Origin of the sequence: Rufibacter sp. XAAS-G3-1, from assembly GCF_013623775.1 — a bacterium.
Classification (GTDB): domain Bacteria; phylum Bacteroidota; class Bacteroidia; order Cytophagales; family Hymenobacteraceae; genus Nibribacter.
Window position 1 is genome coordinate 288358 of record NZ_JABFAM010000006.1, and the last position, 115343, is coordinate 403700.

The 115343-nt window shown below is 51.2% G+C and carries 77 protein-coding genes, 1 tRNA gene and 2 pseudogenes (2 of these 80 only partly in view); 34 read left to right on the forward strand and 46 right to left on the reverse strand.

The genetic code is table 11. The features are described from left to right. A protein-coding gene (gene gyrB, locus HHO50_RS07940; protein WP_181305471.1) for a DNA topoisomerase (ATP-hydrolyzing) subunit B crosses the window boundary here: on the reverse strand, window positions 1-1261 show its 5' portion. 695 nt of this gene lie to the left of the window's left edge; the window shows 1261 of its 1956 coding nt (coding positions 1-1261); its start codon is at window positions 1259-1261; its stop codon lies off the left edge, out of view. Window positions 1262-2651: 1390 nt separating this feature from the next. Between gyrB and HHO50_RS07945 the strand changes: the two genes are divergently transcribed. The 7 genes from HHO50_RS07945 (at window position 2652) to HHO50_RS07970 (ending at window position 8888) form a co-directional block, all read left to right on the forward strand. Next, a complete protein-coding gene (locus tag HHO50_RS07945) occupies window positions 2652-3629 on the forward strand; it encodes an ROK family protein (protein ID WP_181305472.1) in 978 nt (325 codons plus the stop codon). A gap of 70 nt (window positions 3630-3699) precedes the next feature. Beyond that, the gene (locus HHO50_RS21260) at window positions 3700-4425 is read left to right on the forward strand and encodes a M20/M25/M40 family metallo-hydrolase (RefSeq protein ID WP_255478650.1); all 726 of its coding nucleotides are present in this window, start codon (window positions 3700-3702) and stop codon (window positions 4423-4425) included. Beyond that, the gene (locus HHO50_RS21265; protein ID WP_370457538.1) at window positions 4422-5069 is read left to right on the forward strand and encodes a M20/M25/M40 family metallo-hydrolase; all 648 of its coding nucleotides are present in this window, start codon (window positions 4422-4424) and stop codon (window positions 5067-5069) included. Before HHO50_RS21260 ends, HHO50_RS21265 begins: the two co-directional genes overlap by 4 nt. Window positions 5070-5716: 647 nt before the next feature. Further along, window positions 5717-6466, forward strand: coding sequence for an SDR family NAD(P)-dependent oxidoreductase (locus HHO50_RS07955; protein WP_181305473.1), 750 nt, complete (start codon window positions 5717-5719; stop codon window positions 6464-6466). A 393-nt stretch (window positions 6467-6859) separates the two neighbouring features. Beyond that, the gene (locus HHO50_RS07960) at window positions 6860-7426 is read left to right on the forward strand and encodes an NADPH-dependent FMN reductase (RefSeq protein WP_219921479.1); all 567 of its coding nucleotides are present in this window, start codon (window positions 6860-6862) and stop codon (window positions 7424-7426) included. 204 nt (window positions 7427-7630) lie between these two features. Continuing rightward, on the forward strand, window positions 7631-8392 hold the full coding sequence (locus HHO50_RS07965; protein WP_181305474.1) for an SDR family oxidoreductase: 762 nt from the start codon (window positions 7631-7633) through the stop codon (window positions 8390-8392). 37 nt (window positions 8393-8429) lie between these two features. Then, window positions 8430-8888 carry a lipocalin-like domain-containing protein gene (locus tag HHO50_RS07970; RefSeq protein WP_181305475.1) on the forward strand — a complete coding sequence of 153 codons (459 nt, stop codon included), beginning with the start codon at window positions 8430-8432 and terminating at the stop codon, window positions 8886-8888. 492 nt (window positions 8889-9380) lie between these two features. On the opposite strand, the gene HHO50_RS07975 is transcribed toward HHO50_RS07970, so the two are convergent. The 3 genes from HHO50_RS07975 to HHO50_RS07985 all read right to left on the reverse strand — a co-directional run bounded on the left by HHO50_RS07975 (window position 9381) and on the right by HHO50_RS07985 (window position 14298). After that, complete coding sequence (locus tag HHO50_RS07975; RefSeq protein WP_181305476.1) at window positions 9381-11417, reverse strand: glycoside hydrolase family 3 N-terminal domain-containing protein; 2037 nt, start codon at window positions 11415-11417, stop codon at window positions 9381-9383. 85 nt (window positions 11418-11502) lie between these two features. Beyond that, the gene (locus HHO50_RS07980; RefSeq protein ID WP_370457540.1) at window positions 11503-12645 is read right to left on the reverse strand and encodes a M20 family metallopeptidase; all 1143 of its coding nucleotides are present in this window, start codon (window positions 12643-12645) and stop codon (window positions 11503-11505) included. A 420-nt stretch (window positions 12646-13065) separates the two neighbouring features. After that, window positions 13066-14298: a DcaP family trimeric outer membrane transporter gene (locus tag HHO50_RS07985; RefSeq protein ID WP_181305477.1), complete on the reverse strand. Its 1233-nt coding sequence runs from the start codon at window positions 14296-14298 to the stop codon at window positions 13066-13068. Window positions 14299-15109: 811 nt separating this feature from the next. Between HHO50_RS07985 and HHO50_RS07990 the strand changes: the two genes are divergently transcribed. Further along, a complete protein-coding gene (locus HHO50_RS07990; RefSeq protein WP_181305478.1) occupies window positions 15110-15757 on the forward strand; it encodes a trimeric intracellular cation channel family protein in 648 nt (215 codons plus the stop codon). Window positions 15758-16628: 871 nt separating this feature from the next. Beyond that, window positions 16629-16844 (forward strand): hypothetical protein, encoded by a 216-nt coding sequence (locus HHO50_RS07995; RefSeq protein WP_181305479.1) that lies wholly within the window; start codon window positions 16629-16631, stop codon window positions 16842-16844. 137 nt (window positions 16845-16981) lie between these two features. Here HHO50_RS07995 and HHO50_RS08000 read toward each other — a convergent pair whose 3' ends face one another. Then, the gene (locus tag HHO50_RS08000; RefSeq protein WP_181305480.1) at window positions 16982-18139 is read right to left on the reverse strand and encodes an alpha/beta hydrolase; all 1158 of its coding nucleotides are present in this window, start codon (window positions 18137-18139) and stop codon (window positions 16982-16984) included. A gap of 421 nt (window positions 18140-18560) precedes the next feature. Between HHO50_RS08000 and pgmB the strand changes: the two genes are divergently transcribed. The 4 genes from pgmB to HHO50_RS08020 all read left to right on the forward strand — a co-directional run bounded on the left by pgmB (window position 18561) and on the right by HHO50_RS08020 (window position 25494). Then, entirely contained in the window at window positions 18561-19220 is a 660-nt protein-coding gene (pgmB, locus tag HHO50_RS08005; RefSeq protein ID WP_181305481.1) for a beta-phosphoglucomutase, read from the forward strand. Window positions 19221-19551: 331 nt separating this feature from the next. Beyond that, window positions 19552-21870, forward strand: a complete 2319-nt coding sequence (locus HHO50_RS08010) for a glycoside hydrolase family 65 protein (protein WP_181305482.1) — start codon at window positions 19552-19554, stop codon at window positions 21868-21870. A gap of 407 nt (window positions 21871-22277) precedes the next feature. Continuing rightward, on the forward strand, window positions 22278-24041 hold the full coding sequence (locus HHO50_RS08015) for an alpha-amylase family glycosyl hydrolase (protein WP_181305606.1): 1764 nt from the start codon (window positions 22278-22280) through the stop codon (window positions 24039-24041). A 127-nt stretch (window positions 24042-24168) separates the two neighbouring features. Next, window positions 24169-25494, forward strand: coding sequence for an MFS transporter (locus HHO50_RS08020; RefSeq protein WP_255478651.1), 1326 nt, complete (start codon window positions 24169-24171; stop codon window positions 25492-25494). Window positions 25495-25604: 110 nt separating this feature from the next. Here the strand turns inward: HHO50_RS08020 and HHO50_RS08025 are convergent, their stop codons facing one another. The 5 genes from HHO50_RS08025 to HHO50_RS08045 form a co-directional block, all read right to left on the reverse strand. Continuing rightward, window positions 25605-27173: an alpha-amylase family glycosyl hydrolase gene (locus HHO50_RS08025; protein WP_181305483.1), complete on the reverse strand. Its 1569-nt coding sequence runs from the start codon at window positions 27171-27173 to the stop codon at window positions 25605-25607. Window positions 27174-27397: 224 nt separating this feature from the next. After that, entirely contained in the window at window positions 27398-29602 is a 2205-nt protein-coding gene (locus HHO50_RS08030; protein ID WP_181305484.1) for a glycoside hydrolase family 97 protein, read from the reverse strand. Window positions 29603-29904: 302 nt separating this feature from the next. Next, window positions 29905-30966 carry a SusE domain-containing protein gene (locus HHO50_RS08035; protein ID WP_181305485.1) on the reverse strand — a complete coding sequence of 354 codons (1062 nt, stop codon included), beginning with the start codon at window positions 30964-30966 and terminating at the stop codon, window positions 29905-29907. Between the two features lie 31 nt (window positions 30967-30997). Then, complete coding sequence (locus HHO50_RS08040; protein ID WP_181305486.1) at window positions 30998-32581, reverse strand: RagB/SusD family nutrient uptake outer membrane protein; 1584 nt, start codon at window positions 32579-32581, stop codon at window positions 30998-31000. Window positions 32582-32605: 24 nt separating this feature from the next. Beyond that, window positions 32606-35629: a TonB-dependent receptor gene (locus HHO50_RS08045; RefSeq protein WP_181305487.1), complete on the reverse strand. Its 3024-nt coding sequence runs from the start codon at window positions 35627-35629 to the stop codon at window positions 32606-32608. Between the two features lie 345 nt (window positions 35630-35974). Between HHO50_RS08045 and HHO50_RS08050 the strand changes: the two genes are divergently transcribed. Then, the gene (locus HHO50_RS08050; protein WP_181305488.1) at window positions 35975-37021 is read left to right on the forward strand and encodes a LacI family DNA-binding transcriptional regulator; all 1047 of its coding nucleotides are present in this window, start codon (window positions 35975-35977) and stop codon (window positions 37019-37021) included. 707 nt (window positions 37022-37728) lie between these two features. Here HHO50_RS08050 and HHO50_RS08055 read toward each other — a convergent pair. The 7 genes from HHO50_RS08055 to HHO50_RS08085 all read right to left on the reverse strand — a co-directional run bounded on the left by HHO50_RS08055 (window position 37729) and on the right by HHO50_RS08085 (window position 44208). Beyond that, complete coding sequence (locus HHO50_RS08055) at window positions 37729-38163, reverse strand: GNAT family N-acetyltransferase (protein ID WP_181305489.1); 435 nt, start codon at window positions 38161-38163, stop codon at window positions 37729-37731. Beyond that, a complete protein-coding gene (gldG, locus tag HHO50_RS08060; protein WP_181305490.1) occupies window positions 38153-39862 on the reverse strand; it encodes a gliding motility-associated ABC transporter substrate-binding protein GldG in 1710 nt (569 codons plus the stop codon). Before gldG ends, HHO50_RS08055 begins: the two co-directional genes overlap by 11 nt. Next, window positions 39856-40584 (reverse strand): gliding motility-associated ABC transporter permease subunit GldF, encoded by a 729-nt coding sequence (gene gldF / locus HHO50_RS08065; protein ID WP_181305491.1) that lies wholly within the window; start codon window positions 40582-40584, stop codon window positions 39856-39858. The genes gldG and gldF overlap by 7 nt, the downstream gene beginning before the upstream one ends. A 140-nt stretch (window positions 40585-40724) precedes the next feature. Further along, window positions 40725-41645, reverse strand: coding sequence for a gliding motility-associated ABC transporter ATP-binding subunit GldA (gldA, locus tag HHO50_RS08070; protein ID WP_181305492.1), 921 nt, complete (start codon window positions 41643-41645; stop codon window positions 40725-40727). A gap of 9 nt (window positions 41646-41654) precedes the next feature. Further along, window positions 41655-42368 (reverse strand): SDR family oxidoreductase, encoded by a 714-nt coding sequence (locus HHO50_RS08075; RefSeq protein ID WP_181305493.1) that lies wholly within the window; start codon window positions 42366-42368, stop codon window positions 41655-41657. A 330-nt stretch (window positions 42369-42698) separates the two neighbouring features. Further along, window positions 42699-43478 (reverse strand): DUF695 domain-containing protein, encoded by a 780-nt coding sequence (locus tag HHO50_RS08080; RefSeq protein WP_181305494.1) that lies wholly within the window; start codon window positions 43476-43478, stop codon window positions 42699-42701. A 22-nt stretch (window positions 43479-43500) separates the two neighbouring features. After that, on the reverse strand, window positions 43501-44208 hold the full coding sequence (locus HHO50_RS08085) for an SDR family oxidoreductase (protein ID WP_181305495.1): 708 nt from the start codon (window positions 44206-44208) through the stop codon (window positions 43501-43503). A 108-nt stretch (window positions 44209-44316) separates the two neighbouring features. On the opposite strand from HHO50_RS08085, the gene HHO50_RS08090 reads away from it, so the two are divergent. Both HHO50_RS08090 and HHO50_RS08095 read left to right on the forward strand, forming a co-directional pair. Next, window positions 44317-45045 (forward strand): ABC transporter permease, encoded by a 729-nt coding sequence (locus HHO50_RS08090; RefSeq protein WP_181305496.1) that lies wholly within the window; start codon window positions 44317-44319, stop codon window positions 45043-45045. 40 nt (window positions 45046-45085) lie between these two features. Continuing rightward, on the forward strand, window positions 45086-45889 hold the full coding sequence (locus HHO50_RS08095; RefSeq protein ID WP_181305497.1) for an ABC transporter ATP-binding protein: 804 nt from the start codon (window positions 45086-45088) through the stop codon (window positions 45887-45889). Between the two features lie 1208 nt (window positions 45890-47097). Here the strand turns inward: HHO50_RS08095 and HHO50_RS08100 are convergent. The 4 genes from HHO50_RS08100 to HHO50_RS08115 all read right to left on the reverse strand — a co-directional run bounded on the left by HHO50_RS08100 (window position 47098) and on the right by HHO50_RS08115 (window position 50832). Next, window positions 47098-48399 carry a NupC/NupG family nucleoside CNT transporter gene (locus HHO50_RS08100; RefSeq protein WP_181305498.1) on the reverse strand — a complete coding sequence of 434 codons (1302 nt, stop codon included), beginning with the start codon at window positions 48397-48399 and terminating at the stop codon, window positions 47098-47100. Between the two features lie 96 nt (window positions 48400-48495). Then, the gene (locus HHO50_RS08105) at window positions 48496-49107 is read right to left on the reverse strand and encodes a bifunctional nuclease family protein (protein ID WP_181305499.1); all 612 of its coding nucleotides are present in this window, start codon (window positions 49105-49107) and stop codon (window positions 48496-48498) included. A gap of 10 nt (window positions 49108-49117) precedes the next feature. Continuing rightward, window positions 49118-50092, reverse strand: coding sequence for an electron transfer flavoprotein subunit alpha/FixB family protein (locus HHO50_RS08110; protein WP_181305500.1), 975 nt, complete (start codon window positions 50090-50092; stop codon window positions 49118-49120). A 2-nt stretch (window positions 50093-50094) separates the two neighbouring features. Beyond that, on the reverse strand, window positions 50095-50832 hold the full coding sequence (locus tag HHO50_RS08115) for an electron transfer flavoprotein subunit beta/FixA family protein (protein WP_181305501.1): 738 nt from the start codon (window positions 50830-50832) through the stop codon (window positions 50095-50097). A gap of 62 nt (window positions 50833-50894) precedes the next feature. Between HHO50_RS08115 and HHO50_RS08120 the strand changes: the two genes are divergently transcribed. Both HHO50_RS08120 and HHO50_RS08125 read left to right on the forward strand, forming a co-directional pair. Then, the gene (locus HHO50_RS08120) at window positions 50895-51233 is read left to right on the forward strand and encodes a tetratricopeptide repeat protein (protein ID WP_181305502.1); all 339 of its coding nucleotides are present in this window, start codon (window positions 50895-50897) and stop codon (window positions 51231-51233) included. Window positions 51234-51815: 582 nt separating this feature from the next. Next, a complete protein-coding gene (locus tag HHO50_RS08125) occupies window positions 51816-52604 on the forward strand; it encodes a transporter (protein WP_181305503.1) in 789 nt (262 codons plus the stop codon). Window positions 52605-52809: 205 nt separating this feature from the next. On the opposite strand, the gene HHO50_RS08130 is transcribed toward HHO50_RS08125, so the two are convergent. The 4 genes from HHO50_RS08130 to HHO50_RS08145 all read right to left on the reverse strand — a co-directional run bounded on the left by HHO50_RS08130 (window position 52810) and on the right by HHO50_RS08145 (window position 60647). Beyond that, window positions 52810-53679 (reverse strand): GlxA family transcriptional regulator, encoded by an 870-nt coding sequence (locus HHO50_RS08130; protein WP_255478652.1) that lies wholly within the window; start codon window positions 53677-53679, stop codon window positions 52810-52812. A gap of 726 nt (window positions 53680-54405) precedes the next feature. Continuing rightward, a complete protein-coding gene (locus HHO50_RS08135; protein ID WP_181305504.1) occupies window positions 54406-55005 on the reverse strand; it encodes a porin family protein in 600 nt (199 codons plus the stop codon). Between the two features lie 1125 nt (window positions 55006-56130). Then, window positions 56131-59724, reverse strand: coding sequence for an ABC transporter permease (locus HHO50_RS08140; RefSeq protein ID WP_181305505.1), 3594 nt, complete (start codon window positions 59722-59724; stop codon window positions 56131-56133). Next, the gene (locus HHO50_RS08145; protein WP_181305506.1) at window positions 59721-60647 is read right to left on the reverse strand and encodes an ABC transporter ATP-binding protein; all 927 of its coding nucleotides are present in this window, start codon (window positions 60645-60647) and stop codon (window positions 59721-59723) included. The genes HHO50_RS08140 and HHO50_RS08145 overlap by 4 nt, the downstream gene beginning before the upstream one ends. Before the next feature lie 497 nt (window positions 60648-61144). Here HHO50_RS08145 and HHO50_RS08150 point away from each other — a divergent pair, with 497 nt between their 5' ends. From HHO50_RS08150 to HHO50_RS08185, 8 genes and pseudogenes are all read left to right on the forward strand, one after another. After that, window positions 61145-62185, forward strand: a complete 1041-nt coding sequence (locus HHO50_RS08150) for a sensor histidine kinase (protein WP_181305507.1) — start codon at window positions 61145-61147, stop codon at window positions 62183-62185. Then, window positions 62154-62882 (forward strand): LytTR family DNA-binding domain-containing protein, encoded by a 729-nt coding sequence (locus HHO50_RS08155; protein ID WP_181305508.1) that lies wholly within the window; start codon window positions 62154-62156, stop codon window positions 62880-62882. Before HHO50_RS08150 ends, HHO50_RS08155 begins: the two co-directional genes overlap by 32 nt. Before the next feature lie 229 nt (window positions 62883-63111). Next, a pseudogene (locus HHO50_RS08160) lies at window positions 63112-63312 on the forward strand (TSUP family transporter); the annotation flags it as partial. A 139-nt stretch (window positions 63313-63451) separates the two neighbouring features. Next, window positions 63452-64864, forward strand: coding sequence for a rhodanese-like domain-containing protein (locus HHO50_RS08165; protein WP_181305509.1), 1413 nt, complete (start codon window positions 63452-63454; stop codon window positions 64862-64864). Between the two features lie 599 nt (window positions 64865-65463). After that, window positions 65464-66021, forward strand: coding sequence for a YeeE/YedE family protein (locus HHO50_RS08170; RefSeq protein ID WP_219921480.1), 558 nt, complete (start codon window positions 65464-65466; stop codon window positions 66019-66021). 30 nt (window positions 66022-66051) lie between these two features. Further along, window positions 66052-66465: a DUF6691 family protein gene (locus HHO50_RS08175; protein ID WP_181305510.1), complete on the forward strand. Its 414-nt coding sequence runs from the start codon at window positions 66052-66054 to the stop codon at window positions 66463-66465. A 318-nt stretch (window positions 66466-66783) separates the two neighbouring features. Continuing rightward, window positions 66784-67404, forward strand: a complete 621-nt coding sequence (locus HHO50_RS08180; RefSeq protein ID WP_181305511.1) for a TlpA disulfide reductase family protein — start codon at window positions 66784-66786, stop codon at window positions 67402-67404. 506 nt (window positions 67405-67910) lie between these two features. After that, window positions 67911-68849: a TerC family protein gene (locus HHO50_RS08185; RefSeq protein WP_181305512.1), complete on the forward strand. Its 939-nt coding sequence runs from the start codon at window positions 67911-67913 to the stop codon at window positions 68847-68849. Window positions 68850-68996: 147 nt separating this feature from the next. Here HHO50_RS08185 and HHO50_RS08190 read toward each other — a convergent pair whose 3' ends face one another. The 5 genes and pseudogenes from HHO50_RS08190 to HHO50_RS08205 all read right to left on the reverse strand — a co-directional run bounded on the left by HHO50_RS08190 (window position 68997) and on the right by HHO50_RS08205 (window position 73379). Further along, window positions 68997-69347 carry a putative sulfate exporter family transporter gene (locus HHO50_RS08190; protein ID WP_370457548.1) on the reverse strand — a complete coding sequence of 117 codons (351 nt, stop codon included), beginning with the start codon at window positions 69345-69347 and terminating at the stop codon, window positions 68997-68999. Further along, a pseudogene (locus tag HHO50_RS21535) lies at window positions 69311-69415 on the reverse strand (putative sulfate exporter family transporter); the annotation flags it as partial. The pseudogene HHO50_RS21535 and the gene HHO50_RS08190, both read right to left, overlap by 37 nt. A 467-nt stretch (window positions 69416-69882) precedes the next feature. Then, entirely contained in the window at window positions 69883-70377 is a 495-nt protein-coding gene (locus tag HHO50_RS08195; protein WP_181305514.1) for a VOC family protein, read from the reverse strand. 422 nt (window positions 70378-70799) lie between these two features. After that, a complete protein-coding gene (locus HHO50_RS08200; RefSeq protein WP_181305515.1) occupies window positions 70800-71705 on the reverse strand; it encodes a neutral zinc metallopeptidase in 906 nt (301 codons plus the stop codon). A gap of 339 nt (window positions 71706-72044) precedes the next feature. Next, complete coding sequence (locus HHO50_RS08205; protein WP_255478653.1) at window positions 72045-73379, reverse strand: DUF5690 family protein; 1335 nt, start codon at window positions 73377-73379, stop codon at window positions 72045-72047. A gap of 407 nt (window positions 73380-73786) precedes the next feature. Between HHO50_RS08205 and HHO50_RS08210 the strand changes: the two genes are divergently transcribed. Further along, the gene (locus HHO50_RS08210) at window positions 73787-74038 is read left to right on the forward strand and encodes a DUF417 family protein (RefSeq protein ID WP_255478660.1); all 252 of its coding nucleotides are present in this window, start codon (window positions 73787-73789) and stop codon (window positions 74036-74038) included. Between the two features lie 792 nt (window positions 74039-74830). On the opposite strand, the gene HHO50_RS08215 is transcribed toward HHO50_RS08210, so the two are convergent. From HHO50_RS08215 to HHO50_RS08225, 3 genes are all read right to left on the reverse strand, one after another. Then, the gene (locus HHO50_RS08215; protein ID WP_219921482.1) at window positions 74831-75937 is read right to left on the reverse strand and encodes an acyltransferase; all 1107 of its coding nucleotides are present in this window, start codon (window positions 75935-75937) and stop codon (window positions 74831-74833) included. A 313-nt stretch (window positions 75938-76250) separates the two neighbouring features. Further along, the gene (locus HHO50_RS08220; RefSeq protein WP_181305517.1) at window positions 76251-78434 is read right to left on the reverse strand and encodes an endonuclease; all 2184 of its coding nucleotides are present in this window, start codon (window positions 78432-78434) and stop codon (window positions 76251-76253) included. Window positions 78435-78995: 561 nt separating this feature from the next. Then, window positions 78996-80957 carry a sialate O-acetylesterase gene (locus HHO50_RS08225; protein ID WP_181305518.1) on the reverse strand — a complete coding sequence of 654 codons (1962 nt, stop codon included), beginning with the start codon at window positions 80955-80957 and terminating at the stop codon, window positions 78996-78998. A gap of 908 nt (window positions 80958-81865) precedes the next feature. Here HHO50_RS08225 and HHO50_RS08230 point away from each other — a divergent pair. Further along, window positions 81866-82603 carry a ThuA domain-containing protein gene (locus HHO50_RS08230; protein ID WP_181305519.1) on the forward strand — a complete coding sequence of 246 codons (738 nt, stop codon included), beginning with the start codon at window positions 81866-81868 and terminating at the stop codon, window positions 82601-82603. A gap of 429 nt (window positions 82604-83032) precedes the next feature. Here HHO50_RS08230 and HHO50_RS08235 read toward each other — a convergent pair whose 3' ends face one another. Beyond that, window positions 83033-85855, reverse strand: a complete 2823-nt coding sequence (locus tag HHO50_RS08235; RefSeq protein ID WP_181305520.1) for a DUF4961 domain-containing protein — start codon at window positions 85853-85855, stop codon at window positions 83033-83035. Between the two features lie 192 nt (window positions 85856-86047). Here HHO50_RS08235 and HHO50_RS08240 point away from each other — a divergent pair, with 192 nt between their 5' ends. After that, a complete protein-coding gene (locus HHO50_RS08240; protein ID WP_181305521.1) occupies window positions 86048-88069 on the forward strand; it encodes an alpha amylase C-terminal domain-containing protein in 2022 nt (673 codons plus the stop codon). A 240-nt stretch (window positions 88070-88309) separates the two neighbouring features. Here the strand turns inward: HHO50_RS08240 and HHO50_RS08245 are convergent, their stop codons facing one another. Further along, a complete protein-coding gene (locus HHO50_RS08245) occupies window positions 88310-89653 on the reverse strand; it encodes a glycosyltransferase family 4 protein (protein ID WP_181305522.1) in 1344 nt (447 codons plus the stop codon). A 540-nt stretch (window positions 89654-90193) separates the two neighbouring features. After that, a complete protein-coding gene (locus HHO50_RS08250) occupies window positions 90194-91990 on the reverse strand; it encodes a glycosyltransferase (protein WP_181305523.1) in 1797 nt (598 codons plus the stop codon). An 886-nt stretch (window positions 91991-92876) separates the two neighbouring features. Here HHO50_RS08250 and HHO50_RS08255 point away from each other — a divergent pair. Continuing rightward, the gene (locus tag HHO50_RS08255; RefSeq protein WP_181305524.1) at window positions 92877-93311 is read left to right on the forward strand and encodes a thioesterase family protein; all 435 of its coding nucleotides are present in this window, start codon (window positions 92877-92879) and stop codon (window positions 93309-93311) included. A 198-nt stretch (window positions 93312-93509) separates the two neighbouring features. Further along, complete coding sequence (locus tag HHO50_RS08260) at window positions 93510-95102, forward strand: M20/M25/M40 family metallo-hydrolase (protein WP_181305525.1); 1593 nt, start codon at window positions 93510-93512, stop codon at window positions 95100-95102. A gap of 823 nt (window positions 95103-95925) precedes the next feature. Here HHO50_RS08260 and HHO50_RS08265 read toward each other — a convergent pair. The 5 genes from HHO50_RS08265 to HHO50_RS08285 all read right to left on the reverse strand — a co-directional run bounded on the left by HHO50_RS08265 (window position 95926) and on the right by HHO50_RS08285 (window position 105764). Continuing rightward, a complete protein-coding gene (locus HHO50_RS08265; RefSeq protein WP_181305526.1) occupies window positions 95926-97581 on the reverse strand; it encodes a M1 family metallopeptidase in 1656 nt (551 codons plus the stop codon). A 305-nt stretch (window positions 97582-97886) separates the two neighbouring features. Beyond that, the gene (locus HHO50_RS08270) at window positions 97887-100301 is read right to left on the reverse strand and encodes a glycoside hydrolase family 2 protein (RefSeq protein WP_181305527.1); all 2415 of its coding nucleotides are present in this window, start codon (window positions 100299-100301) and stop codon (window positions 97887-97889) included. Window positions 100302-100626: 325 nt separating this feature from the next. Then, on the reverse strand, window positions 100627-103218 hold the full coding sequence (locus HHO50_RS08275; RefSeq protein ID WP_181305528.1) for a membrane or secreted protein: 2592 nt from the start codon (window positions 103216-103218) through the stop codon (window positions 100627-100629). A 325-nt stretch (window positions 103219-103543) separates the two neighbouring features. Further along, window positions 103544-104866: a hypothetical protein gene (locus tag HHO50_RS08280; RefSeq protein WP_181305529.1), complete on the reverse strand. Its 1323-nt coding sequence runs from the start codon at window positions 104864-104866 to the stop codon at window positions 103544-103546. A 103-nt stretch (window positions 104867-104969) separates the two neighbouring features. Beyond that, complete coding sequence (locus tag HHO50_RS08285; RefSeq protein WP_181305530.1) at window positions 104970-105764, reverse strand: hypothetical protein; 795 nt, start codon at window positions 105762-105764, stop codon at window positions 104970-104972. 348 nt (window positions 105765-106112) lie between these two features. Between HHO50_RS08285 and HHO50_RS08290 the strand changes: the two genes are divergently transcribed. Genes HHO50_RS08290 through HHO50_RS08300 form a run of 3 tightly spaced genes read left to right on the forward strand, consistent with a single transcriptional unit; the run spans window position 106113 to window position 107636 of the window. Then, entirely contained in the window at window positions 106113-106523 is a 411-nt protein-coding gene (locus HHO50_RS08290) for a hypothetical protein (RefSeq protein ID WP_181305531.1), read from the forward strand. Window positions 106524-106538: 15 nt separating this feature from the next. Next, window positions 106539-107138, forward strand: a complete 600-nt coding sequence (locus HHO50_RS08295; protein ID WP_181305532.1) for a type II TA system antitoxin MqsA family protein — start codon at window positions 106539-106541, stop codon at window positions 107136-107138. A gap of 3 nt (window positions 107139-107141) precedes the next feature. Then, on the forward strand, window positions 107142-107636 hold the full coding sequence (locus tag HHO50_RS08300) for a hypothetical protein (protein ID WP_181305533.1): 495 nt from the start codon (window positions 107142-107144) through the stop codon (window positions 107634-107636). 198 nt (window positions 107637-107834) lie between these two features. On the opposite strand, the gene HHO50_RS08305 is transcribed toward HHO50_RS08300, so the two are convergent. The 5 genes from HHO50_RS08305 to HHO50_RS08325 all read right to left on the reverse strand — a co-directional run. Further along, window positions 107835-108188 (reverse strand): hypothetical protein, encoded by a 354-nt coding sequence (locus HHO50_RS08305; protein WP_181305534.1) that lies wholly within the window; start codon window positions 108186-108188, stop codon window positions 107835-107837. Window positions 108189-108360: 172 nt separating this feature from the next. Beyond that, window positions 108361-110100 (reverse strand): restriction endonuclease subunit S, encoded by a 1740-nt coding sequence (locus HHO50_RS08310; RefSeq protein WP_181305535.1) that lies wholly within the window; start codon window positions 110098-110100, stop codon window positions 108361-108363. 6 nt (window positions 110101-110106) lie between these two features. Beyond that, window positions 110107-111546: a class I SAM-dependent DNA methyltransferase gene (locus HHO50_RS08315; protein WP_181305536.1), complete on the reverse strand. Its 1440-nt coding sequence runs from the start codon at window positions 111544-111546 to the stop codon at window positions 110107-110109. Between the two features lie 913 nt (window positions 111547-112459). Beyond that, window positions 112460-114844: an EcoAI/FtnUII family type I restriction enzme subunit R gene (gene hsdR / locus HHO50_RS08320; RefSeq protein ID WP_181305537.1), complete on the reverse strand. Its 2385-nt coding sequence runs from the start codon at window positions 114842-114844 to the stop codon at window positions 112460-112462. Between the two features lie 428 nt (window positions 114845-115272). Beyond that, window positions 115273-115343, reverse strand: a tRNA-Arg gene (locus HHO50_RS08325) (it continues 3 nt past the right edge of the window).

Below are 115343 nucleotides of genomic sequence, written 5' to 3' on the forward strand. Positions count from 1 at the left end.
AGTCGGCCAGTTTACCGGGTAAGCCCGAGCCGCCCATCACGTTCTTGCGCTGCACCATCTCGCGGGCCTTGCGGGCCGCCAAACGGGCCTGCGCCGCCAGAATCACTTTCTGGATGATGATACGGGCTTCTTTGGGGTTCTCTTCCAGGAAACGGTTCAGAATCTCGCCCACCACGGTGTCCACGGCACCCATCACGTCTGAGTTCCCCAGCTTGGTTTTGGTCTGGCCCTCAAACTGCGGCTCCTGCACTTTCACCGAGATCACGGCGGTCAACCCCTCACGGAAGTCATCGCCCTGAATCTCTACCTTCGCCTTCTCCAGCATGCCTGATTTCTCGGCGTAGCTTTTGAGCGTACGGGTCAGCGCCCTCCGGAAACCGGCCACGTGCGTACCGCCTTCGTGGGTGTTGATGTTGTTCACGTAAGAGAAAATATTCTCGGTGTAAGAGGTGTTGTAGTTCAACGCAATCTCCACGGGAATACCGCCTTTCTCACTCTCCACGTAGATCGGCTCGGGAATCAGATTCACCCTGGTTTCCTCAATATAGGCCACAAACTCGCGCAGACCGCCTTGTGAGTAGAAAGAGTCGCTCAGGAATTCACCCGGGCTTACTTCCTCGCGTAAATCTGTCAGGTTGATTCTGATTCCTTTGTTCAGGAAAGACAGCTCGCGCAGACGGCTGGCTACGGTTTCGTACTTGTATTCGGTAACGGTGAAGATGCTGGCGTCTGGCTGAAAATGCACGGTGGTACCGCGTTTGTCAGTTGTGCCAATCTCGCGCACCGGGTACGCCGGAATGCCAATGTTATAGTGCTGCTCATATAATTTTCCGTTGCGGTGAACGGTCACGTGCATATCGGTAGAGAGGGCGTTCACGCAGGAAACCCCCACGCCGTGCAACCCGCCCGACACTTTATAGGAATCTTTGTCAAACTTACCGCCGGCGTGCAGTACCGTCATGACCACCTCCAGGGCCGAGCGGCCTTCTTTCTGGTGGAAGTCTACCGGAATACCCCGGCCATTATCTGAAACGGAAATGGAATTGTCTGTGTGGATGGTAACGCTGATCTCGTCACAGTGTCCGGCAAGGGCTTCGTCTATGGAGTTGTCTACAACTTCCCAGACCAGGTGATGGAGACCTTTTACGCCGATATCGCCGATGTACATGGCGGGCCGTTTACGCACCGCCTCCAAGCCTTCCAACACCTGGATACTGTCTGCGTCATAGTCGGGCATGTTGTTTTGTTCGATGTCACTCATTGCGTTTTCGGTGGATTATTAACATGCAAAAATACGGAAAATTATCCGCTTTTGCCAGTTTCCACCGCTTAAATATAGAGGTAGTTTAATTATTTATCGGCCTGCCGGTGGCAGCGCAATCTTAACCTTAAACCATTACATTCTTCTTTCCCATACACCTGTCCCTCAAAGATTTACAGAACCAATTCCTCGCTAAGGTGTGAATCTGCGAGGCATCTACTCAACAGGGTGGACTGATATCTTCCATCACCGGTTAGATCCCTCTTGGCGCAAGCGTCCGCTTGTGTCCGCACGCATTTCTGATTTGCAGCGCAAGCGGACGTTTGCGCCAGAAAACCAATGGAAGCAGGTAAATATTAGTTGGGCTATCTACTTCAAGAGCAGTGTCAGGTTGAAACGATCAATGCTCGTTCTGCTTTTGAACCCGTTTTCTAGAATCAGGCTCTTTTCCAAAAAACAGCCGGTAATCAGATGGCACCTTTTGTAACATGTGAAAGCGCACAGCGCCAGCGAGGCCTCCAGAACCGAACCGTTCCTAGCGGCCCTCCCCTATCTCGCCACTTGGGTGACTTCTGGCGGCGTGCCTGTTTTTAGCGTACTTTTCAGAAAACAGGCTTAAAACACCGGCTCAGCCGCAGACCCGATTTCTGATTTTGTGTTCTTTTTAAAATGATCATGCTCCTCGCTCGCCTCTCAGACGTACCTGGGCTACCTGCGGCCTCTGGCCGATTCTATTGAGTAGAAAGCAGCTTGACAGCAAACCTATCCTGTCCTCCTGAGAGGATCTGGCGGGCGAACCAGAAGAGTACTTAGTACCTGATGTTCCGCATATCTGCCGGTGGTTCCCGGCGCGTCTGGAGACTCGCTTCATCCCCTGTCACGGGACTGTAGTTCACGCCAGTAGAATCCAAACCTGTGAGGTCTTGGAGACCTCACAGGTTTTCCTGTTTTGCGCCTGCTTCTGCAATTCCGTCTGCTCCAAAGACCTCGTAGTGCGCGCAGCTCCTACGAGGGTCTGCGCCAATGCCGTTTATAGCCTGTTTTTCATAAAATAGCTCCAAAACGTATCTGCGAGTTCGTGCGTGTGTGGGGAGCGAGGCAGCCGGGGGGATCATTCCTTTTCTGGAACTAGCCAGATAACCCAAGCTAACACCATCCAGAAGCATGCAGGCCAGAAGTTAAGCTGCCACCCAGGTTACCAGAAACGTTTGCGGCTTCTACTGGATTTTTGGTGTTTCACGGGTTGCAAAGGTAGGGAAGCAGGGATGGCGTGGCGAATATTTGGCAAAATGCAGGTTTATTCTTAAGTTTCCATCTCATTAAAAAACTAACCGCACGACAACCAGACGGATCTCGTGCCCTTTACCCGCACCAATCTCTACTAACACTCATGAAGGACGTAATTCTAGGCATTGACATCGGTGGCACCAACACCAAGTTTGGGTTCATAGACCGCGATGGCATCATTCTAACCCAAGGCGATCTCCCCACCACCGAAGGAGAAACCGTACATGATTTCCTGCGCATCCTCTACAGCGAGGTGCAAACCAAATTCAAGAAAATTGAAGATGAGGCAAATGTCATTGGCGTAGGCGTGGGTGCCCCTAACGGGAATTTCTACACCGGTACCATTGAGAACGCGCCCAACCTGAAATGGCACGGCTCTGTTCCGTTGGTAGAATTGCTCCAGTCTTACTTCAAGCTTCCGGTGTACCTGACCAATGATGCCAACGCGGCGGCTATTGGGGAGATGATCTACGGTGGGGCCAAGAACATGCAGAACTTTGTGGTGGTAACCCTGGGTACGGGCTTAGGCAGCGGTATTGTGGTCAACGGCGAGCTGGTGTACGGCCATGACGGCAACGCCGGTGAACTGGGCCACACGTTAACCAATGCCAAAGGCAGCGGCCGCGTGTGCGGTTGCGGACGCCGTGGCTGCCTGGAGACGTATGTTTCCGCCACCGGGATCAAACGCACCGTGTACAAGTTCCTGGCAGACTACACCGACTACAGCGAGCTACGCGGCGTAAGCTTCAACGACCTTACCGCCGAGATGATTACCCAGGCGGCTAAACGCGGCGACAAGATTGCCATTGACTGCTTTGAGTATACCGGCAAAGTATTGGGCATGAAACTGGCAGATACCGTAGCGCACCTTAGCCCAGAGGCCATCTTCCTGTTTGGGGGCTTAACCCGTGCCGAGGAGTTCCTGTTTGACCCGGTACGCTACCACATGGAGAAAAACCTGCTCAGCATCTTCAAAGGCAAAGTAAAGATCCTGCCGTCTGGCTTAGGTCTGAACAATACCGCCGTCATGGGTGCCGCTGCTCTTGCCTGGAAAGAACTAGAGAGAAGGCCTGTGGCGTAATTCTACTTAACCCATCCCCCCAAAGCCCGAAGGTGTCCCCTTCGGGCTTTTTCCGTTTAGATGTTTTCCAATGTTTACCGTATTTATGGTTGTTGACGCCATTCATCTGGATAACAGCCCCGAAGAGCAGATCCGGAAAAAGCAGTTAAAGAATCCGTTTTCTACTTCTCACCCAGTTAATTCTATCGCTATGGACATTCCTCAAATAAAAGCCTTCAATGCGAATATGGACGGCATTATGGATGAGTTGCTTCCTGAGCTGGAGGAGATTTATAAAGATATTCACCAGCACCCGGAGTTGTCGATGGAGGAATTCCGGACGGCCAAAATCGCGGCGGATTATTTAACCAAACACCAATTTGAGGTTTCAACGGGTATTGGGGTAACCGGAGTAGTAGGCATTCTGAAGAACGGAGACGGGCCGGTAGTCATGCTCCGGGCCGACATGGATGCGCTTCCGGTCACCGAGGACACCGGACTGCCTTACGCCAGCACGACAGTAGCCAGAGATGCAGAGGGGAATGAGGTGGGCGTGTCGCATGTATGCGGGCATGACCTGCATGTGACGTGGCTCATGGGTGCTGCCCGGTTGTTTTCAGAACACAGAGACCAGTGGCAAGGAACCCTGCTGGCCGTTTTCCAGCCCGGCGAAGAAGTGGGCCGCGGGGCCCAAGCCATGATAGACGATGGCCTGATGGAGCGCTTCCCTAAGCCAGATATTATTCTGGGGCAGCACGTGATGGTGGGAGAAGCCGGAGCGGCGCTATCTTATCTGCCGGCAACAGCCTCAAAGTGAAGCTTTTTGGCCGCGGGTCGCACGGTTCCCAGCCGCAAACGTCCATTGACCCCGTGATTATGGCAGCCGCTACCACCCTGCGTCTGCAAACCATCATTTCCCGTGAGGTAGCGCCCCTAGAGAATGCCGTGCTCACCGTAGGTGCCTTGCAGGCGGGCACCAAAGAAAACATCATCCCCGAGGATGCCATCCTGAAACTGAATATCCGCACGTTCAATGAGGGCGTACGGGATCATATCCTTTCGGCGGTGAAACGGATCTGCTGTGCGGAATGTGCCGCCTCCAATGCCCCCAGAGACCCCGAATTCACGGAACTGGACAGTTACCCGTTAACAGAGAACGATGCCAACGCTACCGCGAAAGTGGCGGAAGCCTTTGCGGCACAGTTCGGCGATAAATCCTATGAAACCCAACCCGCTTCGGCCAGCGAAGATTTCAGCGTTTTTGGCCGGAACTGGAAGGTGCCTTATGTTTTTTGGTTTGTGGGCGGAACCGACCCTGAAACCTATCTGGAAGCCAAAAAAGCGAATCAACTAAATTCCATTCCCAGCAATCATTCCCCAAGATTCGCCCCGGTAGTACACCCAACCTTGAAAACCGGTTTGCAAACCATGCTGACCGCCGCCGCCGCCTGGTTCCATTAAGAGCTTGTTTAAATTTCAGGTTTGCAGGCTCAACTAACCAGAGAAAGGTTCTGCAGAAGCGTTTTTTGAGCCGCGTGGCAGCGCTACGGTACTAGGAAAAGGTGAACGCAGGTTCTTTTTATGGTCATTTGCAGCGCAAAGATGAAATTTAAACATGCTCTAAACTGCTTGGGGGTATCAAAATAGAAACCCACCTTCCATTCATCCGGGCTTTGCAGCCATGGCTGTGACCACAGGCAGGAAGGTTCCTCCTTTTTTTGAGAAAGAAGCGCTTTCAATAATCCCAATGGGAAGAGGCTTGAAAGTACTGTTTCCAGCCAATCAACGCATGTATGGTGGTTGAAACCATTTGTGCCCTCCTCTTACCGTTCCGAAGGATACCTGAACACAAGTAGCGGAACAACCCAGAACCCATTTCCCCGTTCTTAGTATAATATATATTTAAGATTTATTTATATTTATCAAAGTCAATAAGAGAAGCGCGTTTAATTGAAGATACCGTACGCGCTGGAGAAGAACTTACCTGAACGTTTTCCATGCAGGGGAAGCAGATGTTTCACGATCAGCTTTTATACTTAGGGAGGCAGACCACCAAAATTCCCGGTCAGTTACTCAAACCATCATTTAACAATCTAAAACTCACTACTATGAACAGGTTAGAAAACAAAGTCGCTATCATCACCGGCGCAGCTTCAGGAATTGGTAAAGAAACCGCGCTGCTGTTTGCCAGAGAAGGCGCGAAAGTTACGGTAAGCGACATTAACGTAGAAAACGGAAATAAAGTAGTTGAAGAAATCAAGAACAATGGCGGAGAAGCCTTCTTCGTAACAGCCAATGTCGCGAGCGAAGAAGACGTAAGACACTTAGTGGATGAAACAGTTGAAAAGTTCGGAAAGCTGGATGTATTCTTTGCCAATGCAGGTATCAATATTGAAGCAGATGTTGATACACTGGAATTAGATAAATGGCAAAAGGTAATAGACGTTAACTTAACCAGCACTTTCCTGTGCAACAAGTATGCGGTGCAACAATTCAAAAAGCAGGGAACCGGCGGGGCTATCGTTAATAATGGATCCATCCACAGTTTTGTGGCAAGAAGAGGCTTAACGGCGTATGCCGCTTCCAAAGGTGGGGTTAAGATGCTGACCCAAATGGTGGGAACAACTTATGGAGAGGATAAAATACGCTGCAACATGGTTTGCCCGGCTTATATCAAAACCCCCTTAATGGATACAGTAACTGCGGAAATAAAAGACCAATTAGTAGGCCTTCATCCGGCCGGCCGTTTAGGCGAGCCAATTGAAGTTGCCAACGCCGTTCTTTTCCTGGCGAGTGATGAAGCTTCCTTCATTACCGGGACAAGCCTGAAAGTGGATGGCGGCTATACCGCTGTTTAAAACGGCAGCTGTTCAGCGTTTTGTAACCAAGCACTTGCCCTGCCGGAGAAGGGGAACCGCCTTACGCTGTTTTCGGCCCGTTTTTTAGAAATCACGCCAAAAACAGCGTAAGGCGGCAGAAGCTTTTAGGGTAGGTGCGGGCGGGGCTGCAGCATTCCAACCAGCTTCGCTTTTAGAAGACCGCTACTTAGAGCAGGTTTAAACGTTGTCTTTCGTGCGGCAAACCGGCATAGAGAGAACCTGCGTCTGCGCTTTCCCCGCCTTTGTAGCGCTGCTACGCCGCTCTGCAACCGTTTCCGCAGAACCTTCCTTTGGCCGTTTTCGCTTATCAATCCAAAATCTACACAAACTCCCAGAAAGCATTCCATTTCAGTAACATCTTACCTAAAAATTATGGAAAAGTATAGAATCGCCGTTTTCGTAGGCAGTCTCAGAAAAGAGTCTTACAACCTCAAAACCGCCAAAGCGCTCATCGCCCTGGCCCCCCAGTCATTGTCCCTTGAGCTAGTAAATATCTCAGAACTCCCCCTGTTCAATGAAGACCTGGAAGCGACCCCGCCTGCTGAATGGACAACGCTCCGGGAGCAGATCCTGGCCGCCGACGGCCTTCTTTTCCTGACGCCCGAATACAACCGCTCGGTACCGGCCGTATTGAAGAATGCCATAGATGTGGGTTCCCGCCCTTACGGACAAAATTCATGGAACGGAAAACCCGGCGCGGTGGTGAGTGTTTCCATCGGGAACTTAGGCGGATTTGGCGCGAACCACCACCTGCGCCAATCCCTTGTTTTTGTGAACGCACCCACCATGGCGCAGCCGGAAGCTTATATTGGGGGAGCCGCCGCTCTATTCGACGACAGCGGCAACCTCACCAATGAATCTACCAGAGAGTTTTTACGAAGCTTTATGGCCGCCTTTGAGAAATGGGTTCATACCAACGCGAAAAAACAACCTGCCTGAAGCAATAGATAGCACCTCACCCCCAGCCCCTCTCCCGCGGAGAGGGGAGTTTTGCCGCTGCGTTTAGGGGCTGTTTTAGGAAAAACGGGCTGGAAACGCTAAAACCTGTGTGAGGTCTTGGAGACCTCACAGGTTTGGAAAGTACTGGCGCGAGACTCCAGTCTCGTGGCGAAGGATAAAGTACGTATCTTAAAATTCCAATGTATGAACCAGAAAGTAGTAGTGACGGCAGGTGCCGCCGGTATTGGCCTGGAAATAGTAAAGGCATTTGCGGCAACCGGGGCCACCGTGTTTGTGTGCGATATCAATGAAACAGCCTTAGAAGAATTAAAGCAAAATGTTCCCGGAGTCCTTACCAAAGTATGCGATATTTCCAACCGAAGCGATGTTGAAAGCATGGTCACTTTTGGCGCCGAAGCCTTGGGCGGGTTGGATGTATTGGTGAACAATGCCGGTATTGCCGGCCCTACCGCGCCGGTGGAGGAGATAAACCCCCAGGATTGGGAGAAAGTGATGCAGGTAGATATCAACGGTACCTTCTATGTCACCCGGGCCGCCATCCCCTTCCTGAAAAAATCAGCCGCCGGTGTCATCCTCAATATGTCCTCTTTGGCCGGCCGGTTCGGCTATGAAAACCGAAGCCCTTATTCCACCGCCAAATGGGGCATCATCGGCTTTACCAAAACGCTTTCCATTGAATTGGGGAAGTATGGTGTTCGGGCCAACGCCATTCTGCCGGGGGCGGTGGCTGGCCCCCGGATTGACCACGTTCTGCAAAGCAGGGCTGAGGCCAATGGCACCACGTTGGAGGAGGAAAAAGACAAAGCCATGGCCATACAGTCCCTGAAAGGGTTCGTAGACCCCAAAAATATTGCCGCTTTGGTCGTGTTTCTTGCCTCCGATAGCGCCAAGATGATTTCCGGGCAGATCCTACCGATTGACGGTGATGCGCAGGCAGCTTCTTAGCATTCCTTGACTATTTTATCCTTCTAAAATCTTACTTATGCCAAACACCTTGAAAGAGCGGTTGATTGGGGCCTGGAAGCTGGTTTCTTACGTAGAAGAACCCGTGGATGGATCTGCCCCTTTCTACCCGATGGGTGAAAAGCCCATGGGCCTCATCATGTACACGCCAGATGGTTTTATGTCGGCGCAACTGATGCACCCCGATAGAAAAAATTTCGCCTCGGGCGATTGGTTCAACGGAACCGATGAAGAATACAGGCAGGAGGCATCTACTTACATTGCCTACACTGGCCCCTTCCAGGTAGATGAGGAACAGCAGACGCTCACCCATTCCATGTTCGTTTCGTTGTTCCCCAATTGGACAGGACAGACGCAACCGCGGGTAGTTGCATTAGAGGGTAATCTGTTACACCTCAGCACGGCAACGCCGATTGTATCAGGGGGTAAAACGGTTAACTCTTTTCTAACCTGGAAACGGGCCGACGCGCAGGATTGAACTGGCTCCTACCACATAAAGTAAGTACGGCGACCGCATCACTTCATACTATTCGTCCTCCTGGAAGGATCTGGTGGGCGAACTAGAGAAGCTTTGATGGAGCGCAACTGCCGTTCGCCACCAAGATCCTTCCAGGAGGACGACAAAAGAGTAGGACAACCTAATTTTGTCAGCGTACTTAGCTAGAATTGATTAGAACCTGTTTAGGGTTTTCTAGAAGCTTATCTTCTTTTGGTTTCTCTGGGGCAAGCGTCTGCTTGCGGCTGCGTTTCCAGGCTTTTATCAGAAAAACAGCCTGAAAACAGAAATTCCTCCCAGGTTTAGACCCTTGCGCCAGAGACAAAACGGAAAACTCTAAACAGCTTCAGGCTCTAAAGTAAAATCAAGGGTTTCTACCTTTACAATTTTTTCACTTCATTCCCCGCTTGGCCCCTTGGGGGAACTAGCAAAGCTCCGCAGCTTGTAACGGGCAGGTAACCGTTTTTCCTTTGGTTACTGTAGCTGTTTATAGCTTAACCCTTCCCCGAACTTAAACAAAGCATACGCCTCGCCTTCCTTGTACCCAGGTAAATCTTCTTTGTTGTTCTCAACGGCCTGCTGGCTGACGGGCGTAGTAAAGGGCATTTTACCGGTAGGGTTGCTTTTCCCGGTCACGATGTCCAGCAGGGCTTCGGGTTCTACCCCGAAAGTAGCCAGAACGCCCAGAAAACGGTTGTTGGTCTTTTGGTTATAGACCTCGTCTATCACAAAAGGGTTGGCGTAGTTGATGACCATAATGGTAGGTTTCCGGGAGGTGAGCGCGTTTACGTATGTCACATCTACCGCGCAGGACGAAAGGTTCACCCGCAACGGGGAATCATCAGCTGGGAAGAGCGGACGGATGGCGGGTTTCAACCACAGCAGGATCACCTCTGCTTCCTCTGGGGTGGTGACAAAGGTAAGCCCTTCATAGTTCTGCGGGTAGACCTTGCCCGGGCCCGGGGCCATCTTGTTATATGTCTTGGCATATTCCTCAAAGTATACCCTAGTGCCCTTCGCCAGCGGCAGGGTGTTTTTATTGTTGCGCAACAGCACCACAGACTTGCGCTGCGCCTCTTTGCCAGCCGCCACAAACTCCTGCCTGCCCACCACTTCCGCCGCCTTTTGCTCGTCTACGTACGGGTTTTCAAAAAGCCCGAGCTGGAACAGTTCCACCAGCAGCAGCGTGACCGACTCATCTACATACTTCATCACCTCGGGGTGCGCTTTGAGGGTTTTCAGGAGCTGGGCAGGGTCGGCGTTGCCGGCGAACAGGTTGCTGCCTGCCTCCAGCGCCTTCACGTACCGTTGCTCAATATCAAGCTTCTCTACCCCCCACGGCATGGACTCGATTGGGCCAGTATCAGAGTTGATGATTCCTTTGAAGCCCAGTTCCCCGCGCAAGAGATCCCGCAAGATGCCTTTGTTATAGGCATAGGCCACCTCTTCATACTTGGTGTCTTTGGGCAAGGAGTAATAAGGCATGATGGAGGACGTTCCGGCTTTGATGGCGGCTTTGAACGGGAGCAGGTTTTCCTCAAACTGCCCTCCGGGGAAAACGGCAAAACGGCCATAGGCATAGTGCGGGTCAAACCCTTTGTTGGCAGACCCTCCCCCCGGAAAGTGCTTGGTGGTCATGGCAACCGACCCGTGGTTCAACGTAGGCCCCTGAAAACCCAAGGTGATGGCGGCAATGGATTGGGCGGCCAGTTGGGGGTCTTCGCCAAAGGTTCCTTCAATGCGCTGCCAGCGGGGCTCGGTGGCCAGATCGGCCATGTACATGTACCCTTTGCGGATGCCTACCGCCAGCCATTCCTGCCGGGCCATATCGCCAAAGCGATGGATCATCGCGGAATCGGCCATGGCCGCCAGCCCTATCTCAGAGGGCCACTTGGAAAAACCGATAGACGTGGAACCCGTGGCACCCAAGGAGCCGGCCGTGATATGGTTGCGGGGGTTGGACGCGAACAGCACCGGAATCCCCAGGCTGTCGCTTTCGGCCAGGGCCTGTACTTTGTTTGCCCAACGGGCCATAGTATCGGCGGGGGCCGTGGTAGTCCTCCAAATGAAACGGCGCATCTTGTGTTGCAGAATCCCTTTGGTGGTGCCTACCGTGTTCATCACCGGGAAAGGGAGCGGCTCACCGGTGAACTGGTTTTTGTCAAGGACTACGTCCTGCTCATTGAAGGCACTGGTGACGGGGTTGGTCTCCCCTGAGGCTTCCAGCATAAAGGCCTCGTTGTTCATGCGCATGTCGGCAATCAGCAGCAGGCCGGCTTTCTCCTCCAGGGTCATCCTGTTGAGTAGATCCTGGCTTCTCTCTGCCGGGGTTAGGCGCCAGTCTTCGTATTGGTCTAACCGGCCGTTGCGGTTGAGGTCTTTGAACTGTAACCCGTCGGCCTCCACAAGCTTGGCGGAGCGGTACCCCAGACTGGGTTGGGAGGTTCTTTCTGCTCCAGTCGCTGCTCCGGATTCAGTTTCTGTCTTGGATTGTCCACAGGAATTTATCATAGCAAACAGGACAGCTATAAAGAGGGAAAATGGAATGTTTTTCATTTTGTTCAGATGTTATTGCGCTTCATGGCTACAAGGCGTTTTAGTTATTCAGATAGTCCAGAATCATTTGCACCTGGGCTTTCACCCCGTTTTGCAGGGCGCTTTCATCAACATTGAATTTGGGATTGTGGTTAGCGGCCCCATTACCAATGCCCAGGGTCACAAAGCCTACGGGGGCTATTTTTCTGTAATAGGCAAAATCCTCACTGGCGGTCATCATGGGGGCGTCAAAGATTTGGTTTCCCCCCAGAATGGCGGCCGCACTGTTCCTGGCCTGGGAAGTGAGGGCCGCATCGTTTTGGATGGCCGGGTAGGTAGGGATGTACTCCAGTTTGTAGGTAGCGCCATAGGCCTTGGTAATGTTCTCGATTATCCCTTTTATTCTGGTTTCCACCATTTTCCTGGTTTCTTCTGACGTGGTGCGGATGCTGGCTGCCAGTTCCGCCCTGTCGGCAATCACGTTGGGGGCATCGCCGGACTGAAATTTACCTATGGAAACCACCGTCATTTCTCCCGGTGTCACATTCCTGGACACAACGGATTGTAATGCAGTGACAATAGCCGCCCCTACCACAATGGGGTCAATTCCCAAATGGGGCATGGAGCCATGTGAGCCTTTCCCGATTATGGTCAGGTTGAAGATGTCCTGCGCGGTAGAAGCCGCTCCCACAGGCAAGATACCAATGTGGCCTGCCGGAAAATTGGGTAGCACGTGCATCCCGAAAAAGGCATCAACGTCCTTGAGGGCCCCTGAATTGACAATGTCCAACGCCCCGCCGGGTGGTTGCTCCTCGGCGTGCTGAAATATAAAGTAGATTGTTCCCTTTATCTGATCCGGCATTTTAGAAAGGGTGGAGGCGGTTGCCAGCAGCATAGCCGTATGGGCGTCATGGCCGCAGGCGTGACTCACGTTCTTTACTTTTGAACTATAGGGCAACCCGGTTTCCTCCTGCAAAGGCAAGGCATCCATGTCGGCCCGGAAGGCTACGGTTTTTCCGGGCTGGGCCCCTTTGAGAATCCCGATAACGCTTGTCTTTCCGGGTTTTTGGATTTCCATGTTGGGCAGGGATCTGAGGATACCTTCCACGTACTTGCTGGTTTGCTCTTCCCTGAAAGACACTTCGGGGTTTTGGTGGATGTGCCGTCGCCATTTTATAAGGTCATCGGTGGGTATGTTCTTCACCCAGGAAGCGTTTGAGGCAATTGGGGGGGTGTTATTGGTTTGCGCGGTTTGGACTTGGGGAGATAACTCTGCCTCTGGCCCTGCTTCTGTTTTATTTTCCTTGTTTGTTTCTGATCTTGCTTCTGGCTCAGATTGACTGCAACATTGAAGCATACCGCTACATAGTACGGCAATGAGTAGTAGTATCTTTTTCATAGTAGTAACATTTTCCATCAAATAGTTAAATTTCCTTTTTGAGCTTACCAGATAGATTAGAAACAGGTAGATGGTTAGAGCGACGGCTTCTTTCCAATTCGGCGTGATTCAGTTAACAAGGCAGACGCCTCTGTTTTGTACTAATGGAATTCCGTTTGTGGCGTGGTGGCTTCAGGCTTTGATGATTCATTGGTCTTATATCCATACCATGGAGGCGAAAGCTGCCTATTGGGTTGCATTCGCAAAAAACGAATGGGAAAAGTTGTATTTAAATGAAAACTGTACCCGCACGGTAGAGGAGCTAAACCCATCCCTGAAATTGTTCCGCTTTCCCCATTGCAATTCAGCGCCCACCAATGATTGCGGAAAAGGCTGGTGCAGTAAATTGAGGATGGCGTAATTCCCGTTTTTGAAAGCAGTGGCTGCCTGAGCGTCTGAGTTCTTAATATGCACCCTTGAATAGCCCACCGTGCTGCTCCATTTGCTGTTCCAGCTACGTTCCAGAAAGGCGAGCCCACCTAGTACCGGTAACGAGACACCCAATACAGGGGTGGTGGGGTCCTCAAAGTTGTTTTCGATCCCAATGTCAGGGCCTGCGTCCGTCAGATGGCTCTCAACACCCTTGCCATACACCAATTGGCCCTTGAAAGAGGTTTTGCTATCCAGTTGCTGGGTGGAACTGAGGTTGAAACCCCACCCAATTTCCTGCCCGCTGAGGTCAATCACAGAATTGGCGGTATTCTCCCACCTGATCCATTTCAAAACCCCACCTACTTCAACATACCCGTTCACGGTTTGCCGACGGTATTCGGCTGCAACGTCCGGCAGTTTGAAGGCCGCCCGCACGTGTTGGAGTTCTATGCGGTTGGCATAAATACCGTCATCTGAAACAGCGTCGGGCTGTTCCAAGGCTATCCCCCATCTGTCCTGCTCCCTGGCCCGCATATAGCGTACCTGGATGGTGCGCAGGTAAGCCCTGCTGGGCGGTGCCCCGAAGTCCAGCGTGCCGGGCGTGACATCAACATCTGAGAAAAGACTTTCGGTTTGCCCAACGGTGAATCTTCCCAGTTCTACATAAGCCTTCCGGAAGCGGAAGACCGTTTGGCCAACCTCTGGCCCTACCCCAAAAAGATCGAACTCGAAATTGGCTTTGAGTTGGCCCAGCGGAGTCTGCGACCAACTGTTTAACCCCAGCCTTGTTTCGCGCACGCTGAAATATATCTTCCCGTCAGGCGCAAACTGGTTTTTATACTGGGGAAGTTTGGTGACGCGTAACACATCAAACCAATTAGGGTCAGTTTGGTTGAAATTATAGCCTACATCTGCCTTGATGTACCCGTACACTTCAAGGCCTTTCCCCTGTTCCTGGGCTTGGGTAGGTCTCATAGCCAACAGAAAGAGCAGCAGGAACAAGGCCTGCCTAAGTTTCTTGCTTAACGGAAAACTGAAGTACTTCATTTGGGCAGGATAGTTAGCCAGGGCATGGATTTGTATACGGTTGCTCAACTAAAAGAAGCCTATTTTGTGGTACTTTTTTTATAAGTATTTTTCTTTTATGATCCCTCAGTCTACTTTATTCAGGTATGCTTGAAGCGGCACCTTGGTGATGGTTGCTAGTGTTGCCACCAGTACTCTCTTTTATTTGGCAGCAAACCTCTTGTCAAATAGTAAATACCAATATGATAATCAGTTACTTGCGGCATAATCAAGAAACCTTCCCTACTAAGGGCAGAAACAGGTTGCTACTCCTTACCTGACCTCAAATTCTCCTGCCGGCGGTTCCCTGCGCGCCTGGAGACGCGCTTCCTCCCAAGTCACGAGACGAAAGTCCCGCGCCAGTACTTTCCAAAGCCTGCCTCCGCGCTGCCGCCCGCTCCCAAGACCTCGTAGGGCGCGCAGCTCCTACGAGTGTCTCTGCCGATGGCGTTTCTAGCCTGTTTTCCCTAAAACTGACCCGAAACGCTGGGCCGGAGGGAGGATGTCTGCCCCGCAGGAAAAACCAACCATAGAAAGCAGTGCGTGCCGGAGACAAGGCAGTGCCCGGTCGCTACCGGAACGTGATTTACCCGGTTTCCGCGTTTCCGGCCCGTTTTCCGCAAAACAGCCCCTAAACGCAGCAGCGGGGCTGGAACCTAAGGTCAGGTTTCAATCAACGGCTAACATTTACCTTAGCCTGCCCGTTAGGGAAAGGCTGGGCTTGATGACCGGTTGGCAGAACATGCTGGCCGTTGCCGCGGTCGGGCTTATTTCAACTTCCTGGGGTTATAGCATGGAGAAATTACATTCCTTGTATTATGTGCTTGAAATAGCTGGTACGTTCGCCTTTGCCATAAGTGGGGCGACGGCGGCAAGAAAACGCAACCTTGACTTGTTTGGGATCTGCGCCATTGCCTTTGTGGTGGCCTGCGGCGGCGGTATCATCCGGGATCTTTGCATTGGGGCTATTCCACCCGCCGGGTTAACCAACTGGCCCTATTTGGTGGTCGCCATTATTGCCGCAGGGTTAACCGTCCACTTTTTCCCGGTGGTACAGCGGCTCACCCGCCCGGTGCTGTTCTTTGACGCCGTTGGCTTATCGTTGTTCGCCGTGACCGGGGCAGAGAAAGCGCTGCACTATGGCCATAATGGGGAGGTGGCCGTTCTGTTGGGGATTACCACCGCGGTGGGCGGCGGAGTGATCCGTGATGTTTTGCTTACCCGGGTGCCTGTCATTCTGGAGAAAGAGATTTATGCTTCGGCGGCACTTTTAGGGGCCGTGCTGGTCGTGCTGGGGAATTACCTGCAATGGGTATCACGCGATTGGGTGGCGATCATTGCTTTAACGGTGTGTTTTACCCTGCGCATATTAGCCCTCTATTTTCATTGGAACCTGCCTGTTCCCGCGAATGAGAAAACCGACCTGGATAAACAAAAATAGCACCTCCTGCTTTCCCCTCTTTTTCTCTTCACGATGAAGCTGTTTAGTGTTTTATGCCTGTTTTCATAAAATCAGCCTGAAAACGGGGTACCCGCGTACGTTTGCTCCAGAGGAATTGCTTTAAAAGCCGGTTAATGAAAAACCCTAAACAGGTTCATAGTACAAAGCAGGTCTGTCTCAGGATTCATACCACTGTTGAATATTGGTGCCGCTTGGAAGGAGATGGCGGAGCGCCAGAACCCACCCCTCCCAGGAGGGGAATACGCCTTTGCAGGGGATAGGAATGCGTGAACCTACGTGTGTAAACACCCCCCTTCGCCCCCTTCAAAAGGGGAAGTATTTGCTTTAGAGGACAGAAGGACTGAATGGATAGAGATAGCTTCTGCTCCTTTCCCCAGTTCCAGTCTTCCCCGAGCGCGCCTCGCTTTTGGCCCTGAATAGGCAGTAGCTAAGAGCGAATATCTTCACAGGCCGAAAGGGCAGTGCGAGAGGGGAAGACGGGGCCCCGCGGCCGTGAGCGCATACCGCCAAAGCTGGAACAACACAGCACTTGCACCCACGCAAAAAGCAGCCAAGCCAGGGGAACAGCATAAGGCATGCACAAACCTAATCATTCCACAGAAGCCAATTCCAGGCAGAGGCTAAAAATTCCCTTTAGCAAAAAGAACAGTAAGGAAGTGGAACAAGCCGGATTCACCACCACAGAACCAATCACCTCTAATAACCCGCAATCCACACAATCACACGCAGAGAGATCATCCCTAAACCTGTACCCAAAACACTCCCCACTATAAATCAAAAATTGCGTATAGAGATTCAACCCAGTCTTACAATTGAAAAGCGATAAGGCTACACTAACTCTATACACGCTATGAAAAAGACATTTGTAACAAATCTGGTGGCTTTGGCTTTGGCCTCGGGGATTATTTCTTCCTGCGGAGGAGACGCGCAAACACCAGCAGAGAAAACCGGCACGACCAACACCGAAGACATGGTAGAAGGGGTTGACGGTGGGCTTGACTCTTTAGACCTATCCGCCGACACCACTACTTCTTCGGGCTCCACCGGCCAAGGCAATGGTCAATGATTCAGGAACGAGCGTAAACCGTAACCCCCACCATACGGGAGACAAAGTAATTTACTATGATAAATAAATCGGCGTTTAGGGCCTGTTTTAGGTAAAACAGGCCCTAAACGCCGATTTGTTTTCAAAAACCGTGCTGCCTATCGGGAGAACAGCCACTTGAAAACCCGGGGGAACTCCCTTTGCCAATAAGCCTCGGTGTGTTCGCCGTCTTCGTGCACTTCATATTTGAGGTTGGAAGGCTTAAGCCCTTGTTTCACCAAAACATCGCGCATGCGGGCCATGTCGGGTACCATCTGCTTGCTCTCTTTGGCCCCGGCTAGCAAGAACATCTTTAAATCGGGCGCAGGCTTTGTTTTGGCGGCAAAGTCAAATATCTCTGGCGCGAACCAGAAAGCCGGCGAAAAAACACCTGCCTTGCCATACACCTGCGGGTATTTGAGGGCCGCATAAAAGGAAATCAGTCCGCCCATGGAGCTGCCCGCTACCCCCGTATGTTCTTTATCGGTGAGCGTGCGGTAATGAGCGTCTATGTAAGGCTTAAGCGTCTGCACCAGAAAGTCTACGTAGGCATCTCCTTTTCCGCCGCCCAGTTTCTTATTTCGCCAGGGCGAGTATTCATTAATGCGTTCTTCTCCTCCGTTATCAATGCCCACCACAATCACTTCGCGGCCATTAGATTCAAACTGCTCGTTCAAAGACTCATCTACGCCCCATTCTGCTCCGCCGAAGGAATAAAAAGCGTCAAACAGATTCTGCCCGTCGTGCATATACAACACCGGGTACTTCTTGTCTGAGGTAGCATAATTGGGGGGCAGGTAAAGCCAGATCCGGCGGGATTGCTTTAGCTGGGGCATCCAGAACTGATTACTCAGAATCAGGACATTGGCGGTGGCGGTATGGTCTTTCGTAGTAGTAGGGAAATTATCTTGCCAGTTTTCCACCTCAATACGTACGGTGTCCCTGCCTGGTTTGACTTTATACGTCCTGTTTCCCCGGCCCGTACCGTTCAGCAGCGTCTCCACTTTCTCCCAGTTGCCCCTGGTGATTTTATACTCCAACGCCCCCTCACCCCCAGGCAGCGTGAGGTAATACCTGGCATTGGCCGCCCGCTTGAACGCAAAACGCGTAGCCCGTGGGTTCCAGTGGTTCAGATTGGCTGCCAGAAAGAGCGTATCCTCCAGCGGGGTTTTCTCTGGCACCTTCGCAACCTCAACAGTGACCTGCGCCTCAGCCGGAACCACCAGCACCCCAAGAAATAAAGATAAAAGCGCAAAAAGCCCTCTCCACATTTTCATAAATGGCATTTTTAATTCCAGGAAATCGATTTCTTAATGAAAAAAGCGTAGATTTACCTCCATCATTTTACAATATTAACAACAGCCGTAGATATAGCCGTCTAAAGGTATTATAATTCCTGAAAGGCTACTTCGTTCTTAGCAGATTGCCAGCAGGTTAGTGCCGCAGGGACAAATAAGGTTTCGCTGCCAAATAGGTAGCCTATTTATTCTGATGGCCAAAGAAGCAGGCTTGCAAGATGGTTCGCAACAAGTAACGTTTGCGGGGCCGTGAACCAGCAGCCTATTCTAATGGATATGGGGTAGTATTCGTACAGCAGAAAGCCATAACCTGTTTCAGGACTGTTTTTCTGAAACAAGGCCCAAAACAATAGAAGCAAACATCGCCCTTTTACAGGGTGCAGACATAACCACAAGCAACATGCGAATCCTCAAAGCCTGCCTTTTTGATTTAGACGGAGTGCTGGTAGACACCGCGGGGTACCATTTCAAAGCCTGGCGCCGCTTGGCCCAGACCTTGGGCATTGACTTCACCGAGCACGACAACGAGCGTCTCAAAGGGGTTAGCCGCATGCGGTCACTGGAGATCATCCTGGAGATTGGCGAACGGACCCTGCCCCCAGAACAGATGCTGGCCCTCTGCGAGCAGAAAAACACCGAGTACCTGCTGGACGTGGCCCAAATGACCCCAGCCGAAATCCTGCCCGGCGTGGTAGAGTTCCTCAAAGCGCTTAAAGCCGAAGGCTTCAAGATCGCCCTCGGCTCCGCCAGCAAAAACGCCCAACTGATTCTGGAGCGCACCGCGCTGCTCCCCTTTTTTGACGCCATCATTGACGGGCGGCACGTGACCAACGGCAAACCAGACCCCGAGGTCTTCCTGAAAGGAGCCGAGGCGCTGGGCGTATTGCCCGAAGAATGCGTGGTGTTTGAAGACGCCGTGGCCGGGGTGGAAGCCGCCAAAAACGGCAACATGCGCTGCGTGGGCGTAGGCCAACCAGAAGTCCTCACCCTGGCGGATATTGTGGTGCAAGACCTCACCGAGATGTCGGTGGCAAGGCTTCGGGAATTGGAGCAAATGTAAAAGTTTGCGTTTAGCGGCTGTTTTCAGAAAATCAGCCATAAAACGTGTTAAGCCACTTGTCCCCCTTTGAAGGGGGTTGGGGGATGATAAAGGCGGCAAGAAGAACCAAAAGAAATGCTAAGCGCCAGGAAAAATGATTCTCGGGAATGCCTGACCTGCACGCGTCATCATCCCCCTACCCCCTTCAAAGGGGGACGAAAAAGTAAATTCCGTTTCAGGCCTGTTTTCCCAAAATCAGGCTCAGAACAAAATAAAACGCAACTGAAGAAGAAGTCTTGAAACCTGTGTCTTGCTACTTGATACCTGATACTTGATACCTGATACAACTATTATGAAACAATATGTCACCGTTGATGAGTGGTCTATCATAGAGGAAGGCTTCCATCCGCAGTATAACCAAATCTCGGAAAGCATCTTCAGCCTGGGCAACGGGCGCATGGGGCAGCGCGCCAACTTTGAGGAGGCGTTCTCCGGCCAGACCCTGCCCGGCAATTACGTGGCCGGGGTTTACTACCCCGATAAAACCCGCGTGGGCTGGTGGAAGAACGGCTACCCCGAGTATTTCGCCAAGGTGCTCAACGCCGCCAACTGGATCGGCATTGACGTGCAGCTGGACGGCGAGACCCTGGATCTGCACCAGTGCCAGGTGCTGGATTTTCGGCGCGAGCTAAACATGCGCGAGGGCTGGCTGGAACGCACCTTCACCGCCCTGCTGCCCAGCGGCAAGCAGGTGCGCGTGGCCGCCCAGCGCTTCACCAGCATCGTGGACGACGAGGTGGGCGCCATCCGCTACAGCATCACGCCGGTGAACTTCAGCGGTACGCTCACCCTCACCCCGTACGTGGACGCCGACATCATGAACGCCGACTCCAACTACGACGAGAAATTCTGGGACGAAGTCCTGCAGGAAGCCCACCCCACCGAAGGCTACGTAATTGCCGAAACCAAGAAAACCTTCTTCCACGTCTGCACCGGCCAGAAGTTCGCGGTCACCCAGAACGGCCAGGAAGTGAAGGTAAACGCCACGCCGCAGGAAAAAACCAAATACATTGCCTCTACGTTTGAGCTGGCCGTGCAGCAAGATCAGGAAACCGTTCTGTACAAGTACGCCGCCAACCTTTCCTCTGAGAACCACCCCAAAGCAGAACTGCTGGCCAACACTAAAACCGTGCTTTCGGCCGCGGCCGAGAAAGGCTTTGACCAGCTGATGCGGGAGCAGGCCCAGGCTTGGGCGGCCAAGTGGGAGGAAAGCGACATTGTGATTGAGGGCGATGCCGCCGCCCAGCAGGGCATCCGGTTCAACATCTTCCAACTGAACCAAACCTACACTGGTGAAGATGAGCGCCTGAACATCGGCCCCAAAGGCTTCACCGGCGAGAAATACGGCGGCACCACCTACTGGGATACCGAGGCCTACTGCCTCCCCTTCTACCTGGCTACCGCCGATCCGCAGGTGGCCCGCAACCTGCTCGTGTACCGCTACAAACACCTGCCCAAAGCCATTGAGAATGCCGAAAAACTAGGCTTCAGCGGCGGCGCGGCCCTGTACCCCATGGTCACCATCAACGGCGAGGAGTGCCACAACGAGTGGGAAATCACCTTTGAAGAAATCCACCGCAACGGGGCCATCGCCCACGCCATCCATGACTACATCCGCTACACCGGTGATGATGGTTATTTGGCCGAGTACGGGCTGGAGGTACTGGTGGGCATCTCCCGGTTCTGGGCGCAGCGCGTAAACTGGTCGGGCGCCAAGAACCAGTATGTGATGCTGGGCGTGACCGGCCCCAACGAGTACGAGAACAACGTCAACAACAACTGGTACACCAGCACCATTGCCACCTGGACCCTGGACTACACGCTCAAAGCCTTGCAGCACGTGCGGGAAACCTCCCCGGCGCGTTATCGGGAATTGGTTGGCAAACTGAACCTGAACGTAGCCGAGGAAACCGGGAAATGGCAGCACGTCATTGGCCACATGTACTACGCCGAAGACCAGGAACTAGGCATTTTCCTGCAACAGGACGGCTTTCTGGACAAAGAGCAGACCCTGGTACGCGACCTTGACCCGGCAGACCGCCCGCTGAACCAGAAATGGTCATGGGATAGAATCCTGCGCTCGGTGTTCATCAAGCAGGCTGATGTGCTGCAAGGCATTTACCTGTTTGAAGACCGCTTTGACCTGGAGACCATCCGGCGGAACTATGATTTCTACGAGCCGCGCACCGTGCATGAATCCTCGCTGTCGCCCTGCGTGCACGCCATTCTGGCCGCCAAACTGGGCGATGAGGAACGCGCCTACGAGTTCTACCTCCGCACCGCCCGCCTTGACCTGGATGACTACAACAACGACACCGAAGACGGCTGCCACATCACCTCTATGGCCGGCACCTGGATGGCTGTGGTACAGGGCTTCGGGGGCATGCGCGTGCGCGATAACCAGCTGTTCTTCAATCCATTTATCCCAGCTGGCTGGAGTTCTTATTCCTTCAAGATCCGGTTCAGGGGCCACCTGCTCAACATCAAGGTAACCAAGGAGAACGTGCAGATGGAGAACCAGCACGAGGCCGCCCTCACACTCAACGTGTTTGACCAAGCCGTGGAAATCAAGGCCAATGGCAAGGCCGAGATCGCGCACCAGTTGGCGTAAAAAGACCTCACCCTAACTCCCTCTCCCGCGGAGAGGGAGTTTTCAGCAGTTGCGTTTAGGCGCTGTTTTTTAGAAAACGAGCCTAAAACAGAAAGTTCTTCCCTTTGGCGCGAGACTAAAGTCTCGTGACCTGGGATGAAGCGAGTCTCCAGACTCGCCGGGGATTACGAACCGGAATATGTGAAAAGGGTGTCTGGAGACTCCCAACATCCCAGGTCACGAGTCTGGAGACTCGCGCCAAAGGGAAACTTGCTACGCGCTACCAGTTACGATAAAACCACATGAGAAAAACCAAGGCCCAACGTCCGCTTCTGTCTCTGGTGCTGCTGGCAGCGCTGGAGGCGGGCTGTACCTCCACCGCGCCCACGGGCAATAGTAGTTCAGACTCTAACACATCAGAAACCGCCATGACGCAACCTGGGCAAACCACTGACCCCAACACCACCGGGGAAGAAGTGCAGGATCACAAGCTGGTCATTTACCAGATGATGACGCGCCTGTTCGGGAACCAGAAAACGCTGAACAAAACTTACGGCACCCTCCAGGAAAACGGCGTGGGCAAGTTCCATGACATCACCCACCAAGCCCTACGGGAAATCAAGAAGCTGGGGGCCACGCACGTGTGGTACACTGGCGTGCTGGAACACGCCACCATGACCAACTACACTAAATTCGGGATTCCGCTGGACGATGCCGACGTGGTGAAAGGCCGCGCCGGCTCGCCGTACGCCATCAAAGATTACTATGACGTGAACCCAGACCTGGCGGTAGACGTGCGCAAGCGGATGGCGGAGTTTGAGGCGCTGGTGCAACGCACCCATGCTAACGGCCTGAAAGTCATTGTCGATTTCGTGCCCAACCACGTAGCCCGCAAGTACAGTTCAGATGCCAAACCAGCGGGCGTGGAAGACTTCGGGGCGAAGGATGACCACACGGTTGCCTTCAAACCCAACAATAACTTCTATTACCTGCCGGGCCAGGAACTGCAGGTTCCCGCCGCCAACAATCCTTTGGGAGCCGCGTTGAAAGGCCCGCAGGAAAACGGCCGGTTTTCTGAAAACCCCGCCAAAGCATCTGGCAACGACGTGTTCAGCGCCTCGCCCAGCGTAGACGATTGGTTTGAGACCGTGAAACTGAACTACGGGGTAGACATCCAGAACAACCGCACCAAGCACTTCGCCCCCATCCCCGATACCTGGCACAAGATGCGCGACATCCTGCTCTACTGGGCGGGCAAAGGGGCCGATGGATTCCGCTGTGACATGGCCGAGATGGTGCCGGTGGAATTCTGGGCCTGGGTTATTCCGCAGGTGAAAGCCCAGCACCCAGACCTCAAATTCATCGCTGAGATCTACAACCCCAAAGAGTACCGCAACTACCTCCAGAACGGGAAGTTTGATTACCTCTATGACAAGGTGGGCTTGTATGACGGCGTACGCCGATTGATGGAAAACCGCGGCAAAGGCAATACCCAGGAGATCACCAGCGCGTGGCGCGAGGAAAGCCGCGGCATCTCCAGCCACATGCTCCGTTTCCTGGAAAACCATGACGAGCAACGCATTGCCTCTGCTGAATTTGCGGGCACTCCCTTGGCGGGTATTCCGGCCATGACGCTAAGCGCTACCTTGGGCAGTGGCCCGGTAATGGTGTATTTTGGGCAGGAAGTGGGCGAGCCCGGCAAAGGCCATGAAGGTTTCCAGGGCGAAGACGGCCGCACCACCATCTTTGACTATTGGGGCGTACCCGCGCACCAGGCCTGGATGAACGGCGGCAAATTTGACGGCGGCAAACTCACCCATGCTCAACAGCAACTGCGTGAGTTCTACTCCAAATTGCTCAACCTCAGCACCAGCCGCGAAGCCATCCGGAAAGGAAAGTTCTATGCGCTTACCGCAGCACAGAATGCCGCCCCGGCGGGCGTGTACGCGTATCTGCGCCACACGGCCCAGGAGCAGGTTCTGGTTTTGGTGAACTTTAACCGGGAAGCGGCTAACTACGCATTGGCTTTACCGCCATCGGCTTTAGCCGCCATGAATTTGGATAACAAAGGATCCTTCATTTTACAGGATCTGCTCACCAACACCCCACCGCTGTTCTTTCAGCCATCTGTGAAAACCAGCATTACGTTGGCGCCACTGAGTGCGCACGTGTTTTTATTGCAGAAGAAATAAAAGAAGCATTTTAAGACCTCACCGGTCTACTTTTCATCACTAGCCTTTCTGACCTGATTTTCTGAAAATATAGCAGAAACGGGATGAACCTAACAGACAAACAAACCTTTTAAATATCTCTTTGCCCATGGCACAAACAATCTCGGCGCAAGCCAAACCTCGTCTGAGTTTCTGGCAAATCTGGAACATGAGTTTCGGGTTTATGGGCATTCAATTCGGGTTCGCGTTGCAGAACGCGAACGTGAGCCGCATCTTTGAGACCTTGGGCGGTACCGAAATCGCTCTTTACTGGCTGGCGGCCCCCGTGACGGGACTGTTGGTGCAGCCCATCATCGGGTACCTGAGTGATCGTACCTGGAGTCCGGTTTTCGGGCGACGCAAGCCCTTCTTCATGGTGGGGGCTTTGCTGGCTTCGCTGTCGCTGTTTGCAATGCCAAATTCGTCGGTGCTTTGGATGGCGGTGGGGATGCTCTGGATTCTGGATTCCTCTATCAACATCTCCATGGAACCGTTCCGGGCGCTGGTGGGCGATCTGCTTCCCTCTGAGCAGCGGACGAGAGGGTTTGCCACCCAGACGTTCTTTATCGGGATAGGCGCGGTGGTGGCCTCTTCCCTGCCCTGGATTTTCAATAACTGGATAGGGCTGCCCAACACCGCCCCGGCGGGCGAAATTCCGCCCTCGGTGAAGTGGGCGTTTTACAGCGGCGGCGTGGTGTTCTTTTTGGCGGTGCTCTGGACGGTGGTGAAAACAAAGGAATATCCGCCCGAAGACCTGGAGGAATTCCACCGGGAGAACAATGAGACTACCTTTTGGCAAGGTGTTTCTGAAACCTTCTTCGGGATTTTCAGGATGCCCAAGACCATGCTGCAGTTGGCTTTGGTGCAGTTCTTTACGTGGTTTGCGCTGTTCGCGATGTGGATTTTCACCACGCCCGCCGTCACCAGCCACGTGTACGGCGCCTCTGACACCACCTCCAAACTCTACAACGAAGGAGCCGACTGGGTAGGCATCTGTTTCGCGGTGTACAACGGCATCTCGGCCATCTTTGCCTTCGTGTTACCCGTCATCGCCCAGAAAACCAGCCGTAAGATGACGCATCTGCTCTGTTTGGTGATTGGCGGGATAGGATTGATCTCCATTTACTTTATCTCTAACCCTACCCTGCTGTTAGTTTCCATGGTGGGCGTAGGCATTGCCTGGGCGAGTATCCTTACCATGCCGTACGCGATTTTAGCTGGTTCTTTGCCCGCCAAGCGCATGGGGTACTACATGGGCGTCTTCAACTTCTTCATCGTGATTCCACAGATTGTGGCCGGTTCCCTGCTGGATTTCATCAACAAGAACATCTTCCACGGCGAATCTATCTACGTGTTGGTGGTGGGCGGTTGCTCCATGATTTTCGCTGGTTTCCTGACCCTGATGGTGAAAGATGTGGATGAGAAAACTGTTTGATTTCAGTTTCATTTTATGAATGAAGAAGCCCGAGGCAGTGCCTCGGGCTTCTTCTGTTTTGGGCCTGTTTTCAGGAAAAATGCCTTAAAACGTAAACAGACTTGAGGCAATCACTTCTTTAGAACCGCAGTACTGTAGGCAGGAAGCGTGAGTGAGGCTTTATTCAGTTTAGCCTGCTTGGTTTTGAAGAACAGTTTATCGTAACCGTTTAGATTCTCTGGCAGACGCACCGTGATGTCTGTACCAGAGAGATTGTGCAGCACCAGCAAGGATTCATCTTCGTGCACCCGAGTAAAGGCGCTTACCGCTTTGTTCTCAAAGGCAACCGGTTCAAGCTTTCCGTAGGTCAGGGCCTTGCTTTGGTTCCGCAGGCTGATCATCGTCTTGTAATGCGTGTAGATAGAGTTCTTGTCCTTCTGCTGGGCGGCTAGCGGCGCAACGGTGGCCTCGGTGGTGTAAACGGGTTTTAGCCAGGTAGTGCGATTTTTGTCTTTGGCTTTGGAATCCCACAGGAACGGTTCTCTAATTTGCTCATCGGGCTTTTTACCCGTCATGCCTATTTCTTCGCCGTAGTACAGATAAGGAGAACCCGGCAAGGTAAGCAACAACGAGGCGGCCATCTTGGCTTTGTTCACGTCATTGTTGAGCGTACTCATGATGCGGTTCTGGTCGTGGTTGCTCAGGATGGTGGCGTCTATGAAATCTGGGTTCACGGACTGGTAGAAGTTGGTGATCTTGGCATGTTTGATGGCCAGCGAATCTCCCCGGCCTTCGGTCACCGCTTGGGGGATCACCCAGCTCATCTCAAAGTTGAACAAGGCAGGCAGGCCTTTCAGGTACGGGGCCACTATATCGGCGGGGGCCCACACCTCTCCTACCAGGTACACGTCTTTGTTCGCTTTCAGCATTTCGCTCCGGAAATACACCCACCATTGGTGGTTATCGAAAGGCCGTTCGTCGGGAAAAATGTGGCGGGCGGCGTCTAGCCGGAACCCGTCTACGCCTATCTCTGAGAACCAGAAGCGGCCAATCTTAAAGACCTCCTCGCGCAGTTTGGGGCTGTCGAAGTTCAGGTCGGGCATGCCGTCATAGAAGTAGCCGTAGTAGAGGTAATCGCTGCCCTCCACTTTGTGCCAGTGCCGGGTGTTGTCAGAATCTGCTCCGGTGGGCCTGCCCTCCTTCTGGGTCTGCGGGTCGTTTTTATGTGTCCAGACGTAATAGTCGCGGTACGGACTGTTCTCGTTCTTGACGGCATCCTTAAACCAAGGGTGCTGGCTGGAGGAATGGTTCAGTACCATGTCCATCACCACTTTGATGTTGCGTTGGTGGGCCTGGTTGATAAACTCCCTGAAGTCTGCCATGGTGCCGTAGTCCGGGTGAATGCCGTAATAGTCGGTCACGTCGTATTTGTGGTAAGACGGCGAGGGGTTGATGGGCATCAGCCAGACCGCTCCCACGCCCAGGTTCTTCAGGTAGTCCAGCTTGGAGGTCATGCCTTTGATGTCGCCAATGCCGTCGCCGTTAGAATCAGCGAAGGACTGCACGAAGATTTCATAGGTGATGCCCCGGGGCCATTGGCTTACTTTCTTCTCCTGCGCCTGTAGCGCTTCTGGAGCGCCCAAGGTGCCGAGGGAAATCAACAACGAAAGGGCAAGGTGTGCTAAGGTAGGCTTTTTCATGTAAGGAATTTAGGTTGGGTTGGAAGCTACTCCAGGGCAAGGCTGAGAAGGATAGCACCCCCACTTTCCATCCTGCTCCTGCCACGGAGTAGCTTTCATTAAGGAATCAAGATTTGTTTTACTGCTGTTTTCAGCCTGTTTTTAGAAAAACAGCCCGAAAACGGGGTTCGTTTCTGTTTTCCGCCTGATTTCTGAAAAGCAGGCGGAAAACAGAAACGAACCGCTTAGAGCCGCTGCAGCCCTTTGGTTTGGTTTTTAGCCGCCTCTTCAAAGCTGATGGCGTACCCACCGCCGGGTGCCACGTGCTGCGACAGCCTTGATTTGCTGTTCACCGCCACTTTGCGGATGTGGTAGGCCTGCGGGTTGGTCCTGTAGTGGGCGTCCTTCGCATCTGCGTAGATGGTGGCGATGTAGGTTTTGCCCTTGTCCAGGAAATCGAACCTGACGCTGGAGGTGCGGGCATCATTTCCGCCCACGCTGCCCAGGAACCACTGGCCCGTGCCTTTGGCCTTGCGGGCCACCGTCACGTATTCGCCCGGCTCGGCCTCCAGGTAGCGGCTGTCATCCCAGTCAAGGGCCACGTCTTTGATGAACTGGAACGCGTCCGGGAAACGGACGTAGTTCTCGGGCAGGTCGGCGGCCATCTGCAGCGGGCTGTACATGGTCAGGTACAGGGCCAGTTGGTTGGCCAGGGTGCTGTTCACGTGCGATTTGTTGTCCGGGTTCAGCTTGCTCAGATCCATCTCGAAGATGCCCGGCGTATAGTCCATCGGCCCTCCTATCAAACGGGTGAAAGGGAGCACCGCCACGTGGTTCGGCTTGGAGCCCCCGAACGACTGGTACTCCGTCCCGCGGGCGGACTCGTTCCCGATCAGGTTGGGCCAGGTGCGGGCGGTACCGGTTGGGCGCACCGCCTCGTGGGCGTTGACCATGATCTGGTACTCGGCGGCTCTCTCCAGGGCGTGCTGGTAATGGTTCACGATCCATTGGCTGTAGTGGTTCTCGCCCCTTGGCAGGATGTCGCCCACGTAGCCGCTTTTCACGGCATCGTAGCCGTTGTCTTTCATGAACCGGTACGCCTTGTCCAGATGGCGCTCGTAGTTGCGCACCGAGGAGGAGGTCTCATGGTGCATGATCATCTTCACGCCCCTGGCCTTGGCGTACTCCCTTACGCCCTGCACGTCAAAATCTGGGTAAGGCGTCACGAAATCGAACACGTAGTCTTTGGAGTTCCCGAACCAGTCTTCCCAGCCAATGTTCCAGCCCTCCACCAGCACCCCGTCAAAGCCGTGCTCGGCCGCGAAGTCAATGTAGCGCTTCACGTTGGCGGTGTTGGCGCCGTGTTTGCCGTGCGGCCTGGCTTTGGTGTAATCAGTAATACCTAACTGTACCGAGGGATAGTCGTTGGTGTAAGACCAGTTGCTTTTCCCGGTGATCATCTCCCACCAGACCCCCACGTACTTCACGGGTTTGATCCAGGAGGTGTCTTTGATCTTGCTGGGCTCATTGAGGTTGTAGGTCATCTTGGAGGCCAGGATATCGCGGGCATCGTCGCTCACGATCACCGTGCGCCACGGAGTGCCGCGGGGGGCCTGCATGTAGCCTTTGTCGCCCACGGCGTCGGGCGTGAGCCAGGACTCAAACACCATGTTTTTGTCATCCAGGTTGAGGTGCATGGCCGGGTAGTCGACCAGGGCGGCCTCGTGCAGGTTGATGTACAGGCCGTCGGCGGATTTCATCATCAGAGAGGTCTGCACGCCGGTGGGCGAGAAAGGGGTCTGGGAGATGTTGGCCGTCACCGCCTTGGCCATGATGCCCCTGATCTCGGACAGCTTGGAGGCGGTGTAGTCGTACTCCTGCGTGTCATAGTCGCCCGCGATCCAGTAGGCGGTATGGTCACCGGCCATGGCGAACTGCGTCTTCTCGTCCTTGATCACGAAGTAAGCCAGGCTTTTCTGGGTGGGGAACTCGTAGCGGAACCCCAGGCCGTCATCGAACAGGCGGAAGCGCACCAGCATCTGGCGGCCGGTGCCTTGCTGGCTGAGCGTCACCGCCAGCTCGTTGTAGTGGTTGCGGATGGTCTTCACCTCGCCCCACACCGGGCTCCAGGTCTCGTTGAAGGATGCGGTCTTGGTATCTGTTACCGTGAAGTTGCTGTGCAGGGAACCCTGGAGGTTCACGGCCTTCTGCTCCATGTTGGCGTCAGATCCGCCCGAGGCGGCATCGGCGGCTTTGGTCTTCAGCACGAAACCCAGCTTGCTCTGTTTGATGACCGGCTTGCCTTTGTAGGTTAGGCTGTAGGTGGGAGAGCCGTCACCCTGAAGGGAGAACCTCATGGTGAGCTTCCCGTTGGGGGATTTCAGATCCTGGGCATTGGAAATACTTAGAAATGAAAGCAAAACACATGCTATTAAAAGAAATTTACTCATGTTATTTCAGCAATTGATGTTAGTTACAAAAAGGTATCAGCATCGTTTTGACAACAGCCGGATACCTAGAAAAGGGGTTTTCCTATAAACCCATCCATTTACAAGGGTAGCAATGGTGTAGTGAGGTATTCACCTTCTTGGCCTAGAACCAAATGGTTCATAAGTTGTTCTACAGGGATCACTGCGTAATGGCAGAAGCAGTAGAAACAGGTAGGCCATGCCTTGGATTAAAAAATCAAGGAGGCTATCTCACCTGTAACTTGAGATAGCCTCCTTGGCCTTATGTTAGATTACCTACTCACCTATAGCTTTGTGAGCGTGTAGGCATTGTCCGCTAAGCTGAAGGTAATTCTGTAGGTACCCGCAGCAGGCACTTGTATATTATTATTGTCACTCTGGTTTAAGGTACCATTTGCCCCTCCGTAGTTGGTATCCCAAGCATCGTTCAAACGGAACTTGAGGCCTCCCGCTTTCAGGTCTGTGGTGAGCGACCAGGTTTGCGTGCCATTGTTGTAGGTCATATCAGTATCTGCTGCATCCCAGCCCCCGGCAGTAGCATCCCCAATGATGCCCCAGCTATATTTAGCGGCGGTAAACGTGTTCTCGTTCAGATTTATAGTTAAACGATACATACCAACACCAGGCACGGATAAATTGTCAGGGGCCGATGTACTTACTTTACCGTTTCCGGCATCGCCGTAAGCAACAGTCCAGTTCTTGGCCGGTGTAATCTTAAACTCTAATGCATCATCACCCACAGTAGTAGGGAAGTTGATAACCCCAGAATAGATTCCATTGCTGGTAGGCGAAATCAAACTATCAGCAGTCTCAGGCTTCCAATCTTGAGTTGGATCAGTAGACTGATATCCCCCAGGCACATACACAAATGAAATTAACGTGTAAGGGTTAACCGTCATGCTCACTACATTTGAATACACCGGTGCAATGGCATCAGAACCTGCAATTTGTGATTTTACCCGAGCTTCTACTGTGGAATTAATACCAGTAGGCAAGCTCATGGACAGTAACAGAGCATTAAACTCCAATACGGTATAGCTTCTGCTTGAAATACCACCCCCTATGACTACCTCTTTAGGGTTGTCGAAATTACTTCCGGCAGGTGCCAATTGGATTGTATTGGTGGTAGCTGCATCAAAGCCAAAATCTGCTTCTGTCCAGGTGAAAGTGATGGCCTGGTCTGCTTCATTTTCTTTCTGCAAAGTCAATGTAGTGGCTGAAGCCGTAAAGGCAGCACCTGTTCCATCAGTATTGGCTATGATTCTTTCTTCTTCTTTCTCACAAGAGGAAAAAAAGAAAAGCAGCAGACCAAGCAGGCCTATATTGCTTATTAAAGATGTTTTCATTTTTTTCTACTTTAAAAGTTCAGGAAATAGATTAGTACCCTGGGTTTTGTTTCAGATTCATATTGGCGTTGATATCAGAAGCCGGGATAGGGAACAATCTATAGTCTTCGCTAACACCTCTTCCAGCTTTTACCCCACCTTTCCATGGCCACAGGTAGGCGTCAGTAGTAAACCTTCTATAACGGATCAGGTCTGTGCGACGGAATCCCTCCCAGTACAACTCACGGGCTCTTTCATCCAAAATAAAGTCTGTGGTAATGTTAGTGACGTTACCAGATGTATTCCCATAAGCCCGGGTACGCAAGGCATTCACATACCCAATCGCGGTAGTCAAGTTTCCTCCGGTACCGCCACGTAGCACGGCTTCAGCATACACCAGGTACATTTCCGCTAAGCGGAACAAAGGGAAGTCAGTGGAAGTGAAGGTTCCGTTGGCAGACGGAGCAGGTACTCCACTAGAGGTAACATTTCTGAACTTGGTGACTTTTGGCCCCTCTGCAAATGCAGACGGATCATCCATTTCCAGTTTATCAATGAAGAACATGGCCCGCTTGTCTGTATTGCCACTATAGTCTGTGAAAGATAAGGGCAAGTTCTTGGTACCACGAACACCACCCCAGCCGCCATTAGGAACGCCAAATGCGGCAGGATTCATGGCGGCATTTATCGCGGCATTTATCAAAAAAGTAGTCCCGCCAAAATTCTGGGTTTTTATGCCGTCATAGTTAATGGCCAGAATTGTTTCGCTATTATCAACATTGTTATCGGCCAGAAACAAATCTCTGTAATTGCTGTCAAGGGTATAGCCAGAAGTTATAACCTTGTTGGCATAGGTAATGGCGTCAGTATACCGGGCGGTGCCCGTATACACCTCAGCATTCAGGTACAAACGCGCCAGCAAAGCCTGAACCGCCGCCTGATCGGCCCGGCCGTATTCATTCTGACGCGGCGCCGCCATTAAGGGCTCTATAGCCAATAATTCAGTCTCTATGTATTTGAATAATTCAGCCCGGGAAATCTGCGGCGGAAAGTATTTCCCGATAGGGTCGTTTTCGGTTACGAAGGGCGGGTTGCCAAACATATCCATTGCTACCCAATATTGAAAGGCCCTTAAAAAGCGCGCCTCCGCCTGGTATTTCCGGATAAGGTCTGCGTCTGCTCCTGAAATACCTCTTTCACCTAGTTTAGCGTCAGAAGATTCTCTGATGAACTCATTAGCCATGGTAATCTGAAAGAAAATACGGTTGTATAATCCTGTTACTATGACATTACTGGCAGTCCAGTTCATGTTGTGAAAATCCTGGAGACCCGGGTCGTTCCAGGTTACGTGCGCCTCATCGGTGGTTAGTTCCTGCAAATTCCAGAATAGCCGCAGAAAATCTGAAGTACCCACGTCAATACCGGCCAAGTCTGAGGTACTGGCCCCACCGCTGCCAGATAAGGCATAGGCACCGTACACTTTGGCCAATACTTGTTTATATCCTTCAGGGGTGCCATATACAATGGCGGAGGTAGTGGCATTGGTTGGAGTTAAATCCAGATCTTCATGGCAAGATGTAAGACAGCCTAGCACAATGGCTGATATACCTGTTGCTTTTATAAAAAATGTTCTCATTTCTTTGTCAAGTTTGATGATGGATTAGAAACCAAGATTTAAGCCCACTACAAAGGTTCTGGGTCTCAGGTAAAAGTTGTTGTCAATACCACTGCTGATCTCTGGATCTACCCCGGTGTATTTGGTCACGGTGAACACGTTCTGGCAAGTAAGGCTTAGCCTTAGATTAGCGGTATTGAACACTTTACCGGCATTGTACCCCAAGGTCAGGTTGTCCATGCGCAGGAAAGAAGCATTTTCAATGTAATAGTCAGATTGGTACTGATTATTCACGAAGTTGCTGTTGTAGAAGCTGGTGCTGCTGTTACCAAGGAAACCTGAAGGGTTGAGGATGTTACGGGCAACCCCCAGGTTAGCAGAGATGTTGTTGTACATGTAGTTCCCCAGATAAGCCCGCATAATGGTGCTTAGGTTCCATTTTTTATAGTCCACCTGCGTATTGAAGCCCAAGGTAACCTGAGGAGCCGCCGCCTTATACCGGTACATGTCATTTTGATTGATGATTCCATCATCATTCAAATCTGCATATACGCCTTCTAACGGGGTGCCATTTTCATTATATACCTGTTTGTACACGAAGAAGGAATAAGGTCTGTACCCAACGGTGTTAATCTGGATGTTCTGACCGGTTGCACCGGAGATTCCGCCCACCGGGTCACCAAGGTAAGCAAGGTCTTCAGCGGCAGTTAACTTGGTGATTTCACTTCTGTTCGCCGTTAGGTTTAAGCCAATGCTCCAATTCAGGTTTTCCTTTTGCACCGGAACCGCATTGATGCTGAACTCTAAACCTTTGTTTATTAAATTACCTACGTTGGTAAAAATCTTATTACTGAAGTTTGAGCCTACCGGAATATTCACAATGTTCAGCAGATCTTCCGTCTGCTTATAATAAACATCTATAGATCCATTAATCCGGTTGTTGAAGAAACCGTAATCTAAACCAATGTTAGAAGTAGCGGTTTGCTCCCATTTGATGTTGGCATCATACGCCGCAGGGGTGTACATATAATAGTAGTTGTTCCCTAGTTGGTACTGAGCCGACTCTGTACTCAAGCCATATACAGGTAGGTAGGCATAGTTATTCCCAATCTCCTGCTGGCCCGTAACCCCATAACTCACTCTGAGTTTCAAATCATTCAGGGCGGTTACTGTTCTCAAGAACGGCTCTTCGCTAATTCTCCAGGCCAAAGAAGCAGATGGGAACACCCCCCATCTGCCATCGGGCGAGAACCGCGATGATCCGTCCGTCCGTACGGTACCAGTGAAAGTATATTTATCCCTGAAGGTGTAAATCAAACGACCATAGTAGGATATCAAGGTGTTTTCAGGAATGTCGAACGGAAACACAGGCGTACTTCCTTCTATGATATCGCCGGCGGCACTGAAGTTAGGATAGTTGTAGTTTTTAGTCTGGTTGTTGTAATACCCATAACCAGCCGTGGCATTCACATTACTTTTAATCCCGGTCAGGTCTTTGGTGTAGTTCAAATAAAACTCCAGGACTTTATTATTTACCCGCTGGAGGTAATAGTTGTTTGTACCAGCCGTGGAATAGCTTTGCGCAGCCTCAGCCGGCACAAATACGGTTCCCTTCCCTTTGGCTATATCATACCCCAGGTTTAGATTGGCGTGTAGTTCAGGTAAGAAATGGAAACTGTAATCAAGCTGGGCATTACCAAAACTTCTCTGCACTTCGCTTCTGTCATTTCTTTGTTCCAGCAAAGCCACCGGGTTTCTTGAGGCATTCGGGTTTAAGAGGATGTTCCCCTTGTCATCCCTGGAAACCCATTCAAAATAATCCCCAAACTGGCTTTCTGTCCGTACAGGTTGGGTGGGGTCAAAAGCCACCGCTGCGCCAATGGCCCCTTGGTTAGCAAACCGGGTATTGGTAATGGAACCCTTTACATTCAAGTCAATTTTGAGATGGTCATCTAAAAGGCGCGGAGTCAGGCTAACAGCGGCCGATTTACGTTCAAATTCATCTGTCCGCAGAACGCCATCTTGGTTCAAATAGCCCACAGAGACGCGATAAGGCATGTTCTTGTAAGCCCCGGAAAGGCTTAGGTTATTGTCTGTTCCAGTGGCTGTTTGGTAAACCTCATCTTGCCAATCGGTATTGGCTGTTCCCAGAAGGGTCTTTTGGGCGGGGGTGCCATTCTCGTTTACATAGGCCCGGAACTCATCTGCTCCCAGCACATCTACTTTCTTGGTGACAGTAGAAACAATGTATTGGGTATTGAAGTTAACGGTTGGTTTACCGCTCTGTCCTTTCTTGGTGGTAATCAGCACCACCCCATTAGATGCCCGGGAACCATAAATAGCCGTAGCGGAAGCATCTTTCAAGATGGTCATGGATTCAATATCATTCGGGTTGATTAAGCTCAAAGGGTTTGAAGCCCCAGAAATATTATACCCGGTGAGAGGCACTCCATCCACTACGAATAACGGATCATTGCTAGCGTTCAAGGAAGCCCCACCCCGGATGCGGATGGTACTGCCCGAACCTGGCTGCCCACCACTGGAGGTAATCTGCACCCCGGCGACCTTACCCATGATAAGCTGTTCAGGCGTGGTCACGTTCCCCTGCTGAAAATCTTCAGAACCCACCGTGGCTACCGCCCCTGAAAGATCTTCTCTGTTCTGGGTACCATACCCAATCACCACTACCTCATCCAGGGCTCTGGCATCGGTCAAAAGGTTTACGTTGTAAGTTGACTGGGTTCCTACGGGTATCTCCTGCGACACATACCCAATGTAAGAGAACACCAGGGTACCGGCAGTGCCAGAAATCGGAAGAGAGAACTGTCCGTTTACGTCAGTAGCGGTGGCGGTAGTGGTACCTTTCAGCACCACAGATACTCCAATAAGCGGAGCAGTTCCGTCTCCGGTCACAGTACCAGTAATGGTTCTTTGCTGGGCAACCGCTGGCCCAGCGCCTACCAACAGAATGGCTACCAACAGCACCAGCAGGGAAGATACTTTCCCTAGTTGCCGAAAGCTATGCCAGCCTAGGTATATTGGCTGATTCTCAGGTAATAAGTTTGTCATAAATGAAGGATTAAGATGGTTTTTTTGAAGTAAGAGAAACAAATAATCAGCTGAAAACACTGATGCTCATTACAAAAATGAAAGAAATCAACGGTTACGAAATCGATTTCCTTAGCGATTTATGAATTTAAAACCGAATCTCAAAGGATTTGTTACAACAAAATAACAAGTTTTTTTTAATGATTTGCCAAAAATAGATTCTCAGGACTTGATATTTTAAAAAAAATCAAGCGGTTAGTGCCCTATTTTTAAGATTTGTTTAATTAGATTTGTTTCAATAGTACCTACAAGAGATTGTCACAGGGAATATTCTTCTCTGACTCACTAAGAAATCGATGTTCCCCTATGAGTAGAACTACCATACATGATATAGCTAAAGAACTAAATACAAGCCCTTCAACGGTTTCCAAAGCGTTGAACGACCATCCTTCCATCAGTGCCGCCACCAAAGAACTGATCAAAGCGGCGGCCCAGAACCTGAACTACCGGCAGAACCGCCTGGCTTCTTCTTTAAGGTCTGGCAGAACCAACATTATTGGAATTGTCATCCCTAGTGCAGACATCGGGTTCTTTGGCGGGGTGGTGCACGGCATTGAGAAACTGGCCCGCAGCAACGGCTACAACATCCTTTTGTTCCAGTCGCACGAGACCGGCGAGTATGAGGTAGAAGGGATAGAGACCCTGCTGCAAACCAGTGTGGACGGGATCATAGTCTCCATTGCCAAAGACACCCCCAACCTGGATCATTTCTATGACGTGAAAAAGCGGAAAGTGCCGCTTATCTTATTTGACCGGATAAAAGATGAATTGAACTCCCCATCTGTAGTGGTGGATGACTACAAAGGGGCTTTCATGGCCACCGAGCATTTGATCCAGCAGGGCTATACCCGCATTGCCCATATCTCAGGGCCACAGCACATCAAAATCTTCAATGACCGGTTGTGCGGCTATGTAGACGCGCTTAAAACAAACAACCTGCCCGTAGACGATGACCTGATCCAGTACGGCCGAAACTCCATTGAATCTGGCAGGGACAGCGCCGAACGCCTTTTGGCCAGAAACAAAGGCATGGATGCCATCTTTGCGGCGGTAGACATCACCGCGCTGGGCGCCTTGCAGTACCTGAAGCAGGCTGGCGTGAAAATGCCCGAAAAAATAGGCATCATCGGTTTCGGGAATGAACCCTTTAGTCCTTACGTCACGCCCAGCCTGTCTACCATTGACCAGCAACCCGCCCGCATGGGGGAAGAGGCGTTTACTCTGTTCTTAGAAGCCATGGCCAAAAAAACCGCAGGCTCCCACGCAGGGGAAGTAATGGAAGAACCCAAAAAGATAGTGCTGGAACCCGTCCTGATTGTTCGCGAATCTTCGGTCAGGAACCCACAGGCGTAGGCAGAAAGCAAAAAGGAACCCCTGTTTTTGGCTTGTTTTTCATAAAACAGGTTAAAAGCAGGGAATTGAGCAGTTCACTTAGCCGAAGAAGTGCCGTCTCCCCGCGCCGCTTCTCCTGAACATTATTCTTTTGCCCGCATTCCGTCCCCCCTTTGAGGGGGTAGGGCGCTTGAAAAACCGAAACCAGCTACTATAAAAAGATTAAAAATAATTCTCTAAAATGCCTGATTAGCACGAGAAATCATCCCCCTACCCCCTTAAAAGGGGGACGGAATGCGGGCCGGAGGGTGGGGCTCAAGGACGGAACAGGTGCTTAAGCTTAGCTAGTTAGATGCTTCTGTGTGATTCTGTATTGCTCGCGCAATTTCTGAATTCGCGTTGTTTTATGAAAACTATCCAAAAACGGGGACTCCCTTTTTGGATAGTTCTAAAAAGGGAACGATTTCACTCGCTCGCCTCTGGCAAGTGTGACGTTTTGGTTTATCATTACTTTTCCAATACTCCCCCTTTTTAGAGCATGTTTAAATTTCATTTTTGCGCTACAAACGGCCATAAAAAGAACCTGCGTTCGCCTTTTTTTCGCCCCGTAGCGCTGCCACGCGGCTCAAAAAACGCTTCCGCAGAACCTTTCTCTGGCCATTTTCGCCAGCAAACCTGAAATTTAAACAAGCTCTTAGATGGTTTTAACGTTGGGGCTACGAAGCGTTTTAGGGCTGTTTTTTCAAAAACAGGTTCTTTTCCATCTGCACGTACTCAACCCCGTTCTTTTCAAACGTCTCCCCTTGCACCTGCATTCCGGCTCTCAGGTAGAACCCGAGGGCTGAGGTTCGGGCGTGGCACCAAATGGTGGTGTCGTTTTGGGTGCGGGCGTAAGCGAAGACATGCTTTAAAAGTTTTCGGCCCAGGCCTCTCCCTTGAAAGGAAGGCAACGTGGCAAATTTCCTGAACTGTACCCGGTTATCTTCCTGGAACAGAGAAATCACGGAAACCAGTTGTTCGTCTTTAAAGGTGCCGAAGTGAACCCCAACCGCATCATCCGGTAGTTGAACAAACTCTAGTGACTGATCGGGCCACATGACCTGGTGCCGCACCGGCCAGGTTTGCGCCGCCGTAATGCGCTTAATTTCTGTTTTACCGGGCATACTTCCGTTTCCGGAGCCAAAACTTAGCCACCCCGAAGAGCAGCAGCAAGGCCAGCGGGATGCCCAGGTTTATGGCTTGCCACTTGGTTCTTTCTTCGCGCAGTTTTGCTTTGTCCAGTGGTCTTAGTTTGATTTCTTTTCCGCGGAGTTCAATCAAGCCTTTCTCGTCCAGCAGGAAATCGGCCACGTTTTTCAGGAGTTCTTTGTTTGCGTAGCGCGAGCGCGAGAAACGATCAAACCCTAATTCCAGCGGCCGGCCCGAGCGCGGGTCTACGTCATTGGCGGCTAAATCTCCGTCAGAAAAAATAACGAGTTGGGAGGCTTTGCCTTCGGCCTGGAACGGAATTCTTGTCCCTGCCGGAACGGGACGGTTCTTGAACACTGACTGGAATTTCCCCTCCAGCAAATACCCCACCGGAATGGCATTCTGGCTGAAAAGCCTGGGGTCACGGTCAACCCGCGGGTCGTTCAAAGAAATAGAAACCGGCGAATCGCGCTTGCGCGAGTATTGGGAAGTCCAGAGCAGCGGCGATTTTTTAATGCCCACGGCTTTCACGGTGTCTAGTGAACTGACGAACCGGGTTTGCACGGCATCCAGGTTACGGGTGAGCGGCAGGTTACTGAAGTTGCTGATGAGCGGATAATAGCGCCAAGGCACCAGTTGGGTCTGGGGCTGGTTGCCCATGTAGCCCGTCACCATGGGAATGAAGCTGGCGTTCAGATCCTGCACCAAATCTGGGTTCACCCGCACGCCGTACTTGAAAAGCAAATCCTGCAGGTTCAGGTCATACGGAAACGCCAGGAACCCTTCTTCCCGCACGCTGTCCAGTGAGGCGCGTACGCCGTCCAGCATGAACAGCATTTTGCCGCCCCTAATCAGAAACTGATCTAGTTTGTATTTATCCAGTTCAGAAAAGGGCTGGGTGGGTTTCAGGAGCACCACCAGGTTGAAGTTGTTCAAATCAGGCACCTGCGAAAGATTCACGCGGTTTACGGTGTAATATTCCGAAAGCGTGCCCAAAAAGTCGGCGGCCTGCGGAAGCCAGAGTTCGCCGTGGCCCTGCAACACCCCTATTCTGCCGGCACTCACAGAGGCTACTTTCCTGATGGCCGAGGCCAACTCGTATTCCAACCCTTCAATGGACTGGTTCAAACGCTCTTCGGGCGGAGCCGCTTGGCTGCCTTTCAGTAAGATGGCCGCCGTTTCTTTGTTTCCCGCCGAGATCAAGGCCCCCGGAAAAACAATTTTCTCTACTTTCTTGTCGCCTTCCTGCGCAAACAGGTTGGTAGGCTGCAGGCCTTTCTGCGCCAATTGGGTGTAGAACTGGTTACGGGCCTGCTCATTGGTATTGGTGTTGGGGTCTACAAACTGGTACTGGATGTTGCCGTCTGAGTACAGACGGAACTCCTCCAGCATCTCGCGGGTGCTGTTCTGGAGCCTCCGGAAACCGGCCGGAAATTCCCCTTCCAGATACACGGTCACTTGCACCGGTTCTTTGAGGTCGGTGAGCAGGTTTTTGGTTTGGTCAGAGATGGAATAGCGTTGGTCTTCGGTTAAATCTATCCGGAAGAAGTACCGATTGGCTACGAAGTTCAGCACCAGCAGCAGCCCAACGGCCACCAGAAAGAACGTCCAATCTTGCCCGCGGCGGCTTTCCACTTTGGGGTTTGGGGTTTGGGGGGCTGTCTGCTCTACCATTTTCTGCTCTCTAACACCAGTTTAGTCCCCAATAACATTATGGTAATCACACTTAGAAAATACAGCACATCTCTAGAGTCAATCAACCCTTTGCTGATGGAGCTGTAGTGATACGAAATGCCCAACTGCGCAATGTAGTACGACATGGTTCCCCAGGCATCAATGGAAGCCAGCAAGTCAAAACCAGTGTACACCAGGTAACACAAGAACACCGCCAGAATGAACGCCACAATCTGGTTCTCGGTGAGGGACGAAGCAAAAATGCCCATGGCCACGAACACCGCCGCCAGAAACACCAGCCCCAGGTAAGAACCCGCCACAGCTGCCGAGTCAATGTTCCCCACCGGGTCGCCCAGTTGGTACACGCTTACATAATACAGCAACGTGGGCAGCAGCGCGAACAAGGCCAGCAGCAAACAAGCAAAATACTTACCCAACAGTAACTGGGTATCTGAAAGGGGTTTGGTCAGGAGCAGTTCCATGGTACCGCCTTTGCGCTCCTCGGCGAAGGCGCGCATGGTAATGGCCGGAATCAGGAACAGGAACAGCCAGGGCGCCAGCATGAACACGCTCTGTAAATCGGCGTAGCCGTAGTCCAGCACGCTGCTATCTGGGAAAACCCACATGAACAGGCCCGTGGCTACCAGAAACACCCCCATGACAATGTAGCCAATGAGGGAATTGAGGTAGGAATTAAACTCTTTGGAAAGAATGGCGAACATATGATTTGGATACAGGTATCAAGACACAAGTATCAAGATTTTTTAAGTGGTACTTATGGGCTAGTATTGTTTTAACCAACAACGTAGGAGCACTGCTTTTCAGCACGTTTTCTCAAAAACAAGCCGAAAACAGGTGGTGCTTACTTCCCTGCCTTGGTCAGATCCTGAAACAGTTTCTCTAAGGAATTCTCTTCCTGCTGAAGACCCACCAAGGGCCAGCCTCTTTCCCCGGCCAGCCGGAAAATGGCCGAGCGAAGGTCGGTTTTGGCCGTAGCGATGACGCGGTACTTCAAGGGCCCGGCTGGTTCTACGCGTTCTACTCCCGGTAAAGCTAAGAAAGGGGCCGTATCAACTTCGGCTTCAAACTCGGCTAAGATGCGGGTTTCCTGGCGGCCCATGTTTTTGAGCTCGGCCACCGGACTGTCGGCTACCAGTTTGCCTTGGTTGATGATGAGCACGCGGTCACAGAGCGCACTTACCTCCTGCATGATGTGGGTGGAGAACAAAACGGTCTTGGCCTGCCCTACCTGCTTAATCAACTGCCTGATTTCTACAATCTGGTTGGGGTCAAGGCCGGTGGTAGGTTCATCCAGAATCAATACCTGCGGGTCATGAATCAAGGCCTGCGCCAAGCCCACCCGCTGCCGATAGCCTTTGGACAAAGCGCCAATTTTCTTGTGGCGCTCCCGGGTGAGTCCGCAGAGGTTGATCATCTCCTCGGTACGGGCTTTGAGGTGGCTGCTGCCCAAACCGTGCAGTTTTCCCACGAAGTGCAGGTACTCGCGCACGTACATGTCCAGGTACAGCGGGTTATGCTCGGGCAGGTAGCCTACCTGGCGGCGCACTTCTTTGGGTTCTTCCAGCACATCATGGCCGTTCACCAGTACCGTTCCGCTGCTGGGCGGCAGGTAACAGGTGGCAATTTTCATGGTAGTGGATTTGCCTGCGCCGTTGGGGCCCAGAAAGCCCACAATCTCGCCGGTATTTACCGAGAATGAGACATGGTCAACGGCGGCCTGGGTACCGTACAGTTTGGTCAGATCCTTTATTTCAATTCCCATGCGTGCGGGTTAGGCTTTTTTAGAAGGCATGGGCCCTTTGGGCATGAGCGGCCGCACCTCAATGTTCACTTGGTGGTAATTGGGCGGAGACTGCAAGGCATGCACAATGGTGGAGGCTATGTCTTCGGGCTGCATCATGTTCTCTTGGTTGGTGATCCCGTCGAAGTTGTCAAAAAAGTTGGTGTCTGTGGAGCCCGGGTAGATGCAGGTCACCTTCACGCCGTAATTGCGCACTTCTTTGTACAAGGCCTCTGACAACCCCCGCACCGCAAATTTAGAAGCACAATAGCCCGTCAGGTTCTCGCTGCCCATCAAGCCGGCAATAGAGGCAATGTTGATGATATGGCCTTCGCGCAGGCGTTTCATGGCGGGCAGCACCAACCGGGTACAGTAGAAAATGCCGTTCACGTTGGTATCCATCATGGTATGCCAGTCTTTGGGGCTCATGGTGTCTAAGGCACCTTGAATGCCCAACCCGGCGTTGTTAATGAGCACACTTATGTTTTGCCGCAAGCGTTCTTCGGTTTGCTCATAGGCTGCCCACACCGAATGCTCATGGCGCACATCGCATTCAAAGAAATAGAAATCTGGGTGCGAAATCTTCGGGCGTGAACGGCTCCAGCTTACCACGGTAGCTCCTTGCTCTAGCAACATCTTGGCGGCAGCCAGACCAATCCCGCGGCTGGCACCGGTGATCACCACTACTTTTCCTTCTAGTTCCATATCTTAGAATTTGTTCAATTTGTTCAAATTTAATCAAAAGAGAATTACCTAAATTTAATTGTTACTTTTTTCCTGACCGGAGATAAGGTTGTAATCAAAATAGGACTTAGTCACTCTGATTCAGTTCTCACAAGCACTGTTTTCAGCCTCTTTTTGTAAAAAGGTCTTAATTTGATAACAAACAGCAGGTACTATGATTGAAACAACTATATCTTCTTTTCTACTTGTCATCCTGAAAGGATCTCGGTGGCAAACGGCAATGGCGTTTACCTCCGAGATCCTTTTAGGATGACAAAACTGATCTAAGAATTTGTACCTCCTACTTATAAATCAAGAAGCCGCGTCTCCGGTTTCTATGGATGTTTCCCAGCCGTCATACGCCGCGTTGTATTGTTGGGCCAGGTGCCAGAGGGAAAGCACAACTTCGTTGATGGCTTCTTGCTCGGTTGTGGTTTCTCTAGCTACTTGCAGTATATAGGGTGTTTCTTCTGAATCTGGGTCAAAACGCTCCTCTACTTTTTGGTAGCCTTGAGCGGATATCCCGGCCCAAAATTTTTCCCGCGAAGCTTCGTCTTGGAAATAAACAAAGTGGGTTACTTGCCGGGAAATAGCCGGGTTGTCTCCGTTTTCTTCCAGCTGCCGCAGCACTTTCCCATTCCTGATTTTCTGCAAGTCCATGGGTTCAGGGAAAAGGAATTCCAGGTAGGTTTCCCACTCAGGATCTTCCCAGATGTCGGCTTCAAACTGATACCCCGGAAAACTTTCCCTCACCTGACTTAGGTAATGCTCGGCCAGCAAGACTTCTTCGGCATAGAAGTAAAATTTCCGGAGGCCTGCGTTCAGGGTTTTCCCCACGAAGACCGCTTCCAGGTTTGTTTCCAGGGTATCTGCCAGGGCGTCTTCTATCTGCCCCAGGGCTTCCCATTCTGATTCCGCCGGAAATCCGTCTTCGCCGGGAGAAGCCAGCGGCACGGTGACTTCAATGACTTTGTTCTGGGTCTCTACCGGGGCCATCTTCTGCAGGTTTAAGTCTACCCCTATGAAGGCCGGATTGTGCTCTATCTGGCAGAAATACACCTCCCAGTCTGGCTGATATTCGTTTGTTTCCATGGTGTTTTTCTAAGAACGGCGCTTAAATGTCACCTAACTGCGGGCGAAGCAGTAGTTCTTCTATCACGGTTTGTTTGGAGAGGCAGTGGGCACTCCAGATGGCGTTGGCCACATCTTCGGGTTTCATGAAGCGTTCTTTGGGTAAATCCACGCCTTCCCAACTGGCGGTGTAGGTGGCCCCGGGCAGCACGGCGGTTACCCGTATGTGGTGCTCCTTCAGTTCTTCGCGCAGCACCCGGGTCATGCCGTAAAGCGCGTGCTTGGCAATGCAGTAAGAGCCGCCGTTGGTATACGCGGTGATGCTGGCGGTGGAGCAGATGGTAAAGATATGGCCGTCGCGGCGCTTGATCATGTCGCCTACTAGGCCTTTGGTTAAGTCATAGGCGCTGTAGAGGTTGGTGTTGATCATCTCGCGCAGCACGGTTTCGCTTTCGTTGTGAATGGTACCCGGAATAAAGAAACCGGCGTTGTTCACCAGCACATCTACCTTCACTTTCAGGGAGTGGATGTAGGTCAGGAAACGACGCACCTCCCCTTCCTGGCTCACATCGGCGGCCAGAAAGAACACTTTAGAGAACGTGTACTTCTGCTCCATCTCTAGCTTCAGTTTTTCCAGGTCATTCTGGTTTCGGGAACAGGTGATGATGTGAAAGCCTTCGGCCGCGAAACGGTCAATAATAGCCCGGCCTATCCCTTTGGTACCGCCTGTTACCACTATATATTTTTGCATGGCAATGATGTTTTTTCTTTTTTCAACGTAATATAGACATTTGAAACCAAGATTGGCCTAATCACCCCCATTGCGGCACACCCGCATGGTCATCCTTCAACGTATTGCATGAAAACCTTTGGTGCATTTTTGCTCTTTTTATCAAACCTTGTCAAAAGAGGTGAATCTCCCCGCATCCTTTTTAACAGAACCATAGATGAGGCAATTATCATAGGTATTGACTCTATCTTTATTGTAGCGGTTGTTTCCACGTTTATTGGCGCGGTAACCTGCGTGCAGATTTCCTATAACCTCACCAACGCCTTAATTCCAAGATCAACCATTGGTTTCATGGTGCGGGAGATGACTATTCTGGAGCTGGCCCCTACCATTACGTCTATTGTACTGGCCGGCAAAGTAGGCTCCAGCATTGCGGGCGGCCTGGGCACCATGCGTATTACCGAACAAGTAGATGCGTTGGAAGTGATGGGCATTAACTCTACTTCTTACCTGGTTACCCCTAAAATCCTGGCCGCCTTGCTGGTATTTCCCATGCTGGTCATTGTTTCCATGTTTCTCTCCATTTTAGGAGGGTACCTGGCAGGAAGTCTTTCCGGGGCTCTGTCTGGGCAGGAATACATAACCGGTCTGCGCACAGATTTTATTCCCTATAACATTACGTTTGCTTTGATCAAATCTGTGGTTTTCGCGTTTCTGATCTCCAGCATTTCATCTTACCAGGGCTATTTTACCCAGGGAGGTGCATTGGAGGTGGGCAGGGCCAGTACCAAAGCGGTCACCAACAGCGTTATTGCGGTTTTGATTGCTGACTTTTTATGTGCGCAGATTTTGCTGTAACTTTTTAAAAGCAAGACAGCAGATTTAAGCCCGAACAACTATGATTGAGATCCACAATATTCATAAAACATTCAACGGCGTTAAGGTGCTGGATGGCATTGACGGGGTGTTTGAATCTGGCAAGATGAACATGCTGTTGGGCGCCAGTGGTACGGGTAAAAGCGTTTTGCTGAAATGCATTGTGGGGTTGGTAAAACCCGACCTGGGCAGCATTACGTATGACGGCCGTATTTTCGCCAACAACAAACTAGACATCAAACAGGAGATCCGGCGTAAGATTGGGATGCTTTTTCAAGGCAGCGCGCTCTTTGACTCCATGACGGTAAGCGAGAACGTGGAGTTTCCGCTGCGGATGCTCACAGACATGTCCCGTGAAGAACGGCTGGCGCGGGTGGAATTCTGTTTGCAGCGGGTGGGCCTGGAAAAAGCCGGGAATAAAATGCCCTCTGAGCTAAGTGGCGGGATGAAGAAGCGCGTAGGGATTGCCCGGGCCATTGCCCCGCACTGCACCTATCTTTTCTGTGATGAACCCAACTCCGGCCTGGATCCGCTTACGGCTATCACCATTGATGAATTGATCAAGGAGATCACCCTTGAGTATGACATCACCACTATTGTAGTGACCCATGACATGAACTCGGTGCTGGAATACGGGGATAATGTGATGTTTCTCTACAAAGGCAAAAAGCTCTGGGAAGGACACAGCAGTACCATCATGGACACGCGCGTGAAAGAACTCAATGATTTTATCTTCTCTAACCGCCTCATGCGCGATGCCAAAAAGGTAGAGCAGATTGAGGAGGAAGAACGGCAGGAGGAGGAGAACGAGAAGAATAATCTTTGATTGACAAGCTACCCTTCTGTTTTTGCGGTCTTTTCAGGAAACAGGCTTAGAACTATTGGTTCCTTTCTGCGCTTTGAATTGGCTTCTTTGGAGAGATGGGTGGGTGCATGCAGTTGGCTGTTCCCTTGGCTTGGCTGCTTTTTGCGTGGGTGCAAGTGCTGTGTTGTTCCATCTTTGGCGGTATGCGCTCACGGCCGCGGGGCCCCGTCTTCCCCTCTCGCACTGCCCTTTCGGCCTGAGAGGTTCTCTTCTCTTAGCTGAGGTCTGTCCAGGGCCAAAAGCGAGGCGCGCTCGGGGAAGACGGGAACTGGGAAAGGAGGAAGAAAGTGTTGACTGAACTTTCTTCCTCTTAGTACATCTGCCCTCTAAAGCAGATACTTCCCCTTTGAAGGGGGCGAAGGGGGGTGTTTACACACGCAGGCTCACGCATTCCTATCCCCTGCAAAGGCGTATTCCCCTCCTGGGAGGGGTGGGTTCGGGCGCTCCGCCATCTCCTTCCAAGCGGCACCAATATTCAACAGTGGTATGAATCCTGAGACAGACCTGCTTTGTACTATGAACCTGTTTAGGGTTTTTCATTAACCGGCTTTTAAAGCAATTCCTCTGGAGCAAACGTACGCGGGTACCCCGTTTTCAGGCTGCTTTTATGAAAACAGGCATAAAACAAGAGGTTTATCTGTGCAGTATCGCAAGCGTTGTTGGTACTGTCGTTTTTAGGCTGCTTTTATGAAAACAGGCACAAAACCCTAAACAGCTTCTATATTGTCATGCTGAAAGTATCTTGTGGGCGAACTGATATAGCTTTAAAGGAGCCCTATTACCCCGCGCAACCAAGATCCTTTTAGGATGCAATAAAAAAAGGAGGTCAGGCTAATTCTGTTTACATACGTTAGAAGCTGTTTAGAGTTTTTGGCCTGTTTTCATAAAAGAAGCCTATAAACGGGGTGCCAGCGGATGTATGCAATAATGCACAGATAAACCACTTGTTTTTAGGCTGTTTTCATGAAAATAGCCTAAAAACGACGGCACAGCGAGCACTTGCCGCAGAGAAACGGCGTTAAATGCCGGTTAATGAAAAATACTAAACAGGTTCGTTAGAAAGCAGTTCTAACTGTCAATTTTACCAGGTAGAAAAAATACACCTAAATCAGAAAGCCCCACCAAAGTCAATTGGCTGGGGCTTTCTGATTGATGAAACGAATAATCTTCTACAACTCAAATAAAATACCCGCAATGGTAGCGGTCATCATACAGGCAATGGAAGCGCCTAACAAGGCGCGTAAGCCTAATTTAGACAGGTTCCCCTGCTGGCTTGGGGCCATACCGCCAATTCCGCCAATCTGGATGGCGATAGAACTGAAGTTAGAGAAACCGCAGAGCGCATAGGTGGCCAGGATGATTGACTTCTCCGAGAGAGTCCCCTGCGCTTTCATATTGGCGAGGTCCATGTACGCGACAAATTCATTGATGGCTGTTTTTTGGCCAAGAAGGCTACCAACCTGTAAGGTATCTTGCCAAGGGCTGCCCATCAGGAAGGCGAATACCCTGAAAATCTGACCAAGTATGTACTGAAAGTTGAGCCCTACAAACCTACCTCCCGTGCTGTTCACGATGAGCTCGTTTAAGCCGGAGAAAGAACCTATTCCTAGCAGAAGATAGTTCAGCAGAGCAATTACGGCAATAAAGGCTAACAGCATACCTCCCACGTTCAAGGCCAGTTTAAGGCCATCGGCGGCGCCGGTAGACATGGCATCAATGACGTTTACCCCTAGTGACTCTTTGCTGACCTCTAATTGGGTGTTGATTTTGTCGCCCTCGGTTTCGGGCACCAGTATCTTCGACATGACAATACCTGCCGGGGCGTTCATGATAGACGCGGTAAGCAAGTGCGCGGCAAAAATGGCTTGTTGCGCGGGGTCGTCACCACCCAGGAAAGCCACGTAGGCGGCCAATACCCCACCCGCCAGCGTAGCCATACCACCCGTCATCAAACACATCAACTCAGAACGGGTCATGTTCGCTATAAACGGACGCACGAGCAAAGGAGCCTCTGTCTGGCCCAGGAAGATGTTTCCGGCCGCTGAAAGGCTTTCAGCGCCCGACAGGCGCATTCCTTTTGACATAACCCAGGCAATACCATACACTACTTTCTGCAGAACCCCCAGGTAATACAAACCAGCCGTGACAGTAGAGAAGAAGATAATGGTAGGTAACACCTTGAAAGCGAAAATGTACCCGGTTCCGGCGGGAGAGTCAGGTTTCGCCAACTCGCCAAAAAGAAACTCGGCCCCGGCGTCGGCGAAGCTCAGAAGCCGTACAAACCCTTCACTTACCGCTTCAAAACCGGCTTTTACTAATGGAATTTCAGTAACCAGTATCCCGAAGATGATCTGGATGAGAATCCCTACCCCTACCAATTTCCAACTGATGGCTTTGCGGTTGGTAGAGAAGAGCACAGCAATTCCTATTAAGATAAAATAGCCGATGAGGCCCTGGAATACAGATAACATAGAAGAGAAATATCGTCAAAATTAAACCAAATTCTGATTAAAAAGAAAAAGTCCCAGGCTGGGCCCAGGACTTTCTTTTTCAATACAGGAAATAGCTTAATTCCGTTTGTTCAATTCGTCGCGGATTTTGGCGGCGCGTTCGTAATCTTCTTTCTCCAATGCCTCGTTCAGCATGGTGTTCAGTTCCTCCACAGATACTTCCTTTAGGTTGCTTTTCCCGCTGCCGGAAGTGGAAACACTGGTGGATGACGAGGTGGGGATTTCATCGGTTTCCTCCTCGTCTTCGTCTTCCTCCATATCACTTAAAATGATACCGGCCTCTGACAAGACAGACTCTACCGTGTAAATAGGAACCCCAAAACGCAGGCCAATGGCAATGGCGTCTGACGGACGGGCGTCCAGCTCAAACTCCTTCTCGCCGTCGGTACACACAATCTTGGAGAAGAACACGCCTTCTTTTAAATCCGAAATCATAATCTCCTGCACGCTCACCTCCATTTGCTGCGCAAACGACTTAAACAAGTCATGGGTTAGCGGGCGGGTAGGATTAATCTTCTCAATCTGGATGGCAATGGACTGCGCCTCAAACATGCCTATGATGATAGGCAAACGGCGGCTTCCTTCTTTCTCCCCCAATACCAGGGCGAACGATCCAGATTGCGACTGGCTTGAGGACAAACCCAGAATCTCTAGCTCAATTTTCTTCACAGTTTCTCTTCTATTTGTCTAAAGCTTTGGCGGCTTCTATCAATTTCGGGACAATCTCAGTCGCATCCCCCACAATGCCGTAATCTGCGGCTTTGAAGAACGGTGCCTCTGGATCTTTATTGATAACGACAATTACTTTAGAAGAGTTAACCCCCGCCAGGTGCTGGATGGCCCCAGAGATACCCACGGCAATGTACAAGTTAGGGCTCACGGTAATACCGGTCTGGCCCACGTGCTCATGATGCGGTCTCCAACCCACGTCGGCCACGGGCTTGGAACAGGCAGTGGCGGCACCCAGCGTTTTGGCCAGATCCTCAATCAAATGCCAGTTTTCGGGGCCTTTCAAGCCTCTACCGCCCGAAACCACTAGATCAGCCTCGGTCAACAGGATGTCGCCAGACTGGCGGATGGTTTCTTTGGGCGCCGTCGCGAAGTCGGCATCCGCTAAATCAGCGGAGAAATTCTCTACCGTAGCCGTACCGCCAGCGGTGGTTTCAATGTCTACCGCGTTTTTCTTAACGGCGATAATTTTTTTATCAGAAGACAATTCCACGTCTGATAACGCCTTGCCGGAGAAAACCCCGCGACGCACCGTGAACGAAGAACCGTTAATCTGCGGCAAAGCTACCACATTGGTGGCCAAAGAAGCCCCCAATTTCACCGCCAAACGCGAGCCAATAGCGGCGCCAATGTTGGAGTTGGAAAGCACAATTACGCTGGAATTTTCAGACTCAGCGGCTTTGGAGATTACTTTCACGTAGGCAGCGGCCACAAAATCATGCAGGCGGCTGTCATTGTCTAATAAAACTTTGGTAATTCCCTGCTCGCCCAGGCTGGCCAGGGCGTTCGCCTGCACATCGCCAATGGCAACGGCCGTGGCCGAGGTACCCAGCGCGGCGGCTACTTTGCTTCCGTACGAAGCGGCTTCCAGGGAAGACTTCTTCACTTCGCCGTTCGCGCATTCTATCACTACTAATACTGACATGCTTATAGAACTTTAGCTTCGTTACGCAATAATTTAATCAAGTCACCGGCGTTTTCGGCGTCTATCATCTTCACCCCAGACTTAGCAGGCGGCAACTCGTAGTTCTGAACGCTGGTTTTGGCGTCTTGCCCAACCGGCTCCACTACTTTGAGGGGCTTGGTGCGGGCAGTCATGATACCGCGCATGTTAGGGATGCGGGGCTCGGCCATGGGCTGCTGCGCACTCACCACCAACGGCAATGAAGCTTCAATGATTTCTTTTCCGCCTTCAATCTCGCGCTCCAGGGTAGCGGTAGAACCGTTCACGTCCAGTTTAATGGCGGGCGCAATGGTAGGAATGCCTAACAACTCGCCTACCATGCCGTGCACCTGGAAACCGTTGTAGTCAATGGACTCACGGCCCATCAGGATAAGGTCATAGCCGCCTTCTTGGGCGTAGTGGGCAATCTGCTGCGACACCAGAAAGGCATCGGTGGGTTTCAAATTAACTCTGATGGCGTCATCGGCCCCAATGGCCAAAGCTTTCCGGATGTTTGGTTCCGTATCAGCTTCCCCCACGTTCAAAACGGTTACACTGCCGCCCTGGGCTTCTTTGAGCTCAATGGCGCGGGTAAGGGCGTATTCATCGTATGGGTTGATGACAAACTGAACACCAGCCGTGTTAAACGCTTTGCCGTCAAGCGAAAAGGTTATTTTGGTGGTGGTGTCAGGCACGTTGCTAATGCAAACTAAGATCTTCATTTAACTTAGGGTTAGCTTAATTAAGTTAATTTTGTGGGCAATTTAAAAGAATAATTCATCAAATGGAAACGACCAACAGCAGATTGACGCAACTCCTGGCCTTCTACGAAGAAGATCCCAGTGATCCGTTCACCATCTACGCCATTGCTACGGAATACCGTCCCACAGACACCGGTAAAGCCCGCTTCTACTATGAAAAACTGCTGGCCGAACATCCAGAATACGTAGGCACTTACTACCATGCGGCCAGCCTCTACCTGCAGCTAGAGGAGCCCCAACTTGCCCAACAGGCGTACCAGAAAGGCATGCAGGTGGCCCGGCAGTCTGGGCAACAACACGCCTTCTCTGAGTTGCAGCAAGCCTACAACAAGATGATGGGTTTAGATTACGAAGATGACTAAAAATTAGTTGGCATGCATACTACTTTGGCGTTTTTCTGCTGATTTTCCCAAAACAGCTCAAAAATGGCAGGGAGGGCGGCTTGCTGCAGCCAATCAAAAGTTGGAATCTGCAGGTAACTTCACTGTGTAGGAAAGGAAAAGTAAAAGTGATTGGTAGTCTTGGAGAATTACCGCCAAACTGAAACAGAGCACTCGCTCGCCTCTGGCGAGTGTGGGTTACCTTCGGCGCCCCGCCGCTTTGTATATTCCAAGTAGCGGCCAGAGTCCGCAGGTAGTTCCGAGTTTATGTTTGATTGCAATAAGGAGTGATCACGCTTTATAAATAATTGGACAAATTATAAACATACATTCTGTCCTCCTGGAGGGATCTTGGTGGCGAACTTGAATAGCTTTGATGGAGCGCTAGTGCCGTTCGCCACCAAGATCCTTCAGGAGGACAAAGAAGAGAATCTTTCATTAGCGGTGTTTTAGAAATGCGTGGAGTAAACCAGGAGAATTATTTCAGCTAGTTTTTTTAGACAAGCCTAAACTTATTATTAGACTTGCCAGTAGATAAAAATATCTACACAACTGCACTAGCCCATGAAACTCTTTACCTTGCTCACGTTGATGCTGCTCCCCTCCTTCTGTTTTGCCCAGGTAGCGCCCGACAGTGCGAAGGCGCATTCGCCCATTCAGACGGATCGGCCAGACCAGACGGAAGCCTCCAGTGTGATTCCGGTGGGCTCGCTGCAAGTGGAATTAGGGGTGTTTCGTCAAAAACACCGTCAAAACGGACAAACCACCATTGACTACATGCACCCATCAGCCCTGTTCAGATACGGTATTCTGGAGCGGCTTGAACTTAGGTTAATCGCGGGTTATCACAGAACCACGAGGCCAGACGAGAGTGATGCCGGAGACGCCAGCGGATTAGACGCTTTTGCCATAGGCACCAAGATCTATGTGGCCGAGGAAAATGGCCTCTTTCCTGAGATTGCCATTATAGGGCACCTCACCTTCCCCTCGGGTTCATCAGAGTTCAAACCAGGATTTATGGCTCCTGACTTGCGGTTGTCCTTTGCCCATACGCTTTCTGAGAAGCTTAGCTTAGGCTATAATGTGGGGTATGAATGGGATGGTGACTCACCATCAGGCTCTGGGATTTACACCCTGGCATTAGGGACAGGATTGGGAGAACGTTGGGGATTGTATGCCGAGCTTTTCGGGGAGAAACCGGAGCAGGGAAAATGGAGCCATTCCGCCGATGCCGGCTTTACCTTCTCGCCTCGGTATGACATACAGTTTGATGTCTCTGCGGGCGTGGGCTTGAACGAAGAAGCGCCAGACTATTACCTTTGTGCCGGTTTCAGTTTTAGGGTATTCAGGTAGCCTTTTACGGCTTTAGGGAGTGTTTCCCGAAAACATTTCATCCTACTCTATCCTCTTTTGTCCTCCTGAAAGGATCATATGGGCAAACTGGAGAAGCTGTAAACAAACGCCATTGCCGTTCGCCACCAAGCACCTTTCAGGAGGACAAGGAGGGAAGAAGCTACAGCTGCTTAACAACAACTGTTTTGAGGGCGTTTCCTAGAAATTACGCCATTTCCAGCGCCTCTTTGTTGTACTTGTTCCGGTATTCCAGCGGCAAAATTCCGGTGATTTTCTTAAAAGTGGTTCTAAACGCTTTGGTGTCTGAGTAACCTACGGAGTACATGACTTCGTTTACGTTTCCGGGGGAGGTTTCCAGCCCCATTTTGGCGGCCTCCATCTTCACGCGCTGGATGTATTCTACCACGGTGTTGGAAGTGGCTTTCTTGAAGCGGCGCTCAAAGTTGCGGCGGCCCAGAAAACACATCTCGGCCAGTTCCTCCACGGTGATCTTGTTCTGGAAATTATGCTCCATAAACTCCTGCACTTTCTTGACGGCATCGTCTTGGTGCTCTTTCTGGCCATGGAAGATGATAAACGGCGACTGGCTGTGGCGGTCAATGTCAATCTCAAAAATCTTGGAAGACCTGACGACCATGTTTCTACCGGCGAATTTCTCTACGGGGTATAAAATAAGGTTCAGGGAAGAGTACGCGCCACCGCTGGTGTAAATGCCGCCTTCGTCGGTGATGATCTTATAGGGCACCAGGTTTACCTCTGGGTACATCTTCTTGAACTCTTCGGCCATGAGCCAGTGGGTGGTGCAGCTGCGGCCTTTGAGCAAGCCGGTAGATGCCAGCAGAAAAGCCCCGATGCAGAGAGACACTACCTCGGCCCCGTTCTTGTACTGCTTCACAATCCAGGCCACAAACTCCTGGTTCTCTGTCACTACCTTCTGCATATTCCCGTGCACCGCGGGTATGATGATGAGGTCGGTCTTAAAAGCATCCTGCACCACCAATTCTGGGGTAATGCTGAATAAACCGTTGGTGATTCTAGTTTCCTTGGAGCGCCCCACCAGCTGTACCTTAAACATAAGGGCCTTGCCAGACCGCGCCAACCCCTCGTTCACCATGGAGAACATCTTGTACGTGACATTTATATTTCTGAATATCAATGAGTTGAATAAGTCAAACGCGAACTAGCCTTTTACCACCTCTTTTATAAAAATAATTAGGAAACCAAAGTATAGAGGAAGCCTCCATTATTTTCAATGCCCTTTCTGAAGGCGGAAAAGTGGAGCTTACTTCGGGATGCTGACCGACCGGTTCCCTATCAAATGGATGGTGAACCGTGACCTCCCGAAAACGGAACAACCGCAGGACGCAACCATAAACGAAGCGGCAATCACGCTTTAACCTTCAAAGAATGGCCGAAAACATAGAAACCCTGCAGAAAGCCACAGAAGGAACCATGAGTGAATTCTGACGCTCCAACCATTCCCCTCTACGTTCAAAACGGATATAAACTGGGACGTTCCAGAGCACTAACCTGTATTAAAGCAATCCCCCCATTTAGCGGCCGTTTTTTGAAAAACAGCCGCTAAACGGGGGGATTGCTTTTGAAGCAGATCGGCTTCTGCTGGCAATGCGAAACCCATTAGAGCTTGTTTAAATTTCAGGTTTGCTGGCTCAACTAGTCAGAGAAAGGTTCTGCGGAAGGTTTTTTTGAGCCGCGTAGCAGCGCTACGGGGCGAGAAAAAGGCGAACGCAGGTTCTTTTTATGGCAATTTGCAGCGCAAAGATGAAATTTAAACATGCTCTTATTTCCCGAAAAGCTTGTAGCCCAAACTCAGGATTACTTGTTTGTTCCTGACATCAACAGTGCCGTTTGCGTCAGTGTATGGTCTGTTCAAACGCTCATAGCGCACATCGGCGGTGAGGCGGGAGATGTCTACGCCCACCCCAATCTGGTAGCCCCAGTCAGCGGAGTTGAATGCTTCTTTGTAGTCTTCCAGATCAGATTCACTGTCAATCAGCACTGAGGCAACCGGCCCCGCATAGGCGCGGAGAAAGCTTAGTTTGTAACCTATGAGAATAGGCACATCCAGGTTGGTAAAGCCAATCTCCTCCACGGTGGTGCCCGTTCCATCTGCATTGGGCATCTGAAACTTGCCCCCCGAGGAAGTTAAGAGGGCCTCGGGCTGCAGCATGAAGCCCAGCACATTAAACCTGGTGAAGACACCGGCATGGAAACCCGTGATGTTATCCTCTTCCTTGAACTGCGTGAAGTTAGAACTAGGGTTATCAAAGTCCACACTGGAGGAACTTATGCCCGCTTTCACCCCCAAGGTGAAGGTCTGCGCATAGGCCATTCTACCTGAGAAAAGCAGGACGACTAAAAGTAAAAGAAGTTTTTTCATAATGGTTAGATGTTAGATCGACTTGTTTTTAGCTGATGAATCTTTGCGGGCCACCCTTACCATTGAAGGCTGCGGCTGGTTGTTTTACGTCTGTTTTTCTCAAAAGAAAGCGAAAACGCGGCGCCATCTGTAAAAAATATCCTTCCCGGGTGTCACACCCTCCCGCCGGAGGTTTCCGGCAGGGCCGGAGGCTCGCCTCACTCCTATCACCGGGCCGCAGACCCGCTCCGGGTAAATCCTTTCTGCCGGAACATCAAGCGGCTAAGGACAGGCTTCCCCTTTATTTAACTATACTACAGACAAGCCTCACTTAGAAAACACCTAGGCCAAGCAAAAAAAATTAATACAATTGTATCAACTCATAAGCCTATATTTTATTTAGAAATGATTTTATTCCAGTACTAAGAACGTTTATATACAATGCGTATCTCTATACAAAGAAGCTGTCTAGGGTTTTAAACTTCCCCGTCATCCAGCACGCCAAAGCCCGGCTCGACGGCTCCAAAGCACCGCTCATCAGGTCTGAAGCAAAGACCCTGCACTGGGTGGCACTACATTTACTCGCTCTTACCGTCCTCTTTGCTCTGAAAATAACTAAAATTGAATAACTCTAAGAGCTTGTTTACATTTCAGGTTTGCCGGCGAAAACGGCCAGAGAAAGGTTCTGCGGAAGCGTTTTTTGAGCCGCGTAGCAGCGAAGGGGCGAGAAAAAGGCTTCCGCAGAACCTTTCTCTGGCCGTTTGTAGCGCAAAAATGAAATTTAAACATGCTCTAAACAGGTTCTTTGTTTCTGGCCTGTTTCCATAAAAGCAAGCCAAAAACGAGAGGTTTATCTGTATACTGCCGCAAGCATCTGCTTGTATTGCCGTTTTCATGCTGTTTTTATAAAAACAGCATGAAAACTCTAAACAGCTTCCTTGTTAACTTCAGCCCTCCTCTCTCCTACTGTAGGTCATCATTCAGGGCGCTTAGATCACGGTGGATAAAGTTCGATAATTCACTCCTATGGTCTACTAAACCAAAAAAGCTGCTCCATTTAAATGTGGAGCAGCTTTTTTTTATCCCCTTCGATAAAGCAAGCTTTAACACTTTCTATTCTATATCTTCAGCTCCTTGAATTTGGCCTTATTCCCCGTCCAGCTGCACAATATTATCTTCAAGTCTCAGGTCAATCATCAGGTGGTTAGGATCAATACCGCCGCGTTCAGGCTTTCGCGGCACGGTCACTTGTATGGTCTGCTCACCAGACCGGATGCGGTGCATCTGAAGGTAGAGTGGTTGGTTAAACCCTTTGCCTTTCTCATAAATGCCTACTTCCAGCCAATCATTCATCGGCACTTCATTTTCATTGCCCGTACTATCAACTACCACCTTTTGTGCTTGCACCTGTAGGGTTACCTGCCAATTGCCTGCATTGGTTTGCGCTGCCGTAGCCTGTTTTGTTTTGAGGCGCCAATAGGTGTTTTTCTTGAACAGGTCGTGTAACAGGTACTGTAAGGAGTCTGGGGTAACCTGTTGTAGCTCCTGATAGAGATTAAGGGTGGTGGGCAGGGGTAGCTCTCCTGAAGGGTGTTTTTGGAGCAGACGCCGAAGCGCACCATTGAGCTTTTCTTTACCTATGTACTTAGCCAGGGCAAACATGGCGAGCCCACCCTTCCGATAGTATAAAAAGGTTTCATTTGCCTGCAGTAAGGAAGCTGTTGCGAGTGAGCGTGGCATTTCATAGAAGGAATGCAGAAAGCTCACGTATTGCCGCAAATGACCATCACCATAGTTCTTTTCCAGAACCTGCATGCCGGAATATACGGCAAGACCCTCCACCAGCATACCAGCTCCTTCAACGTATGCAGGTGTTAATCTGGCACCTCCCCACCACTGGTGCGCCACTTCATGAGCCAGAATATAATAGGGAAGGTCAAAGCCATTCGGACTGTCATCGGGATTCATAAGGGAATACTGTTCTCCATAATCTACCAGGCTCGCTTCTGCACTCAATCCACCACCGGTACCAGCGCGCTCTATCAGCGTGAAATGCTTATAGGGGTAAGGCCCAAACTGCTCCGTAAAATGCGCCAGCGAAGCTTTCACGCTCCGGAGCATTCGGTCTATGTTTTGGGCATGGTTTGGATGATAGTAAATGTTGATCGCTACATCATTCCACTTGCTTTCCTGCACCGCATAATTCCCTGATAAGAAGGAGTACTCGCCCCGGATAGGGGCATCAGTTTTGTAGTGGAAGTAGCGCCGGTCACCTTCTGTCCAGGTTTGGTGCAAAGTACCCGGTGCAACGGCTACTTCATCCTTTGCAGTACTTACAATGGCTTCAAAGGTGTTCTGATCTGTACTGAACGGCTTTTTACGCGCCTCACCATCATAAAGGGATGGTATGGCAGGGCGGGCAGCAAGGGTATGCTTTTTCCTAAGCACCGCATCATTGATTTCCCGGTAGTGTTGGTAGCCAATGGCAGGGAGCAGGTCGAAATTCGTGAAGTAGGTGCCGTTCTTCACCACCAATGCGTTTGTGCCGCTATGACGGAAACCACGCTGTTGATAGTGCACTACAAAGTTTACTAATAGTGAATCTCCTGGCCGCAGTGGTTTCTCCAGTGCATAAATGCGGTGGCTGAGTTCTTTGTCTATCAGCACGCTGGCAACTGGCCGATTGAAGGTTACTGCACTGGGCTCTATGCCCGAAATACTCCCTACATGTATGGAGTCTATTGGTACTGTATCCTTATTCACAAGTGTATACGCTGCACGGATCTCAACTTGCTGCCGGTTGGGGTAGAGCTCAACGTGCAGCTTTGTAGCCGTCAGTTGGGGTTGCGGGGTGTTTCTGTACTGGCCGTAGCGCCGTTCGTACTCAGCCTTCCGTTCCATGATGCCGGAGCTGGTCAGGTACTCGTTCAGCACATTCGTATTGTAGAAAATGAAGCTCCCCAGGGTAAGTATAAGCCCTGAGGCTATCAATGCAACCCAAGTTGTTGCCCTTGTGAAACGACGCTGGGCTAACTGAAGACGGTATTTCAAACTTTGTTTTCTTCCCCGTGCCCAAAGCAATCTCGCTGCCACTGCAAGCAGCAAAGCCCAGGCTATCCAATATAGCTTAAACCACAGCCACGGCCCAAGGGTAGTTCCAAAACCACGCATATCGGTATACCACCATCCCGGGTCTGCTCCAAAAATGAGCAGACTGTGCTCCACCTGGTATGTGGAAGGAAAGGCAATAAAGCTGAAAACTAAAAGCACCACCAGGTAACCAATATACTTTTGATTCACCACTACGTGTACCACAAGGGCAGGCAGGGCAAAGAGCAGGTAGTCTACGAGCTGAAGCCCAAAGAGAGCCTGCAAGTACAGGCCTAGCTCTAATTTGTCGTAGCCCAGGCCTAACTGCATCAGTATACCTCCGGTCATGAGTAACGCCATCCAAGCCACGATGATGAGAGCTAACCCCAGAAACTTACCTGTCAAGAGTACCCATTCCGGTACCGGTGCTGCATCAGCAATATCACTTAGGCCTGCATCTCGCTCATTCCAGACAAGCTCGCCAATGAAGTACATGATGAGTAGCGGAATAACAACCCATGGGGTATTGACGTTACTTACCGGAGTGGTCAGGTAGTCTAACACCTGCTGGGTAGTGGGGAGCAGCGGAATTCCAAACTGAGTCATGATTTTGGAGCCGAACACCGCTGAAAGCAAGGCAATAGCACCAACCAGCGTAAGCCCGATAGGGTTTCGGGCTATCTTCCCAAAAGATGCCCACGCAATTGTGAGCGTCTGGAGGAAATAGGTTGCAAAGCCGAAACTGCGCTGAACCTGCGGAACAGAAAGGACGGTTGCTCTAACACCTTCAGTTTCAGCAGAATTTTTGGCGGGAACTTTTGGCCGCCATGTAAAGCGACTCCACCAGCTGGTCGTGTCAGGATGAGCAAAACTGAAGCGGAGGTAGGTAAGCCACAACAAGCCTACAGCCACACTACCCCACAAGACCCGATTCCAAAGAAACATTCCTTCCAGCGCCATTAGTCGCGTATTTTTCTCTGTTGCCGTCCATGTTCCCAGTTCGCTGGCCACAACACCGGCAACACCTACCGGATCCAGTAATTTTACCAAGTCCCAGTTCCCGAAGAGCTTTGCCGCCGTCATCGCGATGATCTGAGGGAAAATGGCTAATAGCAGGCTGGCAATATAACTTGTCATCACCTGGCGGCTAAGCGCTGCAAAGGTGAATTGTAGCGCTGTTGCTACAAAAGCATTCGGTAAGGCAATCAAGAAGTAGACACTCAGATAAGCCCATGGCCTGAACGGCAATAATTCCTCCTGCCCCATGCCTGGCAGGTAGAAGGAAAGCAGCACCCCTAACGGCAAAGAAAGAACCAGCAGTGCGTTCACCGCAAAGGCGGCCAGAAATCGTCCACCCAGGTAGTGAAGCTTCGTAACCGGGGTAGAGTAGGCAAGGGGATGCATACGCGTCTGCACGTCCCGTGCTGCTGCTTCGCCGGCTATGGCCGCGCCCATTACCAACCAGAGAAGGCCGCCAATGACCGTAATAGCCGTAATGTGGAAGGTATTGTTAGGGTATACTCCGTCGCCAGGGGTGGTGACCAGGTTCATCACAAGTGTAAATACGAGCAAAACTGCTAAATAGAGCCAGGTAGAAGTGCGGCCTACCAAATAGCCGAACTCAAAGCGAAAGATTGTCCAGAGCTTCATGGCTGCGCCTCCCCCTCCTGTTGCATCACCTGCTTTTGGAAATATCCTGCCATGGTGGTGAAGTAGACATCTTCCAGATCAGGGGCCACCAGTTCAAAGCCGTTGCCGGGATTTTCTTCGCTGTAGATATGGACTACTGTTCGTCCGCTTAGCAGTTTGGTAGAGATGATCTTCTGCTCCCGCTCCAACGCTGGCAACACACTTTTCTCAACAATGCGGCGCCAGATCAATCCCTGCAATCCCTCCACTGCTCTTATAGGCTCAGCTTCCTGCAGTATTTGTCCTTTGTTGATAATAGCCATGTGGGTGCACAGCTCGCTTACATCTTCTACAATATGAGTAGACAGGATCACCACGCTGTTCTCGCCCAACTCGCTCAATAGGTTCAGAAAGCGCACCCGTTCTGCCGGGTCTAGCCCCGCCGTGGGCTCATCCACGATCATCAGCTTCGGGTTTCCCAACAGTGCCACCGCCACACCAAAACGCTGCTTCATACCCCCCGAGAAGCCGCCCAATTTCTGCCTGCGCTTGTCCCAAAGGTTGGTTTGTTTCAGTAAGGCTTCTACCACTTCTCTTCTGGAAGCCCGGTTGGTGATGCCTTTGAGCACCGCGAAGTAGTCTAGCAGATCTTCCGCTTTGGCATTGGGGTACACGCCGAACTCCTGCGGCAGGTAACCGAGCGTCTGGCGCACCTCCTCCTTCTGGCACAGCACATCTATTCCGCCCAGGCGTATGCTGCCTTCATCGGGTTCCTGCAGCGTAGCCAGCGTGCGCATGAGGGTAGACTTTCCGGCACCGTTAGGGCCGAGCAAGCCGTACATACCCCGTGGAATTTCCAGCGATATATTGCTCAATGCCACCACTCCGTTGGCGTAGGTTTTGGAGACGTTTCTGATAGTCAAGCTTTGCTGGTGGATGTCCATAATTTCTATTCTGGTTCGGTGGAATTTCTATTTAGATCTGCTGAAAATTGTACTTTCCCGTTTTTGGGCTGTTTTGGCCAAAACAGCCCAAAAACGGAAGCCCCTGTAAGCTCAAAAGTGGTGAGAAATGAAGAGGAAAATGCACCTGTTTAGCAATTGGAATTCTTACAAGCAGCTGAAGTGATCAATTCATATCACTTGTTGTCAAAGCATCATCTTATAAGGTAGCGTTTGGCGTTTTTGGCCTGTTTTCTGAAAAGTAGGCCAAAAACGCCTTTACTAAGCCCCTTTTTTCCTGCTCTTTCGTTTTCATCATAAAAGAACCGTTACCAGAACAAAAGGCGAAAAACGATATGCTACCGCTGAAAAGGAATCGACGAGTGGTGGGGTTGCTGCCTCCAAAGGGCTGGCAGACGCTAACTGGTCTTTCATAGATTGGGGAAAGGCGCTGGTCGAGAAGGTGGGGAAGGAAGGGCAGGAAAAAATACCTTTGCTCTATGAACCGAGTCAAAACAATCTTCCGGCTGAGTCACCTCTTCGTCTGGCTGCTATTCACCTTGTTGGTGGGTGTGCAATTGCGGACGGAAGGCCATGCCTACTGGTTACCTGTTACCACGGGGTTCGTTTTGACGTGTTTGCATGTTTTTTACGGCCACTTCTATCTCCTGACCCGGTACTTAGGTAAAAAGAGAAAGCGTGCTTATTTCCTCAAACTGGCCGTAATCCTGTTGACCGGCCCTCTCCCCTTTTTGTTTTTCCACCCGAAAGGGTTGGAGAACTGGCCGCTTTCCAATGATTACTATGTCATGACGCTTTTCACGGCTGTACCTCTCTTTCTCTTTCTCAGCTGGCTAGCCCGGGTAACCGAGAATCTGGTGCTCAACACCATTAGGAAAGAGCAGCTGGAGAAACAGGCTGTGGAGGCGGAGTTGTATTACCTGAAGTCACAGATCAATCCACATTTTCTGTTTAATACCCTCAACAACATTCACACGTTGGTCTACAAGCAGGCCCCGGCCGCTCCGGAAGCCGTATTGCGCCTAGCATCTCTCATGCGCTACATGATCTATGAGTCCAATGCCCGCACGGTGCCCCTTTCAAGGGAGATGAATTACCTGCAGGATTATGTGGGTTTGCAACAGCTTCGGTACAAAAATGCCCCGGTGGTAGATCTTGCCATAGAAGGAGACACAGATTCCTGCCACATCGCGCCGCTGCTCTTTATCCACCTGCTGGAGAATGCCTACAAACACAGCCCGGCCCGGCTGGAGCCAGGTGCAATCAAGGTGAGGGTGGAGATCACCGAAAACACCCTTACCTTCAGCATCCGGAATCCGGTTAATACAAGTCCAGGTAATACTCTGGAGGAGCCCGGTGGCATTGGGTTACCCAATGTCCGGAAAAGGCTGGCGTTGTTGTACCCAGGCCAACATCAGCTAGCGATCAACACCACGGTTGACCTATTTACCGTTACGTTAAAAATCAGTGGACTTCACCTACAGGCGCATGAAAGAGAAACTCACCTGCTATATCATTGATGATGAGCCGCTAGCCCAGGAAATACTGGAAGAGTACGTAGCAAAAGTGCCCTTCCTGGAGCTGAAAGGCACGTTTACAAGCCCCCTGGAAGCGGCCGCCCAACTGGAAGAAGACAAGCCCGACCTGCTTTTCCTGGACATCAACATGCCAGATTTGGACGGGCTCAGCTTCATCCCGATGCTGAACCCCAAGCCCCTGATCATTCTGACCACCGCCCATGACCAGTACGCTTTGAAAGCCTTCGAGCTGGAAGTAAAAGACTACCTGATGAAGCCCTTTTCCTTTGAACGGTTCTACAAAGCAGTACTGCGCCTGTACCAGGAACAAAGCCCCAAACCGCAACCGGTAAAAAAGGAAGTTATCACAGAACCTAAACAGGAGCAGGACTATATTTTCCTGAAGGTGGGGCATCGCATCCAGAAAATCGCCACCCGCGACATCCTTTTAGTGGAAGGCATGAAAGACTACCTGCGGATTCATACCACCAAAGAAAAGATCATGACGTTGCTGAGCTTCTCGAAATTGGAAGAGCTTCTGCCCACCCAGGATTTTGCCCGCGTGCACCGTTCCTTCATGGTAGCTCTTGACAAGATAGACCATATAGAAAAGAACAGGATCAGCATCGCAGATCAGATCATCCCCATCAGCGATACGTATAGTGATGGCTTTTACAAAAAATTAAGAGGGTTGATATAAATACAACCTAGATGTGGCGCTCCAGAACCTCTTCATCCAGGGTTAAAAGCTCTGCCAAAGGCCACTAAATCATTGTTGATAACGTTCGATGAAATCAAATGTGTTGGTGCTGGACGGCTTGGTGAAAGTATTCCGTCAGGACGAGGCGGGCGAAGAGTTCCTGATGTATTACTGTACTCCCCTGACCGTTGCCCTACTTTTGTAGTGTTCCTTCAGCACTAGCTACAAAATGGAAATACTAGGATACATAGCGGCTTTGGTGATTGGCCTGTCATTGGGGTTGATTGGCGGGGGCGGCTCTATCTTGACTGTACCGGCGCTGGTGTACCTGTTGGGGCTGAATCCGGTCATCTCTACCGCCTATTCGCTCTTTATTGTAGGCCTTTCCACTCTGGTGGGCAGTTACCGCTTTTACAAGCAGGGTCTGGTGATGGGCGTGTACATCATCGCCAAAGAACTTTTCTTATGATTTTTGGCAGGTTCTGGCCTTTTGTAACCAAAGTCACTGAACAGGCATTTCTTACTTTGTACTTTTGAAAAGCAGATTCATCTATTTAAAAAATAGCACCATGTTAGTAGAACAAATATATACCGGTTGCCTGGCCCAGGGCGCGTACTATGTAGAAAGCAAAGGCGAAGCAGCCATCGTTGACCCGCTCCGCGAAGTCCAGCCCTACCTGACCAAGGCTGAAAACCGCGGCGCGAAAATCAAGTATGTGCTGGAAACCCACTTCCACGCCGACTTCGTGAGCGGGCACGTGGATTTGGCCCAGGCAAGCGGCGCGCAAATTGTGTTCGGCCCTAACGCCGAGACCGCCTATGACGCCTACATTGCCCATGACGGCGAGGAGCTGCAAGTGGGCGGCGTGACCATCAAAGTACTGCACACGCCCGGCCACACTCTGGAGTCTACCACGTATTTGCTGCGCGACGAGAACGGCAAAGACTACGCCCTGTTCTCTGGTGATACCTTGTTTATCGGGGATGTAGGTCGGCCTGACCTGGCGGCAAAATCTGAGCTCACCCAGGAGCAACTGGCGGGTCACCTGTATGATTCACTGCGGACTAAAATCATGCCGCTGGCCGATAACGTGCTGGTGTACCCCGCGCACGGAGCTGGTTCCGCTTGCGGGAAGAACATGAGCAAAGAAACCTTCGACACGCTGGGCCACCAGAAGGAAACGAACTACGCCCTGCGCGCCGACATGACCAAAGAGGAGTTCATCAAAGAAGTGACCCACGGCCTCGCCCCGCCGCCCAGCTACTTTCCGTTGAACGTGCAGATGAACAAGCAAGGTTACGACAACATAGCCGATGTGCTGGAAAAAGGCTTGCAGGCCTTGGACCCAGCGGCCTTTGAAGCGGCCGCGAACGAAACGGGTGCCCTGTTGCTGGACACCAGAAAGCCCGAGGACTTCGCCAGGGGCTTCATCCCCAACGCCATCAACATTGGGATAGACGGGAACTTCGCGCCCTGGGTGGGCACGCTTATCCCCGACATAAAACAGCAGATTTTGTTGGTGACCGATGAAGGCCGCGAAGAGGAAGTGGTGACCCGCCTGGCCCGCGTGGGCTATGATTACACCATCGGGTACCTCAAAGGCGGCTTTGCGGCCTGGCAGAACGCGGGCAAAGAGACGGATTCCATTCCCTCCATCTCCCCTGCTGAGTTTGAGCAGCGCTACCTGAAAGACAGCAACCTGAAGGTGGTAGATGTACGCAAGCCCAGCGAGTACCAGGCTGAGCACGTGGAAACCGCCAGCAACGCCCCCCTGGATTACCTCAACGACTATCTCTCTGAAATCCCGAAAGACCAGGAAGTGTACCTGCACTGCGCCGGTGGCTACCGCTCCATGATAGCCGCCTCTATCCTGAAAGCCAGAGGTTTTGACAGACTGGTGAACGTGCAGGAGGGATTCAAAGGCATCTCGGGCACCAGCATTCCCAGAACCGCCTTCGTGTGCCCTTCTACCTTGAAGTAAAATGAGCCAGCAACCAGACGCATCATCAACCGCCTGCGTGCTGGCTAAATCCTCCTTCTTTTTGCCTCGGTGACAAAAGTCACTGAACAGGACTTCCGTACCCCTTACCTTTGCAGAAAAGAACTGAAAACCAGACGAAGAACGCCTGGAGTGGGGAAATATAGGTTCACCCGTTTTAGAGACGTTTTACAGAAAACAGGCCGAAAACGGAAAGTGCATACTACTTTTAGGCTAATTCGCAGAAAACAGTTCAGAAACGGAAACCATCCGCAGGAAGAAGTTAAGCAACGAAGCTAGCTCGTAGGAACCTGAACAGAAGAAGACTACATGCTATGCTTCTGCTCTTTCGGACTTCCAATCCGAAAGCTTGCGGTTGGGGATTTCTAATCCCCGTGCTCCTGCAGAAAGGACAAAGGGGATTGGAAATCCCCAGCAGAGTGGTTCGGGATTGGAAATCCCGAACAGCAGCTTGAATTGATTGTAAGATTAGCTTGGAAGGTATAATAGCATATAACCTTAAAGGTGGCGTAGGTGCCTAGCCTAGATAGCCAAAATATAAAACACCAGAAGCGGTAAGGATTCTTAGAAAAGATTAAAATATGTTAGAAACACTCAGTCAGCCTTGGCCGTGGTACGTGTCTGGGGCGGTGCTTGCCTTGATTATGGTGCTGATGCTCTTCTTCGGGAAATTGTTTGGGTTCTCCTCCAACTTTAGGGTGATTTGTGCGGCCTGCGGGGCTGGTACCCGCGTGCCGTTCTTCGACTTCAACTGGAAAAGCCAGCTTTGGAATGTCCTGTTTCTGGTGGGTGCCATCTTGGGCGGTTGGATCTCGACTACCTTTCTGTCTAATGGGGAGGCGGTGCAGATCTCCCAGGCTACTATCCGGGATATTCAGGAATTGGGCTTCTCCGCACCGAAGGGTTTGCAGCCCGAGGAGCTGTTCGGGACGGAGGCGCTTTTCAGTTTGAAGACCATTGCGCTCTTGTTGGGCGGCGGTTTTATGATCGGGTTCGGGTCTAGGTACGCGGGCGGCTGTACGTCGGGGCACGCCATCAGCGGCTTGTCTAACCTGCAGTGGCCGTCTCTGGTAGCCGTGGTTGGCTTTTTCATTGGGGGGCTCATCATGACGTTCCTGCTGTACCCGCTTATTTTCTAGACCCCAGTTTTTACGTAAAGACAAAGAATTGTGAAAGGATTGAAATTTATAGTGACGGGGATTCTCTTCGGGATTGTGATGAGCAAGAGTGAGGCTATCTCGTGGTACCGCATCCAGGAGATGTTCAGGTTCCAGTCGTTCCACATGTACGGCATCATCGGCACGGCCGTGGTGTTGGGCGTTATCTCGGTGTACCTCATCAAGAAATTTAAGATGCGCGACTACCAAGGCAATCCCATCATCTTCACGCCCAAGGAAAAGTCTGTTCCCCGGTATTTATTTGGGGGCATCATCTTCGGGTTGGGCTGGGCGCTGGTAGGTTCCTGCCCGGGGCCGCTGTTCGTGAACCTGGGGCACGCGTACTGGCCTATCTTGCTGGCTATCTTCGGGGGCTTGTTGGGAACCTATTTCTATGGTGTTCTAAGAGACCGATTGCCTCACTAAACGCATTCCCGTTTTTGGCCTGTTTCCTTAGAATAAGGTCGAAAACGGGAATGCGGAAAAGTAAACAATGAACTATACGACCGATTAACCGGTCTATTTAACTGCACTATGAAGAGTTACCTGCTTTTAGGAATCAGCGTTTTGCTTCTGCTGTTCACCCTGCTCAACTCTCCCCTGATTTCTTGAAATGATATCATGGCGGAATTTTTCCTAACGGGTATTCACTGCCTGACAGGATGCCGCTTCGCATTTACTTGCTATAATCAAAAGGAAGCGTTTTCAGCCTGTTTGCAGGGAAACGCCTTAAAAACGATATAGATGAACAGAGATACGTTTTCATTCAGGAACATCCCAGGTTGGGCGATTACTTTGGCCATCTTCGGGGTACTGTACGCCACAGGCCTGCACACCGAAGTGATTGGGCAGGTGCAGCGCCTGCTGCTGGCCACCGGCCTTAAAAACGCCGAAGTGCCTACAGATACTGAAACCGCCACGCCCGCCACTTTGACCTCTGGGAACGCGCCCATGGCGGGGGCTGGTTTCCAGATGACGGATTTAGCGGGCAAGGTGGTCTCTTTTGAGTCGCTCAAAGGCAAGGTCATCTTTTTGAACATCTGGGCCACCTGGTGCCCGCCGTGCATTGCCGAGATGCCCAACATCCAGCGCCTCTACGAGAAAGTGGGTTCTGACAAGATTGCCTTCGTGCTGCTGTCAGTGGATCAGAAAGGCAGGGACAAGGTGCAGAAATTCATTTCCAAGAAAGGCTTCACGTTCCCCGTGTACCTGCCCGCCAGCCAGTTGCCCGAGGAGTTCCAAAGCCCCGCCATCCCTACCACCTACATCATCTCGCCCGAAGGCCAGATAGTGGCCCAGCAGCAGGGAATGGCCGAATATGACACGCCAGAGGTGATAGAATTCCTGCAGAAAATGGCGAAATAGAAAGCTCTTTTTGCTTCAGCAGAAGACTACTAACTGTTGGCAAGAACGGGATAGGCGCGCTTGTTCTGTAGCTGCTGCCCTCATCCCTTTTTCAACGCAATTGAAATTGAAAACCGAACGAAGTACCCACGCCCTTGCAGCGGGTGTTCTCCAGTAAAGGCAAAGGCCCATCACGTAATGGAAGGTTTAAGCCCTAGCAAAATACCATCAACTGACATGTTATCCTTACCATGATCATTTACAGATGCCAAACTCTTCCCAGGTAGCTGCGCGAAGGTGAGTACCGTGAGAAGTCTCCCCATCAGATACCTGCTTTACTGAGGATATCTGAATCAGAGATGAGCAAGCAGGTCTGCTGCCCCTCGTGGTAAGAACCCACAATAAAACGCCGCTTAGGTTTGTTAGAAATCAAAGCTTTTGCCTTTTCTTTGGCTTACTAAAGATAATTGAGCGTCTACTCGTTCATTTATCGTAAGAACCTGTAGTGAAACCTAACTGCTCTAAGAATGGAAGTGAATAGTACCTTTTGGATTGGATTTAACTTGTTTGTCCTCTTGATGCTGGCCCTGGACTTGGGGGTTTTTAATCGCAAAGCGCACGTGGTATCCGTGAAAGAGGCGTTGATTTGGTCAGGGGTCTGGATTTCACTTGCTTTGGTCTTTAACTCCCTCGTGTATTATTGGTTTGGGGAGCACAAAGCGGTAGAGTTCTTGACGGGCTATGTCTTAGAGAAAACCCTGAGCATAGACAACATCTTCGTGTTCGTGTTAATCTTCAAGTACTTCCAGATACCGTCCATCTATCAGCACAAGATTCTGTTCTGGGGGATTCTGGGCGCTCTTTTGATGCGCGTGATCTTTATTTTTGCGGGTGTTGCCCTGATTGAGAAATTCCATTGGTCTATCTACCTCTTTGGTGCTTTTCTTATCTACACCGGTTACAAGATGTTCGTGGAGAAAGACAAAGAGATGGAGCCGGAGAAAAACCCGGTCATTAGGTTCTTCCGAAGAATCATGCCCGTCACTAACCAGTTAGAGGGAGATAAATTCTTTGTAAAGCAATCCGGAAAAGTATTTGCAACGCCCCTGTTTCTGGTGTTGATTCTGATTGAAATCTCCGACCTTATTTTCGCGGTGGATAGCATCCCCGCAATTTTGGCCATCACCCAAGACCAGTTTATTGTCTATACCTCCAACGTATTTGCCATTCTAGGCCTTCGTTCGCTTTATTTTGCCTTGGCTCACGTGATACACCGTTTTGTTTTCCTTTCTACGGGGCTGGCCTTCATTCTCATCTTTGTGGGGCTTAAAATGGTGACCATTGACATCTTCAAAGTACCAACGTTTATTTCCTTGATTGTGATTGGGTTTATCATCACAGTGAGTATTGTGTTCTCCTTAATTAAAACCAAGAACATAGATAAGGAAATGGATGAGGTTAAGTAAAAGGGAATAAGACAGCTCGGGAATTCAGCTGCGAAACCAGTTGTCTGGACTTAGCGGGACTCCCGTGTGCCGTCATGGCAGATAAACCCAACCGGTCAGGATGGGGCCGTGGCAAGAACCTGTTCATTTCTGCTTATGAACAAGCGCTTAAGGAACACAGAAAAACACGGCCATAAGGGCTGCCGAGGCTATTAAAAGGATAAACCAGGGAAATACATTCTTTTTATCCCCCGTTCTGTAAATTAGGCCTGTCAGCAGCACCATGGGCACAATCCACAAGGCGCGGGTCAATTTCAGGGTGGTGGCCACTTTTAGGGCCTCTTCCCCGTAAACCGCCGCCCCCACCACCGAACTTGTGTCATGGATGGCAATAGCGGCCCACCCCCCAAATGGTGCTACGTCAGTTGCAGCAGTTTCCCTACCTGAGAGAAAACAAACAGCGCCACGGCACTCAGGATGAAGACGGTAGCCAAGGCAACCGAAATTGCTTTTTCCGATGCCTTGATAGTGGGTGCCAGGGCCGCAATGGCACTGCCCCCGCAAATGGCTGTCCCTGAGGAAATCAATGCCCCAGCTTACCGCAACCCCTAATACCTTCGCCAATAATACCCCCAAGCCTACGGTGACCCCCAGGGAAATGGCCATATAAAAAAGACCTGACACCCCCGTTTGGGCCGCCTGATACAGATTAATGCCAAACCCCGTCCCTGCCACCGACGCTTGGAGCGCATACTTGGTTATCTTCCCCAATTGTTGAGGATAGGGGTTTCCAACACTAATACCCAAGAGTACCCCACTGAACAGAGCCAGTGGGGCGCTCACCAGATCCGTCAACAGGATAAGCAGGATAACCGCCCAAAAGAATAGAACCCGTATCATCTGGTAACCTGCTGCCCTGACCAATTGCTTTGAATTCTCCACCAGCTATTCTGTAAGGATTCCTGCTGATTTCAGTTCATTGAAACCAGCTTTAGAATTATACAGGTTGGGAAGAACCCTTCCAGTCAAGTTCCTTTTGTATTTGAAAAGGTGTTTAGGCTTCTATCTCCTTCAATAAACCCATGAGGTCAAGAGGTCTGGTGTACATATCTAAGGAACCGTCTGGCTTGGCGGGCCATTGCTCTTTCGGTCTGTCCCAGTACAGCTCCACGCCGTTGCCGTCTGGGTCATTGAGGTAGAGCGCCTCAGAAACGCCGTGATCACTGGCACCGGTCATAGGGTATTTTGCACTGCGCAGTCTGTCAAAGATTAGGGCAAGGTCTTTTCTGGTGGGGTAAAGGATGGCCGTGTGGTACAGTCCTACGCCTTCTTGCGGGGCTGGAGGCGCGCCTTTGCTATGCCAGGTGTTCAACCCAATGTGATGGTGGTACCCGCCCGCCGAGATGAATGCCGCCTGGCTCCCGTACATGGTGGTCACTTCAAAACCCAGCAGGTCACAGTAGAAGGCCAGCGCGCGGTCAAGGTCTGCTACCTTTAAATGTACGTGCCCGATGCGCGTCTGGGCAGGAACTGCGTAGTTATCATCCATCTCGTTTTAAGTTATATGAAGCAAATTTTGTAAAGGTGCCGGTCTGAAGCTAATATGGGCTTAGTTGAGATGCAGTAACGTACATGCATAGTACAAGTTAGAGTAATCAACGCATATAATCTCTTTTATGTTTTGCAGACTTTCTAGCTAAAGTTAGACCTCCTCACTCCTACCTAAAAAATCACTTAAGCTATTCAATCCCTGTGGATTAAGTTCCGTAATTCCATAGTTTGGTCTATTGCAACAAAAAAGCCGCTCCATTTACATGAAGCGGCTTTAGGCTTTTCATCCTCCGTTATACTTTTCCAGTCAACTTACTTACCAGAATAGGAAACAGTACGTCATACCTTCCAGAGTACCTCATCTTTCACCTTACCTTCTCTTAAAGAGCCAAATTCCACGTCATGGTTATCGCCGTTGCGTTACAACACGGGGGCGTTGAAGGTATCGCCCTGTGCCACGTCGCCGGTCTCGAAGCCTTTTTTGAACCATCTGACTCTTTGGGCGGAGGTGCCGTGGGTGAAGGAGTCTGGCACCACCCGTCCGGTGGACTGTTGCTGCAGCCGGTCATCGCCGATGGCACTGGCGGCATTCAGGGCTTCTTCCAGGTCGCCGGGTTCCAGGAATCCGGTTGATTGTTGCGTATGGTGCGCCCACACTCCGGCGTAGAAATCCGCCTGCAGTTCTACTCTTACCATAAGTTGGTTGTATTCCACCTCAGACAGCTGACCCCGCATGGCGTTCACCTGCTCCATGGTACCCATAAGTTTCTGCACATGATGGCCTACCTCATGGCCCACCACATAGGCTTGCGCGAAGTCTCCCGCGGCCCCCAACCGGTTTTCCATCTCCCCGAAAAAGCTCAGGTCAATGTACAGTTTCTCGTCGCCGGGGCAGTAAAAGGGGCCGGAGGCCGAAGAAGCCAGTCCACAGGCCGAGTTCACCTGTCCCGAAAACAGCACCAGGGTAGGTTCCCGGTATCCTTGCAGGAGGTTGTTCCAGACATCCTCGGTATCGGCGAGCACCGTGGCCGTCTGCTGGGCCAGTGCCTGCTCTTGTGGGTTCTGCGGTTGGTTGGTGCTTGTCTGGGCATATTGCGGTTCGCCCCCTACAAACTGCTGCAGGAGCGCGATGGGGTTGGTTCCCGTCACAAAGAACACCACCGCCAGGATGGCGACAATCACCAGCCCTGCTTTGGAGAAGAGGAGCCGGATCAAGGGAATCAACAGCATGGGACTGATGCCTCGGCCACCTCCTCCAAATCCGCCCGCGCCTTGTGCTCTACGGTCTTCTATGTTGCTGCTTTGTCTTCTGCCTTGCCATTTCATAGGAATCTGTTTTGATGAAGTGCTTGCCAGGCTATCTGATTGTTCTCAACGGTGCCGCTGAACGTCTCTTCTCTGCCCGAACAGTTTAACGGTGGACAGCTTCAATGGATGCACAATATTTTTGCAGTTTCCTGGAGGAAGGCGCAGATGAAGGCTATAGAGCAGCCGTTATGAGCCTATTGAGCATTTCTGATATTCTCTTGCGCAGGCATTCACTTGTACAGAAGTAGCGGCACTTACCGTTTCGGGCCTGTTTCCTGTGAAACAGGCCCGAAACGGTGCATAAGCTCGTCTATATCTGCGAGCGACACAACAAGCCTTCTAGTTGATAAAAGAACTCTAAACCGTTTCCAGCTCTAAAGCAGGTTTTTCCCTGTTTGCCTTTAGTTTCCGGTACTTCCGGCTAAAGTAAACCATGGAGAACGCGGTCAGTAAGACGCCGATTGCGGAGAGGCCCATCACGCTGTTTGAGAAGAACGTCACCCAGTTCAATTGCACCTTGAAAATCTCTTTGCTCAGCAACACGCCCACGCTGCCCACGTAGCCAAACGAGTCTGCCAGGTAAATCAGGAAACCCACGTTCCCGGTGTACTTGAAGGTGGAAATAAGCCGGTCGAAGAACACGGCATTGAACGGGATATAGACCATGTACAAGCCCAGCCCCACCAGCATCATCCACCAGGCGGGTGCCAGGAATGCAGCCGTAAAAAGCAGGGTGGCGCCTCCGGCGAGGGCAAACCCCAGCAAGATGAACACATGGGCCGTCTGCAGGGCTCTGTGGTTGTTCCTGATGAACACCATGCTCCCGATCAGCACCAGAATGATGAGGGTGATGGGCGTTTCGGTTTGCGTGAAAATGGCGGGCTGGTTGAAGTAGCCCAACTCTTTCCACATCTCGGCCCCGAAGTTGTCCCTGATGTCCCGGAAGATGGTCGCAAACGAATAGATCAAAACGCAGACGGCAATACCAACGGAAAACTCCTTGAGAAATCTTTTCCGGTCTTCCTGGGTCATGGCCGTGCGCTCGGCCCTGAGTTGGATGTCATCGGCGCTGGGGGCCGGAATCTTCTCCATCAAATACACGAAAAGCAGCAGCGGCGGGACAAAGACCAGACCGGTGCAAAAGGGCATCCAGAATTCTGACACGTTGAACTGCACCATGAGCCAGGCCCCCACCGATTTCACGAAACCCGAGGCGAAGATGAAGCTCACCGCCAACGTGGCCCCAATAAAGTCTGTGCTGCGCCTGCCTTCCACGTACGAGAAAACAACGCCCCAGAGCATGCCCAATGGGAAACCGTTGATGAAAAGGAACACGATGTTGTAGGGCAAGGGCACCAGTGCGAAAAACAGCCAGCTTACCCAGGAAACCCCGGTCAACAGCAGGATCACGGTGCCTCTGCCGGTTCGCTTAAGCTCTGAGATATACTTGATGCCATAGAATTTGGCCAGCAGGTAACCCAACATCTGACTGATCACCAACACCGTCTTGTAGCTGTACCCGGCAATCTCCAGCCCATCAAACGTAGCCACCGTAAACGACTTCCTGAAGCCGAAGATCATGATGTAGGTAAGGAAAACCACCGCGGCGGCATATAGGCCCACTTTTATCTGGCTCCTTGTCATTCCGGTTTTCTCAGACATGCGCTCTATCTCAGGTATCAGGTTTGTCATTTCACAATTGCTTAGGGAATGTAGGAAATAGCGGCGGAAGTTTGGTAGTGGCTACCCAGATTTGTGCTGTTTTTCTCTGGGGCAGACATTTTCTGGCTAGTTCGGCATGTAGCTCGGCTACTGGAATCCCTCTTCTGCGAAGTCCTGGTTAAGGCAGTCCTCCTACCCCTTCGGGTATGCTCCCAAAGCCATCATATCACTGTGGATCATCTCTATTTCCATTCCTTTGGTCTACCAGAAAGCCTCTCAGTTAATTAGAACTTGGCTTCTTATTACACTTAGGACACCAGTTATCTCTGAATCCTGAACCAGATTACCTACCCTATTAGGCTTCTGGAAAGGAAAAAGTCAAACATCAAAGTAAGGCCAGCAATCCTAAGAAGCAATGAAAACAGATCGGCGGACTGCTGACTTTCGGTATGTCATTGGTGACCTTATCCTTTTTAATCACCACCCCTGAGGTGTATGTGCCAAACCCAGGTGGCGACTTTCCGTCTCCGCAATTCGGATTTTCCTACTTGTCGGGAGCCGGTCGGTTGGTTTTGAAGGATATTATCATGATGGCAGGTGGACTGGTGGTTGCTTCTGATTGCGCCAAAAGGATTCTGAATAAGCGAAGACATTCACAGAGGCTTGCATACAAGCCCAATCTGGGCTGAAAAGTTGGCCTTTAGCGCTGTTCACTTTTACTTAAGTAGCAGGACAAGTTTAAACCATCTGTTTTGTCATCCTGAAGGGATCTTGGTCACGAACGGCAATTACTTTCGACAAGAGCTTTTCTAGTTCGCCACCAAGATCCTTTCAGGATGACAAAGAGAGAAGAAGAGATGGTGATTTCTGTCCACTTACTTAACTCAAGTTGCGATTGAAGGCATTGAGCGTTTTAGGCCTGTTTTCATAAAACTAGCCTGAAAACGACGGTACAACCATCTGCACGCGGCAGCGTATGGGCAGCCCCTTGTTTTAGGCCTGTTTTCATAAAAGTAGCCTAAAAACAAGGGCATAAGCAGACGCTTGCCCTGGGGAATTGTTTTAGAGCATGTTTAAATTTCATTTTTGCGCTACAAACGGCCATAAAAAGAACCTGCGTTCGCCTTTTTCTCGCCCCGTAGCGCTGCTACGCGGCTCAAAAAACGCTTCCGCAGAACCTTTCTCTGGCCATTTTCGCCGGCAAACCTCAAATTTAAACAAGCTCTTAAATGCCGGTGAATGAAAACCTCTAAACAGGTTCTATGAAAGATATAGTTGAAACTAATCATAACGTGAGATATAAGCGAAACCGTCACCACGCGCCGGGAGCAGGGGTGCCGCTTTGGTACTTTCGCTGGGGCGGAAACTGCCTATGGAAGGCTTTCACTGCTCCGCGTATTCCTTGTATGGGCAATCGGGTTCAGTTTATACAACTCCGCTGATAGTTGCGGTGGCACGGCTAAAGCATAATCTATGGTTCTCTAATCCTTCGGTTTTCGCCTTTTCCTGCTTAGGTACCTCCTAACCGGGATATCATACACCACCATCACAAAATACGCTACGCCCACCAAAAGAATGGTTCCTATGGACACGATAAGGAACAGCTCGGTTGCTCCGGGCTTGTTGCTCGTGTAATAGTTACCAAACATCCACATAACGGCGTAATGTGTCATGTATAGGGGGTAGGAGATTTTTCCAGAGAACACACAGATTTTTTCCAACCTCGGTGATAGGCTAGAGCCAGCTCCCAAGGCAACAAGTAGTGGAAAAAAGAATAGGACAACCAGAGCCTCCGCTACCCAATTCCATTCAAAATGGGGCATGACAAAGGCCAGAGACAGCAAAATAGCCAGGCCAACGAACCCGAGTCCGTTTTTGATAACCCAGTTAGAACGGTAGATTAACAGCCCGGCTGAGAAGGAGTAAGAGACACGGGCACAGCCATCCCAGAAGGTCTCCCCTGACCAGCCCCCCAGCAGGTTGCCTGCCCGATAACTAACCAAACAAAGGGCCGCCGCCGCCAGCAATGTCAGTACAGCCAGATAGCGGCGCGAGAGCCTGTAGAGGAGAAGGGCATAAACAATATTGGCAACGTACTCCCAGAACAATGACCATGAAAGGGCATTAAGACCGAACAGGTTGAAAGCACGGTCTTTCATTACCGGAAAAGGAATAAGAAAGAGGGAGCAAAGAAACACCAAGATAAGTTTACCCGTGCCGTACTCCCCTGTATAAGCGGCGAATGGATCGAATAGAAAAGCCAACAAGCCCAAAACCGAACCTAGGATAACCAAAGGGTGCAACCTTATCAGCCTTGATGTGAAGAATTCCATCACTCCCATACTCCCAAGGCGGTCGTTATAAGCATACCCGATGACAAACCCAGACAAGCAAAAAAAGAAGTCTACGGCTAAGAAGCCATGCCCTATGAAATTCTTGCCGGGGTCTGGGTACACCCACTCCATGAAATGGAAAATCACCACCGCCAAAGCCGCTACCCCCCTTAACCCATCAAGGATTACAAAGTGATGTTTAGTCTTTAGAATACCCAGGCTGGATTGTAGAATCGCCGGGCTTTCTTTGAGCATATTCATTGATTTCTGGTAAGAGTAAATGCGATCAGCAGCGAACGGTTAACAAGGCCCCCTTGCCATAGCAGCTGATGGGTAAAGGCCAATATATTAAATTTATCGCATCTAACCACAGAGACCTAGCCGGAAAATGTGTTGCCGCTACGCCCTAAGATCTAAGCTGTGTTCTTGCTTTACATAAAGCAGCTTAGAGCATGTTTACATTTCAGGTTTACTGGCAAGACTGGGTCAGAAAAACGCTTCCGCAGGTTCTTGCCATGGCCATGTTGCAGCGCAAAGATGAAATGTATGCTCTTATTCTCAAAGCACGCTAACTACCTAACCCAAGGGAAAAAGCTATGTTCCTGGCCCATTCTGGATGATCAATTAAGGGGTTTCGGTTTCCCTGTACTCTGAAGATCTCTGCATTCCGATGCAATTCATATTTGCTTACTGGCTCTCTCTCATGCCAATCCAAAAGCATTTCTATTCTATCGTCAGTATACTCTTTCGCGTTGTTGTTGATCTCACCCGGGTAGCGGAGCAGAAAGTAGAAGGTAGCCCGCGCCACCGCACCATGCCCCTGCGAGGGCTCAAACTTATTGCTCTCCCTTTTGCCACAGCCTTGCCGGATAATTTCCTGAAAGTCCTCGAATTCATAATACGGAATGTTGCCCCTGAAGGAATTACAGGCCATTTCGCACGCAAACAGATGATGTAGATCAGACTTCATCGGGTCTCTCTTGGCAAACCAGGATTGAGGAACCACGTGCTCGGCATTGTAGGGAGCCTCTGCCTCTAAGAATGCTATGTGCTCAGCAAAAGCGGCCTCACTGAATGGAGCCATTCGCGAGAATTGTTCCCGGGCCTGGGCCAACAGCCTTTCCGTGATTTCAAAGTCATTGCGAATAAAGGTTTCCGGCTCATACACTTCTCCTGTGTAAATACTGTGCAGCATCTTATCTGGGTGTAAGTCTACTCTTGGGTATAAATGCTGATGCCTAGCCTGACTGTAGGTTAACCGGGTGGTATGGGTACTTTCCAAGAGGTCATGTAACCTCTCATATAATTCCCTTCCACTTAATTCTCTGTTCGGAATATCGGCATAATAGGTCTCCCTATCTGCCCTGTCTTTGGTCTGGTCATAGTATAGCTCGCTTCTGGCTGCTTCCAACTCACTTAAAGCTTCGCGAAGAGCGGTAGAGTCCTGCAACCTGCTTTTAGTATCATCCAGAATAGTGGCGGTAGCACCATCTGATCCCCGAGTTGTTACCAGGGAAGTACCAGCATCCGGAATCTGATTTGAACTTCCGGTAAGTGGCTGCGCACCCTGCTGAGGTGCACCTACCTGAATAGTGATATGAAGGGGTATGGTAAAGGTATAACTAGTACCCTGAGTTTGAGGGGCACCTGTCTGCTGGGAAGAAACAGGTGTCTGCTGTACCATAGAGGCCATGGCAGCCGCCTCAAAGGGGTGAGGGGGTTCTCCATGGAGTAAGTCGTCCCTTAACGGCTCCATAGCAGAGGGTATCCTTTGTTTTTTAACAAAGTTCACGATACTACTGATCCGGATTCCTTCGTTGGCAACCCAGTCCAAATTATTGGGATCCATTCCGTCCCGCCAGATTGAGCCATCCTTGGCTACATAATCGTCACCTATTTTCTTCGGCACCCCCGAATGATGCAGAGCAATCACTTCCCACTGGTCATTATAGACAGGAGAACCTGATGAGCCCGGCTCTGTGTCAGTCTCATAATGGGCAAAATCATCCAGTAGATCTACCAACCGGTTGGAGCGCAGCACAATCTGCTTTGTTTCTCCCTTAGGATGCTGGATAATATTTAAGGTATCGCCGTGAATGGCTTTTCCTTGGTCAGCGATTAACCGGCTCCAGCCGAAGCGCTTGAGCTCAATCCCATTGAAAGAGCGTTCCCGGACAGCCACGAGCGTAAAGTCTAAATGGCGGTCTGTCATGAAAAAGGTCTGAGGTTCTAACCCATAGGTCACCACAGGCAGTAGCCTTCCGTAACGGTCATACTGATAGTCAAACTCTACCTCACTGTGAACAGCGTCTTTAGCACTACTGATGACATGGTTATTTGTCATTAGTAGGCGGGGAGATACCATAAACCCGGTACCATAGCCTATGGTTCTCCCTGGGCTACTCCGGATTTGAATCCTGCACACGAAGCGGGAAACGGCAAGGGCAAGCTCCAGAAAGTCCATTCCCATAAAGTCAGATTTCCCTATCACTCTCTCAAACCCCACATTCTCTATCAGAAAGGAGGTAGGAGATTGCTGCCCGAAGGATGCAGTTGGGTTAGATGAGGTTTTGAAGGCTTTTTCCTTGGTAGCCGCGGCAGAAAGCCTGTCCAGACGCAATTGGATTCTCTGGGCCGATTCTACCCCAACCACACCCTCCGTTTGCATTTTTTGCTTATTGCCTTCCCTTACTCCTTCCCGGGCCTGCCACCTGGCAGCAGCCTGCTCGGCTATTGTTCTGTAAAAGACCATATCTGTCTAAGTTTGCTTAGTGACACATCCTAATCATTTGTAAATCCTGCTTTTAGCAAAAAGCAAGTATGAGGTGCCAAGGGCGAAATATTACTCAAATAATGGCCAATGACAATACTGAAGAATAAGTATTGTCATTGGAGTAAATTAGGACGAACCCGTATCAAAGATCAAAGTGAAGGCTATGTTTATTCCATAACCTTACTTATGTTCGGCAGGCCTCCTTTACAAGGTCAGACCTCCTCTCTCCTACTGTAGATAATCATCCAGAACACTAAATCATTGCGGGTAAGGTTCTACAACTCACTCCTACGGGCGGCCAGAAAACCTCTTAGGTTGCTCCGAGGAGCTTTCTGGCTGTTCGACAGAAGGCCTTCCTACTTTTTTGCCATGGGCGTGTTTTACAGCATTTAGGTAGAACCAGAAGAGGCTGCCCCATTATGAGACAGCCTCTTTGTTTATAGATGAAAGTAGGTGGATAGCTAAAAGGTGGCAGAAATGCCTTCCGCAGACAACTGCCTAAAGGCTTTTCCCATGCAGGTGATTGGGTAAGCCTGCTAATCAATTGTCCGTGCGGAAAGGGGAAGCCGGTAGCTTTTCTTTGTTGTATAGGTTGGCCCCGTCAGGGTTATCGGCCCAGGCGTAGCGCACGTATTTCGGTTCCGGAACTTCATCGCTCCACACCACTACCTTCTCGCCCTCAATTATGGCCTTGGCCCAGACAAACTTTTTGTCAGAACCGGCTATGGCGAACCAACTCAGTTCTTCCCCATCAATAGAGGTTAACCCGCTGCCCACATTCGTAAAACTCAGGATGATCTTATTTCCCTCTATTCTGGAGGATTGGTACAGCGGGCCGGAGGAAACCAGTTTCTTGTCGCCGTAAATCAGTCTTTGGGCGGCCAAGGCTAACCGTTCGCCCACGTCTTTCTTGTTATCTGGGTGGATGTCATTCCATTCGCCTAACTCAATGGTGACGGCCATGGCGGTGTTGGGCACCGATAGCGTCTGCAGGGCAGCTTCGCGCATGAGGGCCCAGTTGCTTTCAGAAGGCAGGTAATTCACCTCCATGAAATTGGGAAGCTGCACATAAAGGAACGGGAGATTGCCCTGCTGCCACTTGCTGCGCCAATCAGAGATCAAGGCGGGGAACAGCTTTTTATATTCAGCAGGGTTTCCGGCATTGCTTTCCCCCTGGTACCAAAGAACTCCTTTGATGGTGTAGTTTGTGGCTGGTGCCACCATGGCGTTATACAGTGCCGTGGGCTGGTTCTGTAAGTTAATCCCGCCTTCATAGCCGCCGCTGGCCGGACGGTACACATCGCCCACCTTGTAATGCCACGTTCCTTGCAGGTCAAGGGTCTGGCCGTTGGCTTCTATGTAATAGGGTTTGTCTGGTACAAAGCCGCCCTTGCCCCCTTGGTTCAGCACGCGTATCACCAAGAGATTCTTGCCGGGTTTGAGCGTGCCTGCCGGTAGGCTGTATCTTCTCTGTGGGTATTGATAGGTGGTGTTTCCCACCTGTTTTCCATTGATGTAGAGGAAATCAGCGTCCACAATGCGGCCCAGGAATACCTTTGCCGGTACACCCGCCATGGAGGCCGGGATGTCAATTTCGCGGCGGTACCAAACGGCTCCGTTCAGGTCTTTGATGCCTTGGTCTTCCCAATAGCCGGGGATGTTGATGTTGCGCCACCCTTTGGGCACGTAAGCGGGATCGAACCATTTTACCGAGGCCGTAAGTCCTTTATCCTGCTCAGGCTTTTGCCGGTTGGCAGCCGCCACTGCCGCCGCGCGGCGTTGGATGGGGTTCACGTAGCTGGTGTCCCGGTTTCTGTTTACGGTGGCCAACATGGCCGGAAAATCTTTCAGGCCTTCTTCACTAGTCCAGGCTTCAATGGGCGTGCCCCCAACGCTGGCATTGATCAGGCCGATAGGAATTTTGTACCGCTCATAAAGTTTGCGGGCGAAGAAATAAGCCACGGCTGAGAAATTATTGACATCCTGCGGGTTCGCTGATTTCCACGAGGCAGGCGGCAGGTCTTGCGCGGGGCCAGCCAGATGGGTGGTGGTAGGAATCCAGAAATGCCGTATCTGCGGGTAGTTGGCCGTTATGATATCGTTGGCATACGTGATATTATGCAAGGACATTTGATGTACCATGTTGGACTGCCCGGAGCAAAAATAAACATCGCCCACTAAGATGTCTTTGACGGTGATCTGGTTACTGGCTTTGATGTCCATGGAATAAGGGCCGCCTGCCTTCATAGGAGAAAGCGCTATTTTCCAGTTTCCATTCTGGTCACTGGTTGTTCTATAGTTCTTCCCTCTAAAGCTGACGGCCACTTTTTCGCCGGGGGCGGCCCAGCCCCAGATAGTGGTTTTCGCATCGCGCTGCAATACCATGCCATCGCTTACCAATTTGGGCAGCCTTACCTGGCTAGTAGCTCTATAGGCAAAAAGGTGAAAAAACAGTAGAAAGATGAGGCTAAACTTTAGAAGGAAGTTTCGGTGAGTAGACATGCCATGCAAATGAGTGTGAAGAAACAATTAAGGTAACAATATTTGAATGGGGCACAATGGCTCCCAGGAATCTGGTAGTAAAGAGATCGTTTTCGCTATACCACCATGAGATAATGCGCTGAACTGGGCTATTGGGTTAAATGTAAAACTTATCTACTTACATACTCACCAATTGACAAACCAACAATAACGCCAATGCGGTAATTACAACAGAAGTAGGTGGTCAATTTAACATCAATGGCTTATAATATGAAGCTGTTTAGAGTTTTAAACTTCTAAGGAATTAGGCGGGTAAAAGTGTTTGCGAAGACATTTTTCAACCCTAATCCGGTGGAAGTCATAAGCGAAGATAGCACAAACCGTTGGGAGTGCCTCACCTGAGCGTGGGTAAAAGAGGCTAAACGAGGGGTGAAATCCTCAGCGGTGATAGGGGCCATCCCTTACCGGCTCAAAATGGGCTGCCAGTGGCGCCAGCTGCCGGTAAAGGCCTCCTTCGGGGGTACGGGCTTGGGGCTGGCGGGGCGCCCACCGCCACTCCAGGAAGTGGGCCTTTACAGGCAGCCTGCAGAAGGCCCGGGCACAGCCCTTGAAAAGCGAGCGCGGGCTGCTCGACCTCTTTGCTCTGAAAATAACCAAAATCGAAAAAATCTAAACAGGTTCTTTGTTTTTGGGCTATTTCTATGAAAACAAGCCAAAAACGAGAGGTTTATCTGTATACTGCCGCAAGCATCCGCTGGTACCGCCGTTTTTAGGCTACTTATTGTAAATCAGGGGAAAATAGCTTAGAATTATGCGTTCTACCCAAGAGCCTGTTTTAATTTGGGCTGCAAACCCCAAATTAAAACAGGCTCCCACCTGGTTCTTTTCAGAAAGCAAAAAGAACTCAGCGATGATTGACACCACCCACCATGAAAAACCTGTACGCGCTCTTCTTCCTGTTCATTGTTTTATTGACCAGTTGTTCCCCTAAGTCAGAAAAATCAGCGAGTCTGAAGACTCCTTGGGTCTTGGTGTTCTATAAAACGGAGGGGTATTACCATAAGTCTATTCCGGCGGGCAAGGCGGCTATTCAGAAGCTGGGGAGAGAGAATGGGTTCAAGGTAGACACCACCAAAAATGCCGACGTTTTCCTGTCCGATTCGCTGAAGAAATACAAGGCCGTCCTTTTCCTGAGCACCACCCAAGATGTCATGACCTCTGCGCAGCAAAGCGCCTTTGAGCAGTTTATCAAAGCCGGAGGCGGTTTTGTAGGCGTACACGCCGCCACCGATACCGAGTTTAACTGGCCCTGGTACAACCAATTGGTGGGCGCTTACTTTGAGAGCCACCCCAAGGTGCAGAATGCCACCATACAAGTACTGGACAAATCCCACCCCTCCACCTCTTTCCTGCCCGACCGCTGGGAGCGAGAAGATGAGTGGTACAATTTCAAAAACATCAACCCCAACGTGAAAGTGCTGGCCACCCTGGACGAAACCACCTACAAAGGCGGTAAAAACGGGGCCAACCATCCCATTGCCTGGTACCATGCCTTTGACGGCGGAAAAGCCTTCTACACGGCGGGCGGCCACACCATAGAAAGCTTCCAGGAGCCCCTTTTCCTCCGGCATCTGCTGGGGGGCATCCAGTACGTGTTGCAGGATTGATGTTTCCCTTTGAAGTTTCTTCAGGTCTTTTAAAAGGAAAGGGCACTCTGCCTATAAAGCCGAGTGCCCTTCCTTTTTGCCTGATTATTCATCTGAAACCGTTTAGAATTTACCATCTGGTGCTCTTTTGGCCGTTGTTGGTGTTATCGCCAACAACTTCTACTTAGTTCAGTTTGCTGGAAGTTTTGAGAAGGGAGCCGATGAAGGATTTTTGGTGATCACCAACAATAGCGCGGAAATGATCCGGAGAAGTTCATATTCCAGCGGCGTATGCCGAGAGTAACCCCCACGCGTACGAGAGCGGGCGAGAGAATGCACCATTCAGTAAAGCACTAAAAAAGGGTGTTTTAAGGCCGTTTTCTTAAAATCAGCCTTAAAAACACCCGTTGAAATGTGACTAACAACTACGCGTTAACCTTTTTACTTTGCTTACTGCACCACAACCGCAATGGTTTTAGCAGAGCTGCCGGTGACCAGTTTGCAGTGGTAGATACCTGGTGCCAGACGGTTTCCGTTTCCAGTGGTAAGCGTTTGGTTTATGGAATGGCTTCCGGGGGCTTGTTTCCCCAGAGAACGGCTGATTAGTAAGCGGCCAACCTGATCATACAACTGAAGAGACACCTGGGCAGAGGCAATTAATTGGTAACGAACCGTCAATTCTCCGGTACGCGCAGGATTTGGGAAAACCACCACTTCTTTGGCTAAAGCGGCTTCCTCTTCTTTTGAAGCCAACAGAATGCTGCCACTGGAGAGCCGTTTAGTAGTGTACACGCGGTATTCACCGGGTTGCAGCAAAATGGCCTGGTTTACATTGGTTACCGCCAAGGCTTCTCCGGTGACATAGTCATACCAGGTGCCAGCAGACTGGAACTTCGGATCTAGGGTGCCCGCTGTGACACCAAAATTCCCCAACACCGCCACGTTCATGCCTGGGTCTTGGATGTGGATGGTTTTTAGGGCTCCGTCCAGGTTTAAGGTGTAGTTGCCAGATTCAAAAGCGGGTTCGTTGATCTTCAGCTTGATGAGGGCAGCATACACGTTGTACAGTTTTTTACGCTCAGCGTCCTGGTAGTAATTCCAGAGGATGGGCTTGTTGCCGGTGCGTCCGTTCTGGTTGATGGGAATATCATAGCCCAGCTCCCCGAACTGCCAGACCATTTTAGGGCCCGGAATGGTGAAGAAGAAAGCGGCCGCCAGTTGCATGCGCTGTAAAGCGGTAGCGGGTGCCCTTACATTGTACGTAGCTGAACTGTTGCCGTACGCCAGGGCCTCTACCATCTGCCGCTCTTCATCGTGGCTTTCCATGTACCCCACCACGTGCGGGCTAGTCCAGCCGCGCTGTTTATAGGAAATCCAGTTGAAGTTGGAGTTGTCAGGATAGCCCAGAATGGCTTGTTTGTAGTTTCCGTGCAGGTTGCCCCAGAGCATCATGCCGTGGTTGGCCAGTACCGTTTCTTCGCTGTTATCGGCAAAATGCTCCAGAATCACATAGGCGTTGTTGTCTATGCTCCAGAGATGGTTGGCCATGCGTTTGAGCAGGTCAATGCGGGTTTGGTCATACTGCCCCCAGGCGCTTACGCTGCCCAACGTCTGCTTCTGGGTGAAGCCTTTGGATAAGTCAAACCGGTAGCCGTCTATTTTGTATTCCTGCAACCAGAACTCCGTGACGCGGTCTACAAAATATTGGGTGGCGGCACTCTCATGGTTGAAGTCATGCCCCACGTTGAATTCATGTTTGGGATCTGGATTAAACCAAGGACTCTCCGGCGTGGTTTTGCCGGTGGCACCGTTGTAGTACAACTGCACCATAGGCGACTGCCCGAACGAGTGGTTCAACGCGATGTCCAGAATCACCGCCATGCCGCGGGCGTGCGCGGCATCAATGAAGCGCTTGAGCATCTCCTTGGAGCCGTAGTACTTGTCTGGCGCAAAGTAATAGGCAGTATTATACCCCCAACTTAGGTTGCCTTCAAACTCATTGATGGGCATGAGTTCAATGGCATTCACGCCTAGGCGTTTCAGGTAATTCAGGGTATCGGTGAGCGTTTTGTAGTCATGTTTCTCAAGGAAGTCCCGCACCAGCAGTTCGTAAATGACCAAGTCCGTTTTCTTGGGCCGGACAAAATTTGGAACGTTCCAAGTATAGGCGGCTTGATTTGTCTGGAAGACAGATATCATGCCCGTGGCTTTGCCTGTTGGGTAAGCCTTCAGGTTTGGGTACGTTTCTGCCGGGATAAAGCGATCCTCATTGGGATCCAGGGTTTTCTGAGTGTAAGGGTCTCCTGTCCTGAGGGTCTCGTCTACCAGATACTGATAAGCATATTCCTGACCCGCGGTCAGGTTATCAATCTGCACCCAATAACGGGTTCCGTCTGGCGTACGCTTCATGGGCGTGGCACCCACTACCCAGTTGTTGAAGTCCCCTACCGCGTTCACGTTCTGCTTACCGGGGGCGTACAGGTTCAGCAGCACGCTGGTGGCGCTTACATACGTTACCCCGTCTTTGGCATTGGCGGGAAGCACCTCTACCTGGGCCGCCTGCCGTACCACAAAGGTAAAAGAATCAGCAGCAGTGATGGTACCAATTTCAGCGGTTAGTTTCACTTTGTTGGCCCCGGGAGTAGTGGCGGTTACCTGCGCTTCTAACGCCGTAGCCGATGTCTCCTCCTTTACCTTCACCCCGTTCACGTAGAGCGAAAGTTTGGCGCTGGCAGATGAATTTCCCCTTACCTGAATGCTCTGGTTTGCGTCCACAAACAAGCCATTTACCCCAACCGTGGGCTGCGCGAAGGACACATTAATGGAGCCAGACTGGAAAATAGGTACCTTGATGTCTTTGCCCCCGGTGTCTTTTCCTTCTTTGCTCCCGTTCCCGTTTCTAAAGACAAACATCAGCGCCTTTATTGCTTCTTGGGCAGGCACATTGTAGTACGTGCGCGGATTGATGGTAATCTGGTACCGATTGTTTCCCAACGGCGTCATGAGCGCGGCGGGTGTATTGGTGCCCCAGGCCGCTTTTACGTACTTCCAGTCAGAATCTGAGGTACTCAGGTCGGTTAAAACTCCCGTGTGGGCGTATACAGGTTCGGTCACGTTGGCCAGACCGCCGGTGCCTTTGGCCGCGTCAAACGTGATGGTGATGGGTTCATTTTGGACTGGGAAAGCCGGCGACCAGGTCACCACCTGCGCCTGAACCCCTTGTACCAGCAGCAATACCAGCAACAAGCCAAGCAAACGAAACGTAGTTTTCATGCAATAGGCAGATTAGATTAAGTTAAAAGGAAGCCGATGTCCTTACGAAATCGATTTCCTTGTCAATTTATTAAAATTTGAACGCATTCACCTGATTTAATTAACAAGTTTCCACCAAGCTTTTCTTACCCTTGTTCACAGTTGCACCTTACCCTAAGTAAGTGTACCTTAACCATTCCCAAAACTGCATGTATGCCTAAGGTAACTCCAACCCTTCCCTTGATTCAGTCCGATAACTGGCTTTCACCTTATGCCCCGCAGCTCTTGCAGCGGAAGGCTTGTTTAGAGCAAAACAGAAAAACCATTCAACAAGAGTATTCTTCCCTGGTTGACTATGCGGCCTGGCACCACCAGATGGGCCTGCACTTTGAGCCCGAGAACAACGGCTGGCGCTACCGCGAGTGGGCCCCCGCCGCGCAGGCGCTCTCCATTATAGGCGATTTCAATTTCTGGGACAGAAAAGCACATCCGCTAAAGAAAATGGGAGACGGGATCTGGGAGGTTTTTCTGCCCGCCGAGCAGGTACAGGTGCAACACGGCCATAGGTACAAGGTGCACGTGGTGGGTGCCACCGGAGTAGGAATAGACCGTATTTCACCGTTTACCTTTCGGGCTGTTCAAGATCCGGTCACCTATGATTTCTCTGGACAGTACTGGGCCCCGGAAAAACCTTTCCACTGGACTGATGCTGCTTTTGACACAACCCAACTCACCCAGCCGCTTATCTATGAGTGCCACGTGGGCATGGCCCAGGAAAAGCACGGAGTGGGCACTTACCGCGAGTTCGCGGATCAGATTCTGCCCCGGGTGGCCGAAACGGGCTATAATTGCCTGCAGTTAATGGCCTTGATGGAGCACCCGTACTACGGTTCCTTCGGGTACCACGTCTCCAACTTCTTCGCCCCTACTTCCCGGTTCGGGACGCCCGAAGACCTGAAATACCTCATCAATGAAGCCCACCGCCGGGGCATTGCCGTGGTCATGGACTTGATCCACGCGCACGCCGTGAAAAACATTGCCGAAGGCCTCGCTGATTTTGATGGCTCGGGCGGGCAGTATTTTCATCCGGGCTTGCGCGGTCATCACCCGGGTTGGGACTCCAAATTATTCAACTACGGCATTCCCCAAGTTCGGCGGTTTCTGCTGTCAAACGTGCGCTACTGGCTGGAGGAATTCCACATAGACGGTTTCCGGTATGACGGGGTCACCTCCATGTTGTACCACCACCACGGCGAGGGTGTCGCCTTCGGGCATTATGAAAACTACTTTGATAAAAGCGTAGACGAAGACGCCATTCTGTACCTGCAGCTAGCCTCTGACCTGACCCATACCTTTTCACCGGGTGCCTTGCTCATTGCCGAGGACATGAGCGGCATGCCCGGCCTGTGCCGTCCTTTGGAAGACGGCGGCATCGGTTTTGACTACCGTTTGGGCATGGGAATCCCCGATTACTGGATCAAAACCCTCAAACACAAGAAAGACGAGGAATGGAACCTGGATGAAATCTGGCACGAGCTCACCAACCGGCGCATTGGCGAGAAAACGGTGGCCTACGCTGAGTCGCATGACCAATCTCTGGTTGGCGACAAAACGCTGGCCTTCTGGCTCATGGACAAGGACATGTATTTTAAGATGCGCACCGTTGACCAAAGCCCTGTCATAGACAGAGGCATCGCCCTGCACAAGATGATCCGCTTACTAACCATGTCTTTGGGGGGCGAGGCGTTTTTGACGTTTATGGGAAATGAGTTCGGGCACCCTGAGTGGGTGGATTTCCCCCGAGAGGGAAACAATTGGAGTTACCAGTACGCCCGTAGGCAATGGTCGCTGGTAGACAACCCAGACCTGCGGTACCGGCACATGTGGCAGTTTGAAAAAGACATGCTGGCCATCGCTGATCAGTACAAGATCATGGAGCAAGGCGAAGCCAAGAAACTTCACCAGGACAACCACAACAATGTGCTCATCTTCCAACGGGCTGGTTTGGTGTTCCTTTTCAATTTCCACGCCAAAAACTCGGTGCCAGATTACCGGTTTCCGGTGTTGGAGGCAGGCAGCTACAGTCTGATCTTATCTTCCGACACGCCAGAAACGGGCGGCCATGACCGGGTAGACACCACCATTAGGTATTTCACCAAACCCACCGCGCACGGCCCAAGGCTGAGCATCTATCTGCCAAACAGAACGGCGTTAGTACTAAAAAGAGTGGATTGATTTTGGGGCCGAAGGATTTCAAGTCGTTCCAGAACCCAGCATGCATGAACTGGCAGGTGTAAACACCTCCTCTCCACTCAAGGGGGAATCTGCGTAGGGTTGACGTTTTACTCTTTCTCTTGAAAAAAGAAAAGCCGCTGCGTGGTTGCGCAACGGCTTTTCTGTAAGGGGTACTTTTACTTGAACCGGCTTCGTTTCAGGGCTCTTTTTCAGAAAACAGCCCTGAAACAATAGCGATAACTACTCTTGCGTTTGCAGCACCGTGTGCAGGCTTTCCATGATCTGATCGGCGGATGTTCCCCAGGTTAGTTGTTTTACGGCTTGCTGGTTGGCTTCCACCTGGTTTTGACGCAGGTCTTTGTCTTGCAACAACTGCACCACCAGATTTGCCAGGCCTGCGGTGTCATTGCTGTCTGCCACGCTGGCCTGGGGCAACACTTCAGCGGCACCGGTTTGGTAAGTGATCACCACCGGAAGTCCGGCTTGGGTGGCTTCAATGGCGGCTAACCCGAAGGGCTCAGAAATGGCTGGCAACAGGAATACCGTAGAATTCTTCAACAATGCTTCGGCCTTTTCTGGCGGAAGGAACCCGGTAAACGTGACGGCTTCATCAATACCCAGGCGACGGGCCAACAGTTTGGCTTCATCTAGCTGAGGGCCATGGCCGGCCAAAATAAAGTGCACCTCGGGGTCTTGCTTTAACACTTGCTTGGCTACTCTCAGGAATTGCAACGGGCCTTTCTGGGCCACCATTCTGCCCAGGAACGTCACCTGCTTGCGTTTTGCAGGGGTTACCGGTGAGGCCGTGATCTTATCTGAGCCATTGTACACTACCTGCACCTTCTTAGCCGAAACCCCGTAGCGCTTGACAATCATGCGGGCGGTTCTGTCGCTCACGGCCAGGATCAAATCTGCTTCTCGCATGGCCCTGGCCTCCAACTCATAGATCCAGCCCAGAGGCTCACCCACCTGGCGGTCAAAGGAGAGGCTGTGCACGTGTATCACCAGAGGCACTTTGCGCTGGATTTTGATTTCCATGCCGGCCAGAAAAGTCATCCAGTCATGGGCATACACCACGTCAAACTCTTTGTGGGAGGCCAGCCGGGCTACGTAGCGCGAAAACTGGATCACTTCATAGTTCAGGGTTCCTCTGGTGGTGGGGGCCACGTTGATCTGCGGTTGCCCCACCGGGTGGTCAGCGGCAGCGGTCTGGGCTGCTTCCGGGGCAGAACCCGCAGGGAAAGCAGTGTCAGAAGTTTCTAATGATTCTTCCTCCTGGAAAGACTCAAAAGCTTGAATGGCGTCTTCATAGGGGAACAGCGCAGCAGGTACGCGGTGGGTAGTGGCAAAACGCTCATAGGTTTGGGGAATGGGAGCTTGTTTTACTTCAGCCAGGTTAAGCGCATCAAGACCCACAACTTCTGCGTGCTGGTCTAATGCCCAATGATCTGCCTGGGGCACCATCATGGTCAGTTCAACTTGTTTGGCTAACGCCTCGGCCAAATGAAAACAGGCTTTTCCTACTCCTCCGTTTAAAATAGGCTGGTCTTCCCAGCCTAACATTAGTACACGCAATTTTTTCATTAGTATAATTCAATTCAACTCTTCTACGAGGGGAGGTCACTTGTAAAGATAGGGAACCAAGCTTCTAGTTCAAGGCACCTGTCCATTTATTTTAATGATATAGTATAATTTAGAAAGTTTTTTTAAAAGTATTCCGTACTTGTCTCATCAATTTAAGAATAAATACGGCATTTTCCTGATATTTTATCAGAAAGCATGTTGTTTGTTTTCATTCTGGATAAAGTCCTGCTTTCTGAAAGCGATCCCAGGTTTTCAAACTGAAGCTGTCTGCTACATTTACTCACGACCACAGTTTTTGGTGTAGCCAACCTAACAAACCTGGCAAGTGGAAGCAGCTTCTCTCCTACTTGCAAATGACTATAGCGTTTAAATGGTGTTGCACTAAAAAAGATAGTTTTATTCACTCGCTCGCGTCCCGTGAGTGTGGGCTACCACAACACGCGTGCCTGTTTAGGCGGTATTTCCAGAAAATACCGCCTAAACAGGCACGCGTAGAGAATTCCCTAAAACACCGCCTCAGACAAAAGCTCAAATACGTTTCTATTCCTGGTCGGTACTCAAGGCAAGTTGGTAGGCGCGCTCATAATGCACCAGCAGCTTTTTCCAATCAAACATCTCAGACAGACTTTCCACTTTGTTCCGTTGCGAAATGCGCTCCCGCCGGCTCATCTCCACGTAGTCATAAAGATGTTTGGTAAGTTGCTCCGCAGAGTCATCAAAGCTGCGCTCATGGCGGTCAATCACATAAATGCCTTTGTCTGTGTGTTTTTTGACGTTTTTCTTCACGTAATCGCCAAAGCCAGACAAATCACTGGTCACTGCCGGAATACCGCTGGCCACGCACTCCAAAGGGGTGTAGCCCCAAGGTTCGTAATAACTAGGGAAAATACCCATATGGCACCCGCGCACAAACTGGCCGTACTCCATCCCGAACAGCGGGTTGGTGGGCGAGATGAAATCTGGGTGATACACGATCTTCACCCGGTCATCGGCGTTGTTCACCAGGTTGGAAACCCGCAGGAAATTCAGGATCTCATCTGATTGGTCATTGATCAGGTTATGCGTCACCACGGGGGGCAGCAGGTGGGTTTTCCAGGACTGGATAGTTCGCCGGTAGCGCAGTTTCCAGTAATCGTCTACGTACTCGTTCAGCTCGGGCAGTTTGTGCTCTGTGCTGGCGGCAGCATCATAAAACAGGCGCTCGCCAATCTGGTCTTTGATGGCCTCGCAGGTTTCCTGTATCTCCTCCATCAAGGCCTTGGAGTGCAAGACGTGCGGATTGATGGTAGTGAACGGCTGCTTGGTGATAAAGAACATCACCACCGTCATGTCGCTTTTAGACACTTTCATGCGGTGGTTCAGGCGGGCCAGCGCCTCCAGGGTTAAGTCAAAGCCTTTGTTCCGGTACTCAAACCTACCCGAGGTGAACAGGTAAATGGTTTTATCCAGGTCAAAGGGGAAACTCTGGAAGAAGTGCCCCATCACAAACCGGTGAATCCGTTTCTTGAAGGTCAGGTGCAGGTTCTGGAACTCGTGCATGGCGGTAAACCGCCGAATGTTCAACCCGTTGGGGAGTACCGTGTCCGGAATCCGGTCTAAAAGGTAAATACACTCGCGCACGGTCACCTCACTCACCGTGGTGAACACGTGTGAGCCGTGGGCGGCGGCCCTTTCTATGGAGACGGCCGGTTCTATGTTGAAATGCCGGGCCTCTTTCTGCCAATCTACCGACGTGAGCTGGTCATAGAAGTTAGGGTCGTTCATGGCCAGGTACCGGCCCAGCAGGGTAGCATGGGTGGTAAACACTATTTTCACGGGCACATGCTCACGCCGCAGGTCTGGAATTGCCGAACCCACCATCCATTCATGGAAGTGCGCCACCACCTGCGCCTTGGATGACAACAAGGAGATAAACCGCCTCACCAGATCGCCAAACGCCAGAACCTGGTGCAGCAGATCTTCATTGGAAGTAGGAATCCTGTGGTTTTCCCAGAGCAGGTATTTGATGGTGTCCATCTGCCCCATGGCACTTTGCGGATTGATCAAAACAATGCGCGGTCTGCCGGTCACCAACCAGGTGCCATAGTAGCATTCCACGCCCTGCGCCCTCAGTTCCAGCACCGCTTGCCCATACACATCTGAGTAGTCCTCCGTTGGTTCAAACTCATGGGCGGCTTGTTTGGGGAAAAAGGGGCCAATGAGGCAGTACTGGTCGCCCCAGTATTCTATCATGGCGGGCACTTTGGAGCGTATTACCGTGTAGATTCCACCTACTTGGTTACACGCTTCCCAGGCTATTTCCAGAAGATGCGGAGAAGCAGAAGACGTTTTTTGCATGGGAGGTCATTTTAGAGGTGTTTTACTTAAATTAGTGTAAAAGGGATATAGAAAAAGTAAATTATTTGCACGTGGTGCGCGCTCCGCCGCCTGCCTGTTTCGCCAACCGCATGTAATTCCTTCTCCCTCAGACCAGATGCCAAACGCATTTATCCAAAGCTAAAAATTATTTACCCATTTCTTACCCCAGCCATAACACCGCCCAAACGTTTTTGCCCTAGATTCTGAAAAAAGGAAGGAAAACGGCTTCCGGCAGCTTGTTCATGTGTGGGGCATCACCCCTCCCCTGGTTGTAGCGTGAAAATACAGTTAACCGCGTATGAAGAGACCTCACCCCCAGCCCCTCTCCCGCGGAGAGGGGAGTTTGGCTGATGCGTTTTGGGGCTGTTTTAGGGAAAACGGGCCAGAAACGGCATTGGCGCAGACGCTCGCAGGAGCTGCGCGCACTACGAGGTCTTTGGAGCCAGCGGCACCGGGTAAGCAGGCCCCAAACGCGAAACCCTGTGAGGTCTCCAAGACCTCACAGGGTTGGAAAGTACTGGCGCGAGACTGAAGTCTCGTGACCGGGGATGAAGCGAGCCTCCAGACTCGCCGGGAACCACCGGCAGGATGGCGGAACGTCTGGTAGAATTCACCAACAATCGGCCAGAGGCCGCAGATAGCTCACACGCGTCCCAGAGGCGAGCGAGGGAAATCACTACGTTAGTAGAACTACCAAGAAATCATCTTGACCGTACTGGGAAGCCGCTGCTGACACGGGAAGTTCTGCTGGTTTCTCCGGCAATCTGGCGCTCCTTCTGCACAACCAAAAACTAAGTTTTACCCTATACCCCAGTTCATGTACCTTCGGGTATTACTCCAAACCTCCAATTAAAAACCAGAAACTATGAGCATTGTCTATGAAGGGAACGTGATCTGGGCGCAGGTAGACGCCAACATGCACCTTCGCCACTCGGCGTACGCCGATTTTGCCGCCCAGGCGCGGATCGCCATGTTGAACAACCTGGGCCTCGACTTTAAAACGTTCCAGCACCTTAAACTGGGGCCCATTCTGTTCAGGGAAGAACTCCGGTACCTGCGCGAGGTGGGCATCAACGATTCCATCAAAATAGAATCTGTGCTGACCAAAGCCCGGCCCGATGGTTCGCGCTGGTCTATCCGCCACGAGCTGTACCGCGGCGATGGCGTGAAAGCGGCCATCATCAACGTAGAGGGTGCCTGGATGGATCTCATGAAACGCAAATTAGCCGCCCTGCCCGAAGACTTCGCGCAGAGATTCATGACGCTGCCCCAGGCCGAAGATTTCGTGTTGGAAGCTTAGAGCCTGTTTCGTGCTTGAATTCTGGCACTAAAAGCGAAAATGGCAAGAGGAAGGTTCTGCGGAGCCCGTTTGCAGCACGAGTGATAAATTTCAAACCTGTTTAAGGGCTACTTTCCAGAAAGTAGCCCTTAAACAGAAAACATGGCCTCAATTACGCACTCTGCTTTCAAATAGGGGCAGCTTTCTTAAATTAGCGGCATGATACATCTCCTCACCCCTCCCCGCCTGGGCCACAAGAAACGTACGCCCAAGCTCCTGCTTCTTTCCCTGCTCTTTTCTGCCCAGGTTGGCATGGCCCAGACCCAAGACCCCGTGGTAGAAAACATCATCAAAGAAGCCACCCAAAACTCCCAACTGGAACCGCTGGCCCACGAGCTCATGGATGTGATAGGCCCGCGTTTAGTGGGAACCCCGCAGATGCAGCAAGCCAATGACTGGGCCGTAGCCAAATACAAAGGCTGGGGCATCACCGCCCGAAACGAGAAATGGGGCGAGTGGCGCGGCTGGCAAAGAGGCATCTCGCATATTGACATGGTGCACCCCAGAGTTAGAACGCTGGAAGGCATGCAACTGGCCTGGAGCCCCAGCACCAAAGGCAAAGGCGTAACCGCCGAAACCATTCTGCTGCCCGAGACAGTCACCGATTCTCTGGCTTTCCAGAAGTGGCTGCCCAACGTGAAAGGGAAACTGGTGCTCATCTCCATGCCCCAGCCCACCGGTCGCCCAGACTACAACTGGCAGGAATTCGCCACCAAAGAATCCTTTGACAAGATGAAGGCCGAGCGTACCGCACTGACCGAGGCCTGGCGCACCAAAATGGCCAGGATGGGCTACACGGCCCGCACCTTGCCGGTAGCCCTGGAGAAAGCCGGAGCGGCCGGAATTGTGATGTCTAACTGGTCGGCGGGTTTTGGCGTGAACAAGATTTTCAGTGCCTACACCAAGAAAATCCCTACGGTAGACCTCGCCCTGGAAGATTACGGCATGGTGTACCGCCTCACGGCCTCGGGCCAGAAACCCAGACTGAACATACAGGCCGAATCTAAAGAGCGCGGCGTAGTCCCTACCTTCAACACCATCGCGGAGATAAAAGGTACCCAGAAACCAGATGAGTATGTGATCCTCTCGGCGCATTTTGACTCCTGGGATGGCGGCACCGGTGCCACCGATAACGGAACCGGCACCCTAGTAATGATGGAAGCCATGCGCATCCTCAAGAAAATCTACCCTAACCCTAAAAGAACCATTCTGGTAGGCCACTGGGGCAGCGAAGAACAAGGCCTGAACGGTTCCCGCGCCTTTGTAGAAGACCACCCCGAGATTGTCAGCAAGGTACAAGCAGTCTTCAACCAAGACAACGGCACGGGCCGGGTAGCCAACTTATCTGGCTCAGGGTTTCTGCACGCCTATGAGTTCCTGAACCGTTGGCTGGCCCCGGTGCCCACCGAGATCAGGTCACAGATCCAGACCAACTTTCCCGGTGCGCCGGGCGGCGGCGGGTCTGACCACGCCTCCTTCGTGGCGGCCGGAGCCCCCGCGTTCATGCTGAGTTCTTTAAGCTGGTCGTACGGCACCTATACCTGGCACACCAACCGCGACACCTATGACAAGATTGTGTTTGACGATGTCCGCAGCAACGCCATCCTGACCGCCATCTTAACGTACATGGCCAGCGAAGATCCCACCACCGCCCCGCGCGACAGAAGTGTACTGCCCGTGAACCAAAGAACCGGCCAACCCGGCACCTGGCCCGCCCAAACCAAGCCCACCCGCCGCGGCGGATTGGATTAGGCATTGGTTTTAAGGCTATTTCCTGAAATTCAGCTTGAAAACGGAAGGGGTTGGCAGTGCCAACCCCTTCCGTTTTTTTGATGGTGGAGCGCAAAACCCACCCCTCCGAGGAGGGGAATATGCCTTTGAATTAGAAAGGAATGCGTGAACCTGCGTGCGTAAACATCCTCCTTCGCCCCCTTCAAAGCTAATCTTGCAGGAAAAAATGAGCGGCTATTTAGTTTCCAAAACTTCCATAAAACCAAGCCGTTCTTACCCGCTCTTCCAGAGTTCCACTCCCCTTCTTTTGCCCGTGGTTTCCGGCGGAGAAGAACTCCGCAGCAGGCAGGTTCGGGAGTTCTACTCCCGAACAGCAAGGAAATAATTTTTCCCTACCAGATTAGCCTTCAAAGGGGAGTATCTGCTTTAGAGGGCAAAAGTACCGAACTGATAGATATAGCTTCCGCTCTTTCCCAGTTCCAGTCTTCCCCAAGCGCGCCTCGCTTTTGGCCCTGACAGGCAGAAGCTAAGAGAGACAGACTTCTCAGGCCGAAAGGGCAGTGCGCGAGGGGAAGACGGGGCCCCGCGGCCGTGAGCGCATACCGCCAGAAATGAAACAATACAGCACTTACACCCACGCAACAAGCAGACAAGCCAGGGGAACAGCATATTCCGTGTACCAACCCGCTCTAAAGAAGCCAATTCTAAGCAGAGGCTAAAGCGCAAAAAGAAACCAACAGCGTTTTAAGTCCCTTTTCAGAAAAGTAGCATTAAAACGCAAAGAAGCCAATTCCAAGCACAGAGGCTAAAAACAAGTAGCGGAGAAAGCAAGAAAAGCCGCACTTTACTGCACCTGCTTCTGCGTCACGTAAAAGTTAGGATCAACCCGAATATCCTGGGTGCCGGCAGGGAGATTCGCTTTCTTCCAGGTATCGGCTACGGGTTGCAGCCACATGTCTTTGCCGGCCGCGGTCACTTTTGCAGGCAAGTTGAAGCCCTTGACCGTGTTGCTCCAGCGGTATTCCAGCGAAGTTCCAGCTAATCTGTATTCCAGCACCGGAATGCGCACATCCCGCAGGTACTGGTTGAAAAACGGGGTTAGGTCACGGCCCGTTTGTTGACTGATGTAGTTCTCCATCTGAGCACTGGTCACGGTCTGGTGGTAAAATTCCTGGTTGAGGCCACGCAGCAGTTTCCGCCATTTCTCGTCATCATTCACTACTTGCCGCAGCGTGTGCAGCATGTTGGAACCCTTTGGGTACATATCGCCGGAGCCGCTGAAATTCACGTGGTACTTGCCTATGATGGGTCGGTCATTTCTTATGCCCTTCCGGGTACCAATCACGTACTCGCTGCCGGCTTTCTTCCCGTGGAAGTACTCCACAAAGAGGTTCTCTGAATAAGAGGTGAAACTTTCATGGATCCACATGTCGGCGATGTCTTTGTAGGTGATGTTGTTGGCGAACCACTCATGCCCGCTCTCGTGCACGATGATAAAATCGAACTTCAATCCCCAACCCGTCCCGCTCAGGTCACGGCCCAGATAGCCGTTCTGGTACTTGTTTCCGTAGGTCACCGAGCTTTGGTGCTCCATGCCCAGGTACGGCACCTCCACCAGTTTGTAGCCATCTTCATAAAACGGATACGGCCCGAACCAGTGCTCCAAGGCCTTCAGCATTTGGGGCACTTGCTTGAATTGCACTTTCGCCTTTTCCAGGTTCTCGCGCAGCACATAGTAATCGCAGTCCAGTTTGCCCTTTTCACCGGCATACACCTCAGAGAAATGCACGTAGTCGCCAATGTTCACATTCACGCCGTAGTTGTTGATGGGATTGGTGACCGCCCAGTGGAAAGTCTTGGTGCCGTCTGCGTGTTGCTCTACCTGCCGCAAACGGCCGTTGGAGACATCCGTCAAGTGCTGCGGCACCGTCACCCTGATCATCATGCTGTCGGGTTCATCGTACATGTGGTCTTTACAGGGCCAAAACAAGCTGGCACCGTCTCCCTGCACAGACGTGGCGATGAAAGGGTTGCCCTGCGCGTCTTTCTTCCAGGTCACGCCCCCGCTCCAGGGCGGGTTGGTACTCACCTGCGGTTTGCCGCCGTACGTTACCTCTACCGTTTGCAAGGTTCCCGGCACCTGCTTCGCCGCCAATTGGATAAACCAAGCGTTTTTGTCCTGTTTCACCGCTAGTTTCTGGCCGTTCTGCACTACCTTTTCAATGCGCATGGGCGGCTGCAGATCTAGCTGCATGACCTGGTTTGGCTTCAGTACTTTGTAGCGCACCAGGTTCACGCCTTGCATGGTACTGTCCTGCGGATTCACCTTCATGCGCAGGTCATAGTGCACCAGATCCCACCACGCCCGCTCTGGGGTAATGGAGCCGCGCAAAGTGTCTTGCCGGGTGAATGTTGGAGTGGTTTGGGCCTGAGAATCTGAGAAACTTAAAAGCCCCAGAAAGAAAGTTATTCCAATTAGCGTTGAAAGTCTGTTCTGCATTTTGAGGGTGTTTTTCTAAAATGAAGCTGAAAACGGCTTTGCAGTTGAAAGCTGGCTGCTAAACTAAGTAGCAAGGCAAACTAAAATCTACTTTGTTCTCCTGAAAGGATCTTGTGGGCGAACTAGAAAAGCTGTCAATTAACGCAATTGCCGTCCGCCACCGAGATCCTTTCAGGAGGACAAGGAGAGAAAAAGATAGAGTTATTTCTGTTCAATTACTTCTTTGATTTAGTAGTGCTTTATAATGATTTCACTCGCTCGCGTCCCGCGAGCGAGTGAAATCATTTCTTTTCCCATTTTACCCTTTATTTCTGGTTGGCCACGGTTTGGATGGAAACGGTTCCGTTGGCCAGGGTTCCGGCTGTTGCCTCTACTTTCACGGTTCCGGGGTTTGCCCCGGCTTTCAGTAAAATGGCCGCAATTCCCGCCTCGGCCTTCACCGTGGCCGGCCCTACAATCCCGGCATCGCCGGAGGTAACTTTGAACGTGACTTCATTTGTGGCGGTGGGCACCACGGTTCCGTTTTTGTCCAGCACGCTGGCGTAGACAAACACCAGGTCATTGCGGTTGGTGGTCAACGGTTTGCCGCTGTAGTCTACGTGCAGGTTCAGCTTAACCGGAGCCTCGGGGGTTTGTTGGCTGGTTTCTGCCACTTTGGTTCCTTTGAGGTACCCCACCGCCGTAAGCGTTCCGGGCGCGTACGCGGGCAGGTTGAACGTGAACGGCGGGTGGTTCAGGTTGGTGGAGTATTTATCTGTGTCTGGTTTCTGCCGGGCGATGGTTTTGCCGTTCAGTTGCAGTTCCACCTCGTCGGCGTTGCTGTACACTTTCACCTGTTTCTGGGCGGGGTCGTTCCAGTAGTTCGCAATAAAGATCATCGGCTGGCCGAAAAGAGCCTTCTTCTGCAGGTTCGGCCCGGCCTGGCTCTGGTAGAAATAGAAGGCGAACTTGGGCAGGCGCACCATGTCCATGATTCCGGAAGACTCAATATCCGGCGCGTAGCCGCGCTTGTAGTCATACATGAGCCAGTTGGCATCGCCCACGGCCGGGCCGTACAGGTTGTCGTTGTGGGCCTCCTGGTAGTTGAGGGCCTGTTGCAAAAGGCGTTTCTGCCCTGAGCCGCGCAGCTGCCGCGAGGTTCTTTCCTCTTCCTTCAGGTTGGCATACGCGGTCTGGTTGAAGCCCGCGTTCTGGGCGTAATATTCCCAGTCGCCGTACTCGGCAATGAACAGGGGCTTCGGCTTTTGGTACTTTTTCCAGTAGTCTGGGGCTTTGGCGTGCTGGCGGGCCGGAATGAACACATCATACACGTCGTCCACCCAGCCGCAGGTGTACACCTCCGCGAAAGGCAGTTCCTCCTGCACCGCGCCGTGCGACTTCTGCCTATACTCTTTGGGCATGTTAGACTCGTTCAAGGAGGCTTCCCAGAGAATGATGGACGGGTGGTTCCGGTCGCGGCGCACCATGTCCCGTATGTCCTGGATGCTGTTTTTCTGGAACTCCTGGCCCCCCACAAACTGCCAGCCCGGTATGGCGTCCATCACGAAGATGCCTAGCTCATTGCAGGCGGCCAGAAAAGCCGGGGACTGCGGATAGTGCGAGCTGCGCACGAAGTTGAACCCGGCTTCTTTGATCTTGTACGCATCGCGGTACTGGGCCTGGTCAGACAAGGCATTGCCCACCAGCGGATACTCCTGGTGGCGGTTGGTGCCCCTTAAAAACAGTTTCTGGCCGTTGAGGTAAAAACCATCGGCGGCAAAGCGGATGGAGCGGATTCCGGTTTTGATGTCCTGCGCCTCGGTCACCTTGCCCTCCTGCACCACTTCCACCCGAAGCGTGTACAGATACGGCTCGTCCGGCGACCAGAGTTGGGGGCTGGAAACGGTCAGAATTTGCGAAAACGTGCCAAAATCGCCCGCTTCCACAGCCGTTCTGGGGGAAGTCACCGTGGCGACTGATCTGCCCTCCCTGTCTTGCAGCGTGAGCCTGATTTGGGCTTCTTTCTGCTGATTATGGTCGTTTTTGATCTCGGCTTTCACCACCAGCGTAGCCGTTGCCGGGCTTACGTTCTGGTAGTGCAGCAGCACGCCCCCACCCGCCACGCGGTTCGCCCAGACGGCATCTGTAAGGTAGAGTCTGTCTTTGGAGATAAGGTACACGTTGCGGTAAATGCCGCTGTAGTAGTTGAAATCCAGGTCTTTGATGGGTTTGCCCGGCGGCACCGCGGGGTTGTCTTCGTTGTTCAGTTTCACCAGCAGGGTGTTCTCTTCGCCAAACTTCACGTCTTCAGAGATGTTCACGTAAAAGGGCAGATAACCGCCCAGATGCCGGAACACGTGCTTCCCGTTCAGGTACACATCGGCTACCTGCATGGCGGCCTCAAACTGCACCGCCACGTGGCGGCCTTTCTCAGAGGCGGGCACGGTAAAGGTTTTGCGGTAGAAAGCCGTGCCCTGCCACTGCTGCTCTTTTTTCTCAATTGGCTCTAACCGGGCGGTGTGCGGCAAAGAGATCTTCTCCCACCTGATTCCGCCGGAATTTCCAGACAGTAGGCCAGCGGCATTGGTGGTGTCAATGTCCCTTACGAATTCCCAGTTTTGGTTGAAGTGCTCCACCCTGGCCGAGGTGCTTTCCGGCGAGCTGGTACCGGGCGATTGGCAGGCCACCGCCCCCGCGAACAGCAGCAGGTACAGAAAGTGCTTTAACATAATAGATTTCATGAAGACGCTGGTTTGGACGTAGAAGGACAAATATAACCAGCCATTCTTCTACTTTCGCGTTTACGCGCGCCAGGTACCGCTAAGAGCAAGTTTAAATTTCATCTTTGCGCTGCAAATGGCCATAAAAAGAACCTGCGTTCGCGGTTGCGTCGCCCCGTCATGCTGCTACGCGGCTCAAAAAACGCTTCCGCAGAACCTTTCTCTGACTAGTTGAGCCAGCAAACCTGAAATCAAAAAAAGCGCTAAAGCAATAATTCCGTTTACGGGCCAATTTTCAAAAACAGCCCGTAAACGGAATTCCCAATCACGGGTGAAGATGGCTCCGCTATTCCTTTTCAAGCCACACACCTTCTACCTCAAAGCCATTGGGCTGCCCGGCCGGGGCGGATTTCGGGTCTTGGCTGAGGGAAATCTCCAGCTTTTCTACCTGCTGCAATTGGAAAGGAGCCGATGTAGCCCCCGCGAATTTGAACGGATGGAAACCCGGATAAGGCCGGGGCAGCAGCACAAAGGAATCTGGTTTCAGGCTGCTCAGCGGAATCTCAATATCTTTGAAAACAGTACCTACGGTAACGGTGGCGGCATACGCCGAGGCGTTGCGGGTCACCAGCCCTACTTTCACCGGCACGGCGGTAGTGTTGGAAGTTCTGATTCTGATGACCAGTTTACCAAAGCCGGACAGCTCAGTTTCGCGGCCTTTCAGTTTGTCGCCAATATAGTGGTGGAAGCCCATGGTCTGTTCGGCCGGAAGTTCTTTGGCCGTCAGTTTCAGTACCAGTTGGCCGGGTTTCAGGGTGGTGATCAGTTGCCGTTCATCGCTTCGCCAGAGATTAGGGAACACGTAGATAGAACGGTCTGTGGTGGGATTGAACAATGGCAGTGCCCCGTTGGGAGCGGCCACAAAGGTTTGCCAGGTGTCATTCTGATAATAATCCCAAGCCCAGGGATCGCCCTCGTAGCCGCCGGGGAAAGTAACGTGCCGGTTTCCGTCCTGTACCAGGATGCGGTAATTGATCAAACCCGGCGAGGTCAGTTCCGCGGGAACTTCGGCCTTGAACAGACTTGCCCCGGCATTCAGCATCGCAACGGTTTTGTACACCGCCGCCTGGTTGTTCAACTGCACTGATACTTTGGTGTCAGGCGAAACCCCCACGATCTGGGCGGTCAGCACGAAAGGCTTTCCGGCGGAAACTTCTTTCAACGGCTGGTGCGCCACGTAAGGTTTGGTATCTACGGGTGGCGGTGCTACGAATTCCCTGACCTGCATTGCTCCGAACGTGTCTTCTGCTTTTACCCCGCTTTTGCTTTTTTTAGACAGCACATACGTGCCGGGCTGCACCTGAAAACGGCCTCCCTGCGCGGCGGCTAGGTACGTATTGCCTTCATTTACGGCGGTAATGGTAAACGTCTCCCCCAGTTCGGCCAGCCTGATCTGCATGTCTTGGGTTTGCCACTGGATGCGGGTCACTTCCTTGCTGGGCGAGGCTTTCGCAAACGGGTCACGGATGGGAATCGCATCGGGCATTACCTCCAGCCGCCAAACGCCTTTGTCCAGTTTGTCTAGAAAATAAGCGCCTGTACCGCTGTAGGACACCAACGGTGAACTTCCTACGCCTGCCACTCGCTTCAGCTTGGCGGCGTTTACCGGTTGGGTGCGCGTGGAATTGGAATAGAGGAACTCCTGCGCCGTGTTCATCTCGCTCAATGCTTCTTTGTAACTCACCCGGAAGGCCTCAAACACACTGTCAGCCGGGTATACGCCGTAGCTTTTGCGCAGCGGCAGGCGGTGGAAAGCCTTGGCCGCGATCAGCAGGCTGATGGCCTTGGAAGGCGTGTAGGCCAGGTTCAGGTAATGCGTCTGGTACTCGGTGTTGGCGTAGGCGGTGGCCAGGGGATCATAGGCAAACTGGGTGGCCCACTGGAAACCCGCTCCGCGGAAACTCTTCGCCATGGCCGGGTATAGGTAAGAACCCAGCACGTCACCGGCATCAAACTCATAGACCATCAACGCTTTGTTCCTGAACTCGGGAATGGTGTCAAAGGGAATATGGTAACGGTCTACGTGGGGCAGGTAATTGCCTTGCAAGGTGTGGTTGGCAACCAGGCCCGTGGGGTACCACTGGAAGCTGAACCCATTCACGTTGGCCCTGGCCACGGCATCGGCGTAGCGCGGCGACTCACTGATGTTGTAGAAAATGGGCTTCGTCCAGCCCGTGCCTCTCATGGCGGCCACCATCCGGTTCACGTACTCGGTGGTGCGGGCTTTCGGGCCCGAGTGGTGCGGCTCATTGTTCACCTCCGCCCCAATGATGTTGGCATCTGCCCCGTAGGTGAGTTTGGTATAGGGGTTGACGTGGTGCAGCAATTGCTTGAGGTAATTCTCCTGGGCCTTGAAAGCAGCCTCGTTCACCAATGCTTTCTGTTTGCCGTACAGCCGCGAAAAACCGGGAGTCTCCTCGTCTTTCTCGGGGTAGCCGTTGCCCCAGAAGGCGATGGGCGTGAGCATGATTCTGATGTTGCGCTGTTTCAGTTTGTAGACCAGGTAATCAAACAAACGCAGGTGCTCGTTTTCCAACAGATTGCCCAGCGTATCGGTGATCTCGGTATCCCAGACGTGTACCCGAAAAGCATCTAAACCCAGCCGGGCCATGTGGTACACATCCTGGTCAATGGCTTTCTCCAGATCCACGTTGCGGGCCTTCACCGAGCGGTAGCCGTACGCGAACGGCACCGTGTAATTCACCCCAAAAAAAGCGGCTTCCTGGTTGTCTTTCTTCCAGCGCAGAATGCCTTTCTGGTCTACGTACACCAGTTCTGCTTCTTTGCTAGTTTTACTCTGGGCCAGGAGCGTTTTAGGGCTAAAAACCCAAAAACACACCAAAAACGGAAGAAGGAGAAAGGTAAAGTTGGGTTTCATAGAGCCTTGGTTGTTTGCGTGCGAATATGCTGCCGTTGGCAAACTTACAGTTAATGGTGGGGCTTTGTTTGAAAACTTTGTGAATAAGATAAAGTACTGATTTTACGTAGAAAACCCGGATTTCTCCCTCAGCCCCTCTCTCACTGAAAGAGGAATCCCGCTGATGCGTTTCTGAGCTGTTTTGCAGAAAAGGGCCGGAAACCTGTGAGGTCTTCAAGACCTCACAGGTTTGGAATCAAAGGTGTGAGACTGCTGGCTTTTTGACTGAGATTAGAGCGAGTCTCCCGCCTCGCCGGGAACCACCAGCAGAAATGCGTAATACGTGTTAATTAATCTGTTTACCGTGCTTTTCAATAGTATAAAGCAGTTTAGCCAACTCAAACTTAACATAGTCATCTATCCCATTTTTCTTGCGAGCCTCTGCGTCAGGCATGCCGTCGCGTAAGGAGTTAAGATAGGTATGGTAATGGTTTCTCACATGGTGGAACAGGCCATGCAACAATCCTTTGGAGTGTTCTACCTGTCCTGCATCAAACCTTGCCCTGTCAATGATTTCTTCTACTATGTAAAACTCCTCTTCCATTGGCGCAGCATGACCATTTCTGTCCAGCGATTCAGTTTTGTATACCCTAAAGTAATGCTGATCTAACAGAAACACTTTGCCTAATTTGTCTTTCAGGTTTACAAGCACGGGCTCACCTCCGGCGGCCTGTTGCCGGTTCTTGTTGAAGTAAAGCAGCAAATCTTGCCCTTCTGCCCGGTAAGCCTGGATGACTTCTAAAAGCTGGTCAAACTCAAAGCCCAGCATCAGGCGGGTGGGTCTACAGTATTGCGCTAAATGCCCGGAGACCGTTACCCCAGAATCACGGCTGAACATGATTTCTTCCACCACCATTAAATCTGTGAGAACGGTGTACGCTGGCGTGAAATTCCTGGGCGGCTCAGTTGGTGCTGGTTCATCAAAGAGGCTTGGTTGTTTGCTTTCAAAGGGCAATGCTATCCCTCCCGTCAACCTCTGGTTTTCAGGGGTATCTAATGCTTCCTCCGGCTGCCAGTCCAGAAGAAATGGTGGTTCCTCAGGAGTATAGCGCACATAGTGGTCTATGAACTTGAGGTAGGGCTTGAGCTGCTTGTAGATTTTGGTGCGCTTGAAAGATTTGGGGTGTTTGCTTTTGAGTTGATATAATTCTCCGTAGCAGTCTAAGCGTTTGAGGGCGTAGAACTCGTCTAATATGGCTTGAGGCTCAACAAACTGGAGCGCTACTTCCATCAGAAAAATAGGATAGGTATGCGTAATTAGGCCCAGTTCTGGCAGCACGTTATAGGGGCTGAGGTCTTCTTCCTTGGCCTTCTGCAGCAGTTCCAGGTCTGTGAGTACCGGGGCCGACAGATGGGCTTCGGCGGTTTTCTGCAGTTGGGCTATGGTTTTCTGGATGGCCGCTACCGTCACAGATTTCCGGCTGACCAGTTTGTGCAGAATCTGGAGGTATTTAAGCGAAGCCGGCAGCCCGAAGGTCTGTAATATATCTTCCTCCCTTTCCAATACATCTTCAAACAGGTCGCCGTCTTGTTCTGGCCCGCCCTTCTCTTCCAGTAATTTGTATAGTCTAACGTATTCTAGCAGGGCTGTTTCTTGTCTCTGTGACATGGTAAATGGTGATTGAAAGGGACTTCTGTTTTAGGGCTCATTTCTGGAAATGGAGCCTAAAACAGGCTTAGGTAACGTTTGCGGAAAAGGAATTTATAGGATGCTATGCTTGTGCGTCTGGGTTTGTAGCGGCTTTTCCTTCATAGATTAATTTCTTGCCCATGGCGCTGAGGGAGCTTTCTGTGCGCTGAAAACAGGAAGAAAGCACTTGCAGGTCATTGGTGTAGAACAGGGCTTTGGCCAGAAATTCAGATTCTTGCTCAGACCAAGGTTCATAGGCTCTGGGGTGCGAAAGGCGCGCCTGCACTTGGTTATCTGCAAGGGTGGCAGTTGGTTTCTGAATACCCAACGCCTCAATTCGGCTTTTTAACTGGTCAAGGGCTTTGGCAGATAGCTTGCAGAATCTTTGTCCTGTGAAATACACCACAGAATCCCATGGCTTTTCCTGCGCTGCTTGCTTTCTGATGGCCGCAGTTGTTCTCAGGTCTGGGTTCTCCTGGAGCACCTGCAACACCAAGGGCTTAAAGGAATTGTATCTGTACCGGCCTTTAAAAGAGCCGAAAAGCGGGCTTTGGGCCACGGGCGAACCCTCAAAATGCCGACTGCCCAAGAAGAATTTGGTAAGCCGCCCAAAGGTGGTATTGAAACCGTTTTCCTGAAGCAACTCTATGGCGGTGCGCACCGTCTCCTTAGACAATTCATGGGGGAGCTTAACGGCCGGGGGAATGGTGTTACCAATTGCGCTCGGTTGGGCAGACAAAGACACCAACGCCGTCTGCAGGGCCCTGATTACGTTTCGGTCATTTAAGATGGGGTGCCCTTCCAGCACCTCACCGGTAAAGGGCGAACAACCTGCTGCCAAGGCATCTATAATGGCAATGGCCTCTTCTCTTTTCATGTAGCGTTGGTCTAGACTAAACTCTTAGAAATAATCTCAATATAAACATTCTGTCCAAAGAAACTTAGTCCCCAATGCTGGTTGTGACCCGTTTTAAGGCTTGTTTCTGGAAATGAGCCCTAAAACGAGATTTCTATTTTTTGGTGCTGCCAGAAAGGGTTAAGGTTTAAAGGTGTTATGCAGAGTTCCTGTAGTGCAGTTCATCTCCTTCCGCTGTGCAGACTCTTCTGAAGCGTGATTCCGCACATCAAGGAAAGCTATCAGATAAAGAGTAATATCTCTCACAATTTTCTAAAACTAGTATAACTGCAACTTATTTGTTGTGTTTTCAGTTAAAAGGTAATAAGTTTGGGTACTGAAAGCGAAAATATGCCAACATTAAAAGAGGTTGAGGCTTTCCTGGAAGCACTCCGCTTAAAGTTGGAATTTCGGGAGGTGCGTTTTATACATAGACCTGAATACATTAGTGCGTATGCCGAATTGAAGACCTGGGGATACCCTCCCCAGGAACTAGCCGAGATAATAAAGGCACTTACCCCTACAGACTACTCCGAAGGGCCAATAAAAGACACCGACAACATCCCCCCCAAAGGCCCGCTTTGGGTGTTTGGCAAAAGGATTGGCCCAAAAGACAGACCCAAGAGCAAAAAGAAGGTTGAATTTTACATTAAGGTACAGTTAGGCTTAGAAAATGAAAATGTGATTTGCATTTCGTTTCATCCGTCAAAACATGACATGGTATATCCTAAACTGGTTTAACTTAAAAAACAGAAGATGAAAAGCCCATATACCGGGGGGAAAGTGACAGAAATCACCACCCTGGAAACCATTCCGTTTAGAGGAGAAGAGTTTGAAATTGAGGTTAAAAGTTATCTGTGCGAAGACACAGGAGAAAAATTTGGTGATGCTGAGATGACTGACTCGGTAGTAGAAGAACTACTCAGTAAATGGCGGGAGCGCCATCAGGTTCCATCTCCTCAACAGTTAACAGAGGTGCGTGAAAGACTTAAATTGAGCCAGAACAGCATGTCAAAATTGTTGGGCTTGGGCATTAACCAATACCGCTATTATGAAAACGGCGAATTGCCTAAGCCTTCGCATAGGTTGCTGCTGCGGCTTTTGGTATCTGATGCTGGTCTGGCCCAAATAATTGCCCACCAAAAACATATAGTAGCACCAAAGCTATTAAAGGCGTTGGAAAACTATATCTACGGCACCAGCAAGGTCATTGAGGTAGAGAACACCCCTAAGGTTGACACTAAGGGAACTACCCAAGTATGGGAGGCTTATGAGAAGCATTATACCTCAACTATTTTTGAAGGAACGGTAGCTACATCTGCCCCTCTCAAAAATTCACACCAAGTAGCTTACTAAGACATGCCTACCACACCACAGAAAGCGTTAGATTTCTCAAAGCTTGTTTTCAAAGAGGCCGCTTTCCTTGATTTCTGTATAAAAAACAATACTACTTCTCACGCTGCCCCCATTTCAATAAACGCTTTCAATTGCACCTTTTCTACCAGCAACTCTTTCAGTTTAGAGGAAAAAGGGATTAAAGTGCAGTTACATATACAATGCTATGCTGTAAATGAAAAGGAAGAGCCCATTGGGATAGAAGGTGAATTTAATTTAGGATTTACCTTTATCATCCAGAACATAGAGGAGTACCTGATTAAATCTAAAACCTCTGATGAAATGATACCTGGGCCGCACCTTGTCATTCCTTTGCTTGGGACAGCCTACTCTACTGCCAGGGGTATGCTCCTCACCAAAACCTTGGGCACCCCGCTGGAGGGGTTTGCGTTGCCAATTGTAAATGCAAATGACTTGATTAAGGACAAACCTAAAAAGAAAAGCCCCACAACAGAATAGAATTAAATGGATTTGGGGAGGTAAACTAGTTCTGCTCTCCCAGTTGTTTTTGGCCTGGTTTCTGGAAATGAAGCTCGAAAACAGGTACAGAAAAAGACCTCACAGGTTTTGAAAACCTGTGAGGTCTCTGCGTTTTTGGCCTGTTTTCTCAAAAACAGGCCAAAAACAGCAACTGTATAAACTATTACTAGACGCTCTTTAGGTTATTTGGCGCCCCGCTGTTTTAAGGCAATGGTTGAGGAGCGTTAGAAAATGGTAAAAGTCTGGCGGGTAGGCATTGGAGCCGTAACATTTTAAGGAGCGGGTGGCTGTTTTCAGTTTCAGTTCCCATTGGGTGCCGTCCAGAATAGGGCTGTCATACCTTTTTTTCCAGCGGCAATTGGTTAGAAACGCCTCCAGTTCTGGCCACTCCTTGGTGCCCGCTAACGGAATAGCCGTTGCCTCATGCAGGCGAAGGCCGCTGTACCCTTCTTCAAAAAACAGCTGGCCGTCTTGCAGGTTCACCCAAAAGTTGCTCTGCCCATAGCCGCCTAAAAAGAATTCAAAAACCATAGTAAACGATTGAAAGTGAAATTACAAAGCTGTTTTCGGGCTATTTTTTGAAAAACAGGCCGAAAAACAGCTACCGGAAAGACCTCCCAGGTTTTGAAAACCTGGGAGGTCTCTGCGTTTTAGGCCTGTTTTTGGAAAAACAGGCCCGAAACAGGAAACCCCAGACGGGGGGCTACTCCTCCAGCACCCCTTCTTCCTGCGGCTGCAAGGCCTCCTGCACCACGGCCTGCATCAGCGCCTCGGCCTGTTGGTTGGCTTGGGCGAGCTGCTGCTCCAGGGCATCGCAGAGCTGCATGAGTTGGTCTACTTTGGCGACGATGGCTTCTTGTTCTGCGAGTGGTGGAAGTGGGCTTAGAGAGTAATTTATTTTTGATAATGTTACTCTGGTTATTGCAACACCTGACATACCGCTCCTCGTAGCTTCATAAAAATAAGGACTACGCATTAAGTATAACAGAAATTTGTTATCCACTTCTTTAGGCAACTTTAATAAAGCCACGCTAGATAGCATGCTAAACGGCTCATCGAGGTTATTGATTGTTACAATTCCTGTTGTTGCACCATCTTTGATATAAAGAATGTCACCTTTCTCTGGATTACATCTGCTATAAATCTCTTGATGAATTTCTTCCGTTACATATGTAATATTTGAAAGAAGAACCCCATCGTTTTTTATATTTTTCGCCGTAACATACTTGTATTTCCCTGCTTCAATATTAGGAGGAGAATGGTGTGTTCCATCTGTTACTTTCAAACAAATCTCTCCCAACCTACACCAAACCCAACTATCCGGCAGTTCATAGGGCACTTCGTCTTCTGAGATGGGTTCCAGGGGTTTTTCCTTCTTGATTTTCTTGTCCTTCACCAGTTGCGCTTTCTCGGCCTGAATCTGTTGCAGGAGGTGGGCGGCGGGTTGGGTGGTGGGGTTTTGTCTGCGCCACGCCGAGGTGAGTTTGCCTTGCACCGCCAGTTGCAGAATGGTTTCGCGGAGCTTTTTCACGTTGGCCTCCTGCCCGAAGAGGATCTGGAAATGCTGCTGCAGGAATGCCCATTGCTGCTCCAGTTCATGGTCTGGGGCGGTGGTGAGCGCCTGTAACGCGGCCGCGCCCAGGCTCTTTTGCAGCTGTATTCTGTCTTGGTTGGCTTTCTCCAGTTCCTCAATTTTCTGCATCAGCTCTTCCACCCGCGCCACAATGGCTTCCTGCTCGGCAAGGGGCGGAAGGGGAAAGATAATCTCTTTTATCTGAGCGGTGCTCAAATTAGGGATTGCGCTTCCTTTAGATATTCTTAGGTTTTCCTCAATTTTCGTATTTAACAAAGAGTTCAGAAACAAAGAATTTACCAGAATAGGTCTGATTTTTCCTACTCGTTGATTTAAAAGAAATGTAGTGGAAGTATTGTTAACTGCAATCTTTCCTGTAGTTGCACCCGACATTGCTATGAGCATTGCTCCGGGTTCTGCAGCAAAATCCTGAAGTAAACTTTCAAATTCGTCTGAATCTACATACTTCATAGATTGAGTCACGACTTCACCATTTTGCAAATCGCCAATCCTAATAATTCCAATTCCTTCATCAGTAAAACTCGAACTTTGAAAAGCATATCCGTTTGTGAATGAAATTGCTTCTCCTAATCTACACCAAGTCCAGGTTTCAGGTAATTCATCAAGAATTTCCTCCTCAGAAATCGGCTCCAGAGGCTTCTCCTTCTTCATCTTCTTCTCCTTCACCAACTGCGCTTTCTCCGCCTCAATCCGTTTCAGCAGTTCCGATGCCGGTTCTACGTGGGGGTTTTGGTTTCGCCAGGTTTGGGTGAGTTTGCCTTGCACCGCCAGTTGCAGCACCAGTTCTTTGAGGCGGGCGGCATTTTTGGGGTGTAGCGTGAGGTGCTCAAATTGCTCTAGTAATACCATGCGGGCTTAGGCTAACAAAGATTCTTCTAACGCGGTCACTATCTCCTGCTGCAGCGTTTTCACGCGTTGGGCGGTGAGCTGTAGTTTTTCCAGTAGGTCGGCGGGGTCGCCCAGGTCAAGCGCCGTCGCGTGCGGGTTCTTGATGTCCAGGTTGTAGTTTCGGGCGGCAATGTCTTCTACCGATACGCGCCAGGCGTGTTCGTTCTCCGCGCGGTTATGCCACCAGGCTTTCTCCAGGTCAAACTCCTTTATGTTGATGGGCCGGCCTTTGTTGTAGCTTTTCTGCCCCGCCGGGTACGGGTGCTCAAAATACCACACCTCTTTGGTGGGCTGCCCCTTGGTGAAGAACAGCAGGTTGGTCTTGATGCTGGTGTACGGGTTGAACACGCCGTTGGGCAGCCGCACAATGGTGTGCAGGTTGCACTTGCTCAGCAGTTCTTCCTTGATGCGGGTTTTCACGCCCTCACCGAACAGCGTGCCGTCTGGCAGCACCACCGCCGCGCGGCCGTTGTCTTTGAGCAGCCGCATGATAAGCGCCATAAACAAATCGGCGGTTTCCTTGGTCTTGAACTTGGGCGGGAAGTTGGCATCGGTGCCCTCTTCCTCGGTGCCGCCAAACGGCGGATTGCTCAGGATAATATCTACTTGGTCTTTGCCCGTCCAGCTGTCATAAGGCCGCACCAGCAAATTATCATGCCGTATCACGGGCACGTCCATGCCGTGCAGCATCAGGTTAGTGGTGGCCAGCATGTGCGGAAGCGGCTTTTTCTCCACCCCCTGAAAACTGTTTTGCAGCGTCTGAATGTCGCTGGGGTTGCTGAGTTGGGTGCGCACGTGCTCAATGGCGCAGGTGAGAAAACCGCCCGTTCCGCAGGCCGGGTCTAGCACCGTCTCGCCCATCTGCGGCGCCGTCATGTCGGTCATAAACTGCGTCACCGCCCGCGGCGTGTAATACTCCCCCGAGGAACCCGCGCTTTGCAGTTCCTTGAGCATGTTCTCGTAAATGTCATTGAACAGGTGCCGGTCTGAGGAGGCGTTGAAGTCAATGAGGTTAATCTTGTTGATGACCTGCCTAATGAGCGTGCCGCTTTTCATGTAGTTGTAGGTGTCTTCAAACACCTGCTTCACAATCCAGCCCTGCGGATCTGCCTTGGGTGATACCTGCAAATTTTTCAAAGACTCAAACAGCTCGTTGTTCACAAACTGCAGCAGTTCGTCGCCGGTCATGCCCTCTTCGTTGGCCGCCCACTGGCTCCATTGCAGATGCGCCGGAATGGGCGATTGGTAGTTCTCAATGGTCAGTTCCCATTCCTCTTCCTTGTCGCTGAAGACCTTCAAAAACAGCATCCAGACCATCTGCGAAATCCGCTGCGCGTCCCCGTCTACCCCCGCATCCTGGCGCATAATGTCGCGGATGGATTTAATAATACCTGAAAGGTTACTCATGGTGTGTGTTTGTGTAAGCGTATTGGTTTTAAATAGATTGATGTTTATAAAGCGCATCCAAGGCTGTCCCCCTTGAAGGGGGTAGGGGGATGTTTACTTTTGCCGAATTACATTCATTGAATCCATTCATTGATAATGTACGGACAGGTCGCGACCTGTCCCAAACGCTGGCCATCGCCAAATCATTTACCATGAAAGAAAGCCACCCGCCATCTTCAATGCCCCGTCCGGGGATGCGGTTGACCGGGAATGCGTGGGGACAGGTCGCGACCTGTCCGTACGGGATCAGCAAGAGCCCAGACACCCGCTCCCCCGGCCTGTCCCCTGACAGGCCGGAAAAAAAGCCGCTCTTCTGGAGTTCCACTCCAGAAGCACCCTGCCAGGGAGTTCTACTCCCCTTCTCTTGCTCGTGGCTCCCGGCGGAGTAGGAACTCCGCAGCAGTTAGGTTCGGGAGTGGAACTTCCGAACAGCAAAAGGACAAGCCAAGGAAGCAACCAGCCGTTTTCGGCCTGTTTTTACAAAAACAGGCCCAAAACAGAAAACAAACCTACCTTATTCTGGAACGGTGTTAACGCCTGCTGTTTTCGGCCTTTTTTGCAAAAACAGGCCGAAAACAGGAATCGCAACCTATGCTCTATTCGCTCTTCTGGAGTTCCACTCCAGAAGCACCCTGCCGGGGAGTTCCACTCCCCTTCTTCTGCAACATCTGCCCGTGGTTCCCGGCGGAGTAGGAACTCCGCAGCAGGCAGGTTCGGGAGTGTAACTCCCGAACAGCGAAAAGAGTAGAACTCCCGAACAGCGAGGGAAATTTACAGCAAAAGTAGAACTCTCTGCTGCTCTGCTGTTCGGGATTTATCAATCCCGAACTACTCTGTCGGGGATTTATAAATCCCCTTCCCTACCCGTAACTCTCTACGCCGTTCTGTACAGCTCCAACTCCAGTTCCTGCACCGCCCTTTCAAAATCCGCCTTCTTCCCGAACCGCTTTACCAGCTCCGTGGGCGTGCCTAACAAGTTGAGCGGCTTTACATTAAGCACCGCCGTGGTTTCTATGGAGCTAATGCCTTCGTCAGCGTATTTGTCCAGTAGCGTTTGCAGCACCTCGCGGGCACCGGCGCCGTATTTCTCAAAGTAGTTGCGCTTCTTTACTTCCTCTGCTCGCTCCTTGCGGGTGAGCGGTGGTTGGTCAAAAGCAATGTGGGCAATCAGGTCGAAGGCGTCCAGGTCTTGGCCTATTTCCTGCTGCAGTTCCTCAAAGAGCACGCCTTTCTCGGCCAGTTCATTGATGATGGCTTCTTTGCGGTCGGTGGCTTGCCACTTTTGCAGGAAATCGTCTAATGAGGCGTATTCCAGCAGCAGCTTGTTGCGCGAGTAATCTTTCAGAGACTCGGTAATGAGTTTGCCGTCTGCGCCGTAATACTGCACCCGCTCATTGACCACCGTTACCGCCACGTCATTGATGAAGTATTTTTTGGGTTTGATGGGTGGATCACCGCCAGGGCCGTTTCCGTCGGGGTCTTCGTCTTCTCCATCGCCTGGTTCACCCGGTATGGGTTTGCCTTCGGACAAGTCCTCGCCTTCTCCTCCCTCTGGGTTGGGCGGTACGATGGGGTCATCTTCGCCAGGTTCATAAATCACCACCGGGTCGCCGTCAAAGTCTGGGTCGGCAAACAGGTTGGTCACCTTCCGGAAGTCCATGATGGTGAAATACACTTTGCCATCGTCTTCCCTGAGCCGGGTGCCCCGGCCAATAATCTGCTTGAACTCGGTCATGGATTGAATGCCCGCCTCCAGGGCAATCACCTTCACCATTTTGGTGTCTACGCCCGTGGTCAACAGTTTAGACGTAGTGGCAATAACCGGCTGCTTCTCCACCACCGACGAAAAGTTGTAGAGTTCCTTCTTACCCACCTCGTCATCGCCGGTAATGCGCACCACGTAGTTGGGGTATTGCTTGAGCATGTCGCTGTTCTCGTTCACCAGCGCCTGCCGCATGCGCTCGGCGTGCTCGGTGTCAACACAGAACACAATGGTTTTGGCCATACGGTTGGTGAGTTTGAGGTATTCTGATATTTTGCGGGCGGCTACCTTGGTGCGCTGGTCTATGACCAGGGTGCGGTCAAAGTCTTTGGTGTTGTAGATGCGGTCTTCTACCTCGTTGCCGTACCTGTCAACTTTGCCTCTCTCGGGCCGGTAGCCTTCATCCACGTTCAGGCCGATGCGCACCACTTTGTACGGCGCCAGGAAACCGTCTTCAATGCCTTGCCTTAAAGAATACGTGTAGACGGGTTCCCCGAAGTAGGTGATGTTAGACGTTTCCTTGGTTTCCTTCGGCGTAGCCGTCATGCCCAAATGCACCGCCGAATCAAAGTAACTCAGCACCTCGCGCCAGGCAGATTCTTCGTGGGCGCTGCCGCGGTGGCACTCGTCTACCACCACTAGGTCAAAGAAATCCGGGGAGAATTGCTTGAAGACGTTCTTTTCCTCATCGGTGCCGGTGAGGCCCTGGTAGAGCGCAAAGTAAATCTGGTAAGACTTGTCTACCTCACGGTTCTGGATTTTGGTCATGATGTCTGACCCAAACGGCCGGAAATCGCCAGTCTTGGTTTGGTCTACCAGAATGTTGCGGTCGGCCAGATACAGTACCCGTTTCACGGTTTTGGCTTTCCAGAGCCGCCAGATAATCTGGAAGGCCGTGTAGGTTTTGCCGGTGCCGGTGGCCATGACCAGCAAAATTCTCTTGTCACCTCTGGCTACGGCCTCAATGGTGCGGTTGATGGCAATCTGCTGGTAGTAGCGGGGCGCCAGGTCGGTTTCGTCCTTGTGGTTTTCCTCTTTTACAATCTCCTGCTGCTTTTTGTCCAGGTTCTTGAAAGCGGCGTACCGCTGCCAGAGTTCTTCGGGCGAGGGGAAGTTTTCCAGGGAAAGCTCTTTCTCCACCTCGCCTTCCTCCTGGGTTTTGTCGAACTCCAGAAAAGCGTCGCCGTTGGTGCTGTACACAAAATGCACGTCCAGAATATCGGCGTACTCCTTGGCCTGCTGCATGCCCGCGCCCAGGGAATGGTTGTTTTCCTTTACCTCCATCACCGCCAGCAACGTTGATTTATAGAACAGTACATAGTCGGCACGCTTCTGCTTGCCCCGGGTGTACTTTTGGCCCCGCACAATAATGCGTCCATCTGTGAACGACCATTCTTCCCGCACTTGCTTCTGGATATCCCACCCGGCTGCTATTAAGGCCGGGGTGATGAATTTGGTGCAGATGTCTCTTTCTGAGAGGGATTGCTTCTGGAACATATGATTTTAGCTTGGCAAAGGGCTAATTCTTCTTCAAGTTAAATATTTCAGCCTAATGTTTGCAGAAGATTTTGGTGATAGCACTAAATGGACTTGTGCTGGATTGAAAGTCTGAATGATATTTATTCTAAAGGATAGGTGTTAAAAATACCTAGATCGTGATTGCTATTCAACTTGACTTATGCTTGCCTAAAAGTATAAGGCCTTGTAAGTTAATTAACTTACAAGGCCTTATAAATGTGACAGCCCTCTTGCCACCACTTGCAGCATGAAAATATTCTTGTTGCTCCTGATGACAACTTTTAAAACCCTGCAAATCGAAATTCAGGTAAAGACGACAGCGCAATTAGAAGCAGAACGTGGGAAAAGAAAAGAGTAAAACAAAAAAGCCTCTCCACATTAAGTGAAGAGGCTTTTTACTACCGGTGTGATCCCATTTGGATTCGAACCAAAGACCTACTGCTTAGAAGGCAGTTGCTCTATCCAGCTGAGCTATGAG

Coding starts and splice junctions, on each gene's coding strand:
- HHO50_RS07945 (WP_181305472.1), top strand. CDS start 2,652: ATGAAGGACGTAATTCTAGGCATTGACATCGGTGGCACCAACACCAAG.
- HHO50_RS21260 (WP_255478650.1), top strand. CDS start 3,700: ATGTTTACCGTATTTATGGTTGTTGACGCCATTCATCTGGATAACAGC.
- HHO50_RS07955 (WP_181305473.1), top strand. CDS start 5,717: ATGAACAGGTTAGAAAACAAAGTCGCTATCATCACCGGCGCAGCTTCA.
- HHO50_RS07960 (WP_219921479.1), top strand. CDS start 6,860: ATGGAAAAGTATAGAATCGCCGTTTTCGTAGGCAGTCTCAGAAAAGAG.
- HHO50_RS07965 (WP_181305474.1), top strand. CDS start 7,631: ATGAACCAGAAAGTAGTAGTGACGGCAGGTGCCGCCGGTATTGGCCTG.
- HHO50_RS07970 (WP_181305475.1), top strand. CDS start 8,430: ATGCCAAACACCTTGAAAGAGCGGTTGATTGGGGCCTGGAAGCTGGTT.
- HHO50_RS07975 (WP_181305476.1), bottom strand. CDS start 11,417: ATGATAAATTCCTGTGGACAATCCAAGACAGAAACTGAATCCGGAGCA.
- HHO50_RS07985 (WP_181305477.1), bottom strand. CDS start 14,298: ATGAAGTACTTCAGTTTTCCGTTAAGCAAGAAACTTAGGCAGGCCTTG.
- HHO50_RS07990 (WP_181305478.1), top strand. CDS start 15,110: ATGGAGAAATTACATTCCTTGTATTATGTGCTTGAAATAGCTGGTACG.
- HHO50_RS07995 (WP_181305479.1), top strand. CDS start 16,629: ATGAAAAAGACATTTGTAACAAATCTGGTGGCTTTGGCTTTGGCCTCG.
- HHO50_RS08000 (WP_181305480.1), bottom strand. CDS start 18,139: ATGAAAATGTGGAGAGGGCTTTTTGCGCTTTTATCTTTATTTCTTGGG.
- pgmB (WP_181305481.1), top strand. CDS start 18,561: ATGCGAATCCTCAAAGCCTGCCTTTTTGATTTAGACGGAGTGCTGGTA.
- HHO50_RS08010 (WP_181305482.1), top strand. CDS start 19,552: ATGAAACAATATGTCACCGTTGATGAGTGGTCTATCATAGAGGAAGGC.
- HHO50_RS08015 (WP_181305606.1), top strand. CDS start 22,278: ATGACGCAACCTGGGCAAACCACTGACCCCAACACCACCGGGGAAGAA.
- HHO50_RS08020 (WP_255478651.1), top strand. CDS start 24,169: ATGGCACAAACAATCTCGGCGCAAGCCAAACCTCGTCTGAGTTTCTGG.
- HHO50_RS08025 (WP_181305483.1), bottom strand. CDS start 27,173: ATGAAAAAGCCTACCTTAGCACACCTTGCCCTTTCGTTGTTGATTTCC.
- HHO50_RS08030 (WP_181305484.1), bottom strand. CDS start 29,602: ATGAGTAAATTTCTTTTAATAGCATGTGTTTTGCTTTCATTTCTAAGT.
- HHO50_RS08035 (WP_181305485.1), bottom strand. CDS start 30,966: ATGAAAACATCTTTAATAAGCAATATAGGCCTGCTTGGTCTGCTGCTT.
- HHO50_RS08040 (WP_181305486.1), bottom strand. CDS start 32,581: ATGAGAACATTTTTTATAAAAGCAACAGGTATATCAGCCATTGTGCTA.
- HHO50_RS08045 (WP_181305487.1), bottom strand. CDS start 35,629: ATGACAAACTTATTACCTGAGAATCAGCCAATATACCTAGGCTGGCAT.
- HHO50_RS08050 (WP_181305488.1), top strand. CDS start 35,975: ATGAGTAGAACTACCATACATGATATAGCTAAAGAACTAAATACAAGC.
- HHO50_RS08055 (WP_181305489.1), bottom strand. CDS start 38,163: ATGCCCGGTAAAACAGAAATTAAGCGCATTACGGCGGCGCAAACCTGG.
- gldG (WP_181305490.1), bottom strand. CDS start 39,862: ATGGTAGAGCAGACAGCCCCCCAAACCCCAAACCCCAAAGTGGAAAGC.
- gldF (WP_181305491.1), bottom strand. CDS start 40,584: ATGTTCGCCATTCTTTCCAAAGAGTTTAATTCCTACCTCAATTCCCTC.
- gldA (WP_181305492.1), bottom strand. CDS start 41,645: ATGGGAATTGAAATAAAGGATCTGACCAAACTGTACGGTACCCAGGCC.
- HHO50_RS08075 (WP_181305493.1), bottom strand. CDS start 42,368: ATGGAACTAGAAGGAAAAGTAGTGGTGATCACCGGTGCCAGCCGCGGG.
- HHO50_RS08080 (WP_181305494.1), bottom strand. CDS start 43,478: ATGGAAACAAACGAATATCAGCCAGACTGGGAGGTGTATTTCTGCCAG.
- HHO50_RS08085 (WP_181305495.1), bottom strand. CDS start 44,208: ATGCAAAAATATATAGTGGTAACAGGCGGTACCAAAGGGATAGGCCGG.
- HHO50_RS08090 (WP_181305496.1), top strand. CDS start 44,317: ATGAAAACCTTTGGTGCATTTTTGCTCTTTTTATCAAACCTTGTCAAA.
- HHO50_RS08095 (WP_181305497.1), top strand. CDS start 45,086: ATGATTGAGATCCACAATATTCATAAAACATTCAACGGCGTTAAGGTG.
- HHO50_RS08100 (WP_181305498.1), bottom strand. CDS start 48,399: ATGTTATCTGTATTCCAGGGCCTCATCGGCTATTTTATCTTAATAGGA.
- HHO50_RS08110 (WP_181305500.1), bottom strand. CDS start 50,092: ATGTCAGTATTAGTAGTGATAGAATGCGCGAACGGCGAAGTGAAGAAG.
- HHO50_RS08115 (WP_181305501.1), bottom strand. CDS start 50,832: ATGAAGATCTTAGTTTGCATTAGCAACGTGCCTGACACCACCACCAAA.
- HHO50_RS08120 (WP_181305502.1), top strand. CDS start 50,895: ATGGAAACGACCAACAGCAGATTGACGCAACTCCTGGCCTTCTACGAA.
- HHO50_RS08125 (WP_181305503.1), top strand. CDS start 51,816: ATGAAACTCTTTACCTTGCTCACGTTGATGCTGCTCCCCTCCTTCTGT.
- HHO50_RS08130 (WP_255478652.1), bottom strand. CDS start 53,679: ATGTTTAAGGTACAGCTGGTGGGGCGCTCCAAGGAAACTAGAATCACC.
- HHO50_RS08135 (WP_181305504.1), bottom strand. CDS start 55,005: ATGAAAAAACTTCTTTTACTTTTAGTCGTCCTGCTTTTCTCAGGTAGA.
- HHO50_RS08140 (WP_181305505.1), bottom strand. CDS start 59,724: ATGAAGCTCTGGACAATCTTTCGCTTTGAGTTCGGCTATTTGGTAGGC.
- HHO50_RS08145 (WP_181305506.1), bottom strand. CDS start 60,647: ATGGACATCCACCAGCAAAGCTTGACTATCAGAAACGTCTCCAAAACC.
- HHO50_RS08150 (WP_181305507.1), top strand. CDS start 61,145: ATGAACCGAGTCAAAACAATCTTCCGGCTGAGTCACCTCTTCGTCTGG.
- HHO50_RS08155 (WP_181305508.1), top strand. CDS start 62,154: ATGAAAGAGAAACTCACCTGCTATATCATTGATGATGAGCCGCTAGCC.
- HHO50_RS08165 (WP_181305509.1), top strand. CDS start 63,452: ATGTTAGTAGAACAAATATATACCGGTTGCCTGGCCCAGGGCGCGTAC.
- HHO50_RS08170 (WP_219921480.1), top strand. CDS start 65,464: ATGTTAGAAACACTCAGTCAGCCTTGGCCGTGGTACGTGTCTGGGGCG.
- HHO50_RS08180 (WP_181305511.1), top strand. CDS start 66,784: ATGAACAGAGATACGTTTTCATTCAGGAACATCCCAGGTTGGGCGATT.
- HHO50_RS08185 (WP_181305512.1), top strand. CDS start 67,911: ATGGAAGTGAATAGTACCTTTTGGATTGGATTTAACTTGTTTGTCCTC.
- HHO50_RS08195 (WP_181305514.1), bottom strand. CDS start 70,377: ATGGATGATAACTACGCAGTTCCTGCCCAGACGCGCATCGGGCACGTA.
- HHO50_RS08200 (WP_181305515.1), bottom strand. CDS start 71,705: ATGAAATGGCAAGGCAGAAGACAAAGCAGCAACATAGAAGACCGTAGA.
- HHO50_RS08205 (WP_255478653.1), bottom strand. CDS start 73,379: ATGACAAACCTGATACCTGAGATAGAGCGCATGTCTGAGAAAACCGGA.
- HHO50_RS08215 (WP_219921482.1), bottom strand. CDS start 75,937: ATGCTCAAAGAAAGCCCGGCGATTCTACAATCCAGCCTGGGTATTCTA.
- HHO50_RS08220 (WP_181305517.1), bottom strand. CDS start 78,434: ATGGTCTTTTACAGAACAATAGCCGAGCAGGCTGCTGCCAGGTGGCAG.
- HHO50_RS08225 (WP_181305518.1), bottom strand. CDS start 80,957: ATGTCTACTCACCGAAACTTCCTTCTAAAGTTTAGCCTCATCTTTCTA.
- HHO50_RS08230 (WP_181305519.1), top strand. CDS start 81,866: ATGAAAAACCTGTACGCGCTCTTCTTCCTGTTCATTGTTTTATTGACC.
- HHO50_RS08235 (WP_181305520.1), bottom strand. CDS start 85,855: ATGAAAACTACGTTTCGTTTGCTTGGCTTGTTGCTGGTATTGCTGCTG.
- HHO50_RS08240 (WP_181305521.1), top strand. CDS start 86,048: ATGCCTAAGGTAACTCCAACCCTTCCCTTGATTCAGTCCGATAACTGG.
- HHO50_RS08245 (WP_181305522.1), bottom strand. CDS start 89,653: ATGAAAAAATTGCGTGTACTAATGTTAGGCTGGGAAGACCAGCCTATT.
- HHO50_RS08250 (WP_181305523.1), bottom strand. CDS start 91,990: ATGCAAAAAACGTCTTCTGCTTCTCCGCATCTTCTGGAAATAGCCTGG.
- HHO50_RS08255 (WP_181305524.1), top strand. CDS start 92,877: ATGAGCATTGTCTATGAAGGGAACGTGATCTGGGCGCAGGTAGACGCC.
- HHO50_RS08260 (WP_181305525.1), top strand. CDS start 93,510: ATGATACATCTCCTCACCCCTCCCCGCCTGGGCCACAAGAAACGTACG.
- HHO50_RS08265 (WP_181305526.1), bottom strand. CDS start 97,581: ATGCAGAACAGACTTTCAACGCTAATTGGAATAACTTTCTTTCTGGGG.
- HHO50_RS08270 (WP_181305527.1), bottom strand. CDS start 100,301: ATGAAATCTATTATGTTAAAGCACTTTCTGTACCTGCTGCTGTTCGCG.
- HHO50_RS08275 (WP_181305528.1), bottom strand. CDS start 103,218: ATGAAACCCAACTTTACCTTTCTCCTTCTTCCGTTTTTGGTGTGTTTT.
- HHO50_RS08280 (WP_181305529.1), bottom strand. CDS start 104,866: ATGTCACAGAGACAAGAAACAGCCCTGCTAGAATACGTTAGACTATAC.
- HHO50_RS08285 (WP_181305530.1), bottom strand. CDS start 105,764: ATGAAAAGAGAAGAGGCCATTGCCATTATAGATGCCTTGGCAGCAGGT.
- HHO50_RS08295 (WP_181305532.1), top strand. CDS start 106,539: ATGAAAAGCCCATATACCGGGGGGAAAGTGACAGAAATCACCACCCTG.
- HHO50_RS08300 (WP_181305533.1), top strand. CDS start 107,142: ATGCCTACCACACCACAGAAAGCGTTAGATTTCTCAAAGCTTGTTTTC.
- HHO50_RS08305 (WP_181305534.1), bottom strand. CDS start 108,188: ATGGTTTTTGAATTCTTTTTAGGCGGCTATGGGCAGAGCAACTTTTGG.
- HHO50_RS08310 (WP_181305535.1), bottom strand. CDS start 110,100: ATGGTATTACTAGAGCAATTTGAGCACCTCACGCTACACCCCAAAAAT.
- HHO50_RS08315 (WP_181305536.1), bottom strand. CDS start 111,546: ATGAGTAACCTTTCAGGTATTATTAAATCCATCCGCGACATTATGCGC.
- hsdR (WP_181305537.1), bottom strand. CDS start 114,844: ATGTTCCAGAAGCAATCCCTCTCAGAAAGAGACATCTGCACCAAATTC.